This window comes from Enterococcus sp. DIV0561 (assembly GCF_050539875.1).
Classification (GTDB): domain Bacteria; phylum Bacillota; class Bacilli; order Lactobacillales; family Enterococcaceae; genus Enterococcus; species Enterococcus faecalis.
Map to the genome: position 1 here is coordinate 500858 of NZ_CP172927.1, position 115343 is coordinate 616200.

The following is a 115343-nucleotide window of genomic DNA, read 5'->3' on the forward strand; positions in this document are numbered from 1 at the left end:
TGACGTATGTATATCTATTACAGATTTCTGAATATCTTGAAATATCATTGCCATTGGATCTTCGAACGAAATTGAAGATACCTATCTTATCTACCTACTATATAACGGATAATCAAGATGTTCTGAATCCTATCAACGATAGCGATCATGTCAATTTTCGATATGTATATGATAGCTATCGTAATATGAAGAAAGAACTTGGAAAACACTGCAGCCAGAGAAACTTTTTTCGTGGTGAATCAAGTGGTTTAGTGTTTTATAAAACAGAGGATATTTATTTTACGCTTTTTAATGGATTGCATGGAAGCTCACATGGTCATGCTTCTACAGGGAGTTTTACGCTACAATTACAGGGTGATGATTTGATATCTGATAGTGGTTGTTACAGTTATGTCAACAAAGCAGAGTGGCTTCAACCGAAGGAGTGTGATTCGCATAATACAATGTTTATTGCAGAGAATTCTCATACTTTAGTACTGATACATGGGGCTACGGGAAATTACCAACCCCATTATTTCAGCGAATAAAAGAAATTCCTGTCGGTTTTTTTGCGGAATGCGGCTGGATAGATAAAGATGATCAGAACTTAATGATTTTTAAGCGTAGTTTTATCTACTTGAAGGCCATTAATTCAGTAATTATTATTGATAGTTTTATAGGTCAAAAAGAGACTGAAATTACGAGTACTTATAATTTAGCACCTACGCTAAATTGTCAAAAAAGCAGATCAATTCAATTTAACTACAAATTCACAAAAATATAAACTCCTTATAGTATCAGGTCAAACGGATCAAACTACTGTTGAAAGATCAGAGATTTATAATCAGCTGATCGAACTATATACGCTTGACCAATAAATTTCATTATAAAACGGGGAAAGAAGTTCAGGATACCGTGATTTCCCCTTTGGAAGATATCCAGATTATGCCAGTAAAAGTGAACCAAGCGGGAGAAGACGAGCCATTCTGTCAGGCCAAAGGATTTTGCGTGATCACTGGAGAGAAAAAATTTTATATTTTTGTTATATGTGGAGATATTGTTAAAGGGAATAAATTATTAGTGAGTATGGTCAATTTTTTATGGCCGACTTGTTTTGATTGATCAAAATGAAGCGATTATTCGTATTAAATAAAGGAGGAGAAGAATGAACTTTTTAATAACTGGACATAGTGAATTTGCTATTGGAATGCAAAGCGCCTTAACGATGATTGCAGGAGAAATAGAAGATGTGATGTTTATCCCTTTTTTAGCCAATGAAACGACAGAAGAATATCGTCAAAAAATTGAATCTTCAATTGAGATGTATGAACATGTCGTTTGTTTTACCGATTTATTAGGCGGTACCTCATTCAAAAAATGTATTGAATTCTCTATGACAAAAAAACAAGTTTTTGTTATAAGTGGTACAAACATAGCGATGTTATTGGAAGGATTGATGATGCGGAATTCTGGTATTGAGCCGTTTGAACTTGCCAAATCAGTGGTAAAAGTTGGAAAAAGTAATATTGTGCTTTTTGAAAAAAATAATGAAGCTGAAGAACTATCAGAAGAGGTAATATAAAATAATAGTTGTATAGCGATTATCTAAAGTGACTGGTCAAACGTTTCTAATCGTATATCAGTCATTCAGTGAGTATAATTTAAACCATAACCTACCAATTGCCAAGGAAATATAGCGTATTTTACTCTTGTCAATTGACAGTTTATAGTTTAGAGATGGCTATGCCAAACAACTAATATATGAAAAAGGAAACTAAACATCATTCCTCTATTGGAGCAATTTCTTCTTTGATGGCTTATAAAATGTACTAATACTTCATTTGAGGCAGTAGAAAGTTGAGAAATAGTTGTTTCTTGTGCTGTTTTTGTCGTTATTAAGTTTGCCAAAAAGCAACTTTCAACCAACATTTTTGTTTCTTATCATATCAAGAACCTGTTTTTTATTTTTCTATAAAAAATGTCGAAATTATTAAGTTATCGACATGATTTTGTTATATTTAAGATAAATTAGTCAAAATTTTTGCCAATATTTTTTCCAAATTTTTCTTTATTTTTTCTTTCCTTACCTTTTTCAATTAATATCATTTGGTGTTAATATATCTCTGATAATACAAAAAAACATTGACCTATCATAAGATAAAGAGTGATAGTTTAATACTAAAAGAGGTATATTAATTTTATTTAAAAATTGACATTAATGACTCTTAATCAGAGGGTCTAGGGTTCGAATCCCTATGCCCCCATTGGGTGCCAAACCCACGAGAACGGTATTCTGTCGGCGTCTTAGGACGTTTCGAAGACGGAGTACGCGTTCTCTTTTTTTATCTAAAATGTTGAGTGTCGTGAGAGATATATTCATTAAATCGTTTAAAGAATGCTACGCTTAGAAGATAGAAAAAGTGCGTTATATAAAAAAAGTTAAAATTTTTTCAGGCTAAAAAAGCGAATTTAACAAAAAGCGCACTTTTTGGTTCCTATGAAACGAAAAAGTACGTACTATGCAGCATGTACGGCACGGTATATGATGATATCAGAAAACGTTAAAGGAGCGAATCAAATGATTACATCACTAGCAGATACAGTAACATTAAACAACGGCACTAAAATTCCAGGAATGGGTCTCGGAGTATTCCAAATACCAGATGAAGAGACAGCAAAAGTAGTCGAAGAAGGGATTACCAATGGTTATCGTTTAATCGATACAGCGAAAATCTATGGCAATGAATCTGGCACAGGAGCGGGAATTAAAGCAGGCTTAGCGGCAGCTGGCTTGAACCGTGAGGACTTATTTGTTACCTCGAAAGTTTGGAACGCGCATATTTCCTATGATGAAACAATTCAAGCTTTCAATGATAGTTTGGAACGTTTAGGTTTAGATTATTTAGATTTGTATTTAATTCATTGGCCAGGAAATAATTCTTACAAAGAATCATGGCAAGCTTTAGAAACTTTATATGCTGAAGGAAAAGTGAAAGCGATTGGTGTCAGCAACTTCCAAGTTCATCATTTAGAAGATTTACTTTCTTATGCAAAAGTTGTTCCGGTAATTAACCAAGTGGAACTACATCCAAAATTGGATCAAAAAGAAGTGCGTGATTTCTGTGAAAAACATGATATCAAAGTCCAAGCTTGGTCACCATTGATGCAAGGTCAATTATTATCGAATGAAACTATTTTGGCGATTGCTGAGAACCATAATAAATCAGCAGCGCAAGTGATTTTACGTTGGGATATTCAACAAGATATCTTATTAACCGTGAAATCTGTCCACAAAGAACGGATGATTAGCAATGCAGCGGTCTTTGATTTTGAACTAAGTGCAGAAGAAATGGCGCAAATTAACCAATTGAATGAATCGTTACGTGTGGGACCAGATCCAGACACGTTTGATTTCTAAAAATTAACTAGGAGAAGATACAATGAGTGAAGCAGTTAAAGGTTTTTCAGTAGTCAACCACGTGGGGATTACAGTCAGTAATTTGGATGAATCAGTAAAGTTTTATGAAGCATTAACAGGAACAAAAATCGCAAATCGTGATGAAATTGGTGGAAAACGGATGGCCCAAACACAAGGGTTAGATGATACATTAATCAAGTATGCCAATGTGCATCTAGAAAACATCAATATTGATTTATTAGAATATGTTAAACCAAAATCAGAAAAAGCTTCTTATTCCAACGAACAAATTAGTGCAATGCATCTGTGTTTCGAAGTGGAAGATATTGATGCAGCTGTTGCACGTTTAAGAGCGATTGGCGTAGAACCTGATGGAGAACCGATTACATTCCAAGAAGAAGATGGCTTGAAGAGCGGTTTTGGTACAGGTGTCGCTTACTTTACCGATCCAGATGGTACAAATTTAGAATTGATTGCTCCTAAAGGTCCATTTACACGAAATTAAGTTAAAGGACTTTCAAACAAACATCAAAAAGACCCCCTCATTCTAGTATCACTAACTAGAATGGGGGTTCTTTTTATTTTTTGAGACAGAAGTCGCTAAAGAAAAGATATTCCAAATCCGTAATTGATGGTATACTAAAACGTAACAAATAAAGGAGGAAGACAATTGATTCTTAGCGTCTTAACAGTTATTTATTTTATTAATGCAATTATTGCGGGAATTACCATTTTGTTAAAACCTCGAGATGTAGCAGCAATTTGGGCATGGCTACTCGTACTGATTGCTCTACCCGTTTTTGGTTTTTTCTTATATTTATTCTTTGGGCGCGGTTTAACCGACAAAAAGAAATTTTATTTGCAACAAAGTGATTTACGGGAATTAGAGAATTTTCAGAACTTCCAAGAAGAAAGTTTTGAACTTTATAGTCAAAAGATGCCGACGGAGGAGCAACAACAGTTTACAGACTTTTTTTCCTCGTTAAATAGGATGCCCCTGACTAAGAAAAATGATGTTGAAATTTTTACGGATGGTACGGAAAAATTCAATGCGTTGATGGCGGACATAAAAAAAGCTCAGCACTCCATTCATATTGAATATTATGCCTTTGTAACGGATCATATCGGTACCAAAATTTTGAACTTATTAGAAGAAAAGGCGGCTGAAGGGGTTGAAGTGCGGTTGCTTTACGATGCCTTTGGCTCAAAGGGCACCAAGGTTCATCATTTGAATGAATTGAAAAAAAACGGCGGTTTTGTCCAAACGTTTATTACTTCTCAAAAAGCACTTTTGAAGTTTCGTTTGAATTATCATGATCACCGGAAAATTGTTGTTATTGATGGGAAAGTAGGCTACATTGGCGGCTTTAATGTTGCCGATCAATATGCCGGAACGACTAAAAAGTTTGGCTATTGGCGGGATACACATTTACGGATTCAAGGGCCAGCAGCCTCATTACTGCAAATGCGTTTTTTAATGGATTGGAACGTCTCTTCCCCTGAGAAAAATCGTGTGGCGTATCAATTGGATTATTTCTTTAAACTTGAAGCGTTGGTGCCAGAGGCAAATACATCCATTCAGATGATTGCCAGTGGTCCTAATAGTGACCGTGAACAAATTAAATTGGCCTTTATTAAATTGATTACTTCTGCCAAGAAAAGAGTCTGGATTCAAACGCCGTATTTAGTTCCTGATGATAGTGTCTTGGCGGCTTTAAAGGTTGCTGCGGCTTCAGGAGTAGATGTTAAAATTATGATTCCAGATAAGCCCGACCATCCGTTTATTTATCGAGCAACACAGTATTACGGGCGCTTGTTGATGAAAGAAAATATTGAAATTTTAATTTATAACGGTGGTTTCTTACATGCGAAAACAATGATTATGGATGATGAAGTCTGCACAGTAGGTTCAGCCAATCAAGATATCCGAAGTTACAAATTAAACTTTGAAGCAAATGCTGTGTTATATGATAAAAAAATCATTGATCAATTAGAAGCAATTTTCTTAGAAGATCGAAAAAAATGTACAACAATGACTCCAGAAGTTGTTCGCGACATGTCAAAATGGTTGATTTTTAAACAACAAATTTCACGATTATTCTCACCAATTCTTTAAAACTGTTTTTCACAAAATGACGAACTTCTGATCCGAAGTTCGTCATTTTTCTTCGGGAATTTTATAAAAGTATAGAAAATCACAAAAAAAGCCAAAAAAATTTAAAAGAATATTTTTTAAATTTTTTCGTTATTTTTTTATCTGTAGTTGCTGTTAAAATAAATAAATCTTATTGTGAATTCGTTATTTTATTTTTGTGAAAAAGGGACATCTTTTATAAAAGTAAAAAAAATTAAGCAAAGAGTGTTGACAAAAAAAACGAAAAGGAATATGCTACATGTACAAGTTAAATACAAAGCAATGACAGAAAAGCAGTAGAGAAATAACCACTGTTACAGAAAGCTAGTGGCGCTGGAAACTAGTACACGTTATTTATCGAATTACATTCTTGAGCTTCTGCCTACAGGGCACGGGTAACAGCGTTATTTGTTAAGAGGTATATAGTATTTTAAATAAACTAAACTATGTATAAATTTGGGTGGTACCACGAGAAATTCGTCCCTAAGTCGTTTCGACGGCTTAGGGATTTTTTGTATTCTTTTTTTGAATACGTGGCAAATCAAAGAAAATTTCGTGAACTCGTGTATACATAGAAATAAACACGGAATATCGTGTAAAAACAAGTGTGTTAATCGTTTATTTCTTTAAATGAACGATTTCCTATAAAGAGATAATTATAAATATGGAGGGTGATAACATGAATATCATTGACGAGCTAGCATGGCGTGATGCAATCAATCAACAAACAAACGAAGAAGGATTAAGAGAACTTACAGAAAATACGAGCATTTCGCTATATTGCGGTGTCGATCCAACTGGAGATAGCATGCATATTGGACATTTAATTCCTTTTATGATGATGAAACGATTCCAATTAGCAGGTCATCACCCATACATTTTAATTGGTGGCGGAACTGGAACAATTGGTGATCCAAGTGGACGAACAACTGAACGTGTCTTACAAACGATGGAAGCTGTGCAACATAATGTGGACAGTCTTTCAAATCAAATGAAAAAATTATTTGGTAAAGATGCTGAGGTAACAATGGTGAACAACTACGATTGGTTATCAGAACTATCTTTATTAGATTTTTTAAGAGATTACGGGAAAAACTTTAATGTCAACACGATGTTGGCAAAAGACATTGTCGCTAGTCGTTTAGAAAGTGGCATTTCCTTTACAGAATTCACATACCAAATTCTTCAATCAATTGACTTTTACACATTGCATAAAAAACATAATATTCAATTGCAAATTGGTGGCGCTGATCAATGGGGCAATATCACTGCAGGATTAGATTTGATTCGTAAAAAAGAAGGACCAGAAGCCAAAGTATTCGGGTTAACCATTCCTTTAATGCTAAAAGCAGATGGTACAAAATTTGGGAAAACAGCGGGTGGCGCTATCTGGTTAGATCCTAAGAAAACCTCACCATTTGAATTCTACCAATTCTGGTTAAACCAAGATGATCGTGATGTCATCAAATACTTGAAATTCTTTACTTTCTTAGATAAAGAAGAAATCGATGCGTTAGCTGAAAAAGTTGAAAAAGAACCAGGTAAACGTGAAGCACAAAGACGCTTAGCTGAAGAAGTGACACGATTTGTTCACGATGATGCAGCATTAGAAGAAGCGCAAAAAATTTCAGAAGCTCTTTTCTCAGGCAATATTAAAGACTTAACGATTGAGGAAATCGAGCAAGGGTTAGAACATGTGCCAACTGTTGAAATTACCAAAGATGCTAAAAACATCGTAGATTGGTTAGTTGACACAGAAATCGAACCATCAAAACGTCAAGCTCGCGAAGATGTGAGCGGAGGAGCTATAAGTATTAACGGTGACCGAGTTACCGATTTAGATTTTGCAGTCGATCCAACACAACATTTCGATGGAAAATTCGTTGTTGTACGGAAAGGGAAGAAAAATTACTTTTTAGCAAAAGTAATGGATTAGAAATTGATAATAATTTCACGAAGAGAAGACGTGTGATTATTTGATCAAAGTTAAAATTCTATTTCTCCTTACAGGTAGTGGTGAAACCGTTAATACACCTAATAAGAGTGGGATTGTACACACAATCCCACTCTTATTTTTTTATATAATGGTTCTGACAAGACACCTTGTGAAAAAATTATAAAATTAAAGAGCTATGATAACCATTGTTATTTTTCTTCTTTACACTTTAGCCGTTTGGGTGTAAGTTGTGAATGCAAAATCTAATTCATTAAAATTTGTAAGGAGGAATTTTCGTATGAAAAACGAAAAATTAGCAAAAGGCGAAATGAACCTTAATGCATTATTCATTGGGGACAAAGCCGAAAACGGACAATTATATAAAGACTTGTTGATCGACTTAGTAGATGAACATTTAGGATGGCGTCAAAACTACATGCCACAAGACATGCCAGTTATCTCTTCTCAAGAACGCACATCTGAAAGCTACGAAAAAACTGTCAACCATATGAAAGATGTATTGAATGAAATCTCTTCTCGCATGCGTACACATTCAGTTCCATGGCATACAGCAGGTAGATATTGGGGACATATGAACTCAGAAACATTAATGCCTTCTCTATTAGCTTACAACTTTGCAATGCTATGGAACGGGAACAACGTTGCCTATGAATCTTCTCCAGCAACTTCTCAAATGGAAGAAGAAGTAGGACATGAATTTGCTCACTTAATGAGCTACAAAAATGGTTGGGGACACATCGTTGCTGATGGTTCTTTAGCTAACTTAGAAGGCTTATGGTATGCCCGTAACATTAAATCATTACCATTTGCTATGAAAGAAGTAAAACCAGAATTAGTTGCTGGCAAATCAGATTGGGAACTATTGAACATGCCAACAAAAGAAATTATGGACTTATTAGAATCAGCTGAAGATGAAATTGATGAAATCAAAGCTCATTCAGCTCGTTCAGGTAAACATTTACAAGCAATCGGTAAATGGTTAGTCCCACAAACTAAACACTATTCTTGGTTAAAAGCTGCTGATATTATCGGTATCGGTTTAGATCAAGTTATCCCAGTACCAGTTGACCATAACTACCGTATGGATATCAACGAATTAGAAAAAATCGTTCGTGGCTTAGCAGAAGAACAAATTCCAGTGCTAGGTGTTGTCGGTGTAGTTGGTTCTACTGAAGAAGGTGCCGTTGACTCAATCGATAAAATTATTGCTTTACGCGATGAATTAATGAAAGACGGTATTTACTATTATGTACACGTTGATGCTGCTTATGGTGGTTATGGACGTGCCATCTTCTTAGACGAAGACAACAACTTCATCCCTTACGAAGATTTACAAGATGTTCACGAAGAATACGGTGTCTTCAAAGAGAAAAAAGAACACATTTCAAGAGAAGTGTACGATGCATATAAAGCAATCGAATTAGCAGAATCAGTAACAATTGACCCTCATAAAATGGGTTATATCCCTTATTCAGCTGGTGGTATCGTTATCCAAGATATCCGTATGCGCGACGTTATTTCTTACTTCGCAACTTACGTATTTGAAAAAGGTGCCGATATTCCTGCGTTACTAGGTGCTTATATCCTTGAAGGTTCAAAAGCTGGTGCAACAGCTGCTTCTGTATGGGCTGCACATCACGTTTTACCTTTAAACGTTGCAGGTTATGGTAAATTAATTGGTGCTTCAATTGAAGGATCACATCACTTCTATAACTTCTTGAATGATTTAACATTCAAAGTTGGCGACAAAGAAATCGAAGTCCACACATTGACTCATCCAGACTTCAACATGGTTGACTATGTGTTTAAAGAAAAAGGCAACGATGATTTAGTAGCAATGAACAAATTAAACCATGATGTATATGACTATGCATCATACGTTAAAGGAAATATTTACAACAACGAATTCATTACTTCACATACTGACTTTGCTATTCCAGATTATGGCAACAGCCCATTAAAATTTGTAAACAGCTTAGGATTTAGTGACGAAGAATGGAACCGTGCAGGTAAAGTAACTGTGTTACGTGCTGCTGTAATGACTCCATACATGAACGATAAAGAAGAATTTGATGTTTACGCTCCTAAGATTCAAGCTGCTTTACAAGAAAAATTAGAACAAATTTACGACGTAAAATAATTGAATCTTAAACGGAAAAAAGAAATGGTAACCGAATGAGGGAACGTTCGTCTGATTTATTTAAGAGATAAATCAATCAGACGGCTAACCTCTTAACCAATTCTTTGTCTGGGTAAGAGGCAGTCGAATGACTGTTTTACTCAGCGTATAACAGTCATTCATGCTCCTTATCCAAAATCTTATAAGGAGTGTACAAAATTGGATAAACAACAAGTTAAAAAAATTGAATTAGGTACTTTTATCGGTTTAACAATGGCATTGTGTGCAACTGTACGTAGTATCCCAACACTTGCTGCTGTTGGTTGGACATTAATTTCTTACACAATTTTCGCGGTCTTATTCTTTGCTGGTCCAATCGCATTGATATCTGGTGAATTATCTACGATGCTTCCTCAAGAAGGTGGCCCTCAACTTTGGGTTAAAACTGCCTTAGGTAGCAAATGGGGTTTTGTTGTCGCTTGGTTACTATGGGTGCAAATGTTCCCAGGAATGGTAATGGTTGCTTCTACATTAGGCCCTTTGCTAGGTAATACATTTGGTAATGTTCATTTAGGTGAAAATCATTGGTTCGTATTAGGTTGTATCTTAGTGATTTACTGGATTATTACAATCTTGAACTTGAAATTTGACATGGCGAAAGTTGGCGGAAATATTGGTGTTTGGCTAGGTGTTTACATCCCAGTATTAGTTATGTTTGTTTTAGGTCTTCTTTCAATGATTAAAGTAGGCTTAACACCTGGTGGCTATTTAGGTGCCTTCTCTTGGTCAAAAGTTTTACCAAACTTAGAAAATATGGACACATTTAAATATCTAGCAGGGATTGCGTTTATCTTTGTTGGGATTGAAATGTCTTCTGTTTATATTCCTCGTTTGAAAGATGCAACAAAAAATTATACAAAAGGCGTTTTCATTTCATTAATTGGTTTAGTTTTATTAAACGTTATTAATGCAATGTTTGTTGCTAATATTGTTCCAAATGGCAAAATGGAATTGTCTAACATTACACAACCAATTTTGCTTTATTGTGACGTTTTAGGTTTACCAACAATTATTGGTAATATCTTTAGTTTCATGGTCTTCTTAGGTGTGTTATTACAATTATCTGCTTGGGTTACTGGACCATCAAAAACAATTATTCAAGTTGCTCGTGATGGCTTATTGCCACCAAAATTTGGTTTCCATCGCGAAAATAAATATGGCGTTTCTCGTAACGTTGTGTTAACACAATCTGTGGTTATCTCATTATTCGCTTTACTTTATGGGGTAATGGATGATGTCAACGCTGTATTCTTAACTTTAACAAATGCAACAACAATTATTTATAGTATTGTGTATGTATTGATTGCGATTTCCCTAATTAAATTACGTAAATCTCAACCAGATACACTACGTCCTTACCGAATTGGTAAAAAAGGTAATGGCTTAGCTTATTTAGTGGCAGCAATGTTAATTTTTAGTGTTATCATTGTTATTTTTGCCACATTAGGTACAACAACCGTGACTGATGCAGTCTTAGTTGCATTAATCACTATTGTTATGTTTGTGATTCCGTTAATCATTAATCGCTTTAAAAAAGCAAGTTGGGCAACGGAAGTAAAAGAAGATTTAGGTGAATAAAAAGGCTAGCAATTATTTTGCTGAGTGCCTCTTCATCTGATGACTATAGTAAATTGTCGTTTGGAAACTGAAGCAAGTTCGATTATTGCTTCAGTTTTCGCTTTCCATAAAAGGAGGTTTTCATATGAAATCAACGAAACCCACTGTTTCGTTCGCTGAAAGTTTAGGCATTTTGATTGCCTTGTTAGCGATTCTCGGGTACTTAATTATTGGTCAAAAATTAACCCCTCACATACCGATTCTTTTTGTATTCATGTTGTTGTTGCTTTATGGCAAATGGAAAGGATTTTCTTGGGATGAGATCCACGAGGGCATTGTGGAAGGGATTAAACCAGGGATCATTCCGATTATTATTTTCTTGTTGATAGGTGTCTTAGTTGCTACTTGGATCTTGTCTGGGACGATTCCAACAATTATGGTCTATGGTTTTAAAATTATCTCAGTGAAGTTCTTCTTACCAACCGTTTTTGTGGTCTGTGCACTAGTTGGTGTGACGGTAGGGAGCTCCTTTACAACTGTTTCAACTATGGGGATTGCCTTTCTAGGTATTGGACATATTCTTGGATTCGACAATGCGATGACAGCTGGTGCAGTTGTTTCAGGTGCCTTTTTGGGGAACAACATTTCACCGTTATCTGATACAACAAACTTAGCTGCTGGAATTGGTGGCGTGAACCTTTTTGAACATATACTAAACATGATGTACACTGTTATTCCGGCGTTTATTATTTCGATTGTCGGTTATATCTTCTTGGGACATCAATCTGGTTCGGCGGATTTACAATCGGTTGATGCAATGGTCCAAACGTTACATCAAGGATTCTGGATTTCACCGATTACATTGTTGCCAGTAGCGGTTTTATTCTTATTCGCTTGGAAAAAGGTACCGGCTATTCCAACGTTATTAGTCGGCTCTACAGTGGCGGTCATCTTAGCTTTTATAAATGATCATCACCTAAGTTTAGCGAAAGTTTCTACCGTTTTAATGAGTGGCTATGTGGCAGATACAGGGGACCAAAGTATTGATACACTTTTATCTCGTGGTGGGATTGAAAGCATGTTAGGTTCTGCTGCGTTGATTATTTTGGCATTAGGTTTGGGCGGCTTGTTGATTAAGTTTAACATCGTGGCTACTTTAATTGATAAAATTAAAGGCTATGTGAATAATCCAGCCAAATTAATCGCTTTAACTGCCTTAAGTTCTGTGGGAATTAACTTACTAGTTGGCGAACAATATTTGTCAATTATTTTACCAGGGGAAACATTTAAATCCTCATTTACTCGTTTAGGTATTGATAAAAAATATTTAACTCGTACTTTGGCAGATGCTGGGGCGGCAGTCAACTCGTTAATTCCTTGGGGAGTTAGTGGTACCTTCATTATGGGAACGTTAAAAGTTGGTGCACTAGAATACTTACCGTATGCCTTTTTCCCATTGCTTTGCCCTATTATTACCGTCATTCTGGGGATATTCTTAAAAAAACAACAAGGGGAAAACAAAAAAGCACCAGGGACTAACGTTGAATTGTGAGTTTTTTCAGATAATTAAACAATTGGTTACGATTGAACCTCAGTGTCTCTGCTGATTGGTTCAATCGTTTTTTCGTCACAGATTTTTTACAATTCTTCATATAATCTTTGAAGCTCCTTAAAGGCAATTTAATTATTCTAAGTTATGATACAAAGGATCAATCAAATAGGTGGATGAACGTGGTGTTAAACTCATAGAGACTAACAGTAGTTTATTCTTGCTCAATGTTGAGGTGTAGGTTCGAATCCTACCGTCCACTTTCTGTTATTTAAACCAACTAGAACGAAACACAAACAAGTGACGGATACACATGATTAAGGTACAATAGGGGTAGGGAAAACAAGGAGGAATTCTTATGAAAAAGATAGGGCTTATTTCTAGTGCTTTTCTTTTAACCCTTGCTTTAGCAGCATGCGGCGGCGGAAAAAGTACAGAAAATACGGATAGTCGTTCCAGTGCTGCGGAAAGTACCACAGTCGAGAGTACAAAAGCATCTGCTACAAAAGAATCAAGTAGCAAAGCAGCAACAAAATCTAGTGATGCGAAACCGTCAGGAACAACGACAGCTGATTCGAAAGCAACAGCTTCTTCTACGAAGGAAGTGGCAAATAATGGCTCAGCAGAAAAACAATCACCAGCGAAAAATGCGAATCCAGATGACCAAGCCAAGCAAGTGCTTAACCAGCTAGCAAACATGTTTCCTGGTCAAGGCTTACCGCAGGCAATTTTAACGAGTCAAACGAATAACTTTTTAACTGCAGCGACAACTTCACAAGCGGATCAAAACAATTTCCGTGTTTTATATTATGCAGAAAAAGAAGCGATTCCAGTGAATGATGCACGTGTCAATCAGTTAACGCCAATTAGTTCTTTTGAGAAAAAAACATATGGCTCTGATGTCGAAGCAAAAAATGCAGTGAACCAAATCATTGACAATGGCGGTCAACCAGTAGATTTAGGTTACAATATTACTGGGTATAAACAAGGGGCGGCAGGTTCTAGTTACTTATCTTGGCAAGAAGGCAATTGGAGTTTAGTCGTACGGGCCTCAAATATCAATGGTGAATCGCCTGATGATTTAGCGAAAAATGTGGTCAACATTTTGGAACAAGAAACGTTGCCAGCACCGAATACCGTTGGTCAAATCACACTGAACGTGGCAGGAACCACTGACTATAATCGAAACTCAGTAGTTTGGCAAGCCGGTACAGTCGTTTACTCTGTCCATCATTTTGACCCAATTCAAGCAGTGAAGATGGCAACATCGATTTAAATAATCAAAAGAAAGCGTGCAACAATGCCCATTGTCGCACGCTTTCTTTTATTATTTTTGTTCTGTATAACCTTGTGACTCCACCAATTCTTGGCTTTTCTTCATGCTAATTCCCTTAGAAGAATCTCCATCAATCTGGATACCATCTACTTTTTTGGCTTTATCATAATCAAGTTTTTCATAATTAATCGTCAATTTTTCGATGGCTTGTTTGTCCTCATAGGTCAGTTTGTAATTAAGCCCTTTGATGTCCTCATATTGTTTAGAAACGGGTTCCAACGCTGTTTTTGCCTCTTCTTTTGTAATCCCCAATTTGTCATAAGAAACAATGTTTTTAGCCGTTTGCGTTAAGACTTTATCTCCTTGGTACGTATAGGTTAAGGTGGAATCAATCCCATCTTGTGGCGAACCTACAAAGGTTTTTGTCTCTATTTTTGAACCGCAACTTGCAAGAAAAAATACCCCAATAAAAATTAAAAATACGCGTAAAAACTTTTTCATTTCTAGATAACCTCCTTTAGCTGTTTATTCTTGACTGTAACATAACACGGCAAATAATTACTGTTAAGTAGAAAGCTTGTGAGAAGTCCAGCAAATAAAAAACTTGCCTCTTCTCATAAAAATGAAGAGGCAAGTTTTTTTATTTAGTAATATCACTTAAATCTGGTTGTGAGTGAGCCAACCGACTGGCAGCCGCAGCCGCAATTGCGCCCACGATATCATCCAAGAATGTGTGGACATGTTCGCCATCATGCGCATTTAACTCTTTTAAAATGCCTGGTTTTACCTTGTCGATATACCCATAGTTCGTAAAACCGATAGATCCATAAACATTTACAATGGAGAGCGCCATAATTTCATCAATGCCATAAAGCCCTTCATCTTCCGTTAAAATTTCTTGTAACGGTGAGAGTAGCTTGTTTTCTTCTGCCAGAATATCCAGTTGGACACCTGTAATAATCGCGTTGTGTACTTCACGCTTTGTTAACACGGCATCAACACTTTCTAAACAAGTATCTAATGTTAAATTGTCAATATAATCTTTTTGTAAAAATAACACAAGTTCAGCTAAATCATTCATTGTTACGCCACGTTCTTGCAATAAACGACGTGCGCTATTTTCTAACGTATCTCCTTGGATTACCATTTTTTGTCCTCCTAATTTCTGCTTTAGTTGAAGTTCTTCTTTCATGGTACCAAAAAGAACGATAAAGGGGAATTAGAATCTATTTTGGTAGAGAATAATTTAGTTGAAGTGTTATTTTTAGTTAAAAATTACTGAGCGTTAGATTGTAACGATGCCATCACTTGTTTTAATTGTGTCACTGATTTTTGGAAGAGTTCTTTTTCAGCAGCATTTAGATTCAATTCAATAATGTCAGTCACGCCTTGATTGCCAACGACTGCAGGAATCCCTGTAAATACATCTTGTTGCCCATATTGCCCATCTAAGTAAGCTGAGACAGGTAAAATAGCTTGTTCATTATTTAAAATGGCTTTAACAATGCGTGCAGTACTCATACCAATCCCATAATAGGTCGCTTGTTTGCGATCGATAATTTCATAAGCTGTATTTTTCACTTTATCAGAAATGATTGGTAAATCGTCACTAGTTAAGCGCTCTGTCGTATCCACAATTTCTAAAATAGGTTTGGTACCAATCATGGTATGAGACCAAACAGCCACTTCAGAATCCCCGTGTTCGCCAATAATATAGCCGTGAACATTGCGTGGATCAATCGCTAAACGTTGAGACAGTTCTTTGCGGAAACGAGTTGTGTCCAAAGTTGTACCAGTTCCAATTACTCTTGAAACAGGTAAACCAGAAGCTTGCCAAGCCACATAAGTCAGTACATCGACAGGATTTGAGGCAATCACTAAAATTCCATCAAAACCAGATTTCATGATATTGTTAACAATTGTTTTCATAATTTCTGCATTGATTGAAACCAAATCTAGACGACTTTGCCCAGGTTTTTGATTAGCGCCAGCTGTAATCACGACGATATCGGCATCTTGGCAGTCTTGATAGTCGCCAGCCCAGACGTTTACATTTTCTTGACCCCAAGACACACCATCTAATAAGTCAATTGCTTCGCCTTCAGATTTGGCTTTGTCAATATCAACTAAGATTAATTCATTCGCAATCCCTTGGTTGATCATGGAATAGGCAATACTTGTGCCAACAAAACCAGTACCAATAATTGCGACTTTTTTGTTAAATACTTTCATCGTTCATCTCTTCTTTCTGTAATATTTCTTTCTTAGTGAATTATATCACGAACTTTTTAGGTGTGGTTATACCAATCTGTAATAGTCTTTATTAACAATTTAAATAAGGGAAGCGTGCTTTTTTTGTTATGATAAGAGTAGGAAAATAGAGGAGATAAGGAGGCAAAATGACAACGACAACAGTGTATTATGCAAGCAATAATGAAAAACAGCCGAACTGTTTTCAACTAGTTATCGGTAGCTTTAGCTATGAACTTCCAAAAATAGAAATCTACGAAATCCTGGAATGTGTCGCTTCAGCATATGGCTATCAAAAAGAACCATTCATTGAAGAACAAACAGAATGTTTTGTTAAAGGCAACCGTTTTATACATGTTTCCCAACAAGCGACGACGTTGACTTTTGTTGTGAATGATCTGCGTTTAGTAATGGAAAAACAATGCCGGAATCACGAAGAAGTCTTTCAAGAAGTTAATCATATTTTATTGAATATTTTTGAGGAGACCCCTTGTGTTTTTCTCGAAAAGTAGGAAAGAAGGATTAAGATGAAACAGGTGAAAATAACAACTACCTCAGATTTGATTAATGGCGGCTGCAATGCCTGTCCGAATGTGAAGTGTACGAATTATCTTGTTCATGTAGAAGATGAAACAATTGCGTTAGAAACACTAACCGTTGCAGATTTAGTAACTTTATTAGCACTCAAAGAAGGGTTTCGTCAAAAATTAGTTATGGAAATGTTCGAAGAATATACGGTGTTTGAAAGGGAAACTCATCAAGTTGTATTCAAGGAAGAGGAAACGAGAATTCTTTTTCAATCAAAAAAACAGACCATTCAAAGCACTCTTTTGTGTAAAGAGCCACAACAAGTGTTCCAAGAAACCCAGCAAATTTTACACCAACTATTTGAGTTAGAACCTTTTGAATTTGAATTGGTAGAGGAAACTGATAAATAAAAAACAGGAGAACGATTTAGCGAAAGCTAAGTCGTTCTCCTGTTTTTTAGGCTTGTCGTTCACGAATTTTTTCAACGATTCGGTTATAAACTTCAGAGAAGGAAGTATTGGCATGGTGATCGGTCTGGACAATGAAAATTTTTCGAGAAGCAAAGGACTGATCAATTGGTTGCCAAGGGATCTCATCGGAAATAGATAATCGAGAAACAATTGATTGCCCAATGTTATTTTTTAGCAATTGTAACAGGACTTCGTTGTTGTTTAATTCGATAATTGGTAAGTTGATGCTGTGTTCGTTGAGATAAAGCTCATTGAAAAAACGTAAGCCAGAGTTCTTTTCTCTTAAGAGCCAAAATTTTGAAGCGGCATCTCCTGCTAGAACTAGTTGGTCTTCATAAACAATTTCTTTGTGTAGATTTTTGGTTTCAATGGGTTTTTCAATTAGCCCAATGTGGGCATGATTATTTTGAACCATATCCACGACTTCGTTTGAATTCATCAGTTGAATCGAAAAGTTGATGAGTGGAAAAGCGGTAACCAAACTCTCCATAATATCTGGCAGTAAATAAATAGCAACTGTATTTGAAGAGGCTATAATGCAGTCTTCTTTAAAGTTCTCTTTTTCTGCAGCTTGCGCAAAAGAAGTGGTTAAGCTTTCAATAATCGAGAGCATTTTTGGATATAAAAAATCAGCTTCTTTGGTAGGAATAACCGATTGTTTTCCATTACGATAGAACAGCTTGATCGAAAAGTGTTGCTCTAATTTCTTGATTTGCAAAGAAACAGTTGGCTGAGAAATATACAATTGTTTGGCCGCCGCACTAAAATTTTTGGTTTCATACACAGCAATAAATGTTTTGATCCATTCGAACATAAAATCGCCTCTTTCTATTTACTATCTTAATAGTTGGTATTGCAAATATTTATTTTACAAATATAAATATTTCATTTAGTATAATAACATACTTTTGATTAATATCAATAATAATAAATAAAGACGGAGTGTGACTACATAATGGTAGAAAGTGCGAAAAAATTCTTGCGGAAAGTCCCGATTCCCATTTGTGGACTAATTTTAGGGATGGTTTCTTTGGGGAATTTACTTTATTCCTTGGGATATGCAACAATTGGGACTATTTATTGTGTACTTGGCAGTCTCTTAATGATTTTAGTTATTTTAAAAATTATTTTTACAATGAAACATGCATTAAGCACCTTAGATGATCCAATTATTGCTTCGGTATCACCAACATTTACAATGGCTTTAATGGTTATCTGTGTTTTCTTAGATCGGATATTTACCAATGCTGCTTGGATTAATGTGTTGTGGATTGGCGCAGTGATTTTACATTTTATTTTAATGATTTATTTTGTAGCGGTGCATATTTTTCCAACAAAAATCGAATTGGAACACATTTATCCAAGCTGGTTTATTACGTTTGTCGGCATTGGCGTTATTCCTAATACTTCTCAATTGTTTATCAATGAGTTGGGAAAAATTGTTTTTTGGGTAGCGTTGTTCTTTTATTTACTCTTGTTACCAATTTTAATCAAGAGAATTACGAAGTCGAAAGAAATGCCTGAATCGACCATTCCTTTATTGACGATTATGACAGCGCCAGGTTCGTTATGTTTAGCTGGCTATATTTCAATGGGTGGTCATTTGTATATGCCATTAGTTGTTTTCTTGCTAATTTTATCTCAATGTATTTATGGGATTGTAGTAGTGAATCTATATAAAATTATGCAAGTGACATTCTATCCAAGTTATGCTGCCTTTACATTCCCATTAGTGATTTCTGCGACAGCATTAGTCAAAGTTAAACCTTTATTTGCAGAAAAGGTAGGCCTAACGAGTCTGTTAAATATTTTGTCTACTTTTGAACTGTTATTAGCTGTGGCTATTGTAAGTTATGTGTTCATTCGATATTGCATTTTTTTATTCCAAAGAGAAAATAACACGAAAAAAGTGGAATTAAATTAAAAAAAAGAGAGGAAGCAAAGAGGTGAAGAAACTATTAATTACTGGAGGAGCTGGCTTTATTGGTTCTAATTTGGCTAATTTTTATAGTCAACAGTATCAAGTTTTTGTGATTGATGATTTGTCCATGGGGCGAGTGTCAAATTTGCAACAAACTGAGCAGTTGGTTTTTATTAAAGGAAGTGTGACGGATCAGCAATTATTGGACGAAGTACTTTCAAAGCATTCGTTTGAGTATATCTTTCATCTTGCGGCCGTGGCAAGCGTGGCAAGTTCTGTGGCACAGCCTCTAGAGACACATGAGGTCAATTTTTTTAGTGTATTGAAAATATTGGAATCAATAAAAAAATATCAAAAAGAGCTCAAACGTTTTGTTTTTGCTTCGTCGGCAGCCGTTTACGGTGCAGAGCCAACGTTGCCTAAAAGAGAAACTTCGATGATTTGCCCTTTGAGTCCCTATGCTATTGATAAGTTTGCTGCTGAACGTTATGTTCTCAATGAATACCATTTACATGGGGTACCCACGAGTGCAGTTCGCTTCTTTAACGTCTATGGTCCCAATCAAAATCCTGCTTCACCCTATTCTGGTGTCCTGTCCATTTTGATGGATCGTTATATCCAATTAGAGCAAGGGCAAGCGAGCCAATTTCCAATATTTGGAGATGGTCAGCAAACACGTGACTTTATCTACATTGATGATGTCCTAACTGCATTAAATTTAGTAGCAACCAAAAGTGAAGCGTTGGGACACGTTTATAATGTGGGTACCGAAGTTGCCATTTCCCTTAATCAATTAATTGAAGAAATGAACCAATTAGTGGGACTTTCTTTGCCAGTTTCTTATCAAAAGGAACGAGATGGCGATATAAAATATTCTCTTTCAGATAGTTCTGCTTTGAAAGGCTTAGGTTTTTCGCCCGTTTATTCAATTCGAGAAGGACTTCAAAAATATCTTAAGTTTACCCATAATACCCAAAATAGATAAAAAAGAGCCTGGGACAAAAATCACTTTGGATTTTTGTCCCAGGCTTAAAAATTGATAAACGGCGGGAACAGAAGCAACTCCTTCGGAAATAAGCCGAAATTCTCCAAAAATTATAGAACAATTTTCGGAAATTCCTTCTTATTTCTCGGAGTTAAACACTTCTGTCCCGACCTCTTTTTTGTGCAAATGTTTCGCCCCAATGGCAAAGTGAAGAGAGGGCATCGTAAAGAGCATATCCTTCCGAAGTGAGCGTATATTCCACACGCGGGGGCAGTTCGTTAAAGGATTCTCGATGGACTAGGCCATCTTTTTCCATTTCTCTCAAGCGATCTGTCAGGACGCGTTGAGTGATTCCGTCGAGCGCACGCATCAATTCACCGTTGCGCTTGGTTCCTTGGAATAATTCATCCATTAATGATAATTTCCATTTGCCGTTAATGGTGGAAAGGGCTAAGTTGATACTGGTTTGTTTATCAGTTGTCATAGTTTCTCCTTGTGACACGTAATGGTTACTTTTTTCTTCCTAGGTGAATAAAAAGTGCGTACTTTTTTTCTCCATCATAGTGAGTAATAATAACTATGTCAAGTAAGGTAAGAGGAAGGAAGAAGAAATATGATGTATCAAGATGTTGTTCGCAGCCGCCGTTCAGTTCGGGATTTTATGCCAGATGTTGAGATTCCTAAAGAGGAATTAATGGCCATAATTGAGGAAGCGATGTTCGCGCCAAATAGTACCAATTTAAATTCATGGCGTTTTTTAATTGTCACAGAAAAAGAACAAAAAGAAGCCCTTTACGAAGTTTCGATGCAACAACCAGCAGTTAAAGGGGCAGCGGCGGTGATTATTTTATTAGGTGATTTGACTGCTTATACAGTGGCCAATGCAGATGAAATCAGTGCTAAAGCTGTCGCACAAGGAACGATGACGGAAGAAATTCGTCAAGGAATTAATGAAAATGTTTCTTGGTACTATGATGTTAGCGAAGAACAAAAAAGAGAGTGGCTAATGTTAGACCAAGGCTTAGTTGCGATGCAGCTGATGCTTTCTGTAAAAGATCGAGGCTATGATACTGTGGCGATGTCTGGTTTTGAAACAGAAGCGGTTCGCAAGTTATTTAATATTGAGGATCATTTAGTGAACGGACTGATTATTCCGATTGGCAAAGCTCAAACACCCGGCTTTGAAACAGTCCGACGAGATGTTTCAGAAGTAGTAACTTGGTTAGACTAAAAAGCTAAACAGTTCTGTAATTGCTGTTTATTAGATTTTGAGCGTGGAACAAACATCCAAAGTGATTGTTGTCCCACGTTCGTTTTTTTGTTGATCATCCGCTTTTGAGAATGGCCAGAGAAGACGTTTAGTGAACCAATTTTGAAAGAAAGTGATACACTAGAAGAAAAAGAAGTGGGGCGACCTTATGCGTTATGTCATAATGCAGTCACGAGATATTCGTGAAAATTTAGCAACGGAAGATTATCTATTAAACACTCTCTCTTTTGAAGAGCCCTTAGTGTTGTTCTATATTCAGGAACCCTGTGTTATTTTAGGCCGAAATCAAAATGCTTATGAAGAAATTGACTTAGCTTATGCTAGAGAGAAGGGAATCGTTATTACTCGCCGTTTATCGGGCGGTGGTGCTGTTTATGATGATCTTGGGAATGTCAGCTTTAGTTTTGTTGTTCAGGAAGGACATCAAGCTTTTGGGGATTTTAAAGCGTTCACTAAACCAATTATTGAAGCATTACATAAAATGGGCGCAACGGGGGCCGAGATTAGCGGTCGCAATGATTTATTAATTGATGGGAAAAAATTTTCTGGCAATGCCATGTATACAAAAAAGGGGAAGATGTATACTCATGGTACCTTGATGTATGATGTTGATTTGGCAGAAGTTCAACGTGTCTTAACTGTTTCTAAGAAAAAAATTGAATCAAAAGGGACAAAATCTGTTCGGGGACGCGTAACCAATTTACGGCCGTACTTAGACGAAAAATATCAACAATTAACCATTGAGGAATTTCGCAATCGTTTACTGATGGAGCTCTTTGATGTCGAATCTCTAACTGAAGTTGCGGAGAAAGAATATGTCCTAACCAAAGCAGATCAACAGGAAATTAGGAAATTGGTCGCTGAAGTGTATGGCAATGAAGCTTGGATTTTTGGTGAAGCGCCTAAATTTACGATCAAAAAAGAAGAAAAGTTTAAAGGCGGCATCGTGGATGCACGTTTGACTGTTGAAAAAGGTAAAATAATTGAGTTAACGATTTATGGTGATTACTTTGCCAAAAAAGAAACAGCGGAAATCGTTGCAGCTTTATTAGGTGTGGACTATCAGTATTCATCAATTTGGCAAGCATTAGCAGCGTTTAACTTTGAAGACTACTTTGTAAATATCACCAAAGAAGAATTTGTTCATTTATTGGTGGATTAATAAACGTGCTGGGACAAAAGTTAAAGAATCTTTTGTCCCAGCACGTTTATTTAATGATGGTTGGCTCTTGCTAGAAAAATTTCCCATGAACGTCCCAATTGCCAGTATCTTTGGCTTTTTTCAATGTTTGCATTCGACGAAAGCCAACAGGATGATCGGATAAGAAGTTACTCAATTTAAGCCAGATGGTATCATCATGTAAATCAATACTGTGAAAGTATTCTTCTAAATCCACACGACTGCCCATGTATTTTCCTGAAAATAAATAAATCATGCTTAAAGCACCTTCTTCGGCGTAGTATAAACCTGCGCGATCAGCGGTATATTCTTGCGTTCTTGTAAAACTTTTATCTAACGCAACTGGTTTCAAAATAATGGATAACATTAGCCGCCATAAATTAGTGTGTCCACATTTATGGTGTCCTAGCTCGTGTGCCAAAATAAAGCGAATCAGCGAAAAATCGCCTGTATTGTACGCGATATCCAACAAATCACTGTGAATGACAACATAGCGTCTGTGTAAAGAGCATTTTGCCGCAAAAGCGTTTAAGACACCATTCCCGTTGATTAAATAAAGACGTGGCATCCTTAATTTTTTAGTGCCAAAGCCCATTTCTTTTGCTAAATCAATATACAAGGAATAAATTTCTGGTAATTGATTTTCTGTAATTTCCACTCCGTTAGAAGCAGTGTCCATGTACATATAACGAATGGTAAAAAAAGCAATGACTGGCGCAATTGGTGCAATTAAGACAATTAATAACCAGTCAGGAATCGGCAAATCACTCAATATTAATAAGGCAACTAACCCCAATGCGAAAAACAATAAAACAAAACCAATGATAATCATTGGTACTTCAAAACGATAACGTAACTTAGCAACGGAAATTTCTTTCTTTTTTTCCTGCGGTTGACACATAAACATTCCTCCCCAAACATTTCCCAAACACTTTTTCAAATAAAATGACTTATCTGTTACTTCTAATATACCATTGGTTAATCGATAATGACAAAGGTGGGAACTTGAATAAAGGCAATTATATCAAGTGATTAATGAAAGGGACTCGTTGTACGCGAGGAATTGGTCTATCTTGATTAAATAAAATTTTAATAATCTAACTGTTTTAGACGTAATAAAGTAGTTTCTGGAGTTAATTTTTTAATAACATACAAACGCAAAATCGCATGTTCAATTTTTTGTTCTTCTGGCGATAGCTCCGAATTTATATAGGATAACTTCTCGATTAAATAGGTTAAAAATGAGCCAGCACCTTGGCTGCCCACTAAAAAGCCAATTTCTTCCGTTTCGGTTAATTGTTGTTTTTTTAAGTGGTAAATTTCTTGTGCAAGTGCCCCCGAGATAATGATTTCATCTGTTTGCTTGTTCAAATTCGTTAGTAAGTCGCTTTTTGTTGCTACTGTAACAGTTTCCATTGCACTCATCCTTTGCTTTTATATGATACATCTAGTATAACATGGTCTCACTTTTTTTTATTTTTCCTCTTGCTCTGGTACGCGTTTCATAAGGTAAGCTAGGTGTATCAAAATATTGGAGGGCATGAAAATGAATGTTATAGTGGAGATAAGCGATAGACTTGGTATGGATTACTATTTTGTCTCGGTGACTACGACGGCCAAAAGTCTGCAGTTAGATAGTCCCAAAAAATACTATAAGATTTGGCATCAAGAAATTCCGTACCATCAGATAACGGAGTGGCACTTGACACAGCAGGAGGATATTCAGGAAATTTCTTTTGCTTGGCAGGAGACCTTTTATCGTTTTGTTGATTACGGGACAGGGATTGTGCCTTATTTAACTCAATTTTGTAAAGTAATGAGGTGAAAGTATGACAACAATTCGAGAAATTGCGCGCCTTTCAGGATCTTCAGTTACGACTGTTTCGCGTGTGATTAATCATCATCCTTATGTTTCTGAAGAAAAACGACTGAAAATCCAAGCAATTATCGATGAGTTGGGCTATAAGCCCAATATATTAGCGAGAAATCTTAGCTTTGGGAAAAGTAATACATTAGGTGTCATGGTTCCTTACACGAATCAACCTTATTTTGATGCTATTTTAAGTGGGATTATCCACCAAGCATTTCAACAAGGGATGATGGTCAGTTTATTACCAACAGATTATGATAAAGAAGTTGAAAAAAGTTACTTGGAAAAAATGGCCACGGGTGCGTTTGATGGCATGATTGTTTTATCAAAGGCAAATCCTTTAAGTGTGTTTGCTCCGTATAAAGAGCAAGTTGTTTTTTGTGAAAAAATAGAAGACCCTAGTTATGCTAGTATCTATATTGATCGTTTAACCGTTTATCGGCGGGTCTTCCAAGCGTTGAAACAACAAGGATGTAGTGAAGTGGCAATTACGATTAACCGTGCACCAGAAAAAAGTACAAGCGCACGCTATTTAGTTGACGCATATCAGGAAATTTATGGAGCGATTCCTGAAAATCGGTTATTTAAGGACTGTTTAACCTATGAAGATGGGTGTGAAGTAGGAAGACACTGTGGGCAAGATCCAACGCTCCAAGCGGTTGTGACCAACGGTGATGAAATTGCCGCAGGGATTCAAGCCGTTATTGAAAGACCACTCTTTTTAGTGGGACAGGAACAAACTTTATTAAGTGAAATTTTAAATTTTTCAACAATCTGTCATCCATTAATGGAGTTAGGGGAAAAAGCCACACACTTATTTCAAGAAAAACGGCCGAAAACGATTCAATTGACTTCTACATTTATTAATCGACAACCAGATTTTTCTTTTTCTTAGAAAAAAGCTGGTTGTTTTTTCTTTGGTAGAATAAGGTTTTTCACTAAAAAATAAAAAAACTTACAAAAAGTAAGACAAAAAGCTTTACTTACTTTTAGTAAGGTAGTATAGTAAGCATGTAAACAAAATTAAATGAATTTACTGAGGAAATTCGAAAGGATGAACATATTATGTCAAAATTTACTGAAATGATGAAAAACCGTCGTTCAATCTATGCTTTAGGAGAAAACTTACCAATTTCAAAAGAAGAAGTAACTGCTTTAGTAAAAGAAGTTGTTAGAGAAAGTCCAACAGCTTTTAACTCTCAAACACAACGTGTTGTGTTCTTATTCGGCGATGCTCACAAAAAATTATGGGCAATGACTGAAGATGCCTTAAAACCATTAACTCCAGCAGAAGCATTTCCAAACACACAAGCTAAATTACAAGGTTTTGCAGCTGGTGCGGGTACAATTTTATTCTTTGAAGATACAGATATCGTGAAAAACTTACAAGATAGCTTCCCATTATATGCGGATAACTTCCCTGTTTGGTCTGAACAAGCAACTGGTTTAACACAAGCAAACGTTTGGACTGCCTTAGCGCAAGAAAATATCGGCGCAAACTTACAACACTACAACCCAGTCATTGACGAAGCGGTTGCTGCAGAATGGTCAATTCCTGCAAACTGGAATTTGCGTGCACAAATGGTCATTGGTTCCATTGAAGCGCCAGCTGGCGAAAAAGAATACATGGAAGATAGTGCTCGTTTTAAAGAATTCAACTAAATCATTGCTTTAGTAAAACGAAGAGGAAAGGAGTGAAAGCAAATGGTTCAAGCATTACCAAGTAATATTGGGATTCAACAAGTCACTTTGAAAGTGGCTGATTTAGATAAAATGGTAAACTTTTATACGAAAACAATTGGCTTAAAACTTTTAAAACAAGGAGAGGGACGTGCTTGGCTAGCGCCACAAGGCACCAACGATGCAATTCTTGTCTTAAAAGAACTAACAGCTGGGGAAGAAAATCAGGGTACCACTGGCTTGTACCATATTGCTTTCCTGCTACCAACCCGCAAAGATTTAGGCAATATGTTGCTGTGGCTTTTGCAGGAAAATGTGCAAATTGGCGCAGCAGATCATGGCTATAGTGAAGCCCTTTACTTAAGTGATCCAGAAAATAATGGCATCGAAATTTATTGGGATAAACCAGAAGAAGTCTGGGATATTCGTCCAAATGGTGAAATTATCGGTGTGACAGAAGAATTAGACGGTGATAGTTTAGCTGCAGAAGCTGACGGTCACTGGCTAGGAATTTCCGAAGGTTCTAAAATTGGGCACATTCATTTGAAAGTGGCCGATTTAGATACCACTGAAACGTTCTATAAAAACTTAGGGTTTGGCTTAAAGTCTAACTTTGGTCAACAAGCGAAGTTTTTTGCAGCGGGTCAGTATCATCATCATATTGGGACAAATACATGGAGCGGCAAACAGCTGCCAACGATTCAAGAAAATCAATTTGGCTTAGAAAATTACACCTTCCGTTTACCAACTGCGGCAGATTTAGAGATCGTCCAAGCCAATGCGGAAGAAGCAAAGTTACATTTTATTGCCAAAGATCATTTACTTGCGTTAGAAGATCCTAGCGGCATGATTATTCAATTTACCTATTAAAACCACTCTCAAACTAGCCCTTCGTTAGAAAATGAAGGACTAGTTTTTTTTGTCTTGTTTGCATTATTTTGCATTTGTTTGCAAAATAATGCAAAAGATGCTATCTTTACTTAGAAGAGGTGAGGAAGCATGTTGATTGAAGAACGTTTAGCCAAGATTCAAAAAATAGTGAATGAACAAAAAAGTATTTCCATGGAAGCGTTAGCGGAGCAAGTCTCCGTTTCAAAAGATACTATTCGACGAGATTTAATTCGTTTAGAAAAGGAAGGACATTTAAAGAGAACGCACGGTGGCGCTATCTCAGTGCAGTCTGAAGCAACTATTTATGATTATGCTCAACGAATAATGAAGCATCCAGAGAAAAAACAAGCGATTGCCCAAAAAGTTTGGGCAAATATTCCCAAACAAGCGTCCATTTTTTTTGATTCATCAACCACGGTGGAAGCAGCTATTCGAGCGATGGAAAATAGTCCGATTCACGCGATCACGAACTCTCTCAGTCATGCGCTACTTCTAGCGCAAATGGATCAGACAAAAATTACAGTACTACCTGGGCAACTGCATAAACAACAACTTTTTTTGTTTGGGGCAGAAACAGTCGCTAAGGTTGGGGAATTTGCCCCCGACTATACATTATTAGGTGTGTTTGCGTTATCTGAACAAGGATTATTTATTCACACAGAAGAAGAAGGTCAAGTCAAACGGCGAATGATTCAACAAGGCAAACAAGTCATTGCCTTAGCCGACCAAACGAAATTAAACAAAACGGGTTTATTTAAAATTTGCGAATTAACAGAAATTGATTGTTTAGTGACAGATACACGACCTGATGAAAAATTCTGTGAGCAGTTAGCGCAAGCAGGCGTAACGTTGATTGTCGCAGATGAATAATGGAGGATAATAATGAAGCGAAAAATTAATTATACACATATTGCTGAACCTACTGTTTTTGAGAATGTTTTTCCAACGTATTTGACGAATGAAACGATGATGGCGCGCAAGCAGAAAGTATTACAACGAATGGAAACAGAAAAATTCGATCAATTGGTTTTCTATGCAGACAAAGAGCATGGCAGTAATTTTGAATACTTAACTGGCTTTATTCCGAGGTTTGAAGAAGGACTCCTTGTGTTAAATAAGGATGGTGCGGCGACACTTATTTTAGGCAATGAAAATTTAAAACTGTGCCAACATGCCCGCATCTCAGCCGATTTAATTCATTATCCAGCTTTTTCACTACCTAATCAACCAATGGCTGGGGAACAAAAGTTGTCGCAGATTTTTGAAACGCTTCTCGATGAAACTGCTCAAAAAATAGGTATCGTTGGGTGGAAAATGTTTACGACACAACAGCAAGAACCTGCTACTATGTTTGATGTGCCACATTTTATTGTCGAAGCACTGAAAAAAGCGCTGCCGAAAGAAGCTCGTTTACTAAATGGGACCCACTTATTGATTGGAGCAAAGGGGGCCCGCACAACAAATAATGCCAACGAATTGGCGCACTATGAATATGGGGCGAATTTGGCTTCTCGCAGTATGTTAAAGGCCTTAAATGCAATTGAAGTAGGACAGCGTGAAACGGACATTGGGGCTTTGTTAAATGATGAAGGTCAAACGCCGACGGTAGTAACCATTGCGGCAACTGGACAACGTTTTGAATATGCAAACATGTATCCGACTGCCAAAGAAATTCAGTTAGGTGATGCCTTATCATTAACTACAGGTTACAAAGGCGGATTGTCTAGCCGAACAGGTTTTGTTATTGAAAACGAGCAGCAATTGCCAGAAGCGCAACGTGATTATTTAGAACGCGTAGCAAAACCCTATTTTCAAGCTGTCGTTCACTGGCTTGAAACCATTCGAATCGGACTGTTAGGGCGAGAAATGTACCAAGCGATTGAAGAACAGTTACCAAAAGAAATCTATCACTGGCATTTGAATCCTGGGCATTTAGTTTCGGATGATGAATGGATGTCGTCGCCTATTTATCCAGATTCAGCCATTCGCTTGGAAAGTGGCATGCTCTTTCAAGTGGATATTATTCCTTCTGTACCTGGTTATACAGGGGTGAGTGCAGAAGAATGTGTGGCTTTGGCTGATGAAACATTGCAAAAAGAGATTCGGCAAACTTATCCAGACATGTGGCAACGGATTGCGACACGCAGAGCCTATTTAAAGGAGACATTGAAGATTGACTTACCAACGGAGGTTTTACCAATGTCTAATTTAGTTGGTTACTTACGGCCTTTTTATTTAGCTAAAGACAAAGCTTTGTGTGTAGAAAAACCAGCGCTTAAATGAATAGGCTCCTTTTTTTGAGTTTCTTTTGGGCCTTATTTATAATCAATATAGCGAAGGAAGAACACCAGAAGAGAGGCGTGATGGTAAATGCACTATCCTGAACATCTGAAAAAAGCAGTTTTAGCTAAAGCGAAAGACTTACCATTAGAAGGTTTTGTGGAAGGGCAAGGTCCGCAACAGCCAAAAGTGATGCTGATTGGGGAAGCCCCTGGAAAAGAAGAAATTAAAGAAAACGTACCATTTATAGGGCGTTCAGGTCAATTGTTGATGGAACAATTACAACAAGTTGGCTTAAGTCGTGAAACGGTGTATATCACCAGTGCGGTTAGGAGTCGGCCTTTTTCTGTAAAAACGAAGCAGATTGCAAAAACGGGAGAAAGAGTAACCAAATTTCCTAATCGAACGCCAACCAAAGAAGAAATCAAAATTTTTGCACCTTTGCTTGATTGGGAAATCGCTGTTTGCCAACCTGAACTAATTTTGACACTGGGGAATATTGGGTTGCAACGACTTTTAGGACCAAAGCCAACAATCACTGCAGTGCACGGAACGGTCATTCAGTCGCCCATTCAAACATTTGATGAGCAATCACAAAACTATCATTGGACGCAGAAAACCTATCAAATCATTCCACTCTTCCATCCAGCGGCTGTCTTTTATAATTATCGTTTAAAAGAAGTCGTGAAAGAAGATTGGCAAGTGGTTCAAAAACAACTGCAACTGCTTAAGAAAGTTTAAAATGAGAAAAATAAAAGGATGGTTGTTTTTTCGAAGAGAGAATGCTACCCTAGAAGTATCAATAAATAGACAGATTATTTAATCGCTGGGTTGAATAATTGAAGGATTCTGATTTTTGCGTAAGCCTTGAAGCAAAAAGAATGAGTCCTTTTTTTGTTAGAAGGAGATTTGGGTATGGAGCAAACACAGCAAAACCATTTTACTGCGTTGTTTTATAAAAATGTTCTGTTAGGAATTTTAAGTATGGCGGCGCAATCAATTTTTATTTTGGCGGACACATTTTTCATTGCAAATGGAATCGGCACCGAGGCGTTGGCGGGGCTTAACATTGTCTTGCCACTCGTTAATATTATTAATGGATTAGGTTGGATGTTTGGCGTTGGCGGCGCTACGTTGTTTTCGACCACGGTTGCGCAAAAAGAAATCAAAAAAGCCAATCAGTATTTTAGTTTAACGATTGGGTTAGTTTTCGTTATAGGGAGTCTCTTTACTTTAGCGAGCTTGATTTTTTCCGATCAAATTATTCGGGGACTTCAGGGGACCGGTGTCTTGTTTGGTTTGGCAAAGGAATATTATATGATTTACCTTAGCTGTTCATTATTATTTATTTTAAACAATTGCCTGATTACTTTTTTAAGAAATGACCATAATCCTCGTTTGGCAACGATTGCTTTTGTCAGTGGGGGAATTGTCAATATTATTTTGGATTATGTCTTTATTTATCAATTTGGGTGGGGCATGGCAGGTGCGGCCATTGCAACGGTGATGTCACCTTTAACAAGCTTAATCCTGATTACGTTGCATAAGTGGTCGCCGCAACGAGTTTTACGTTTTGAAAAGTTTAAAGTGAAATTTCAGGATGTTCGAGAAATTATGTCGATTGGTTTTTCTTCCTTTTTAAATGAATTTTCTTCGGCCTTTGTCATGTTTTTATTTAATATTGTTTTGTTAAACTTAGTTGGTCATGTGGCGATTTCAGCTTATGCGATTGTTGCCAATCTCAATATTATTGTGATTGCCATTTTTACAGGGATTGGGCAAGGGGCGCAACCATTACTCAGCCGCTACTATGGTTTAGGGGAAACGAAGGTGTTGCGTAAATTTGTTAAACTTAGCTTTATTACGTATTTGGTTGCCGGCTTCCTGTTCTTTTTAATCAGTCAAGTGTTTACGGGACAAATTATTGAGGTCTTTAATAGCGAAGGGAACGACCAGTTGGCGCAAATTGCTAGGACAGCCATCCGCTTATATGCGATTTCCTTCTTGTTTACAGGATTGAATTTTATGGGGATTTATTACTTTTCGGCAGTTCGTAAACCGAAAATGGCGCTAATGATTTCCTCTTTGCGTGGGTTCTTTTTAATTGTGCCAGTTTTATTTATTTTGGTGAAATTACTAGGATTAACTGGTGTTTGGTTAGCCATGCCTGTAGTTGAATTTGTTACGTTTGGACTAATGCTTGTGGGCTATCTTGCGTATCGAAACTATTTGAAAAAAAGAGAAGCAGTAACCTGATGTTGGTTACTGCTTCTTTTTTGCTTAGTTTACATAGTTTTCAGTTAAAGTCATGAATTGTTCCACATCTTTTAGGACTTGATCAATGCCGGCTTGCCAGAAATCAGGTTTTGTTAAGTCAACATTTAAATGTTTTTTCGCTAATTCTTCGCTTGTCATCGAAGCAGTGTCTCTTAATAACGCAATGTATTGGTCTTCAAAAGAGCTGCCTTGTTGATTGGCATACGCATAGATACCCATGCTGAATAGATAGCCAAAAGTATATGGGAAATTATAGAAAGGCACATCATCAATAAAGAAGTGCAATTTGCTCGCCCAGAAATGAGGATGATAACTGCCAAGACTATCTTTGTAGCTTTCTTTTTGCGCCGCTAACATTAATTCAGTAATATCTTCTTCCGCTACTAAACCTTTTTGGCGCGCTTGATAAAAATTATTTTCAAAGATAAAACGCGCATGAATGTTCATAAACATAGCAATGGCATTTTGCATTTTTGTGTCTAAAAGGTTAATCTTTTCAACGTCTGATTTGGCCTCTTTTAAGGTGGCGTCAGCAACAATCAATTCTGCAAAGGTACTAGCCGTTTCTGCTACGTTCATGGCATACTCTCGATTCAATGAAGGTAAATCCCACATCACGCTACTATGGAAAGCGTGACCTAATTCATGGGCTAAAGTAGCTACTTCGTTGATTGAATTGCCAAAGGTCATGAAAATCCGCGATTCTTGTGTTTCAGGTAATTCTGTACAATAACCCCCAGGACGTTTGCCTGGACGATCTTCAGCTTCAATCCAACTTTTTTCAAAAGCCATTTGGGCAAAATCAGCCATTTTCGGACTGAATTTACGGAAATTTTCTAAAATAAAGGCAGCGGCTTGATCAAAGGAATACGTTTTTTCTTCTAAATCACCTAAAATAATTGGTGCATCTTGGTCTTGCCAATCCATTTTTTCTTTGCCGAATAATTGCGCTTTGCGCGTTAGAAAGTCGACGAATGGTTGTTTATTTTTTTGGATGGTTTCCCACATAACCGTTAATGTTTCTTGACTCATTCGATTATAGTTTAAGGGATTTTCTAAATAATCTGTAGTGCCATGCAATTTGTAATCAGATAAACGGAACCCATCTAAGTGATTTAGGGTGTCTGCTAAAATTGAAGCTTTGCTACTCCAAGCTTTCTCCCAGGCTGTAAACAAACGTTGACGAACCTCTTTGTCAGGATCTCCCATCATGCGGTTAAAGGCTTGGCCTGCAGATAGTTCTGTCACAGAGCCATCTTTTTCTTCAAAAGGAATCACAATGGAAGCAACAATCGTATCGTAATGTGTACTCCAAGCATTTAAACCATCTAGAGAAAGCGTATTGATGATATTTTCTTCTTGTTCGGAAAGCAGTTTTTTTCCATCACGGCGTAATTCATTTAAGCGAAAAGCCATTGTTTTAAACGGTTCTTCGGCTAACAGGGCTTGCCAATGTTCTGCTGAAATCTCGGTGATTTTTTTAGTAAAAATGGTTTCAGCTAATTGAATCGCTGGCAACAGATTGTATAAATCGCCTGATAAAATTTTGGCCTTGGTATCATTAGTATTAGCAGATATTAAAGCAGTTAAAAAACTATTACATTGTGAAAAGCCATTTGAGATTTTCCCTTGTAACGTTAAGATTTCAGCAAATTGTTCTTTGCCTTGGGCACTTTCTGGTATCCATTCTGTGATTAATTGATGATACTCTTTTGTTTGTTCGGTTAATTGAGTCATTCGTTGGCTAAGTTCTTTGGACTCGCTCCCATTGGGGAAAATACTGTCTAAATCCCATGTAATAGAATAGGTCATATCCAATCCTTCTTTCATTTTTTTCTTTTCAGTATATCATAAGACCTAAGAGAAGTTGTTTCTTTTTCCCTCGAAACCGACTATAATAAAAAAGAATTTTCCGTGGCAGGCACGGGGCAACTTGAAACCAAGAAAAGAGGATTATATGAAAAATTATTTGAAAGATAGTAATTTATATTTAGTCATTGCGTTTGTTATTATGGCCATTTTATTTTTCAGTTCATCACAGACGTATGAACAGCAATCACAAGTTGGTCTTTTAGATAAACTTCTGAGCAGTCATCCTTTTGAAGAACAATTAAAAAATATTTCTTTTCAATATGCTGGCAGTGAAGTGAGCATTCAAGCTAGTGGTTATAGTAAATTTGTTGAATTTTTTATTCGTAAGGGAGCCCATTTTGGTACGTATTTTCTATTAGGTGGTAGTTGGTTCATTGGATTAGTGCCAAGAATCAAAGGCCTGTTTTTAACAGCTGTTGTTTCCTGGCTAGCTGCTACTGGCTATGCAGGTTTAGATGAATTTCATCAAATGATCACAGGCGGAAGGACCCCTCTTTTTCAAGATGTTATGTTGGATGCCATGGGTGCTTTGACAGCCATCGTTATTTGTTTGGTGGTTCATGGTTTGAAGAAAAATAAAAAAAGAAGACGCTAATTTAGAAGGGCTTCGTTTATTCGTCAGAAAGGTGGATAAGCGAGGGTCTTTTTTTGTAGCGCTTGTTCCTAACTGAAAAGAAGAGTAGAATAAAGGAGAATAGTAACGAAAAGTCAGGAGGAATCAAGGATGTCAGGACACAGCAAATGGAGCAACATTCAAGGGCGTAAAAATGCGCAAGATGCCAAACGTGGGAAAATTTTCCAAAAAGTTTCAAGGGAAATCTATATGGCGGCAAAAGCAGGTGGCCCTGACCCCGCAATGAATCCTGCTTTACGTTTAGCAGTCGATAAAGCTAAGTCAGCCAATATGCCCAATGATAATATTGCTCGCGCCATAAAAAAAGCCAGTAGTGCTGGTGAAGGGGAACATTATGACGAGGTAACTTATGAAGGATACGGGCCAGGTGGCGTGGCAGTTTTAGTTCATGCACTAACAGATAACCGCAACCGAACGGCCACCAATGTTCGCGTCGCGTTTACTCGAAATGGTGGCTCTTTAGGTGAAACGGGTTCGGTTAATTATATGTTTGATCGTAAAGGCTATATTGTCATTAAGCGAGAAGATCATGCAATTGAGGAAGACGACATGCTAGAAGTCGTTTTGGAAGCAGGCGGCGAGGATTTAGAAACATCACCAGAAGTATTTGAAATTTACACAGCACCAGAAGATTTTACAGCGGTTCGCGATGCTTTAGAACAAGCAGGTTATTCATTAGCACAAGCTGAATTAACAATGGTTCCGCAAACCTTACTAACCTTGAACGATGAACAAAAAGCGCAATTAGAGCGCTTGGTTGACAAGTTAGAAGACGATGATGATGTGTCAGAAGTATTTACCTCTGCAGAAAATCTATAAAATAAAGGGATGCTTGGCGTCCTTTTATTCATAAAATGAAAGCGAATACAGAATGGAGGGCATTTTGAAAAAGAGAATTTGTTTACAAGCAATCAGGGAAGAAGCGGAAGCCTATTATCGTAACGGTGATTTTTATTGCTCGGAAGCGATTGTGGCGACCATTCGGCAACACTTCGATGCGGAGATTCCCATTGAAGCTGTGGCCATGGCTTCTGGGTTTCCTGTAGGTGTTGGAGGAGCGAAGTGTATTTGTGGTGCTCTTTCAGGCGGGGTTATGTGTCTGGGCTACTTTTTTGGTCGGACAGAAGCCAAAGGAGAACAAGTAAATAAAACGATGGCTTTAGCCAACGAATTGCATCAAAGTTTTCGACAAAAGCATCGAGTGGTTTGCTGCAGTATTTTGACAAGTAAAATGATGATGGGTTCACCTGAGCATATGGAACAATGCATTGGCTTTACTGGGGAAATCGCTGAAACAACCGCAAAAATTATTGCACGAGAACTTGCTTACGAATTAGTCTAGTAAAAAATGAGAGAGGAGCAACCAGATTCAGGTGAATGAATCTGGTTGCTCCTCTCTCATCTAATGCGTAATCAATTAACCAAGCACTTTTTCATAAGCTTCCACTTGAGATAAGACACGTTGGAGCTGTAATTCATTTTCAATATAGTTGATTGAATTACCTAAATCTTCTTGGCGGTTTGTTTCTAAACGATCGACTTCTTTTTTTGCTTCGTTCAATAAGTGTAGAACTTCTTCCTTAGATAACATGTACTCACCTCCTTGCGCAGTTCATCTACTATTAGTGTACTCCTTTTTTTCAAAAAAGGGCAATAATAGGATATTAAAAAACAAAAATAGCGGTTCTAACCGCTATTTTTGTTTACTCATGGCGTTGTTGTGCTAAAATCGCTTCGATTCGTTCTCTTTGATCTGCCAAAAAGTGAGGCAAATAAAGGGGGATTTCATCAAAGTTTGAACTTTGATTTTCATAGGCTTCGGCATCTAGCAGGCCTTTTTGTGTGGCTACTTCAAATAATAAGTGGTTCGGTTCTCTAAAATACAATGATTTGAAAAATTCACGGTCTTTAATTCCTGAGTTTGTAAAATTCTTTTCATCCAACAGGCTATCAACTTGCGTTAATTCTTGCGTATCTTCCACCCCGAAGGCGACGTGATGAACGCCACCAATTCCTTCAATGGCAAGCGGATTGGTTCGGTCATCAATGATATGAACCTCTTGATAAAACTGTGGATGATGATTTTCCAGAACAGTTACTTCATGTGCAGTTTCAAAAAAAGGTACTGTTTCTTTTTCATGCCAATGTAAATAATCCACTAAAGGTTGTTTGGTAGCTGCGGCATATTGGACGCGTAATTGAATTGCATCAATGCCTAAAATTGCATGTTCTACTGGAATTTCAGCATGCTCAGCTGGAAAATAATCTTCCGCATTTTCAAATTCACGTAACGGAACAAGCGCCATTTGTGTATTATCGGGCGCTTCAAAACGCAAAATTGGGTGTTGGTTAAATGTTTCCACACCATAGTGGCAGATACCCGCTTGCTCAAGATGTTCTGCCCAAAAATCCAAAGAGGCGCGCGTTGGTACTTTTAAAATAGTTCGTTCAATTGTATTTGTCCCAAATGATTGATCTTGGCCATCATTCAATTCAAAAAAAGTTAATTCGGTACCTGTTCGTTGCTCATTATCTGAGAAAAATAAGTGATACATGGTGTGGTCATCTTGGTTGATCGTTTTCATTAGTAATTTTAATCCCAGTGTATTATGATAGAAGTCAAATGTAGGCTTTATCAATCGATTTAAAATAGAGATGTGATGAATTTGTGCATACATAGTAAAATTCCTTTCTTGGAGGTTTATTAAATGAAACAATTTTTTCAAAAAGGGTCGAAACCTAATCAATTAGTTGTCGCTTTCCATGGTACTGGTGGCAATGAATATCAATTATTAACGACCATCGCAACCCTTTATCCAGAAGCGAGTGTTCTAAGTTACTTAGGGACAGAAGGTGTAGGCGAACAGCGACGCTTTTTTGCGCCATTAGTTAATGGAGCCTTACCTCGTGCTAACTTTGATGAGCGAGTGACTGCGTTTCTAGAAGAAGTTTGGCAACCGCAAAAGTTATACGATGAAGTTATTTTTATAGGGTACTCTAACGGTGCCAATTTTATTTTAGGCCTGTTAGAAAAGAACCCGACTATTGCTAACACTGTTATTTTACTGCATCCAAGCAATTTAGGCTATCAATATGTATCTGGTGAGTTTGCGACAAAAGTGATTGTCACAACAGGGGCTCAGGATGAGTTGAGTATTCCGGGACAAGTTCTTTCTTTAGCTAATCAATTAAAGAAACATTTTCCAGTCGACTTTTTACTAGTGGATGGCGGTCATGGTTTATCGGAAGAAGAAGTAACGAAAATAAAAGAAGTTCTTTAAAAACAAGCTGCAACCTCTGTTGATAAGTGGTTGCAGCTTGTTTTTTTCATGTGTGTTTAAATGATTTAGTTCTTTTTATTAATGAAAGCTTCCGCAAGGGCAAAGTCTCCTGCGTAAGGTTCATCTACGCCGTTTACTTTTTGATAAAGGTCGGCACCTTTACCAGCTAAGACAATCGCATCATCAGCCGTTGTGCTTAAAGATAATGCGTGAGCAATTGCTTCGCCACGATCTAAAACGGTGTAAACAGGCATTTCTTTGGTAATATGGGCTTGAATTTCTTGGCAAATTTTTGCTGGATCTTCACTGGCTGGGTCATCGGTTGTTAGGACTGCAACATCAGCCAATTCAGAAAGAACCCTACCAAAGTCTTTGCGGCGAGAAATCGCTTTGTCTCCCGTGCTACCGACAAGAACAATTAAGCGGCCGTCAGGATGTTCTTCACGGACAAAGGTTAAAAGATTCTTCAAACTGTCATAATTATGAGCGTAATCAACATAGACGGTTGCACCGTTGGTATTCGTTAAAGATTCCATCCGGCCAGGGACGGTGGTTGCTGCGATTCCTTGTTGACACTCTTCTTTTGAAGCTCCCACAAGGACACTAGCAATCGCCGCACTTAACGCATTACCTTTGTTAAAATCACCACCTAAACGAAGGTGATAAGAGCCGGCCAATCCTAACGCATCTGCAGGACTTTCAACGATAAAACGTAAGGAATCCTCTGAAGAAACAGCGAATGAATAGTCTACTTCTGGAGCCGGCTGACTGCCATAGACAATGGCTGGGACTTTTTGCTGTTGTGCAGTTTCTTTAAGTAATGGAAAATAATCAGCTTCGTGATTCAACACAATGACTTTAGAATGTGTAATCAATTGACGTTTGCAATAAAAGTAATCGTCAAAGGTTGGATGTTCAATTGGACTGATATGGTCGGGGGTAATGTTTAAAAAAATGCCGACATCAAAAAACAGCTTGTAGACACGATTAGTTTTGTAGGCTTGGGAAGAAACTTCCATAATAAAATGAGTCATCCCGTTAGCAACAGCGGTTGCCATCATTCGATACAAGTCCAAAGATTCGGGTGTAGTCAATGCAGATTTAAAGAATGTTTTGCCATCTAATGTCGAATTCATGGTAGAAAGCAAGGCTGTTTTTTGTTGTGTAGCAACATCTAAAATATATTTGGTGAAATAAGCCGCTGTTGTTTTACCTTTGGTTCCAGTAAAGCCAATCAGTTTTAATTTATTTTGTGGATAATCATAAAAAGCCATGCTTAACACAGCCATTGCTTTTTTAATGTCAGTCACGATAATTCCTAGTTGCGCCGGAACCTCATAAGGCACCTCAGAAACATAAATTTCTAGGCCGTCTTTTACAGCATTTTCTAAATAGATTTCTTTAAAGTTTAATCCTTTACAAAAAAAGAGTGTTTCTGCTGTTACGTCTCTCGAATCGTAAGAAAGAGCCGTTACTTCTCGTTGACCTAACGTGTCGGAAAGGGTCAAGTGCCAGCCTTCTGGTGAAATAAATTCTTTTAATAAATCTTCTTTTTCTAAGCAATCGCGAATTGCGAATAATGAAATCGTCACTTTTTTTGCCTCCAAACGTTTCAACGAAATTTCAAAACTGATGTCATTATAGCATTATTTTTCTTTTAAAAAAACCATCTCGTTAGCGTGAGAAAATCCATGAGAAATGTTAAAATAGGATAATTCTTCGAGAAAGTCGTTGCATATCCCAAGATGAACAATTAAAATAAAGAAAGCATACTCAAAGAATATTGGAGGACAAAATGATCAATCAACCAAATTCAGTTGATCAACCAATCCTGACGAACCAAGAAAAAATGGTCAAAGGCTCAGCTTGGATGACAGCTAGTAATATTATCTCCCGCATGTTAGGGGCGATTTACATCATCCCCTGGTACGCTTGGATGGGCGAGCACGGAAACGAAGCGAACAGTTTGTTTTCAATGGGGTATACGATTTATGCCTTATTCCTAATGATCTCTACCGCCGGAATTCCAGGTGCGATTGCCAAGCAGACCTCGCATTATAATTCATTGAACGAATATAAAATTAGTCGACAGCTTTTTTATCGTGCCTTACAACTAATGGGTGGCTTAGGTGTGGTTTTTGCTATTGTGATGTATTTGGCATCTCCGGCATTAGCAGCTTTGTCTGGCGGAGGTCCTGAATTAGTTCCAACAATGCGTTCATTAAGTTTAGCCGTTTTAGTTTTCCCAAGCATGAGTGTCATTCGCGGTTATTTCCAAGGAAATCAAGAAATGATGCCCTTTGCTTTATCACAAATTGTTGAACAAGTAGCACGAGTTTTTTACATGTTATTAACCGCTTTTATTATCATGAAAGTCTTTGAAGGTAATTACGTTACAGCGGTGACTCAAGCCACTTTTGCGGCATTTATTGGGATGCTCGCAAGTTTTGCGGTTTTAGGTTATTACATGTACAAACAAAAACCATTATTTGATTATTTAGAAGAACACAGCGCCAATGAACATGAGATTGCCCCAAAAGAGTTATTGATTGAAACTTTTAAAGAGGCGATTCCTTTTATCGTAGTTGGCTCAGGGGTAACTGTCTTTAAACTTGTCGATCAGTTTACTTTCTCAAACTTTATGCGTTTGTTTACGGATTATTCAGATACCCAATTACGAGAGCTTTTCGGTATTTTTAATGCCAATCCGGACAAATTAACCATGATTGTCGTGGCTTTAGCGACTTCGATTTCGGCTACTGGATTACCGTTAATTACAGAAGCGGTCACCTTAAAAAATCACCGTGAGTTAGCGCGTTTGATTAGTAATAATTTACAACTTTTTGTGTTTGTAATGTTGCCAGCAACGTTCGGCATGATTGTTTTAGCGCAACCACTATACACTGTTTTTTACATGCCAGATGCTTTAGGTACTTCTTTATTAGTGCAAGCTTGTTACGCTAGTTTATTCTTGGGCTTGTATATGTTAGTGTCAAATATGTTGATGGGGATGTATGAAAATCGTGACGCAATGCGTTATTTAGGAATTGGTTTAGCAGTGAAATTAATCGTGCAATTCCCCGCAATCCGTTTATTTGAAGTTTACGGTCCGTTATTAGCAACGATGATTGGCTTTACGGTTTCTTGCGTATTGATTCTAAGAAGAATTCGTCAAGTGACACGTTTTAATTACAAATTAACCTTACGGCGAACATTGTTAATGTTCTGTATTACAGTCATCATGATGATTATCGCTTTGATTTTCCGTCAGTTCCTGTATCTATTTTTAGATCCAACTAGACGTTTCCAAGCCTTCATTATCGTTGTAATTGTGGCTGCTGCAGGAGGCGCTTTTTATGGCTATTCGGTCTTGAAGATTCGCTTAGCTGATCGTTTATTAGGGAAAAATGCCGCAAAATTACGTGCAAAATTCAATATTAAATAATAGCTGATTGAACTCCTTTCAGCAGATTCTCTTAAGAGACAAGGCTTGAGACATCGATCGATTCGATTTATGTCCCAAGCTATTTTTTTAAAGGAAAGAGGAATGACGATGCGTTTAGATAAATTTTTAGCCGATGTTGGTATCGGTAGTCGTAAAGAAATCAAACAATTGTTAAAGAAAAAAGTCGTTACGGTGAATGGTGACGTCGTAAAAGAAGCCAAAACACAAGTAAATGAAGAAACAGATCAAATTGCCTTGATGGGAGAAATTCTTACGTATCAGAAATTCTTTTATTACATGTTGCATAAACCACAAGGTGTCATTTCTGCGACGGAAGATCAGCGAGATGAAACGGTAATTGACTTGTTAACTGATCAGGATTACCGTGCCGACTTGTTCCCAGTTGGTCGCTTGGATAAAGATACCGAAGGCTTGCTTCTATTAACAAATGATGGCCAGTTAGCGCATCAATTATTATCCCCCAAAAAGCATGTGGATAAAGAATATTTAGCTGAAGTTGAGGGACTTGTGACAGCGGAAGATTGTCAACTGTTTGCGCAAGGATTTGCCTTGAAAGATGGAGAAATGGTTAAACCAAGTCGTTTAGTCATTGAGACGATCAATGAGGAAGAAGGGACTTCCGTAGTCCGTTTAGTGATTCAAGAGGGAAAATTCCATCAAGTCAAACGGATGTTAGCCACTGTAGGCAAACCTGTGACGTATTTAAAACGATTACGAATGGGCGAACTATGGTTGGATGAAACGTTAGAACTAGGGGAATATCGGCCCTTAACAGAAGCCGAATTGCAACAACTACAACCTAAACAATCATACCTCAATTAAAATAAACAAAAACCCAGCCCTTTCTGTGGAAAAGATAAAAAATTTCTCGAAAAATAGTGTCGGGTTTCTTTCTTTTTCTGCATAAAATGGTATGATTGACTATGTAGAACTTTATGAATAGGAGTGACAACAAATGACAATTGATTGGACAAAAGAAGTCGAAGCACGTAAAGACGACTTATTAGAAGATTTACAAAACTTATTACGGATCAACAGTGAACGTGATGATGCACAAGCAACACCTGAAGCGCCCTTTGGACCTGGGCCAGTTGCTGGCTTAAAACACATGTTAGCGTATGGTGAACGTGATGGCTTTACGGTGAAAAATGTCGACAATTACGCTGGACACATTGAATATGGTGAAGGCGACGAAACGTTAGGAATTTTTGGTCATATGGACGTTGTTCCTGCTGGTGATGGTTGGGAAACAGATCCTTATGAACCAGTCATTAAAGATGGCAAAATTTATGCACGTGGTGCAAGCGATGATAAAGGCCCAAGTATGGCTGCTTATTACGCAATGAAAATTATCAAAGAATTAGGCTTACCCGTGTCTAAAAAAATCCGTTTCGTAGTAGGAAGTGACGAAGAAAGCGGCTGGGGCGATATGGATTACTATTTCCAACATGAAGAAGCGCCAGACTTTGGTTTCTCACCAGATGCTGAGTTCCCAATTATTAATGGGGAAAAAGGAAATGTGACTATTCGTTTAACTTTCCGAGGTGGTAACGGTGCTGATTATAAATTAGAAAGCTTCAAATCTGGCTTACGTGAAAACATGGTTCCGGGAACAGCAGATGCTGTTGTAACGGCTGCTTCAGCAGACGAAGCGGCTTCACTAGCTGCTAGCTTTGAAACATTCATCAAACAAGAAGCAAAAATTTCAGGTAACGCAGAACTTTCAGATAAAACAGTGACTTTCCATGTAGTTGGTAAAGGTGCTCACGGTGCTAGCCCACAATCTGGAATTAACGCAGCGACTTTCTTGGCAACTTTCTTAAATGATTACAGCTTTGCAGAAGGCGCATATAGCTTTATTAATACCATTGCTGAATTTATCCATGAAGATTTTTATGGTGAAAAATTAGGCGTGGCTTTTGAAGACGAAAAAATGGGTAAATTGACAATGAACGCTGGGATTGTTAACTTTGATCCAGAAAATCCTGAAAATAGCTTAGTAACATTAAACTTCCGCTATCCAAAAGGAACTTCAGCAGAAGAATTACAAGCAAAAGTTCAAGCAACAGTCGGTGAAACGGTCACTGCAACACAAGGAGATCGCAACCAAGAACCGCATTATGTACCAGTTGATGATCCATTGGTGGCAACGTTACTACAAGTTTACGAAGACCATACAGGCGAAAAAGGCCAAGAACAAATCATTGGTGGCGGTACTTATGGCCGCTTATTAAAACGTGGTGTTGCCTATGGCGCAATGTTCCCTGGCTACACAGACACAATGCACCAAGCCAACGAATTTATGGAATTAGATGACTTATTCCGAGCAGCTGCTATTTATGCAGATGCGATTTATCGTTTAGCGAAGTAAAGTAAAAAAGCTGTTTTCGATTTTCGAAAACAGCTTTTTTTTGCAATTTTTGCCTTTTAAAAACCCAAAATCAGAACCGTCAATTTACTGAAAATTTCTTGCAAATCAAAGGATCCCACGATACGATAAATAGGAGAAAAGGCAATGAGTGAAACACTTATTGTTAACTATTTAATCAAAGGACGTGTGAAGATGAACGTAGAAGAATTAGTTCAAAAAGCAAAAGATTTAATTGGAGAAGGCAACGTGGAACATGCGCAACAATTCATTGAAGAACATAAAGATGAATTAGGCGAACACTATCATAAAATTACAGCGATGTTAGCTGATACAACGACCGATGGTTTGTTTGATAAAATTAAAGGATTGTTTCAATAGTTGGAAAAAATCTGAGATAAAAGTGGAGGCTGAGACAAAAGTGTTTAGCTCCAAAAACCAAGTAGGTACGATGATTTCATCTGTTCATGCTTCACAGTGAAACATTGCAACTCTCGCCGTTTAACAGTTTTTGAGCGTGGAGCAAAAATCCAAAGTGATTTTTGTCCCACGCTCTTCTTTTTTATTTAACTTTTAACCATTGTTTTGGCAACACATACGCAATTGGATTAAAAAGATAATCCGCTCCCCGTTTCACCACAGGCATATTCGTAATAGCTAAAATGAAGAGGGCTAAGAAGAAAAGTGCCAGAATTCGGAAAGTAAACCATTCTTTAAAGAGTGTGTCTAATTGCAAACCACTTTCCAACAGAATAATTAAGGGCATATGCAAGAGATAAGGGTAGAGGGTATCTTTTCCGAGGGGGCTTAAAGGTAACTTTCGTTTCGGCAATAATGCAAACCAAGAAAGAGACACCAATGCTGCAGCAACGTAAAAGAACAGCTGAATGAAACTACTGTATTCAAAGGCCGGACTAATTTCAGCGTAGGAAGCCCAACCAGTTAAGAAGCCCCAAAATTTCGTTGCCAATGACCATTGACTATTTACAAATAAAAAGGAGCTTAAAATTACACCTATCGCTGCCCATTTGACTTTGCGATGATCTAAAAAGGTTTGCAGCTTTTGAATATCCATTAAGTAGCCACAATAGAAGAAAGGGAAGAAGCCCAGAGTCCGTCCTAAAGACAAGAAACCTTCCACAGGTAAATAGCCTGAGGCGCAGCCGATAACAACGATAATTGGCAACATGATTTTCGGCTGAACGCGCTGAAGAAAGATGGTAATTAAGTAGAAACTTGCTAAGGAAAGTAAGTACCAAGGAACGCCCGTTTCGTTCAGTAAATCAAAATTCATTTTATTTGCAAAGGCGAAATTAGCAAGCGTAATCAACAACTTCGCTAAGAGATAAAGCCAAACAAAGGAAAGTAAACGGAGATATTTTCGTTGTTTAATGGCATGTTTACTGAAGAGTCCAGAGACAAAAATAAAGGCTGGCATATGGAATGAATAGATCCAAAAGTTGATCGTTTCCATGAGTCGTGAAGGAGAAGCTTCACGATCTAAAATATGCCCAAAAATCACTAAGAAAATTAAAAAAAGTTTCACGTTGTCCCATTTATAAATTCGCTTGTCGTTTTCCATAACGATCACTCCTTTTAGTAGAAAACAGTTCACTTTTGTTTAAGGCAGAAGAGGACAATTTTTCCATTCATTGAGTAGATAATTGTAGATACGAACCGGCAGCCGTTAAATGAGCCCCACATACTTGCGCTTAAAACAAAAAATTAGGCAGGATGTTAGTCTTAAATTATACTGAAAGAGTGACGATCCTCCAAAGATTTTGTTTATTAAGAAGTGAAAGATGCGGTGAAAATAAATGATAAAATTTCAAAATGTTTCAAAAGTATATCAAGAAAATGCCGTTTTGTCTGATGTGAATTTAACAATCCAACAAGGCGAATTTTTTGTATTAGTAGGGCCGAGTGGTAGTGGAAAAACGACGACTTTGAAAATGATTAATCGGCTCATTGAGCCAACGACAGGTGAAGTGGCTCTCAATGAACAAGCGGTAACCAATTATCCTTTACGTGAATTACGACTAAAAATTGGCTATGTTCTTCAGCAAATTGCCTTATTTCCTAACTTAACCGTGGCGGAAAATATTGAGTTGATTCCTGAAATGAAAAAATGGCCCAAAGAGCAACGCAGAGAGCGAACCATTGAACTATTGAAAAAAGTTCAGCTGGATCCTGAGGAATATCTGCATCGTAAGCCAGCAGCGCTTTCAGGAGGCGAACAACAACGTATCGGGATTTTACGCGCCATTGCAGCCGAACCAGAAGTGATTTTAATGGATGAACCTTTTAGCGCGCTAGATCCAATTTCAAGACATCATCTTCAACGTTTGGTGAAAGAACTTCATCAGGAATTAGCGAGTACCATTGTTTTTGTGACCCATGATATGAATGAAGCTTTATTGTTAGGTGAGCGCATCTGTATTATGGACGCTGGCAAAATTATTCAAGTCGATACGCCAGAAGCCATTCAAAAACATCCGAAAAATAATTTTGTCGGTCAATTTTTCAAACAATCTTCGCCCGAACTAGCGAACTATTGTGGCGCTGACTTGACTGCATTTTTAGAAGCCGCAGATGAGACGATTGAGCCAGTGCCGACTGTTTTCATGGAAACCAATTTAAAAGAGATTGTCCAACTCATTAATGCGCAAGAGAAAGCAAATTTAGTAGAAAAACAACAAGTTTTAGGGTGTATCACCTCAAAAACGATTACTCGTTTTATGGAACAACTGTTGGAAAGCGAGGGACAGTAGATGCAAGCACTGATTGAAACTTTTTTCGCTCGAAAAGAAGAATATCTGCAAGCGTTAATCGAGCATATGCAATTGTCCTTTATTTCGTTATTATTCGCTGCGTTGATTGCAATTCCTTTAGCCATTTATTTAACGAGTCATCGTAAGTTAGCGGAAAGTCTGTTACAAGTGACTGGGATTTTCCAAACAATCCCTTCTTTAGCTTTGCTAGGCTTATTGATTCCGTTAATTGGTATTGGTCGACCACCGGCAATTGTTGCGCTAGTGATTTATGCCTTATTCCCAATTTTACAAAACACCTATACTGGTTTGACGGAAATTGATCCTTCGTTAGAAGAAGCCGCAGAAGCATTTGGTATGAGTAAAAAAGAAAAACTGTTTAAGTTTGAGTTACAAATGGCGTTACCATTTATTATTTCTGGGATTCGAACGGCTACCGTTTTAATTATTGGTACGGCCACGTTGGCGGCGTTAATTGGAGCAGGTGGTTTAGGGACCTTCATTTTATTAGGAATTGATCGAAATAATTTATCGTTGATTTTTATTGGAGCCCTTTCATCGGCTGCACTAGCAGTCTTATTTAATTATGGAATTCATTGGTTGGAAAAAGCGAATGGGCGGCGACTAATCATTGGCGGTACTATTTTAGGCCTTTTGTTAGGTAGTTCATTTTTCTGGAATCAACAAACTTCTTCAAAGGAAAAACAGCTGACAATTGCTGGCAAATTAGGAGCGGAACCAGATATTATTATTAATATGTATAAAGCCTTAATTGAAGAAAATAGCGACATTCAGGTGACGTTAAAGCCAAACTTTGGCAAGACTACTTTTTTATATAATGCCTTGAAATCAGATGAAATCGATCTTTATCCAGAATTTACAGGAACAGTGATCGAGACCTTTTTAAAAAATCCTCCTCAGCTAGACAATCAACCTCAAGTAGTCTATGAAGCGGCACGCGCTGGCTTGAAAAAACAAGAAAACCTTACTTTGCTGAAACCGATGCGCTATGAAAATACGTATGCCGTCGCAGTTAAGCGCTCATTTGCAAAAGCGCATCAATTAAAAACGATTAGTGATTTACAGAAAATTAGCAATCAGTTGAGAGCAGGTTTTACGTTAGAATTTATTGATCGGCAAGATGGTTATAAGGGATTACAAGAAAAATATCATTTAAATCTGAATGTTCAATCGATGGAACCGGCGCTACGCTATCAAGCGATTAATAATGGTGAGGTAAATGTGATTGATGCCTATTCAACGGATAGTGAATTGAGACAATACGATTTAGTAACGTTAGAAGATGATCAAGCGCTATTTCCGCCTTATCAAGGAGCACCACTTATTAAAACAGCAACGTTGGAAAAATATCCAGAATTAGCAGAAATATTGAATAAATTGGCAGGAAAAATTAGCGAAGAAGAAATGAGTGAAATGAATTATCAAGTCAATGTGGAAGGGCAAGATCCTAGCATAGTGGCGAAAGACTATTTAAAAGAAAAGAATCTTCTTAAATAAGTATTTTTTACTGAAAAAGACTGGTATATAAACATTTATCCAGTCTTTTTCAGATAAATAAAGAGTTTAATGTGAAAAGTACCTGTATTTTTACTCATTTTTGGATATAATAAAAGAAATGAATGGAGAGGAGTGGTCTATATGAAAAAAGCAGAACGTCAACGTTTGATTAAACAATTAATTATGCAACAAGAAATTGAAACACAAGATGAATTAATCACTCGTTTGGAAGAACTTGGCGTCCGAGCCACTCAAGCGACTGTTTCAAGAGATATCCGTGAAATGAGTATTGTTAAAACACATGGTGCAGATGGTCGTGTCAAATATGCAATTTTTTCTCAAGCACAAGGCACAAGCAGTGAAGAGAAATTACGAGAATCAGTGAAAGATTCAGTTGTTCGAATGGAGCGAGTACAATTTATTGTCATCTTGCATACAGAGATGGGAAATGCCGATGTGGTGAGTAACTTTTTAGATGAAGTAGCTTATCCGGAAGTGGCGGGTACAGTGGCTGGTGCGGATACGATTATTGTGATTACACGTTCAGAAGAGGATGCGGAACACTTTATCGAACGCATCGAAAATATGATTTTTTAAAATTGAAAGCATCAATAGAAGGGAGTTTTTTTCTTGGTAGAATTGAAAGCGCTACAAAATGGTTCGGATATTCGGGGAATTGCTTTGGATACGGAAGAACAAACTGCAACATTAACCGTAACAGCAGTAGCCGAGATTGCGGTGGGCGTGGTTCGTTGGTTACAGGACAAAAAACAGCTGCCACGAAAGGCACAACAGCGCCTGACAATTGCAATCGGACATGATAGTCGTCTAACGGCGGAGCCGATTAAGCAAGCATTAGTAGATACGTTTCTTTCATTAGGTATTCAGGTGATTGACGTTGGTTTAGCTACGACGCCTGCTATGTTTATGGCTACTCAGTTTCCAACGCTTCAATGTGATGCAGCGATTATGATTACAGCTAGCCATTTGCCTTACTATTTTAATGGCTTGAAGTTCTTCACAGCAGAAGGTGGAGCAGAGAAAGAAGATATTCGGTATATTTTATCTCATACTGATCCGCTGACAGCCAATGAAAATGGCACACTGATGAAGCAAGAGTTACTGCCAATTTATGCGGAACATTTGGTGGCAAAAATCCGCCAAGGAATTCATTCGCCCGAAGAGAAACCTTTACAGGGCTTTCGAATTATCGTTGATGCGGGTAATGGGGCTGGGGGCTTCTTTGCGGAGCAGGTTCTTCAAGTTTTGGGCGCTGATACGACGGGATCACAGTTTTTAGAACCAGATGGGCATTTTCCTAATCATGTACCTAATCCAGATAATTCTGAAGCAATGAAAAGTATTCAAACGGCTGTTTTAGCTAATCAAGCAGATTTGGGCATTATTTTTGATACAGATGTAGATCGTTCGGCTGTGGTGGACCAATCAGGTGAGGTACTAAACCGAAATAATTTAATTGCTGTTTTAGCGGCAATCGTTTTAAAAGAAGCGCCTGGTAGTTATATTGTGACAAATTCGCCAACCTCAAGTCATTTAAAAACATTTATTGAAGAAAAAGGCGGCCAACAGATTCGTTATATTTCTGGTTACCGAAATGTCATTAATAAAATGATTGAATTGAATCATGGGGGCTTTCAGACACCGTTAGCCATTGAAACCAGTGGTCATGCAGCGTTTCAAGAAAACTACAATCTGGATGATGGTGCATATGTCGTGGCGAAAATTTTAATGTTGTTACCAGAATTGAAACAAAACAATCAAACGTTAGGAGATCTGATTGCTACATTGAAGCAACCGGCAGAAACCAACGAATTTCGCTTCAAAATTACTGCGGAGGATGTTACTTGTTATGGGCAACAAGTCTTGCGAGACTTTGAATTGTTTGTAGAAAATCAAGCAGACTTTGCTGTGGACCGTGAAAACCAAGAAGGTGTTCGGGGAAACGTGTCTGGTCAATATGGCAGTGGTTGGTTTTTGCTACGCTTAAGTCTGCATGAACCGTTGCTTGTTCTTCAGGTAGAGAATGACCAAAGCGATAAAAATGCGTGTGTCATCGAAAAAATTGCCACTTTTTTACAAAAATACGAGGAAATAGATAGTCAGCAAATAGAAAATAATCTAGGGAATTAAAGGTGTTCTTATGGAAAATGTTTTAAAAGGAAAACACGTTGGCTTTTCTCATTTTAGAGAAGAATATATCGAACATATTGCAAAACAGCAATGGGATAATGAATTGCTTCAGCATTTGAGCTGGGATGCTTTACATCCGTGGGGGCTTGAAGAATGGAAAGATTTCACAATTAATAAAGGAGAAGATGATCGATTTCTATTTGCTATTTTAGAAAATACGACAGAGGAATTTATTGGTTGGGTTTCGTTGTCTGATGTACAGTTGAAAAATAGAGGGGCCAATTTAGGGATTGCTATTTTACAAAAAGAGTGGCTACAAATGATTAAGGCTGAGAGTTAGCTCAGGAACTGTTTAACACCAAGACACTGAGCAAACGCAGATATGCCATTCTCAGCAGTGAATGTGCGGTAAAATAAAAAAACAGAAGAAATCGCCGGTTACCGTCCGATTTCTTCTGTTTTTTTACCATAGGCCAGGCGCTGCAGTCACAACGATTTGTTTTTTTGTAAACGGATGGAGTAAATGAAGTTGTGAAGCATGGAGCATTAAACGAGCTGCCTGCGATTTTGGGTTGTATAACGGATCACCAATAATTGGATGCCCTTCGCTAGCTAAATGGACCCGAATTTGGTGCGTCCGACCTGTTTCTAAAACACAGGTAACTGCGGTTTGATTATTAGAAAGAGCTTTGACCACTTGGACATGTGTAATCGCTGAATCCCCTTTTTGAGGATCAATCCGTCGTTTCCGGCGATCATGCCGATCACGACCAATCGGCTGATTGATTGTCTGTTCTTTTTGGTTAAAGTGACCAGCCGCAATCGCTTGATATTGACGGTAAATTTGTTTTGTTTCTAATAAACGCCCTAAAATAGGTAAGACAAAAGGATTTTTAGCAAAGACAATCGCACCGCTGGTTTCTTTATCTAATCGATGAACGACATAAGGGACCTGATTTTTCTCAGCTAAATAGGCAGCAACATGATTTAACAAGGTGTTTGTTTCCTGTGGCTGATTTGGATGGGTTTTAATGCCATAAGGTTTATTTACAATCATTAAATGTTCGTCTTCATATAAAACCTTCACACGCGTTGCGTCACCCAAATGAATAGTGGGACGCACATAATCGGTTTCTTCAAACGTTAAGGTGACACAATCGCCAGCTTGGACTGGAAAATGAAAAGCAGCTGTTTCTCCGTTGATTTTGACATTTTTTCGCGTGCGTAAAAAATGGCGCACTTTTCGAGGGACTAGCCACTCATTTTCTAATAGTTCTTTTACAGTCATTGTTGAAAAATTTTCAGGTAATCTCATTGAATATTCCACCAAATCCCACCTTTCACTGATTCGCTATTTAGTGTAACAAAGCTGCTCAAAAGGTCAAGTCAGAACGGAAAAAAAGCTGAAATTTGTTAGAAAGGCAGTTCCTTGAGAGATTCTTAAACAAATTTACATAAAAAACGAAGAAAAGCATGATAGAATAGAGGCTAAATAAAGACTCGTTTCTAAACGTAAGCAATTATTTACCTCTAGCGAAGGCAACATTTCCTTTGCTACAGCGAAAAGACCATTGAAATTGTTTTTCAAGAATTTTTCATGCTTTAGACCTAGGTCGTACCCACAAGAATATGGTAGACTTAGCCAAGAAACGTAAACAGAGGGAGTACTATGGACAATCTTAAACAATTTTTTAGTAAAGTCGGTGTCGGATTACGTCATTTTTGGACGTGGATAAAGCCTTATTTAATACAATTCCATCAAGCCAGAAAGCGGATTTGGAAAAAGTATCAAATCAATAAAATTTTCTTGTTAATTGGTTTGGTAGTCGCTTTAGGTGCCAGTATTTATTTATTTTACTTAGCCAAGTCCGCAAACGTTGAGACCCTAAAATCGGGGCTAAGTGAATCAACACGCGTTTATGACGAATCAGGAGAGGAAGTCGGAAAATTATTCGGGCAAAAAGGAACTTTTGTGGAACTGGATAATATTTCTCCTTATATTCAAGATGCGGTTATTTCAACTGAAGATCGCGCGTTTTATCAACATAAAGGGTATTCCATCAAAGGGATTGCCCGTGCGGTTGTTGGAAAATTGACCTTCGGGAAAATCGGTGGCGGTGGTGGCGGAAGTACAATTACGCAGCAATTAGCCAAAAATGCTTACTTAACGCAAGAGCAAACGCTAGATAGGAAAGCCAGAGAATTATTCTTAGCGATTGAAATCGAAAAGAAATATTCGAAAAAAGATATCTTAGCAATGTATTTAAATAATTCTTATTTTGGTAATGGTGTCTGGGGCGTGCAAGATGCAGCTCGTAAATATTTTGGCGTGGATGCGTCCCAAGTGACAGTGGGGGAAGCCGCAACGCTAGCGGGCATGTTAAAAGGGCCAGGAATTTATAACCCAATTGATTACATTGACAATGCCACAGCGCGACGGAATACCGTTTTACAACTAATGGTCGACAATAAAAAACTATCTCAAGAAGAAGCCAATCAAGAAGCGAGTGTTAACTTAGCGAGTCTATTAAATGACACCTATGTTGGCGACGAAAATAGTTACAAATATCCATATTATTTTGATGCGGTAATTGATGAAGCGGTCAATCGTTATAAATTTAAAGAAGAAGATATTTTAAATAAAGGCTACAAGATTTACACTTCTTTAAATCAAAAATATCAAGATGCGATGGATGCAACTTATAAAAATGATGCACTATTTCCACCCAATGCAGAAGACGGTGCCATGGTTCAAAGTGGTTCTGTAGCCATTGATCCGAAAACTGGCGGCGTGCAAGCACTGGTGGGCGGTCGAGGGGAACATGTTTATCGAGGCTTTAACTTTGCAACGCAAACAAAACGTTCACCAGGCTCGTCCTTAAAACCAATTTCTGTCTATACACCAGCTTTAGAGGCTGGCTATAAACCAGACTCTGTTTTAGAAGATAAACCACAAGATTATTATCCAGCGCAAAACTATAGCCGCACGTACAGTGGAGAAGTTCCTATGTACCAAGCCTTAGGAGAAAGCTTAAATTTACCAGCGGTATGGTTATTACATCAAATTGGTTTAGATAAAGGCTATGAAAAAACAGAGAAATTTGGCATTCCGTTATCAGAAAAAGATCGGTACTATGGTTTAGCCCTTGGAGGATTACAAACGGGTGTTTCGCCATTAACTATGGCGGGAGCTTATAGTGCCTTTGCCAATGAAGGCTATAAAACTGAAACGCATTTAATTACAAAAATCGTCGACTCAACTGGCGCAATTGTAGTTGATAATACTAAAGTCAAGAAAGAACAAGTCATTACCAAAGATGTTGCAGACGGGATTACAAGTATGTTACTAGGGGTCTTTAGTTCTGGGAGCGGGGTCAACGCACAACCAGCAGGCTACGTAATGGCTGGTAAAACAGGTACGACAGAAACCAACTTCGATAGTAGTAAAACGAACGATCAGTGGGTGATTGGTTATACACCAGAAGTTGTCATTGCTACTTGGTTAGGCTTCCAAGAAACCAGTAAAACCCATTATTTGGAAGGCAGTAGCGCTACGTATGCCTCACAGGTGTTCAACAGTCAAGCCAGTGGCATCTTGCCACAAGTCAAACAAGCACAATTTCCTGTCGCGGATGCGTATGCCACAGGTGGGAAAGTTGTTGATAGCAACGATAGTTTAACTGGTGGTGCCAATTCTAATTGGCGGGATAACTTGAAAGACTTTGGAAATTCTGTTCAAGACGGCGCTAGCAATTTCGGAGATACATTGAATGAAGTTGGGGGACAAATTAAAGACGGCGCGAAAAAAGTCAAAGACAAGATTGAAGGAATTTTCGGAGGCTTATTAGGAAATTAGTTGGGAAAACCTAAGAGAAATGGTACAATAAAGATGAAACTATTGAGAAAAGAGGGATTCCATTGAGTAACATTTATGATACAGCCAATCAGATTGAACGTGAACTACGTGAGTTAGACGAATTTAAAGCATTACAAGCAGCGTATGAAGAAGTAAAAGCAGACGAAGCAGCTTACACATTGTTTAAAGAATTCCAAGGATTCCAACAAGGACTACAAGAAAAACAAATGCGCGGCGAAGAATTCACGGATGAAGATGCTGAAAAAGCACAAAGCATTGCAACGAAAGTGCAGGAAACAGCAGTTATCAACGAATTAATGCAAAAAGAACAAGCGTTTAGCTTAGTTGTCAATGATTTAAACCGAATTATCATGACTCCTGTGCGTGATATGTATAACGATTAATAAGAAAACCCCAGAGAAGCAAGTGCTTCTCTGGGGTTTTCTTATTATTTAATTTTGTGAATAGCTAGCTACTCTTGGTAATTTTGAATCGATAATTCTATAAAGTTTGTTAGCCAGTTTCCGAAATTTAAAATGTAAGCATGAGGGCCAATTAAGGTAATTCTAACAAGGTTTCTAGGCAAAAGCTGATATTCAAAACTTTTGTTTTGCTGATTACTACCGTAAACAGAGTTGAAATGTTTTAGTATTTTATTTTTAACGAATTCAATATCACTTTCTGTGTTAAGTGAGAAAGTCAATGTTACAAGGCCTTCATTGTTTTGTGGAACATCTTTCACATAAGATTCGATAGCGGTGTTCTTTACAATGATATCATCTGATTTTCCTAAAAAATCATAAATATCTCGTTCTGAGAAACGCCATTGTCCACCAATTTTTGTTCCTTTTATTTTTCCTTCTTTCAAATAATTTCGAATGGTTCTTGTGGTCACATTTAATTCTTGGGCTAATTGTTCTACAGACAACATATTTAGAAGTCTCCTTTAAATATTTATAATTTTATTAGCGTATTGACTATTTTTTTTATCATGAGAGGTAAAGATGAATATTTTATCTTTGACACATTCTAATAATGTTTCAAAGATTGCTTGACTGGATTCTTCGTCAATATTACTGGTACTCTCGTCTAAAATATAAACATCGGCATCCGCTAAAATAAGTCTTGCGACTGCAATTCTTTGTTTTTCTCCACCAGATAAATTATTGCCGTTTTCAGTTAAAACAGTTTCCCAGTCCTTAGTTTTCAAAATAGGATTAAGAATGCCTGTATTTAAAATAAGTTGTTTTTGTTCATAGGATAGAGGCGTTCCCATACCAATATTTTTTTCTAAAGTTTCTGTGAGTATTGTTGGTTCTTGCGCCAAATAGGCAATTTTGTTTCTCAAGCTTTTATTATTTATTGCATTGATTGGCAAATCGTTAATCATAATTCCTGATGATTCTCGAAACTTTAGTAATAGTTTTAATAAAGATGATTTACCACTTCCAGATTTTCCCGTTAAATAAACTCGATCCCCATTTTGTAGGTTTTCTTGGATCCTGTATTGAAATTGGTTACCGTCTATCTCGAATGTTGGGAAAAATAACTGGATGCTTACAATAGCACCTATATCTATGTCACCATCTCTTTCTATATTTTTGTCTAAACTATCTTTTATAAATGTATTTGCTGTTGTTAAAGTATTTAAATCGATAGTAACTTTAGATAATTCACTCAAAGAGGAAAAAAACAAAGGCAAAAGGATACTTAATATAATTAGACTGGAAATGGGCAAGGTATCTGCCGCAATTAACATACTTGTTCGAATATAAACAAAAGTTTGGAAACTTTGATTAATAAAAGCAACAATACTACTAGTGCTTTGAGCGAATTTATTAGTACTAGCTACGGATTGATACATTAAATTGATTTTTTCGTAGAGTAAATTTTCTAAAATTTCAGCTGAAATGCCGGCTTTAACAGCATCTTGATTTGATAACGTAGAGATTAAATTTTTGTTTGCAACAGCTGCATTTTTTTGCATGTTTTCCATTCGAACTTTTAATTTTTTATTTATATACTTAAATCCAAAATAGTTTAAAGGAATCAATAAAACCATGAATAAAACAATTTCAATAGAAAGATAACTGACCATAAGTAAAGATAAAAGGATAGTGAAAATTGATTTAATTGTCACACTGAAGCTAGATATCAAAAATAAATAAAGTGCATCCACAGCACTAAAAATACGATTAATCAAATAGGTTGGCTCAAGAGTAATGTAAGAGTCATACTTAAGGTGTATCATTTTATTAATTAGAGTAAATAAGTAATTGGAATTGAATCTTGCAGCAAAATTTTCTTTATAAACCATGATAACTAATTGTATTACTAAAGACAATAACATGGCTAAGAAAATATAGATCATTGCCTGTGAATTAAGGTTTTTTTTATTTGTTAGATATTGAATGATAATTGGTGCAATTAAAGAGGTTAATGTGGTGACTATAGCAGTCAAACTAACTAGAAAAACAAATTTTTTATTTTTTTTCATAATCTTTTCCATGATTTGCAACTCCCCTTTCGTACTTAAACACATTGTATATAATTTCATAATAGATATCAATATTTTCGCTGTTTTTCCTAAATTATATTGAATAAAGAGGAAAATATTTGACCTTTTGAGGAAAAGCGTGTATTATTTGAAATATATTTAAGGAGCTGATTATTTAGGAGAGGAGGAATTTTCTATGAAATTTAATAAACCAGAATTGAAAAAAATTGGCAAAACAATTCAATTAGGCTGTATGTGTGGAATCCTTGTAGGTACTGGAACTTAAAAAACAATTTTGAATAAAGAAATGTAACCTAATCAAATTTTTCATTTAATATTACGAAACGATAAATCTTAGCTCCTTAAATTTTCTATCTTTAATTAATAATGTACGCTTAAGTTTAAATGCTCTCAGGCATACAAAGAAGGGAAGGATAATTTTTGTTAAAATTTTATTTTTATAGAAACAAGGTTATAGTACATAATCCAATTATTAGTAGTTGGATTGGTATAGAAGAAAATGAACTTCCTATTCTCGAAAAATATCTAAAAACTAGAGATAGACATGATATCTCAAAAGACTTATTAAGAAAAATAGAATTGTATAGAATCTTTGATTTCACTGACTTGGAAGTAGAGGAGAATTTTCATAAATTAATAGAAAATTTCTCTATTCCACGCACGGTATATATTGTTGTAACCGAAGAATGTAATTTAAAATGTACCTATTGTTATGCTGAAGCAGGTCCAGGTAAAAAGCTACGTAGAGAATTAGATTACGAAGAGTATGATAAGATTTTTAAACAGTTAAAGGTAGCTGGAGTAAAAAAATTGTTTTTACAGGTGGAGAAGTTGGTTTAAAAAAGAACTTCTATAAGATATTAGATAATGCATATAAAAAAGGATTTATCTGCAACTTAATATCCAATGGTAGAGTAGCCTATAACATCAAACAAGCTAAGTTTTTATCTGAACGTTGTTACAAAATTACAATCAGTTTAGACTCTTTAAATGAAAATAACAATGATGACAATAGAGGAAGAGGATGCTTTAAAGTTGCTACAAAGGCTTTAGAGAATCTAATAAAACTTAACTTTAAAAATTTAGCCATTAATCAAACAATTACTAAAAATAATATTGCTGACATTGATACAATGGTTACCTTTGCAAAATCTCATAAAATAAACTTAAATATTGGAACTTTTTGTAAATTGGGTAGAGGATTTGACGATATTTCTCTTACAAAAGATGAAAGAAAAGAGATTGATCGGATTGCTATGAAATACAAGAAAGCTTTAAATACATTTACAATTAAAGTTCATTGTGGTCAAGGTATCGGAGAATTTTCAATTGATCCCATGGGAAATGTCTATACTTGTAAGTTATTGGATCAAAAAGATTTTTACTTAGGGAATGTTAGAGCCGAACCGCTAGACTATATTTTTAAGAATAAAAAAATTGATCACTTCTCTTATTCGTCCCTTGGTATGGAACCGTGTAAAAATTGTTCATTCAAACTGCTTTGTGGAGGCTCGTGTAGAGCAAATCATTATTATTCAAAGTCAAAGGATGATTCTTCGAATGTAATCAATAATGAGGAATGCAAAATAATCAAAGGAATGATTTTGGAACAAATGTATCAATTTGTATATGGAGGTAAAGAGCATGCTTAGTATTAATGAAAAAATTAATTATGAAGACAAAGGAGAGTTTTTAGTTATATCATTAAATGAGGATGGCTTTATGCTTGAAGATAAAACTTCAATATTTATTTTTCATAGAATCGAAGCTAAAAAATTTAAGAATATTGATGAAGCTGTGTCTAGGTTATCTAAAGAATTTGATACAGATAATCAAAATATGTATATAGTAAGAGAACAAATTAAGGCATTTATAGAAGAGCTATTGAAATATGATGTGGTGGTGATGAGGCAATGAGGTTTGTTGCAGAAGGAGTATCTATGTTGCCAACATATAAAGAGGGAGATATTTTAGTAGCACAATGTAGTAACTTTGAAATAAGTACAGGTAAAATTGTTGTAATAAAAAGTCTATACAACAACTTTTTTGCACATAGAGTAGTCAGTATAGGAGAAGGTCTAGCCATATGTAAAGGAGATAATTTTAAATATTTTGATCCCCCTGTAAGAACTAATTCAATTGTAGGCGTGATAGAGGATCAGGCAGATGACAGCTATGTGAAAGAGAAGATAAAAATAAGAGCAATATATAGTAATGAAAAAATTAGTGACAATTTTAATATCTTGGTTCTTTCTAAAAATCTATTGAGAGAGATACATTTAGAAAATTTGGTGAACTTTGAGGTACCTGTTGATTCAGAAGAATTCTGTATTTATTATAGATATTTAAGCAATAATTTACCTAAAAACCAAAATGATTTTTTTAATAAATTTGATTCAATATTCAGTATTTGAACTTATAGAAAGGACTACTTTAGTACCTGTTTTTAGAGTAATCCTAAATTTGAAATCATATATAAAAATTTTCACTTATTATTCTTACCAATTATAGCTATTTTACTTTTATGAATATAAGAAGAAACGGACAATCTAAATACTTGCTTTTTCGACAGAATCAGTTAACCTGATTCTTTTTTTATTGAAAAAACGAACAAATTTTCGTATGTTTTTACTGACCAAGCTGGCAGAAAATGATATGATAAAGGGAGGAGAAAAGGAGGGGAAACGATGAAACTATTGCATACAGCTGATTTACACATGGATCGGTCTTTTGAAGGGTTAACTGGGATCCCGACAGCCTTAGCGAAGCGCTTAAGAGAAGCTAATCAACAATTGTTAATGAACATCGTAACAGTTGCCATTCGAGAAGCGGTGGACTTGGTTATTTTTGCAGGAGATACGTTTCATCAAAGTCAGACCTCTATTTCAATGCAAGCCCAATTGATGGCCGCATTAGAACAGTTGAAACAAGCAGAAATCCCTGTGATTCTAACATTTGGGAATCATGATTACTATAAAAAAGACCGCTATTGGTTTTCTTTTCCAGACAATGTTTTTTTATTTGAAAAAGAAATGGTTGAGACACTGTATTTTGAAACGAAAGCGGGCGAACAAGTGGCTGTTTCAGGGTTTAGTTATGAGCATCCCTGGATTGATGAAAATAAAGCACTAGAATTTCCTATCAAACAAGCAGATTCTGACATTCATATTGGGATTTATCATGGAGACACCAGTCGGAAAGCGCAACAAAATTATGCTCCGTTTACATGGAAGGATTTAAAAGCCACTGGCTATAATTATTGGGCATTGGGCCACATTCATCAGCCGCTAATTGTTAGTGAACAACCGCTAATTGTTTATCCTGGAACACCTCAAGGGCACACGAAAAAAGAACAGTCTTTACAAGGGGTTGCAGTGGTCACACTTTCCCAAAATCAAGCGACTGTTCAATTTGAAAAAGTCGCAGAAATAGATTGGACGAATGAAGAAGTATCTCTGGCGCAATGCCGTGACACCCAAAGCGTTTTGTCTTATCTTGAAACCAGTTTGCTGACGAAGTGGCATGCGCATCAGCAACAGCAATTGATGGCGTTGACACTGAAAGAAACGCAACATTTGGATGTGACCGTGGTGCAAGCCATTGTCAACGGCGAACTATTAAGCTACTTACAGCAGCAGCTTTTACAAAAAACGCAAGGTGATTTTTTTGTTTATCGTCTAATATTGCAAGCAGAGGAACCAACGAAAGAACCGATCTATTTAGCCGCTAGTCCCAACTTATTAACGGCATTAGAAAAAACATACTTAGATCCAGTTATTTTTGAAGATACCACCAAGGAATTGTTACGTTATCCAGAATTTGCTGGAATTTTTTCAATGGATGAGCAGTGGCGATTAGAGAGCTTGGACCTAGCACATGAGCAAATTAATGAAGACTTTACTATTCAGGAGGACCCACTATGAAATTACTCGCAGTAGAGATTGTGGGCTTTGGAAAATGGCAACAACAGAAAATTACATTTGAATCTGGTAATCAATTGCTGTACGGCGCAAATGAAGTTGGCAAGTCCACATTGTATCAATTCATTCAAGCAATGCTGTTTGGTTTTCCCACAAAGGGCAAAAGAAAACGCGATTACGCACCTAAAAATGGTGGTTCGTATGGTGGTCGTTTGTGGTTGGAACATCCTGTGTTTGGGGAAGTTCAAGTCGAGCGTTTTAAAGAAAAAAATAAAGGGCAAGCAATCATTTATTATCAACAACAAATGGGGGATGAAAAAACCTTACAGCAAATGTTACATCCGCTAACGAAAAAGTTATTTCAAGAGGTTTTTACTTTCCAACAAGAACAATTAATTACGAGTGACAAGTTGACAGAAGAGGAACTGCAAACATCCTTGTTAGCCATTGGTGTTTCTGGTAGTCAACAACTTTTGATTTACCGAAATGCGTACTTTAAAGAAGCACAAAAAATCTTTAAAGGTAAAGGACAGCAGCCATTACTCAATCAGAAGTTGGCGGCTTATCAAGAACTAAAAGAGCAAATTCAAGAGAAAGAAGCGCAGCAACAAACTTTTCAACAATTAGAAGAAACGATTCGCGAAACAGAACAACAGCGAGTGACACTGCAACAGCAATTAAAAGAAACGCAACAGGGCTTGTTACAGGTTGCGGAACAGCAACGTCACTTTCCCTTGTACGAAGAATGGCAGTCGCTGCCTGAAGAAACAGAGAACGTTGTTTTAGTAAAAGAAGACCAAGTGCAATTAGAAGAAACCTTTCAAGAATATATGTACCTAGACAAAGAACGACAACGTTTGACCAAAGAGTTATCTCTTCAGTCAGAAGCGCTCGATGTTCCAGAAGGCTATGCTTTTTACTTAGAACAAGAAGCATTAATTCAACAATTGTTGAATCAACGCTATGATATGCAACAATTGATGACGGAATCGGAATGGATGACCCAAACCTTTGATCAAAATCGTCAAGAAATGGTCCTTTTAGAGAACGAATGGTCATGGTCGCCTGAACGACCACCACAGCTTTTTTATGACAACGAAACCGTTCAAAAGTGGCGCCAACAACAAGTTGCGTATACGCAAGCTCTTCAAAAAGGCCAAGAACAAAAAGCATTCTTGGCTTCTCAAATTGAAAATCTGGAAGACCAGTTAACGGACTTTGAAAAAGAGCACGCTGCATTTTTTGGTGAAGCGACACGTGCTCAAAGAGCGCAGAAAACAAGTCAGCCACTATGGTTATTGTCAGGAAGTCTCCTTACATTACTGGGTTTCTTTTTGCCGAGCCCTTTAAAATGGGGCCTAGTTCTCGTGGGAGTTAGTCTTATCGCAAAAGAAGTGATTGGCTACGCCACTAGAAAAGAAGCGTCCTCAGATGAAGTGAAAGAAGAATGGCAGACGAAACTTTCGCAACTAGATTATTTAAATGAACAGTTCCAACAAGCGCTGAATCAAGAACGTGAGGCACAACTGAAAGTGGAACAGCTTGAACAAGCAGTAGCGGAGCAAGCCCAAGTCCATCAATTAGGAAAAATGCAACAAATTGATACTTTAATGAATCAGCGGGAATTGATTACGCGCTATCTATTGCTTGTTCAAACAAACGAAGAACTCATGAGTCAATTGAAGGAAAATCAACAAAAACGCCAAGTATTTGAAGAACAAGTCTTTCCATTGATGACGCATTTACCCTTACAAGGAAAGAGCCTTTCCGAAAAATTACACTTTTTAGAAGGATTTGCTGAAGAAATGGAGAAAGTTCGCTTTGCTCAGGAGTATCAAGCAGATGGCTATCTCAAACAGCAGTTACGAGAGTTGAAAACTAAACAGCAAGAAGCGTTAACACGAATTCAGCCTTTACTAATTCGTTATCGGATTCTATCAATCGCTGATGTTCCAATGAGGATTCAACAGCTGACGACTCAGCAAGCTCAAGTTGGTCGTGGGCAAGAATTAGCGACACAATTAGGCAATCTGTTTCCAGAAGCGGTAACAGAGGCAACGTTAAAAGACCGTTCTTTACAACTGGCGCAGCAACAAGCACTGGAAGAAAGTCAGTTAAATAAAATACAAGAACAGTATCAAGCGTTGATTTATGAAAAACAACAATTAATGACGGATGGTACCTTAGATGAGTTGTATCAACGCCAAGCAATTTTAAAAGCGGAAATCAAAGAACTAGCTCAACGTTGGTCTGGGTATCAACTAGCGGGACAACTGTTAATGGACCTATTAACAGAGCTTTCGGAACAACAATTGCCCAGCTTATTACAGTATGCATCAAGCTACTTTGCACTTTTAACAAACCAGCGTTATCAATCAATCCAAGTAGCCGAAGGTCAACTAGTTGCGGTGACGAAAGAACAAGAAATGTTTTATTTACATGAATTATCAACTGGCACTAAAGATCAATTGATGATGGCTGTTCGTTTTGCTTTTTTAGCAGTCCAAGGCGAGCAACTGATTTGTCCAATTATCATTGATGATGGCTGGTTACACTATGATCATCAAAGAAAAGCCCAATTAGCTGAATTATTTACTAAGTTTGGTCAAAAACAGCAAGTCATTTGTTTTTCTTCTGACCAAGAAATGGTAAGCTATTATCAGGACTTACAACAAAGAGTAATTGCGTTAGAAGGAGGAAGCGTCAAGTGAAAAAATTACGTGAATTAACAGTAGAAGAACTTTTTGAATCATTTGTTCTAATTAAAAATGCCGATGTGCGTGTAGCTAAAAATGGGAAAAAGTTTATTGCCTTTACCTTTCAAGACACATCTGGTACGATTGACGGAAAATATTGGGACGCCTCTGAGGATGAAATTACACGATTTACTGCGGGAAACGTTGTTTTACTGAATGGGAAACGAGAAGTTTATCAAAACAAACCCCAAGTAAAAATTTTACACATGCGTTTAGCGACAGCAGAGGAACCAAGCCAGCCAAGTTTATATATGGAACGAGCGCCTTTGAAAAAAGAAGAGATGGTCGAGGAAATCAATCAAGTAATTTTTGAGATTACCAATGCTCATTGGAATCGTATTGTGCGCTATCTCATGACGAAATACCAACAAGAATTTTATGAATTTCCTGCAGCCAAACGGAACCATCATGCTTTTGCGAATGGCTTAGCTTACCACACTGTCTCAATGTTGCGCCTAGGCAAAGCAATTGCTAAGGAATATCCTGAAATTAACACGTCACTATTATACGCGGGGATTATTTTACATGACTTAGGAAAAGTTTTAGAGTTATCTGGCGCTATTACGACAGAATATACGGTGGCAGGGAACTTAATTGGTCATTTAGTTTTGGTGGATGAGGAAATTACCAAGGCGTGTTTGGCTTTAAAAATTGATGATCGAGAAGAAGACGTTGTCATTCTTCGGCACATGGTCTTAGCCCACCATGGATTGTTGGAATATGGCTCACCTGTGCGACCAAGAATTATGGAAGCGGAAATCTTACATCAAATTGATACCATGGATGCGTCCATTCAAATGATGCTAGGGGCCATTCGTCAAACACAGCCTGGGGAGTATACGGAACGAATCTTTGGTTTAGATAACCGCAGTTTCTATGTTCCAAAAGATAAATAAAAAAAGGGAGTGGTCAATCGACCACTCTCTTTTTTATACTTATTTAGAAGAAGATTCTGTTGTTTTGCTTGAAGAATCTGTTGCTTTTTCAGAGTCGCTTGTTTTGGTATCACTTGTTTTAGAATCACTTGATTTTGATTCTTTTTTCTCTGAAGAAGCGCTTGAAGATTCAGTTTGCATGTAGCCTGCTAAAGCGTTCTTGAAGGCATCATCTTTAATTTTCACATTGGCCGCTTTTAATTCGTCACTAATAACTTTTGCTTGGAATGTTTGATCGGCTAATTTTGTCTCTTCAGCAATTTTCTTGATCTCTTTTTCATAAGGTTTCATGTCATTGCCTTTTGCTTTGTTTTTCGTCATTTTCACTACATAGTAAGTTGTTTGGTATGTTTGTGCGTTTGTTGCAGCAATTGGTTCTGATACTTCGCCATCTTTTAGTTTGAAGGCTGCTTCTTTAACTTCGGCAGGAACAGTTGTTGATTGTGAATCAAATTTAATTTTACCGCCGTCTTTTTTCGTTGCAGCATCGGTTGATTTGTCTTTGGCAATTTTTGCGAAATCGCCGCCGTCAGTGATTTCTTTCTTGACAGCTTTTGCATCATCTTCTGAAGCAACTTGGATAATTTGTGCTTCTACTTCTGGATGGAAGCTTGCCCAAGCTGTTTTTAAGTCTTCATCTGTAATTTTAAGATGTGCTTTCATACCTTCTTGGAAAGCAGCAGTTTGTTTTAATTGTTTTTTGAAATCTTTTTCAGTTAAGCCGTATTGTTTTAAAGCATCAGTGAATTTTGCACCTTGTGCTTCCATTTGTTCTTTAGCATCATCAAATTTCTTTTGAACATCTTTATCAGTGACTTTATTACCATATTTATCTTCAAAGACTTTATAGATAACCATTTGGCTAAACGCTTGTTGGCTAGTACTTTGCCCTTTAATTTGGTTATAAAAATCATCAACAGTAATTGTTGAACCTTTCATTGTTGCGATATCTTTTGAACCGCTTGAACACGCTGCTAAACTAAAAACGGCCATTGCGCCCGCTGCAGCTAAGATTAGTTTTTTCTTCATTCTCTTATGCACTCCTGTTTTTTTTAGTTTTATTTCTGTTATAACTATACCATACCTCATTTTGAAAAAGAAAGAGTCTCAGGCATAGTTTCAAACAAAATTCGTATTTACGTCACACTTTTTATTTTTTTAATAACAAAAGAAATAATTAACATCAAAGACTTTACTTTTGCTTGTTAGTTTGTGTGTCAGGTAATTCAGCCGTGATTTTGGCAATTTGTTCTTTAATTTGAGCAATCCGAGGTTCCGATTGGAATTTGAAATCAGTGATTTCTTGTTGCAGGTCTTTTGAAAATTCAGTTGCCAGTGGTACGTTTTCTTCGACAACTGCCAAATTTCGTTGCACCTGATCCCAGTCATTCATGACTTGATTTTTCAGTGAACGATAGTCCTCTAGCTCATTGATTAAATGTTGACGTGTTTCTTTCCCGCTTCTTGGAGCAGCCAACAATCCGCCAATGGTACCAGCAGCTGCGCCAAAAAAGAGACCTTTAATAAATTTTTTCATTTAGTTCACCTGCTTTGCAATGGTTTCAGCAATTTCTTGCATCGCTTCGGCGGAATAGTCCTCTTGATGGTTGCCAAAATGAATAGAGAAATCATCTTCTTTTGAATAACGGGGAATCAAATGAACGTGGGAATGGAAAACGGATTGATAAGCCACTTCCTTATTGTTATTTAAAATGTTTAATCCTTCCATTTCTGGAAAAGCTTTTTCTAATGCTCGTGCTACTTTAGGAATACGAGCAAAGACGTCGCTTGCTAAAACGTCATTATATTCAAAAATATCAGCAACATGTTGTTTTGGAATCATTAAGGTATGCCCTTTGGTCACTTGTGTAATGTCTAAAAACGCGTAGACTTTCTCGTCTTCATAGACTTTATAACTTGGGATTTCGCCGTTGATAATTTTACAAAAAATACAATCATTCATGAAAAATTCCTCTTTTCTCTAGGTTCTTTCCTTTACTTTACCACAAGTTGATTTCTCTGTGGATGAAAAAGTACGTGAGTTCGCTAAAAAGTTCGTTTCATTTCGTGTATAATAAGAGAAAGAAAAAAATCCATTTAATTAAGGGAGTAATTTTTGAATTCTTGGTTCGCTTAGGGTTTAATAATGGTAGAGAGAAAAGGTTGGAGGCAAAAGAAATGAGCTTAACAATTGAACATTTAACAGGAGGTTACGGCCATATTCCTGTCTTAAAAGACATTAATTTTGACGTCAAGTCTGGTGAAATGGTTGGTTTAATCGGCTTGAATGGTGCGGGGAAAAGTACCACCATCAAAAATATTATTGGGTTACTTACGCCGCAAAAAGGCAAAATTATGATTGACGGGGAAACATTGCAACAAGCCCCTGAAGAATATCGTAAAAAAATCGGGTATATTCCGGAAACACCTTCTTTATATGAAGAATTAACATTGAAAGAGCATATCGAAGTAACGGCCTTGGCTTATGATATTCCATTAGAAGAAGCGTTCAAACGAGCAGAACCATTACTAAAAACGTTCCGTTTAGACAATAAATTGGAATGGTTTCCTGCTAATTTTTCAAAAGGCATGAAACAAAAAGTCATGGTACTTTGTGCATTCTTAATTGAACCGAGTTTATATATTATTGATGAACCTTTTCTAGGCTTAGATCCTTTAGCAATTCATGCTTTATTAGAATTAATGGATACGATGCGTAAGCAAGGGGCAGCGATTTTAATGTCCACGCATATTTTAGCAACAGCTGAAAAATATTGTGATCGCTTTGTGGTGCTACACGAAGGAAAATTACGGGCAAACGGTACAATGGCTGAATTACGAGCAGAATTTAATTTACCAGAGTCTTCTTTAGATGATATTTATCTTGCCTTGACGAAGGAAGAAAAGGTGGGGTAACATGGGCGAATTTTTTAGTCAACGTTTGTCACGGCATTTCAAAAAAATGTCCAAGTACTTGCGCTATATTTTAAATGATCATTTTGTTTTAGTCTGTATGTTTTTATTAGGCGGATTAGGTCTGTACTATTCCCAGTTGTTAAAAGAATTACCTCGTGATTTTGTTTGGGGCAGACCGTTAATTCTGTTGAGCTGGTTGCTACTCATTCAAGTTGGTAAGTTGGCTACTTTGACAGAAGAGCCCGACAAGGTGTTTTTATTACCAAAAGAAAAACAATTCGCTGCTTATCTGAAACGGGCGCTGCGCTACTCTTTAATTTTACCGATTGTGGTCAGCTTTCTAGGAAGTGGCCTATTGATGCCGTTGATTGTAGTCACAACGGGTTGGTCGTTTCAAACCTTCTTTTTATTTTTGGTCATGCTAGTTTGTATGATTTATACACATCTTAGTTTACAAAGCTACGGGCTCTATCATCTTTCGTCAACCACTTACCGTAGTTGGTGGTTCGTTTGGTTGATCAGTAGTCTCTTGATTATGACGGGAGCCATTTACTGGACGCCTTGGGTTGGTGTGATTGGTGGCATCATTCTGGCCGTTTGTTTATCGAGTATTTGGCAAAATAAGATGAAACAGAGTTTCTTGGATTGGGAAAAAATGATCCAAAAAGAACAAAACAGAATGCATAGAATTTATAAATTCATTCAGTTGTTTACAGATATTCCTGAAGTGAGTAGTACAGTGAAACGTCGTAAATACTTAGATCCTCTCCTCGGAGTAGTCAAAAAAACATCTGAGAACACGTATGCTTACTTATTCATTCGGAGCTTTTTACGAGGTAGCGAATATAGTGGCCTATTGTTTCGCTTGATTTTGGTTGGTGGCGTGCTACTCTTCTTTTTACAAGAATTCTGGATTGCGTTGGTAGTTGCTTTATTGTTTGTCTATTTAATCGGGTTCCAGTTGATTCCCATGTACACGCAATTTGATTATATGGTGATGACACAGCTATATCCAATTTCAATAGAAAAAAAACAAGCAGCAATTCGCCGGTTAATTGGCGGCGCATTGTCTGTTGCGGCCATTATTTTTGGTGGGATTGTCTGCCTTCGTTTAGGCAATTTGCAAAATAGCTTGCTCATTCTGGGTGCCTTAATTGTAGAAGTTGTGATTTTCACTAAAATGTATGTTCCAATGCGCTTGAATAAGTTATAAAGATGAGAAAACCCAGCAAAATTTACAAAAGAACCACATAGAAGCTTGACGAAGCAAGGTTTGGCGACTAAAATGGTAATTGCTGTAAAAATTGCAATAAAATTGTGTTGAGATAGGAGATAATTTCCATGGAATTTCAGTTGGATAAAGACTGGCGTCTGCAGCCGATAAAGGGCGCAACTGGTCAAACATACATGGGAATAAAAGAAACAGAGAAAGTGTTCATTAAACGAAACACTTCTCCACTTCTTGCAGCATTGTCTAAAGAAGGGTTAGCCCCGAAGATGATTTGGACAAAGCGGACAGCGAATGGCGACGTACTAACAGCCCAAGAATGGCTGGAAGGACGTTTATTACATGCGGACGAAATTGGCAAACGCAATGACGTGATTGACGTGTTATACCAATTGCATCATTCTAATTTGCTGAAAGACATGTTGAAAAAAATTGGTGGCGAAGTTTGTACCCCGCTAACAATGTTGAAAGAGTATAAGCGTCAACTACCTAAAGAATTAAAACGAAACAGTTATTTAAAAGAAGTAATCACTTATTTATATAATCATTTACCAGAATATCCAGAAACTAGCTATGTGGCTGTCCACGGCGATGTGAATCATCGGAATTGGTTAGTCTCGAATAATTATCTCTATTTAGTAGATTGGGATTCTGTGATGGTCGCGGACCCAGCGGTAGATTTAGGAATGATTTTGAGTCATTATGTGCCTCGTTCCGGTTGGAATCAATGGTTACTATCTTATGGTTTAATTCCTAATGAAAGTACAGTTCAACGAATTTATTGGTATGGTTTATTTAGCTTTTTACAAGAGATTGTTCGTCATCACCAAGAGGGCGAAAGAAGAGCAATGACTGCAGAAATTTTACAATTAAAACGAATGTTTAGTAGTTAAACTAATTCATTTAACATCCACACAGGCTGGCGAATTTCACCAGTCTGTTTTTAAAAGAAAGGAATTTTAAATATGCGTGTAAGAAATAGACCCGGAGCAGCAGAATATATGGCAAAATATCCACAATATGTAGTAGAAGGTCCTGAAAAATGGCAAGGGAAATGGCAAGAACGTTTTGGCAATAATCATCCCATCCACATTGAAATTGGTTCAGGTAAAGGTCGTTTTATTTATGAAATGGCTAAAGCACATCCTGAAATTAATTATATTGGTATCGATATGCAATTAAGTATTTTATCGATTGCATTAGATAAGCTAGTGGCCGAGCCGTTACCTAATCTACAGTTATTGCGAGTAGACGGCGAAGCATTAACAGAATATTTTGCTGAAAATGAAGTAGATTTAATCTATTTAAATTTTTCAGATCCTTGGCCAAAGAAAAAACATGAAAAACGTCGTTTAACGTATAAAAACTTTTTAGCGACAGATGAAATTATTTTAAAACCAAATGGAGAAATTCATTTTAAAACGGATAATCAAGGGCTCTTCGAATACTCATTAAGTAGCTTTTCTAAATATGGCATGATTATTGAACGTGTATGGCTAGATTTGCATAATAGCGAGTTTGAAGGCAACATTATGACAGAATACGAAGAAAAATTTTCTAGTCGTGGTCAACGAATTTATCGAGTAGAAGCACGTTTTGTTGCAAAATAAAAGAGGTCGGGACAGAACCGTTTAGCTCCGAGAAATAAGAAGAAATTTCCAAAAATTGCTCTTTAATTTTTGGAGAATTTCGGCTTATTTCCGAAGGAGTTGGTTCTGTTCCCGCCGTTTATCAGTTTTTGAGCGTGGAGCAAAAATCCAAAGTGATTTTTGTCCCACGCTTTTTTTATTATTTAAGAAAGCCTAAGTTGTCGTTCTTAGAGCATAGGCATCCAATAAAATTCTTGCCAGAATGGATAGTGGTAACCGTGAACGCACTTCATAATCGGGGAAAAAGGAGCCTTCTGATTTGAAGCCCACGAACGGAATTTCAATATATTTCATTAAACTAGAGTGTTTGCTTGCAGTTAAAAGGATAGTCCCAATTTCTGAGTCGTAACAGTTTTTACCAGCGACAACTAATTCTTGAGTTTCTCCGTTTAAAGAAACAAAAAGAGCCACATCTTTTTTTGATAACTTTTTACTAATATTTTTAATAATTTCTGGGTCCGTATGCAGCTCACAGTATTTGCCAGCCAATTGAAACTTAACCATCATTTCCTGAGCAATTAATTCTGAAAAACCTCTAGCAAAGATAATAATCCGTCGAGAAGCCTTGATTTTTTGGATCGCATCTTCGATATTACCAATTTCAATCATGTTAATCGTACGAGTTACTTCTTCTTCATTCTTTAAAATGGCTGTCCGAATTCCTCGGTCTACTTTTTCTAATGCTGAAAAATTTATATTTTGGTTTTCTTTATCTTTCAAGTGATGCTTGAAGGATGTGAAACCTTCATAGCCTTTCTTTTTCATGGTTCTTACAATCGTCGCAGTTGATACGTTGGCTCGTTCGCTTAATTTTACAATGGAATAATCAGGGATTTCTAAAATATGTGTTTCGATAAAATGCCAGAGATATTGCTCTGACTCACTCAATTTTTGTTCCATAATGGCCAGCCCTTCTTTCTTTCGCTAAAAAACATTTATAAGCCTATTTTTAATGAAAAAAAATAAAAAAGCTAGAGAAATTATGAAATTGTAAATGTTTTCTATATTTTTGCGAAAGAATGAAAACCTTTACATAGTATTTTGAGACATAATAAAGAGGAGAAAGGAGGAACTACAGTGACTATTTATACATGTACATTAAATTTAGCCATTGATTTATTTATCGAAACAGAAGAGCTAGTTCCTTTTGTCGTGAATCGCACGAAGGAAGATGATATTCAAGCAAACGGGAAAGGAGTCAATGTTTCCCTAATTTTAAAGATGTTAGGGATTGATAATACCGCTTTGGGAGTCAAAGCTGGTTTCACTGGGAACTATGTCGAGGATTATTTAAAAGAAAAAGAAATAACCACTGATTTTATCGAAGTCGCTGGTACAACGAGAATTAATGTGTTTACAAAAGTTACCCAAGATCAAAAGGAATACAAATTAGTCAATAAAGGACCAAAATTATCTGAAGAACATGTACAACGTTTTTTGAAAAAAATTTCAGAGTTACGTAAAGGGGATTATTTGTGCGTATCAGGAAGTTTACCACAAGGGGTTTCGCCAAGTATTTTGATTGAAATTAGCCGAATTTGTTTTGAAAAGCAGGTGTTCTTAATTTTAGACAGTAGTTATGAAGAAATTTTAGATTGTTTGCCTTATCAACCATTTTTATTGAAACCAAATGAAGAAGAACTTCAAGAGTGGTTTCATACAGAAGTGCAGACTAAGGACGATTACATTTTTTATGGACAAGAATTACTGAAGCGGGGAGCCAAAAATATTTTACTTTCTTTAGGTAGTGAAGGGGCTTTATTTATGAACAATGAAAAGGTTCTTTCAGGTAATTCACCAACTGGAATGGTTGTGAATACAGCTTGTTCAGGGGATGCAATGTTAGGTACCTTTTTAGCTGGTTGGCATCAAGGACTATCATTGGAAAAAAATTTAAAAAGAAGTATTGCAGCAGGTAGTTCAACAGCATTTCGCAAAGGATTGACAGATTTTTCAGATGTTCAGGAGTTAGAGCAACAAATAAAGATTCAAGAGGAGGAATAAACAGATGGCTACGTATCAATTAATAGCTGCTACAGGTTGTCCGACGGGAATAGCGCACACGTATATGGCACAGGAGGCATTGGAACAAGCGGCGAAACGTAAAGGTATTACGATTAAGGTTGAAACACATGGTCAGATTGGCATAGAAAACGAGTTAACACCTGCAGAAATCCAAGGAGCGGAGGCAGTCATTATTGCCGCCGACAAAGACGTTCAAGCAGAACGTTTTGCTGGGAAACGAATTATTGATGTCCCTGTCAGTGTGGGGATTAAAGAAGCAGATCGCTTAATTGAAGAAGCACTCGCAGGCAAAGGATCGATTGCAGCCGAAAACCAAGCAGTGGACGAACTTGAACAGGAGACACAAATTTCTTCAGGAAATGTTGGACATAGTATTTATAAAAACTTAATGAATGGCGTCTCTCACATGTTGCCGTTTGTAGTAGCAGGCGGCGTTTTAATTGCTCTTTCTTTTGCTATCTGGGGCATTTATTCATTTGATCCAGAAAGTAGTCAGTATAATCCTACCGCTGCTATGTTAAAAAGTATTGGTGATGCCTCAATGGGCATGATGGTGCCAATCTTATCTGCGTATATCGCAGAGGGGATTGCGAAACGACCTGGTTTGGTTGTGGGCTTTGTCGGTGGTTTGATTGCTAACACGGGTGGTACTGGCTTTTTAGGAGGGATATTATCTGGTTTCCTTGCTGGGTATTTCATTCTTTTATTACAAAGAGTATTTAAAGGTTTGCCTAAATCATTAGATGGTTTAAAAGCAATTTTCCTTTATCCAGTCATTGGCGTTGCAGTTATTGGTATCACTATGTCTTTACTAGCAGATCCGATGAAAGCTGTTAACGAAGGAATGATGAGCTTTTTAGCTAGTTTCCAAAACTCCAGTCCGTTGGTTTTAGGAATAATTGTGGGTTGTATGTGTGCCTTTGATATGGGAGGTCCAGTTAATAAAGCGGCCTATGTTACTGGAACGGCACTCTTAGCTCAAGGAAATACTTCTTTTATGGCAGGAGTTTCTGCTGCCTGCATAGCGCCACCTTTAATTACAGGCTTTGCTACATTATTCTTTGGAAAATACTTTGACACAAATGAACGCAATGCGGGCCTAGTGAACTTTATTTTAGGCTCCACACATATTACAGAAGGCGCTATTCCGTTTGCGGCAAAAGACCCATTGAAGGTTTTACCAATTATGATGCTCGGATCTTCAATTGCGGCAGTCCTAACGTATATGTTTGGGGTACAAGTGCCAGCACCTCATGGAGGATTTCTTGTTTTACCAGTTGTTACTCACGCTGTTCAATGGGTTCTGGCAATTTTAGCTGGTTCATTGGTAGGCGGTTTATTGCTAGGTTTTGTACAAAAAAGTAGAATCGCCAAACAAGAGCAATCGTTATCAAAAAAATGAAATAACAGGAATTAGGAGTGAATGGAATGGCTTTTATTAAAGAAAATCATATTTTTTTAAATCAACAGTTACAAACGCAAGAGGATGTTTTTCACTTTTTAGCAAAAAAATCAACAGAATTGGAAGTTGCTCAGGACGCACAGGAAGTTTTCGATAAACTGAACGAGCGAGAACAAGAAGGAACAACGGGGATGATGAATGGATTTGCGATACCTCATGCAAAAGCAGCAACGATTCAACAAGCGGCCATTATCATCGTTACCTTGGACCAAGGTGTTGAGTGGCAGAGCCTTGACAACCAATTAACGGAGTTTGTGATTGCGCTGTTTATTCCAGATGCCGAAGCTGGCACGACACATTTGAAATTACTCTCTTCCGTTGCGCGCCTCCTATTAAGAGAAGAAGTTACTTCTGGACTGAAACAAGCAAGTTCGCCAGCTGAAATTGCTACGTTACTAAATAATCAATTAGGAGAGGAAACAGAATGAAAAAAATTAGTGAACAAAAACGTAAACATTTAGAAAATCTGGTAGATGATCAAGGGATTATTGGCGCACTAGCCATTGATCAACGTGGGGCCTTAAAACGCATGATGGGAAAATACAAAGAGGTGACTGCGCAAGAAATCAGTGACTTTAAAGTATTAGTATCTCGTTGCTTAACACCAGAGACTTCAGCAATTTTGTTGGATCCAGAATATGGCCTAGCTGCTGCTGAAAATCGAGCACAAACTTCAGGTTTGTTACTTGCGTATGAAAAAACGGGCTACGATGCTTCGACACCAGGACGGTTACCCGATAGTCTTGATGTTTGGTCGGTTAAGCGTTTAAAAGAAGCGGGCGCAGACGCGTGTAAATTTTTACTTTATTACGATGTTGACGAAAGTGAAGCAATCAATGAACGAAAGAAAGCTTATATAGAACGGATTGGTTCAGAGTGTTTAGCCGAAGAAATTCCATTCTTTTTAGAAATTGTCTCTTATGATGCAAACAATTCGGATAGTGATTCAAAAGAATACGCTAAAGTAAAACCGCACAAAGTAATTGAAGCGATGAAAGAATTTTCAAAGGATCGCTATAATGTTGATGTTTTAAAAGTAGAAGTCCCTGTGAATATGAATTTTGTAGAAGGTTTTGGCACTGAAAGTCTTTATAGCCAAGATGAAGCGCAGGCCTTTTTCAACATGCAAAGTGAAGCAACACAACTTCCATTTATTTTCTTGAGTGCAGGGGTTAGTGCTGCGATGTTTCAGGAAACATTGAAATTTGCAAAAAAAGCAGGTTCCTCGTTTAATGGAGTCTTATGTGGTCGCGCAACTTGGGCAGACGGCGTGCTTCCATTTGTTCAACAAGGTTCTGAAGCAGCCGTTGCGTGGCTTGAAACAACTGGTAAAACAAATGTTGAAGAATTGAATCAGGTTTTAAGAGAGAGCGCAGTATCAGTCTTTGAAAAAATACAGTAATTAAGCTGAAAATATATACTGAATTTAAACTATTTGGTCATCTGAATTAAATTTTTTCAGAAATCGTCTTCTTTAAGTGAACTCAATGTACGCAAACTCAAAAGATATGATATAATTATTTTGATATCGATGTATGAACACCCAAAAAGTAACAGTGCTTTACTTTATTTGGGGAAAGTTGGGGTATTATGGGAATTCCTAAAGAAGGCGAGTTTGTAACCATTCAGAGTTATAAACATGACGGACATTTACATCGAACGTGGCGTGATACGATGGTACTAAAAACGAGCGAGTATTCTTTAATTGGTGTGAACGATCACACGTTAGTAACGGAATCCGACGGACGTCGGTGGGTGACTCGTGAACCAGCCATTGTTTATTTTCACAAGAAATATTGGTTCAATATAATAGCAATGATTAGAGAAAAGGGGGTTTCGTATTACTGCAATCTGGCTTCGCCATATGTTTTAGATGACGAAGCGTTGAAGTATATTGATTATGATTTAGATATCAAGGTTTTTCCAGATGGTGAAAAACGTTTACTAGACGTTGATGAATATGAATTTCATAGCAAACTAATGGATTATCCAGAAGATATTGACTTCATTTTAAAAGAAAATGTCAAGACTTTAGTGGATTGGATTAATAACGAAAAAGGCCCCTTCTCGCCCGAATATGTAGATATCTGGTATCAACGTTATCAACAGCTATCAAAAAAATAGCCGATGTAAACAGCCCACAAAAGGAGCTTGGAGCATTAGCCAAAATGGCTAATGCTCCAAGCTCTAAATTTTCCGATTTAATTGGTGTTATAGTTCTTTATTCATTTCGTAGTGTTCAATGCCAGCATCCATAAAAGGTGCCCCTGTTTTTTGATAACCTAAACGTTCATAGAAGCCTACAGCGGTGACTTGCGCGCCTAGAGTAATCTTGTGGTAGCCTTGTTCTTTGGCAAAATTTTCTGCCGCTTCCATAATCACTCGTCCATAGTCGGCGCCACGGTAAGCTTTTTCAACGGCCATTCGTTGTAATTTCATAACGCCATTTTCTAGTGGAAGCAAGCGACAAGTTGCGACAGCTACATGATCCGTGTACAAAACAAAGTGAATACAACGTGCTTCATATTCATCGATTTCCATCTCTTCTGGTACCCCTTGTTCCGCTACGAATACGCGTTGACGAAGCCGGACAGCATCTAAATAAAGATCACTCATGGTATCTTTTGTTTGAGCTACATGCATAGAAAAACCCCCAAGTTCAGAATCTGTTTCTATTTTATTATACCACGAAAAAGTTCTAGAAATGAAGTATTCTCAATGACTGAGGGGGGAAGGTGTGATAAAATAAAACAGCAACAATTGAATAAAAATAAAGGAGGAGCCGCTGTGATTAATCGATTTAAAGAATCGAAATTATTTTTCTGGTCAGTTGAATTACTTGTCGTGGCCATGCTATTATTTATTGCTTCGAAAATTAATTTCTTATTTGCACCGATTGGGACATTCTTTTCAACGTTGTTTGCCCCAGTCTTAGTAGCAGGCTTTTTGTATTATTTACTAAATCCTGTGGTCAATCTACTAATGAAGACGAAAATGAAACGAATTTATGCCGTCTTACTGGTATTTTTATTACTAATCATCGCATTAGTTCTGATTTTATTAACAATTATCCCTAAGTTGGCAGATCAGCTAGCTAGTTTAGCATCAAGTATGCCGGATTTCTTTAAACAAGTGGAGACCTGGATTTATGAGATTGCGGAGTTACCTATTTTTAAACAAATTGATTTAACAAGCTATATTGAAAAAATGGATATTTCTTATGCCAATATTATCCAACAATTTTTAAGTAGTTTATCAAGTAGCTTAGGTTCAATCGTATCAACGGTGGCGTCAACCACCATTGTTTTGGTCACTGCGCCATTTATTTTATTTTATATGTTAAAAGATGGAGATAAGCTAGTACCAGCGATCCAACGCTTTTTACCTGAGAAAAGAAAAGATGATATTGTGGATCTTTTAGGACAATTGAACCAAACCTTATCCAGTTATATTAGTGGACAAGCGATTGAATGTTTATTTGTCGGTACATTTACGATTATTGGGTATTCATTGCTTGGCGTTCGTTATGCCTTTTTATTTGGTGTCATTGCCGGCTTTACGAATTTGATTCCCTATCTAGGCCCTTATCTAGGATTAGCGCCCGCTGTCTTAGTGACCATCTTTAATGAACCCGTCAAAGCAGCCTTATGTTGTTTAGTGGTGCTAGTGGTTCAACAATTGGACGGAAATATTATTTATCCAAACGTTATCGGAAAATCTCTAAAAATCCATCCATTAACGATTATTTTAATTTTATTGGTAGCAGGAAATTTAGCAGGTTTGCTAGGTATTTTCCTCGGCGTCCCATTTTACGCAATCTGCCGGACCATTATCTACTATGTTATTGATATGGTCAAAGCGGGTCGTAGTGAAAAAGTTACCAATGCCGTTCTTTTAGGGAATGAAACAAATACGAAAGAAAATAACGGTTAATGATTGAATCCGCTAATCTTTCGTGCTATGATTTTATGGATTAGGATAGAAAATAACCTGTCATAATACTGATTGTGTCTGTTTCTAAGCCTAACCATAAAAAGAGGAAGAACGTTAAAAGAGTACGAAAGTACAGCCTCGGAATTATCAACAATTAAGGAGAGAGAGAACATTATGAATAATGCTGACCCTGAGAGTCAGTCGCTAATTGCGCAACTTCTATTATTAGTCGTGTTGACGTTTATCAATGCCTTTTTGGCAGCGGCGGAAATTGCAGTCGTATCTGTTAACAAGAATCGTGTGGAACAAAAAGCGGAAGACGGCGACGCAAAAGCTCAAAAATTGCTTAAGGTATTGCAAGACCCCAATAACTTTTTATCCACAATCCAAGTAGGGATTACTTTGGTTAATATCCTATCTGGTGCTTCATTAGCAGAGACTTTATCTAGTCGTTTGGCCCCTGTATTAGGTGGCGGCGCCGCAGCTAAGAGTCTTGCCAGTATCATTATCTTAGCGTTGTTAACGTACGTTTCCATTGTATTTGGTGAATTATATCCTAAACGAATTGCCATGAATAAATCAGAAGAAGTCGCTCAATTGACTTCTGGTGCAGTCCGCTTTTTAGGAGTTATCGCGCGTCCCTTCGTTTGGTTGCTATCGGCTTCGACCGATTTATTATCCAAAATCACACCAATGACTTTCGATGATGCTGATTCGAAGATGACACGAGATGAAATGCGCTACATGCTTGAAACAGAAGGTGTTTTGGAAAACGAAGAACTAGAAATGTTACAAGGTGTCTTTTCATTAGATACAAAAGTGGCACGAGAAGTAATGGTTCCTCGGACAGACGCATTCATGGTTGATATCCAAGATGATGTCCAAGAAAACATCAATTTAATTTTAGGAGAAAATTATTCTCGGATTCCTGTTTATAGTGAAGACAAAGATAAAATTGTTGGTATTTTACATACCAAAACGTTACTAAAAGCTGCACGTAATTTAGGCTTTGAAAACATTGAATTAGGCGCAATCATCCAAGAACCATTATTTGTCCCAGAAACCATTTTTATTGATGATTTACTTTATGAGTTAAAACGAACACAAAACCAAATGGCGATTTTACTAGATGAATATGGCGGTGTTGTCGGTTTAGCAACACTGGAAGATTTACTAGAAGAAATCGTTGGTGAAATTGACGATGAAACAGATGAAGTAGAAAATTTATATACACAAGTGGCCGACAATGAATATTTGGTTCAAGGGCGCATGTTAATTGACGAATTTAATGAAGTATTTGAAACAGATTTACACATGAGCGATGTTGATACAATGGCAGGTTACTTAATCACAGCATTAGGAACCATTCCTGATGAAGGGGAAAAACCTTCTTTTGAAGTGGGCAATATTAAGTTAACTGCTGAAGAAATGGAAGGCACACGTTTGCTAGTCTTACGCGTTCATTTCTACGATGAAGAAACTGTCGATGAAGAACCAGAAGAAAATCGTCGTTTTTTCCGTAAAGAAATGGAAGATGACGAACCAAGACGTTAAAAATAACCTGTGACATCAGTCGTTTTGACTAATGTCGCAGGTTTTCCTTTTAAAAAACAGCCAACAGCAGCTCTTTATTCTCAAGGCTTGACATGATATACTAGCAAAGGTTAATCAAAAATTATGCTGAAGAAAATAAATAAATAAACATCACAAGTGATAAGGAGATTTTTATGACGATCAATCAAAAAGAAGCAGTCGATAGTCGCCGTACGTTTGCGATTATTTCCCATCCGGATGCTGGGAAAACAACGATTACTGAACAATTATTATTATTTGGGGGCGCCATCCGACAAGCTGGAACAGTCAAAGGGAAAAAAACAGGGAACTTTGCCAAATCTGACTGGATGGAAATTGAAAAACAACGGGGAATTTCGGTAACGAGTTCTGTGATGCAATTTGACTATCAAGACAAACGGATTAATATCTTGGACACCCCAGGGCATGAGGATTTCTCAGAGGATACGTATCGGACCTTAATGGCCGTGGATAGTGCTGTGATGGTTATTGACAGTGCCAAAGGGATTGAAGCACAAACGAAAAAACTTTTCCAAGTTGTTAAAAAACGTGGTATTCCAATTTTTACCTTTATTAACAAATTGGACCGTGATGGACGGGAACCATTGGAACTTTTAGAAGAATTGGAAGAACTATTGGATATTGAATCTTATCCAATGAACTGGCCAATTGGTATGGGAAAAGGCCTAGAAGGTCTATACGATATTTATAATGAACGTGTGGAATTATATCGTCCAGAAAATAATGGCGGGGAGCGTTTTATTCCTTTAAAAGATGGCGATATCCCAAGCGATTTACCATTGCACAATAACAGCGTTTATCAACAAGTGTTGGAAGATGTTGAGTTATTGGTAGAAGCAGGCGATGAATTTAGCGAGGAAAAAATCGCTCGTGGTGATCAAACGCCAGTCTTCTTCGGTTCTGCTTTGACAAACTTTGGGGTTCAAACATTTTTAGAAACCTTCTTACAATTTGCGCCTGCGCCACATGCGCATAAAACAGAAGAGGGTGGCGAAGTAAGTCCTTACGAAAAAGAATTTTCAGGCTTTGTCTTTAAAATTCAAGCGAATATGAACCCAGCCCATCGTGATCGAATTGCCTTTGTTCGAATTTGTTCAGGTGTTTTTGAAAGAGGCATGGACGTGACTTTAGGTAGAACAGGCAAAAAAGTCAAATTAAGTAACGTGACGCAATTTATGGCGGATGCCCGCGAAAACGTCACAGAAGCTGTTGCAGGCGATATTATCGGCGTGTATGACACAGGAAATTACCAAATTGGCGATACTTTGTATGAAGGGAAAATGAATGTTCAATATGAAGAGTTGCCGTCATTTACCCCTGAATTATTCATGAAAGTAACTGCCAAAAACGTGATGAAACAAAAATCTTTCCATAAAGGAATTTACCAACTGGTTCAAGAAGGAGCCATTCAATTATATAAAACATATTTAACGGAAGAATATATCATTGGCGCCGTAGGTCAATTGCAGTTTGAAGTTTTCCAATACCGAATGTCCAATGAATACAATGCTGAAGTAGTAATGACACCAATGGGTTCTAAAATTGCCCGCTGGATTAATCCAGAAGATTTAGATGAACGCATGAGCTCTAGCCGAAACATTTTGGCACGGGACCGCTTCGACCAACCATTGTTCTTATTTGAAAACCAATTTGCGGAACGCTGGTTTGCGGATAAATATCCAGATGTTGAACTGAAAAGTTTGATGTAAAATTAATTTGTAATCAATCAGTAGCTGAATCTTTAGAAGATTGAAGCTCGGCGCAATCATTCTCAAGATGATTGCGCTGAGCTTTTTCTTCTTATAAGGCACTAAAGCAGGTGTGATTATTTTTTTTGAGATAGAATACTTATTATAACTAACCTATCAAGGAGTGGACAAGAACATGAATTTTTATGGCATCGAGTATTTAAAAAGCCAATCTAATTTAAATGATTACTTAAAGTATTTTTTTATTTTTGCTTTGTTAATCGGGCTAGTCATTGTGTTTAGTTTTTATGTGCGACATCAAATTCAAACGAAATATCGTGAATTAAGTATTATTATTTTTTTATCATTATTATTTGTTTTAGGGGTTCAATATTCCAATTATCAACTGAACCAAAATCAGCATTCACAATCTTCACAAATGGTACATTTTGTCGAACAAGTGGCACAGGAAAAAAAGGTTTCTCCAGAAAAAGTTTATGTCAATGGTACACAATTGGCTGACGGAACCATAGTTAAAATTGACGAAGTGTTTTATAAAATGAGTTTAAGTACGGATCAGCAGTCTTATACGTTACAAGAAACGTATTTATTAACACCAACGATTGAAATAATAAAGTAAAGTGAGGGAAAATTAATGCAGTTTTATAGTCCAATTATTATTAAATTTGCTTTAGGTATTATTTGTTTAATTGTCCAAATTAATTTGATGGGAAAAGGCAATTTGGCGCCCACATCGGCCATGGACCAAGTGCAAAACTATGTATTGGGGGGCATTATTGGTGGTGTTATTTATAATGATTCAATTACGGTGCTTCAATTTGTATTAGTGTTAATTTTGTGGACATTATTAGTCTTAATTTTAAAATTTGCAAAAGAACACAATCGCTATGTGAAGCAAATTGTGGATGGTAAACCCATTACTTTAATCAAGGATGGACAGGTTGTGGTGAAGGAATGTTTGAAAAATGGTATTTCTGCAAATGATCTGATGTTTAAATTACGAGCAAATGGTATTTATGAAGTCCAGCTTGTTAAACGGGCGGTTTTAGAACAAAATGGTCAATTAACAATCGTCGAATATGGCGATGAAAGTATTCGTTACCCGATTATTGTGGACGGTCAAGCCAACATGGATGTCCTAGAGTTAATCAAAAAGGATGAGCACTGGCTATTAACGCAAATCCAAGAACAAGGATTCCAAAGATTACAGGAAATCTATCTAGGTGAGTATTTATCTGGGCAGTTAAGTTTATCGCCATATGAAGAAAAAACGATTGCTTAGCTATACTTTTTATCCTACTTATATTAGAATTGAATGGTAATTCAATGAGCTTTAAAAGGAGGAAAAATGAAAACTAAAAAGATAGTTGTCGGGTTATTTTGTTCAATGATTGTTTTAATGGGGTGCCAACCAGATCAACGAACTGAAAAAATGAAAGAAAGTACTGAAACAGAAGTAGGCCAAGTAACGAGTGGTGCCTCGGAAGCCACTAATGCCACTTCTGTAAAGCAGGAGGAGCAGGCAAACACGAATAATCAATCGAAAGAGAGTGTTGCCAAAGTGAGTTATGAGCGTAATGGACATACCTTTGAAGTTGATGCTGTTTCTGGCGCTACAGTAGAAGCTAATAATGGACAATCAGGAATTAGCCCAGAAGAAAAAGCCCAGAAGATGTATTGGTCAGGTCGTCCAGAAATCGGAGAAGTTCAAGGGGATTATTATCATCATGAAGTCGTGTTTGATGGCGGCTATACGGCTTTAATTGATGTCGTTGTTAAGGATCAACAAATTCAGTTAGTGGAATTTGATGAACGTGGACCTAAAAACTATTATTCTGAAGAATGGGCAGGAGTGACAAAACGTTTATCCGGCTATGCAAATTTTCAAGCGAACAACGCCCGAACCGATCAATCGTTAGTGACCGTTGTTAATACGATGACTTTTTTAGAAAATCAAATGGTTGCTGAAAATCGTCTAGATGGTGCCTTCCAGACAGCCAAAGGTCAATCCAATAGCGCTAATAATGGCTATCTTCCTGCTGCTAGGGCTTTAGCTAAGGAAATCAAAGAACCCTCAAAAGAACATTATACAAGTCTAACAGAAGATTTTGGAGAGGGGCTTTCTGGACGTTTAACTGTTATTACGTTAAAAGATTCAGGGAAAATAACCGATCTTCGTTATGATGAATATTTTGCAGATACAGAAGAAGAGATTAAAGATGCGAAACTTAAGGCTTATTCTCGCCAATCAAAATATTTTTCTAAAGATTATGCTCAAAAATCGGGAGAAAATTTCAAAAAAGAAGTGGATGACTTAAGAAAAAAAGCAATCGAGGAAAATAAATTAGTCAGTCCGACAAATGAGGAAGCCTGGTCGGAAAATTATCAAAGTCTTGTAAAAAAAATAACGTCACAATAAATAAAAAAAACTGCCGAAGTGGGGAAACTTCGGCAGTTTGTTTAGTTTTCCATGAGGGAAACTTTTAATGGAACAGACACTTCGGTCACATGGTTTAATTCAATGATAGAAATTTCATCTGGGTCATAAGCCTCTTTAGGTAATCGTTTCAACAGTTTTGCTAAAATTTCTTTTACTTCTGTCGGACGAATGCGACGATTTTTATTCATAATCAGAACTTCCACATGGTGAGCTGCTTCTGAATAGACAGCGGTCGTGTTTCCTGCTGAGTAGACTTTTACAAAGTAAGCATCCGTGTTTTCCAATTGTTTATTTACTAATTGTTTGTAGCTATTGGTCACATTCACTAATTTCATTTTATCACCTCATTATAGTTGTGTGCTGCAAAAGAGCGTTTCCAATTATGTACAGGAGTTCCAGATTGAATTTTTTCTATGAGGAACAAGTATACGAATATCTTTCTTCTATTATAGTTTTTTTTGATGAAAATAAAAAGTGAAAAGCATAAAAAAATCCGCACGCATTGTTATTAATGCGTGTGGATTTTTGATTATTCTGCTTGGTCAGATGTTGAAGTTTCTGTTTTAGTCACTTCTTGTGCGCCAGTTACGATAATTTTACCTTCGTTATCTAACGCTGCGACTAATTGATGATTTTCAGGATGATCTAGATAGTATTCAGCAATGCCGTCTTCAATTTGTTCTTGAATCGTTCGACGTAAAGGACGAGCGCCCATTGCAGGATCATAACCTAAATCAACGAGTTTCTCTTTGACTTCTGTTGGAACCTCAATGTGTAATTTTTGTTTAGCTAATAAGCCATTTACTTCTTCTAACATCAAGCTGACAATGTTCATCAGGTTTTCTTTGCTTAATGCTTTGAATTCGATAATACCATCGAAACGGTTAAGGAATTCGGGAGTGAAGAAGTTGTTCAATTGACCTAAAACAGATTTAGTCACACCTTCACGGGCAGCGCCAAACCCAACGTTGGCTTCCACAGCTCCTGTTCCAGCATTACTTGTCATGATAATGATGGTGTCTTTAAAGCTGACTGTACGACCTTGTGCATCTGTTAAACGACCATCGTCGAGAATTTGTAAAAACATGTGTAAAACATCAGGATGCGCTTTTTCAATTTCATCCAATAAAATTAAACTATAAGGATTACGACGGACTTTTTCTGTGAGTTGTCCAGCTTCGTCATACCCAACATAGCCTGGAGGAGAACCAATCAGTTTAGAAACACTGTGTTTTTCCATATACTCACTCATATCAAAACGAACCATCGAATCTTCTGAACCGAATAGCTCAAAGGCTAATTGTTTTGCTAATTCTGTTTTACCAACGCCTGTTGGCCCTACAAATAAGAAGGAACCAATTGGGCGGTTTTGTTTGCCTAGGCCTACACGATTGCGACGAATCGCTTTAGCTACTTTATCGACGGCATCATCTTGTCCGACAACATGAGCTTTTAAGTCAACAGCTAAATTTTTCAATTGGGTTTGTTCTTTTTCTTTTAAGTCACCGACAGGAATGCCAGTTTTTTGTTCCACAATGGCTTCAATATCTTTTTCAGTGATGACGGGTGTTTCTTCATCGCTGATTTGTTTTTCTTTCATTGCTTGTAATTTATTGATTTGATCACGATAGTAAGCCGCTTTTTCAAAATCTTCTTCTGCAGAAGCTTGTTGTTTTTGTTGTTCCGCTTCTGCTAATTTTTTATCAATTGTTTTTGGATCGACGAGTTGAATAGTTAGATTCATTTTTGAACCAGATTCATCTAACAAGTCAATCGCTTTATCTGGTAAAAAGCGATCTTGAATGTAACGGTTGGATAAGTTTGCTGCTGCGTTAATCGCTTCATCTGTATATTTGACATGATGATAATCTTCATAACGTTTTTGCAGACCATGTAAAATCGTTATGGTTTCGGCAACGGTTGGCTCATCTACTTGGACTGGTTGCATCCGACGTTCTAAGGCAGCGTCTTTTTCAATAATACGGTACTCATTTAAAGTTGTGGCACCGACTAATTGTAATTCACCACGTGCTAAGGCTGGTTTTAAAATATTGCCAGCATCCATATTGCCATCACCAGCAGCACCGGCACCCACAATTTCATGGACTTCATCAATAAATAAAATGACATTTTCAGCTTCAGTGATTTCTTCAATCAATTTTTGCATCCGTTCTTCAAATTGTCCGCGAATACCAGTTCCTTGAACAAGTGAAACCACATCTAAACGAATGACTTCTTTGTCCAATAATTTTTGGGGCACATCGCCATCGACAATTTTTTGGGCTAAACCTTCGACAACGGCTGTTTTACCAACACCTGGTTCACCGATTAAAACGGGGTTGTTTTTTGTACGGCGATTTAAGATTTCAATGACACGCTTAATTTCTTGGTCACGTCCTACCACAGGATCGATATCTCCTTGGCGTGCCGCTTCGGTGATGTTAATCCCATACTCGCCTAGTAAACCTTGACCAGCGCCAGCGCCTCCGCGAGGGGGTTGACCGCCATTACCACCATCACCAAATTGAGTGGGTGGTGTTTGTTGTTCATAAGGATTCCCTTGTTGCATTTGGCGAGAAAGAGAGCGATATAAATCGTCTAAACTCCCAAAGCCAAAAGGGTCTTGTCCCATATTTTGAGGGGAATTATTTGCTTGATTTTTTAATTTTTGATAGCAGCTTTGGCAATAGTCCAGTTGTTTTCTTTGACCATTCACATTTGCATATAAATGAATTGTTGCTTCATTTTGTTGACAATTTTGACAAATCATTGAATGAAACACATCCTTTCAAAATAACTGAGGCCAGAAAAATAGTTGTTTGTTCTATTATTTCTAGTAAACAGACCATTTTTCTTCAAACCAGCCAAGTGCTAGATAGCAGGAATAAATTCTGTCTATAAAACCACTTGACCATTTTTGACCTTTGAGGTTATTATAGCATTTTTTGTAAGAGAATCAAGTAAAAGACCTTGTTTAAAAAAAGACAAAGATTCGATTTTTTTACAGACAATTGCGCCATTTTCAAGTAAACTATAAGAGTTGATATTTAAGAGAAAGAGTGGTGAAATCAATGGCTGAAAATCCTTTTGTAGAAAAAATTGCTTCATTAAAAGCTGGAGAAATCTCTGAATTAATCGTGGAGCAAAATGAATTTTTCCAATTTCGTGATGCTTGGATTTCTTTGCCTGACCGCGCGGAAATTGTTGGAGAAGCGGGGTTAAATGGACGAATCATTTATCGTTACCAAAAAGAGGAAGAATAGTCAGTGCAAAACATCACGAAATTTAAGCAAAAAGTGTTGTGTAAGATAGAAAAAAATGGTAATCTTAGAAACTGAAAGGGTCTTTTTTCGAGTAGACGTTTGATTTTAGCGTATCAAGAAAGGAAAACCCTAACATAAAAATTTTTTATTTACGAAGGAGACCGATTTATATGGAAAAGAAAGAATTTCACATTGTAGCAGAAACAGGAATTCACGCACGTCCAGCTACTTTATTAGTACAAACTGCAAGCAAATTTAACTCAGATATTAACTTAGAATACAAAGGTAAATCTGTTAACTTAAAATCAATCATGGGCGTTATGTCTTTAGGCGTTGGTCAAGGTTCTGACGTAACAATCACTGTTGATGGTGCTGACGAAGCTGAAGGAATGGCAGCAATCGTTGAAACATTACAAAAAGAAGGATTGGCTGAATAATGTCTGAGATGCTAAAAGGGATTGCCGCAAGTGATGGCGTTGCTGTTGCTAAAGCTTACCTGCTAGTTCAACCTGACTTGTCTTTCAACAAAACTTCCGTAGAAGATACTGAAGCAGAAGCAACTCGCTTAGACGATGCTTTAGCAAAATCTACTGAAGAGTTGCAAGCAATTCGTGACAAAGCAGCTCAAAGCCTTGGTGAAGCAGAAGCGCAAGTTTTCGATGCTCATTTAATGGTTTTATCTGACCCAGAAATGGTTGGTCAAATCAAACAAAATATCCAAGACAACAAAGTCAATGCAGAAGCTGCCTTGAAAGAAGTTACGGATATGTATATTGGTATGTTTGAAGCAATGGACGATAATGCTTACATGCAAGAGCGTGCAGCAGATATTCGTGACGTTGCCAAACGTATCTTAGCACATTTATTAGGTGTGACTCTTCCAAATCCTTCAATGATTAACGAAGAAGTAATCGTGGTTGCCCATGACTTAACACCTAGTGATACTGCACAATTAGACCGTACGTATGTTAAAGCCTTTGTGACAGACATCGGCGGACGTACTTCTCACTCAGCAATCATGGCTCGTTCGTTAGAAATCCCTGCAATCGTTGGTACAAAAGAAATTACTGACAAAGTAAAAGCAGGCGATATTTTAGCAGTGAACGGAATCATTGGGGATGTTATTATTGACCCAACAGATGCTGAAAAATCTGAATTTGAAGCAGAAGCAAAAGCTTATGCAGATCAAAAAGCAGAATGGGATAAACTAAAAAATGCAGAAACAGTGACAGCTGACGGCAAACATGTTGAGTTAGCTGCAAACATTGGTACACCAAAAGATTTAGCAGGCGTACACAAAAACGGCGGCGAAGCTGTTGGTTTATATCGTACAGAATTCTTATACATGGATTCATCTGACTTTCCAACTGAAGAGGACCAATACCAAGCGTATAAAGCAGTTCTTGAAGGAATGGAAGGAAAACCAGTTGTGGTTCGTACAATGGATATTGGTGGGGACAAAGAGCTTCCTTACCTAACATTACCACACGAAATGAACCCATTCTTAGGTTACCGTGCATTACGTATTAGCTTATCAGAACTAGGTGACGGCATGTTCCGTACACAAATGCGTGCATTATTACGCGCGTCTGTTCATGGTAACTTACGTATCATGTTCCCAATGGTTGCTACTTTGAAAGAATTTAGAGCAGCGAAAGCAATCTTTGAAGACGAAAAACAAAAATTAGTCAACGAAGGTGTTGAAGTTTCAAACGATATCCAAGTAGGTATTATGATTGAAATTCCAGCAGCTGCCGTATTAGCTGATAAATTTGCCAAAGAAGTAGACTTCTTTAGTGTTGGAACCAACGACTTAATCCAATACACGATGGCTGCAGACCGTATGAACGAACGCGTTTCTTACTTATACCAACCATACAACCCATCAATCTTACGTTTAATTAAAAATGTAATTGATGCAGCACACGCTGAAGGTAAATGGGCTGGTATGTGTGGTGAAATGGCGGGCGATCAAACAGCTGTTCCATTACTATTGGGTATGGGCTTAGATGAGTTCTCAATGAGTGCTACATCTATCCTTAAAACACGTAGCTTGATGAAACGTCTAGACACAACTAAAATGGCTGAACTTGCTGACCGCGCATTAAAAGAATGCGACACGATGGAAGAAGTCGTTGCATTAGTTGAAGAATATACAAAATAATTAAGCGATTATGAAAGCACATCGACAATTGTCGATGTGCTTTTTTACTGTTGCGATTCACGTATTTTTTTCTTGAAATAATAAATCGTGCTTCCCAAAATGAATAGAAAAACTAGCGTGATGCTAAACACCAGTTTCCAAGGGAAATTGGTGTGCTTTTCAGGTGGGAGGTTGACGGCGGTAGCATTGTATTTTTTAGCTTCTTTTTCTTGGATGACTAAGTGTTTTTCCCACGAATAGTCTTGATAGCCATCGTTTGCTTTGATTTTTACAGTATAATTTCCAGGAACAAAAGGTTGTTCCTTTAAGTCAATCCGATAATTAAAATTTGTATTAGGGGCCATTGTTAACGACTCTTGGTGATTTTCGTAGCGAGGTTTAGCTTCTTTTTCATAATATAAAGAGGCATCGACTTGTAATTTTTTAATCATAGCCGCTTGTTTGTTTTGGAGATTCATTAATACGCGGTTACGACCGTTAGCTTGATCGGTTTTTACTTCATTTAAAGATAATTTTGGCTGAACAGGTTCATCTGTTTCACTAAGTAAGACACCGACTACATAAGAAAAACGATTATTGATGGCCACGCCGTTTTCTGAGTGAGCAGGTTGTTCATCTGACTTTTGTTCAAAGTAGAGTCCTCCTAAAACATAACCATTAAATGGTTTTTCCGGTAAAGTAAGCTGACATTCAACAGTCTTGGTTGAGTGTTTAGGTAGGTAGATTTCTTTTGGTAATTGCGCAATCTCATTAAAGGTAAAAGGTGCAGATGGATCTTTTTTTGTTTCAGCATGAGAATAATCTGCCAAGCCATTATCATTAGTAATCGCTGCATTGGCTGAAGCTAGCACGGTAATGTCGTTGGCTGTTTGATTCGTTAGTTCGATTTGTAGCTTTTGTGTTTGGTTTGGAGCGACACGTAGATCAAAATAACTTGTCTCTTTGGTTCGTTGATTGTCGGGTAAAATGGCTTTTACAGAAAAAGTCATTTCGCTTGCTTCTACAGAATAAGAGCCAATAAAAAATAAAAAAATGATGACGCTAATAGCATGGAGCCATTTAAAAAGCTGCTGATTCATAGTGTGCACTCCTTTTTGACAATTTTTTATAAGAAGGTATTGCATGAAGTTGTTTCATGCAATACCTTGTTTGTTTTCTTTTAAAGTGGTGTATCATCCAAAATCCAAGTAAGCGTTGTTTTATATTGTTTAGCTGCAACTTTTTTCGTTGTCGCAGGAACAGTTAATTGAATGCCTTGAGCAGCGGTCGCTCCGTTACCAAAAGCTAATGTCCAAGTGCCCATTCCTGTTGAAAGAGCGGCAGTCGCCACAGGAGAAGTAGCAGCACCAGTTGGATCCAAGGTTACTGGGACCGTTAATGGCGCCAAAGAAAGTAACTGTGTTGAATTGGGTGTTGCTGCTAAAAAGGTCAAGGATGCATTATCCAAAACAGCGGGTGTTGAATCACTTGTAGCAAATTGCGCACTCTGTTTAACTGATAATTTCCAGCCAAGATTTAGACCACGTTTGTCAGTTACTTGAACATAGTTTGGCACGCTAATTAAATCGCCAGTACTATTTTGTACTTGGTCCAGTTGTGCCGAATAGATTGCTGTTCCGGCTTGAATTTGTTTTGATCCAAAATGGATATTTGAAACATAGTCAATACTTAGGGGTCCGGCTGTACCAGGTTGATGAGGATCAGCAGGATTAGGTGTCACAGGCTGAGAAGGGTTCGTCGGGTTGACAGGTGGCGTGACAGTATTATCAAGAGCAAACGTAATATCAGCGTTGGATTGAATAGAAGCGACTTGAGCTGCTTCAACTTTTGGACTATTTAAAAGCATAAGAGGCGTTGCAACGAACAAAATGCTTGAAATGCGCACGATCTTTTTCATTTTTTATTCCTTCTTTCTTGTTTATTTTTAACTTTTAAAAAAGCTAAATCCTAATTAGAGGGGTGTATCAGAAAGAATCCATTGTAATTCGGCAGTGTAAGATTCTTTGACCGTTAAATTAAGGTCAGGAGCAACGCTTAAAAAAAGTCCATTTTGTTGGTTCCAAGGAATTTCTACATTGTTATCGTCCGTTGCGGTGTATTGATAAACTTCGGTTGCTAAAGAGGAGATAGGAAAATCACTGCCATTTTTTCGATAAATGAAAGCTTGCTGGATCGTTTTATTTGTAGAAGTTGAATGCATGGGCTGACTCTCTCTTACCAACAAATGCCATGGTGTTTTTGCAACACGACCATCGGCAATGAGGAAAGGAGCGCTGATGGTCGATGGTGAGTATATGGTTCGTTTGCTGGGAAAAGGTAAATTTTTAAAGGAAACTGTAGTTGGCATCTGCACAAAACGGAGGGTACCGTTTTTGATAGGTAAAGACTGTTCCTTAGTAATTGGCGTAATTGGCGTTCCGCCACCATCATTGCCAGTAACCGTGCTAGAAAATAAAAGAAATTGGTTTATCCATTCTTCTGTAACCGTTGCTGTATATTGTAAGGTGAATTGTGTATTGGCTTCCGTAAAATTATCTGCTGTCAGCGAATTATGATAACTCCAATACGGCAAACCAGTGGAACTATCAGTTAAAAGTTGAAGCCCAGCTATTGGCGTACTTAAACCTGCTGCTGATTGTTTTGTTAATGTAGCAGCTGAAAGTTGAGCCAGTCCTTTAGGCACCGTTGCTCGTAATTGCTGATTCATCCACGTTGCTGGTTGATTGGTTAAACGTGTGATTAACGTGAAACGAATGATTTGACCACTTACGACAGAGTTTGCAGCTTCCCAGAGCCCTTGTGCATTTTTCCGCTCAATGGTTTGCGTGACCGTTAGTTGAGGCACAGGATAAGCAACTGTTTGAGAAACAGTAGAACTGGTTAGCAAAGGCAGGCCAGTGCGATTGCTGAGACCTTGGACCCACAAGCTGACCGTTTCTCCCCCTTGGAAAGTGGGTAAATTAGCAAATTGAAAATGGCCATTGGAATCTAAGGACGTTGTGAAAATAGAACCACCATTTATTTGTACTTTAACTTGATAGGTTCCGTTAGATGCTTGAGAAGCTTTACCTGAAAGTTGAGTTGATCCGGCATTAGCGACTACGTTTGTGACTGGTTGGATTGACCAATTGACACTTTGGTCAGCTGAGGGGCTGCTTTGAATATAGTCGGTTGACGTTTTTGAACGAGCAAAGACAATTGTAGAGAGCGTGTCGCCATATTCTAATGGTGAAGCTAAAGATGTCGAGAAATTTCCGGCTGCATCGACAGAAATCCCTTTCACCACAATGGGGGTAGTGGTGCCATCATGGCGGTTCAAGGTTAATTGAACAGAGTAGTTATAGTTTGGGTCTTGTACTTGTTGAATGGTCCCTGTTACAGTAGTGTCCAGATGATTTGGTTGAGTTAGTTTGGCTGGTGTGACTTGAGGAACGGGGTAATTCCCTAAACTAAGTTGAGCTTTGCTAATTACGCCTGTTTTTGTATTGTTTCCAATAATAATATTAATTGCACCTAATCCAGTGCCGACATCTGTAAAGGTTCCTCGAATCGGATAGTCTTTGCCGTTAAGAGCAGGAGGGATTGAAATTCCTCGTTTATAAAGTGCGCCCACATCAAACGAAATGGCGGCAGACCATTTGGTTCCGGGAAGTAACACCAAGGTGCTACTTGGAAAAGTCAGATAAACAGAATGATAAGTGCTACTATAAGAGAGACTGACGCCGTTAGTTGAACTGTGAATATCTTGAGTGGCTGTTCCTGGATAACTGACGGTCCCTGTTAAAAGAGTCAGAAAATCTTGTTGCTTTAGAGTGTCGTTATCTAACTGACTTGAAATTTCTGTAGGAAGTTGAATAGCAATAATCGGCCGATCATTAATTGCTAAGCCGATAAGTGTCACACTGTATTCATATGAAAGTGAGATAATATCTTGGTTATACGTTCCCGTACTTAAGGTACTTTTCAAGGTGCTATTACCAACAGAAACACTAGCTGGCATAGGTGCCATAGGTTCATCGTTTTCAGAGGAAGCATGGGTTTGCTCGGTTTCTTGTTCCACGATATCGGTTGCTTGAGTTGTTTGTTGTTCTGTTGAAACTGAGGTAAATGTTTCACTAAAAGTAGAGGCGTGAGTTGTAGGGTTCAGTGTTTCAGAATGAGCCATCAAAGGTTGAGTCAGCGATAAAAAAAGCCATGATATGATGCAAGAAAAGATTCCCCAGACGAACTTATTCAAAACCATCCCCTCCTTTTTTGATATTATATGTATAATGACGAAAATATATAATACGTAAATATTGAGTACATACATTCTATAATGGGCCATTCATAAAGTAAAGCGATTACATCCGATGATGAACAAGATATTTTGTTCACAATCTTTTAGGGTTTTAAGAAGGAAATTTCTCGAAATTCTATGCTTTTTTAATCCGAAAAAATTAAAAAACTGATAGTTTGCTAAAAATCGAGTCTTTCTTTCACTTCTTAGCACTTAAAATATTTACATTTTCCTAGGGATAGTGTACTATTTAAAGGTATGCATAAATAAAGTTTGATGTATAAAATTAAATGTTATTCGGAGGGAAACAAATGTCTGCGAAATGGGAAAAAAAAGGCACTAATGATGGTGTATTAACTTTTTCAATCGAACAAGCAGTAATCGAAAAAGGATTAACGCAAGCGTTCAATAAAGTGAAAAAAAACTTAAACGTACCTGGTTTCCGTAAAGGAAAAGTATCACGTACTGTTTTTAACCGTATGTATGGAGAAGAAGCGTTATACGAAGATGCGTTAAACGCTGTTTTACCAGAAGCATATGAAGCGGCTGTATTAGAAGCAGGAATTGAACCAGTAGCACAACCAAAAATTGATGTTGAAAGCATGAATAAAGGGGAAGACTGGGTTATCACTGCTGAAGTAACTGTAAAACCTGAAGTAAAATTAGGCGAATACAAAAACTTAACAGTGTCTAAACAAGACCGTGAAGTAACAGATGAAGACGTGGAAGCACGTTTGAAACGCGAACAAGAATCTCAAGCTGAATTAGTAATCAAAGAAGATGCCGCTGCTGAAAATGGCGACACTGTAGTTATCGACTTTGAAGGCTTCTTAGGCGACGAAGCATTTGAAGGCGGCAAAGGCGAAAATTACTCATTAGAATTAGGTTCTAATTCATTTATTCCAGGCTTTGAAGACCAATTAGTTGGCAAAAAAGCTGGCGAAGAAGTAGAAGTAAACGTTACTTTCCCTGAAGATTACCAAGCAGAAGATTTAGCTGGTAAAGAAGCAGTCTTCAAAGTAACTGTTCATGAAGTAAAAGCAAAAGAATTACCAGAATTGGATGATGAATTTGCAAAAGACGTTGACGATTCAGTAGAATCATTAGACGAATTAAAAGAAAAATTCCGTAAAGAATTGACAGAAGCAAAAGAAGCAGCAGCTGAAGAAGCAAAAGACGAAGAAGCAATTCGTTTAGCTGTTGAAAATGCTGAAATCGTTGAATTACCACACGTAATGGTTCACGACGAAGTTCACCGTTCAATGGATGAATTCTTAAACAACATGCAACGCCAAGGAATTTCTCCTGAAATGTACTACCAATTAACTGGTTCTACAGAAGAAGATTTACACAAACAATTTGAAGGCGAAGCAGAAACACGCACAAAAACAAACTTAGTGATTGAAGCAGTTGCCAAAGCTGAAAACATCGAAGTAACACAAGAAGACATCGATGCTGAAGTGAAAGATTTAGCAGAACAATACAACATGCCTGAAGCGCAAGTACGTAAAGTATTAAACAACGACATGTTAGAACACGATATTCGTATGAAACGTGCTGTTGAAACAATTACTGAAACAGCTGTTGAAAAATAAACATTTTTAATAAGCTCTTCATTCGATAGAGTTTTCTAAAACTGTAGATGGAAGGTGTCTTTCATCTACAGTTTTTTTCATATAAAATAACTTTTGAAAGGGTGTGTCAAAATGGATAAAAATTATTCGAAAATTAATTATGGATTAGTGGTGTTTGGCATCTTATGCTTGACGTACAATCTCTGGGAATTTTTTACGGCCAAGTATTCAACAAAACAAGGTGTGACGTTTGTTATCGAATGTTTACTTGGAATTGGGCTGATCTTTTTACCGGATCTTGTCAATAAATTTTTAAAAATTATTATGCCACCGACCATCGTTTATTTTTACTGGTTTTTCTTATTTATTTCAGTATTCCTAGGAACCTCGTTGCATATGATTTCAATCATTTCGTTCTGGGATAAAATTTTACACTTTGTTAGTCCGATGCTGTTAACTGCTGTTGGTTATGGTATTGCTGGTTTCCTATTGAAGAAAACGAAGTACGCCGATGTTTCCCCGTGGTTGTTTTTATTATTTGGGTTTGCATTTGCAGGGCTTTGTGGCGTTTTCTGGGAATTCTGGGAATTTATCTGCGATTCATTAGGGAACATGAATTTACAACGCTATAATATGTCCAACGGCCAACCATTTATTGGGCGTGCTGCTTTAATGGATACGATGGGGGATTTATTTACCAATACCCTTGGGGCCTTTGTGATGAGCGTGTATACGTATATGAGAAGCAAAGGAAATCCTGAGTATTTAGAAAATTATGCGATAAAGAGAAAATAATAATAAAAAAGCGATTCAACCATGGTTGAATCGCTTTTTTGCTGTTTTTTTTAAGCAGGTACTTCGACAGGTTTTTTCAAAAGTCCGTAGACAATTCCTGAAATAATCGCCCCAATTAAGATGAACAATAGATATAGTAATGGATTACTTAATAGGAAGACGACGAAGATTCCTCCATGTGGTGCCAATAATTTGATACCAAACGCACCAACCAACGCACCAGTAAAGGCAGAACCTACCACGAAACTTGGAATCACACGTAATGGGTCAGCTGCTGCAAAAGGAATTGCCCCTTCAGTGACAAAAGAAAGTCCCATTACAATATTGGTTAAGCCGGCATCTTGTTGATCTTTTGTAAATTTATTTTTAAATAAACGAGTTGCTACGAAAATTGCTAATGGAGGAACCATTCCGCCAGCCATTACAGAAGCCATGACCACGCTGCCACCTTCTGCAACAGTACTTGCTAGCGTAGCTGTACCGAAAACATAAGCAGCTTTGTTAACTGGTCCACCTAAGTCGATGGCCATCATACCAGCTAATAAAGCACCAAGTAAAGCTGCATTTGTGCCATCTAAGCCAAGTAGGAAATGATTTAACGCATCATTAATTGCTTTCATCGGGATGTTAATGACTAACATTAATAAGCCCGTAATAATCAAACCAAAAACTGGATAGAATAAAATGGTTTTAATTCCATCTAATGATTTTGGCAAGCCTTTGAAGACTTTACGTAAAAGAACCACTACATAACCAGCTAAGAAACCACCGATTAGGGCCCCAAGGAACCCAGCGCCTCCAGCGTTTGCTAACGCACCAGCGGCGAAACCAGCAACTAAGCCTGGACGATCCCCAATACTAGAAGCAATAAAACCAGCTAAGACAGGTAACATAAAGCCAAATGCTGCGCCACCAATTTGGTTAAACCAGCTAGCTACGTCATTGTAATTCCCTAAATTGGCTAATTGATCTTGAGGAACTCCGATAAATTGATCAATCATAAAGGAAAGAGCAATGGCAATTCCGCCACCAATAACGAAAGGTAACATATGAGAAACACCATTCATTAAATCTTTATAGATACGAGAACCGATTGAACCTTCCGCTGAATCCTCTTGGTCGCTTGCAGCCGAGTCACTGCCATGGAAAGTAGGAGCTTCACCACTAATGGCTAAGTTAATTAGTTCTTCGGTTTTACGAATTCCATCACTGACGGGACGATTGACTAATTTTTTACCATCAAAACGATTCATTTCTACTTTTTTATCGGCTGCGACAATTACGCCATCAGCACGAGCAATATCTTCAGCAGTCAAACGATTTTTAATTCCTTCTGAACCGTTTGTTTCTACTTTAATGTCTACGCCCATTTCTTTTGCTTTTTTCTTCAGTGCATCTTCAGCCATGTAAGTGTGAGCAATTCCTGTAGGACAAGCAGTCACAGCAATAATATATTTACGATTGCTTTCTGGTGCTGGCGTTGTTTGTTCTTGTTCTGCTTTTTCTTCCGCTTCTTTTTGATCTTCTGCTGCTTGGAAAAGAGCTTGGACTGCTTCTGGAGTTTCCGCTTCTTTCAATTTGCCAACAAAGTCTGGATCGATAAGTAATCGAGAAAGGGCCGCAAGCGCTTGGAGATGTGTATCATTAGCGCCTTCTGGAGCAGCAATCATGAAGAATAGATAAGTAGGTTGTCCATCTAGTGCTTCATAATCAACCCCTTTTTTACTTTTAGCGAAAAGAACTGTCGGTTCTTTTACGGCACTGTTTTTTGCGTGAGGCATAGCGATGCCGTCGCCTAAACCAGTCGATGTTTGTGATTCGCGTTTTAAAATTCCTTCTTTGTAAGTGTCAATGTCAGAGATGCGGCCACCATCGTATAATTTTTGGACCATTTCATCAATCGCGCCTTTTTTATCAGTAGCTTGTAAATCCATAATCATGACATCTTTTATTAATAAATCATTAATGTTCACTCTATTTTCCTCCCTTAGTGGATTTATTCTGAAATTTTTTCAATTGTTACTTCGTGAATAAGTTCTTGGATAAAATCTTCTGAGGCTAAATCATCAGAAAATGCGGTCGCGCTACCGCAAGCGACACCCCATTTGAAAGCCTCTAAAGGATCTTGTGTTTTTGAAAAGTTGCCAATAAAACCAGCAATCATTGAGTCGCCAGCGCCGACAGAATTTTTCAGTGGACGTTTTAAAACGTTGGAACGATAAACACCTTCTGTTGTGAAAAGTAATGCACCATCACCAGCCATTGAGATAATTACGTGTTGCGCTCCTTCTTCTAGTAACCGATGTCCATAAGGTAAAATATCTTCAACACTTGTAAAGGTTGTATGATATAATTCTGCCAACTCATGATTATTTGGCTTGACCAATAAAGGCTTTTGTGACAAAGCGTTCATTAAATCTTCACCTGTCGTATCAATAACAAATTCTGCGCCTTTTTCCTTCGCAATTTGGATTAACTCTTCGTAAAATCCTTTGCGTAGAGAAGCAGGTGTACTTCCTGAAAGAACAACAATATCACCAGCCTGAACACGACTAACTGCTTGTTTTAGTTCTTGAATTTCTTCGTTTGTTAGAGCAGGTCCTAAGCCGTTAATTTCTGTTTCAGTATCTGATTTCAATTTAATGTTGATTCGTGTATCAGCAGACACGGGAGTGAAATTCGTTTGGATTTCTTCTTTTTTCAACCAATCGGCAATGAATGAGCCTGTAAAACCACCTAAAAAACCTAAGGCAGTGGATTCTGTCTCCATACGTTTTAAAATACGTGAAACGTTGATTCCTTTGCCGCCAGGTAATTTAAAATCATTCGTCATCCGATTCAAATCACCAATTTGTAGATGATCGACATGAACGATAAAGTCGATAGAAGGGTTTAAAGTCACTGTGTAAATCATTTGTTTGCCTCCATTAAAATAGTTTTTTGCTGGAATCCTTGAAGCGATTCAGCAGGGCAGTAGTCAGTTAGTAAAGTAACTGACTCTAATTCTTCCACTTTGGTAAACGTTACTTCATTAAATTTTGTATGATCCAGTAAAACATAGGCTGTTTCTGCTTGATGAATAGCCAAGGCTTTTAGCGCTGCTTCTTCGGGATCAGGCGTTGTTAAACCAAACTCTAAATGTGCGCCGTTAGTTCCTAAAAAAGCTTTGTTAAAACGAAAATGTTGTAGCTGTTCCATACTAGTGGCACCAATGATTGCTTTAGTGGAGAGCTTCAAAGTACCACCAAGCATAATAGTGGGAATTTCCATGTCGCTAAGTTTTGCAGCATGATGTACGGAATTCGTCACTACATGGATTTGTTTCCCAACTAAAAAAGGGATCATTTCTAACGTGGTTGAACCAGCATCTAAATAGATCATATCGCCATCTTGTACACAACTAGCGGCTAAAGAAGCAATCTTTTGCTTTTCGTGCGTGTTTTTGATTGATTTTTCCGTCATGTTTTGTTCAAAGCCTAAATTAAGAATACGCTTAGCGCCGCCGTGAATGCGTTCTAACAAATTGGCGTCTTCTAATTCTTGTAAATCGCGGCGTATTGTGGATTCTGAAGCATTGAACAAGCTAGCAAGTTCTTGTGATTTGACGACTGATTTTTGATCTAACAATTGTAAAATTTTTTGATGTCGTTCTTCCGTAAGCATTTTCATCCCTCATTTCATGGATATAATAGCACAAATGAAAACGCTAATCAATCTAAAACGGTCAAAAACATTCAAAAAAATTAAAAAACAGTCATAAGAAAAAAAGAAAGCTGCTGAACCTGAGTTCAGCAGCTTTCTTTAATTCACTAAATCATTCGGTAAAGTTTTTTGATAAATCTCTTTTTTGACTTGGTAAGCGAGTTTTTCATCGGTCAAAATAATGAGCACATCGCCAACATGCATAACAGTATCACCATGTGTTAAAATTTCCGATTCGCCACGGCGAATGGAAGTGAGCAACATTTGTTTAGGCCAGACAAAATCACGTACCATCGTATCATCTAAGGAACTTTCTGCAGTGATAGGTAATTCAATAATCGTTTTGTGGCCACGAATATTACTTACTTTAGAAGGAACCAAACGTTCTAATAAGCTTTCATAAATTGGCTTGCCGCCAAGACTATCGATGGTAATATAACTAACTAAAGCGACAACCCCTAAAGACATTAAATGAGAAAAATTGCCGACCATTTCTGTTACTAAAATAATCGCTGTTAACGGTGCTTTACCAATCGCAGTAAAATAACCAGCCATGGCAAAAATTAAAAAGTTTTTCACAAAAATTGGATCCATCCCTACGTATTGGACAAGTAGACTACCATACAATGTTCCGATAATGGCACCTAAAGTTAGAATAGGCAAGAAAATACCACCAGGGAGATTCGATCCGTAAGAAACCATTGAAAAAACAAAACGTAAAACCAGTAAGCCGACTAAAGCCCAAATCGTGGCCGGTTGATTGCCTAAAGCTAAAACAATTTGATTCCCACCGCCAAGTAAATGTGGAAAGAAATAACCAATCGGTAAAATCAAAATAAAAGGAATAAAACCATAATAATTAGAAGAAAGGCCTTTGATTTTTCCATATACTTTTGGTAAGGACAACAATGTTTTTTGATATATCCAACCTAATAATCCTAGCAAAACGCCCAGCAGGACTAATGTCCAATAGTACTCTAAAGGCAAAGATTTAACCGGACCAATATAAAGAACTGGCTGCAATCCGAAGAAATGCAAAGAAACAAAGTTAGCGGAAATGGCCGCAGAAAAAGAGGTTAACCAAACTAAAGGTGAAAAGGAATGGTGAGCCTCTTCTAGAACAAATAAAAGTCCTGCGATTGGTGCGTTAAAAGCGGCGGCTAAACCAGCACTGGCACCACTACTGATTAAAATTTTTTCTTCAGACTTGGTGCTTTGCCGCCATTGACTATAGCCTTGTCCAACCACTGCACCTAGTTGAATTGAAGGACCTTCACGTCCCAAAAATAGCCCAGGACTAATCGCTAAGATCCCACCGATAAATTTTTTCCAAAGCACTGGAAACCAGTGAATTTCTAATTGACCTTGAAGTTGTCCTTCCACTTGGGGGATGCCACTGCCTTTAATTGCTGGTTCGCTCTTAATCAGTCGTCCTAATAAATAAGCAAGTACGAGAGAAAATAAGAACCAAGGAATCATCCAAAAGGGTTTTTCGTGAAACGTTTGATACAGATGAACGACTTGTTCGCCAATTTTTTCAATGCCTAAGCGAAATAAGCTGACAACAAAGCCGACCAGGATTCCGACGACGATGCCTTTAAGGATAAAGCCGATTCGGGTACCATCTAATTGTTTAATTTCATGTACATCATTATTCATTTCATTTTTAGCCTCCATCACTACTTACTAATGTACTGCGGTTTGACTTGATTTACAAGAAAATTTCATATAAAAAGAAAAAGATTTTTTGTTCTTTTCTAAAGAACTTCAAAGGGATTTTTGGTATACTGTATAAGATTGAAAAAAGAGAGAGGACGTTTAATATGACACAAAAACATGCCTTGGTTCAGGGAATGAATCCTCGACAAGAAGAAGCCGTTTTGCATACAGAAGGACCACTGTTAGTCATGGCTGGTGCTGGTAGTGGAAAAACGCGGGTTTTAACACACCGAATTGCCTATCTAATTGAGGAAAAAGAAGTAAATCCATGGAATATTTTGGCGATTACGTTTACCAATAAAGCTGCTAAAGAAATGAAAGAGCGTGTAAATAAATTACTGGAAACGGGTGGCGAAGATGTATGGGTCTCCACTTTTCACTCCATGTGTGTAAGAATTTTACGTCGTGATGTGGATCAGATTGATTACAACCGTAATTTTACAATTATTGACCCATCGGAACAAAAAACATTAATGAAACGCATCTTAAACGACTTAAATATTGATTCAAAAAAATATGATCCTCGCTCAATTTTAGGTACGATTAGCAATGCCAAAAATGAATTACAAACGCCTGAAAAAGTTGCTGAAATGCAAGGTTCCTTATATGAAGAAATTGTCGCAAAATGCTATGAAGCCTATCAAAAAGAATTACGCAAAAACCAATGTATGGATTTTGATGATTTGATTATGAATACGATTCGTTTATTCAATGAACAACCAGATACGTTAGCTTTCTACCAAAATAAATTTCACTATATTCATGTGGATGAATACCAAGATACCAATCATGCACAATATACCTTAGTCAATTTATTGGCTGCACGTTTCAAAAATCTGTGTGTCGTAGGTGATGCCGACCAAAGTATCTATGGTTGGCGCGGGGCGGATATGCAAAATATCTTGGATTTTGAAAAAGATTATCCAGATGCCAGTGTAATTTTGCTAGAACAAAATTATCGGTCCACCAAAAACATTTTGGCGGCTGCGAATGATGTCATCAAAAATAACCGTAACCGCCGCGAGAAAGAACTGTGGACAGAAAATATAGACGGTGAAAAGATTGTCTATTATCGTGGAGACACAGAACGGGATGAAACACAATTTATTGTGAGCCAAATCCAAAAAGAAATGCGGGAAAATGACCGAATTTATGGTGATTTTGCGGTATTATATCGGACCAATGCTCAATCCCGTGTAGTGGAAGAAATGCTCTTGAAATCTAATATTCCGTATACCATGGTGGGCGGACATAAATTCTACGACCGTAAAGAAATTAAAGATATTTTGGCTTATTTAAGTTTGATTGCCAATCCAGATGATTCGATTAGTTTTGAACGAATTGTCAATGAACCAAAACGAGGAATCGGTAAAAGTTCAATTGAAAAATTACGGCTATTTGCGGATACGCATGGTTGGGCTTTGCTGGAAGCTGCCCAAAATGTTGATTTGGCAAATATTTCAGGAAAAGCGGGTAAAGAGCTTGGTAATTTTGGCATGATGATTCAAGACTTAACGAAAACAGTGCCCTATTTAACGATTACAGAATTGGTGAAAGAAACTTTACAACGTAGTGGTTATCGGGAAGCTTTGATGGCGCAAAATAATTTAGAGTCTCAAGCTCGCTTAGAAAACTTGGACGAATTTTTATCTGTGACTCAAGAATTTGATAAACGTTTTGAAGCGCAAAATAACGACGATCCAAATGGCGAAGAAACAAAATTGGCAGATTTCTTAACAGATTTAGCCTTGGTTTCTGATTTAGATAATTTAGAAGAGAGCTCTTCACAAGTAACCTTAATGACGTTGCATGCGGCCAAAGGGCTGGAATTTCCAGTGGTCTTTTTAATGGGCTTAGAAGAAGGGGTTTTCCCATTATCACGTGCCATGCTAGAAGAAAGTGAACTGGAAGAAGAACGGCGCTTGGCTTATGTTGGTATCACACGAGCGGAAGAAGCCCTGTTCTTAACGAATGCTTATTCGAGAACATTATATGGTCGCACGCAATATAATCGACCAAGTCGCTTTTTAGAAGAAATTGAGGCGGAGCGTTTAATGAAACAAGGGGCGGCGGCCAATTTACAGAAAGCTCCAGCGCGCACCTTTGATCCTAAAGTATTCAAGCCCAGCGCAAGTAAACCAGCTTATACACAGCCAGCTACAAAATCAGTTAGCAACAAAGTGGCAAGTGGTGGCGAAAAAGTTTCTTGGCAAGCAGGTGATAAGGTCCAACATAAAGCATGGGGCGTTGGTACAGTCGTTCGTGTAGGCGGTTCGGCCAAAGACTTAGAGTTGGACATTGCTTTCCCAGAAAAAGGCATAAAACGGTTGTTAGCGGCATTTGCACCAATTGAAAAAATTTAACATGCAAAATAGGTCAGCGATTTAATGAGAAATCATCATTAGATAAATTCTTTTTATTTTCTATCTTAGTGTAAATGTGTTAAAAAGACGATAGGAGCATTACACTTATGAGGAGGAGTTCTACGATGGAACAACAACCATTAACATTAACGGCGGCGACAACTCGTGCGCAAGAATTAAGAAAACAACTCAATCAATATTCCCATGAATATTATGTCAAAGATCAACCATCCGTAGAAGATTATGTTTACGATCGTTTGTATAAAGAGTTAGTCGATATTGAAACGGAGTTTCCTGATTTAATCACGCCAGATTCGCCGACACAACGTGTAGGTGGCAAAGTTTTATCTGGTTTTGAAAAAGCTCCGCATGACATTCCAATGTATAGTTTAAATGATGGGTTTAGCAAGGAAGACATTTTTGCTTTTGATGAACGTGTTCGTAAGGCGATTGGTAAACCTGTTGCTTACTGTTGCGAGTTAAAAATTGATGGGTTAGCAATTTCATTACGTTATGAAAACGGGGTGTTTGTACGCGGAGCAACACGAGGCGATGGAACGGTTGGTGAAAACATTACAGAGAACTTACGAACGGTTCGCTCTGTACCAATGCGCTTAACGGAGCCCATTTCAGTGGAAGTTCGTGGCGAGTGCTACATGCCTAAACAATCCTTTGTCGCATTGAATGAAGAACGTGAAGAAAATGGCCAAGATATTTTTGCCAATCCTCGGAATGCAGCGGCGGGCAGCTTGCGCCAATTAGATACAAAAATTGTGGCGAAACGGAACTTAAATACGTTTTTATACACAGTTGCTGACTTTGGACCAATGAAAGCGAAGACGCAGTTTGAGGCATTAGAAGAGCTTTCTGCAATTGGTTTTAGAACCAATCCCGAACGGCAATTATGTCAGTCAATCGATGAAGTTTGGGCCTACATTGAAGAATACCATGAAAAGCGGAGCACTTTGCCATACGAAATTGATGGAATTGTGATTAAAGTGAACGAATTTGCGTTACAAGATGAATTAGGTTTCACTGTCAAAGCACCTCGCTGGGCGATTGCCTACAAATTTCCACCAGAAGAAGCAGAAACAGTAGTGGAAGATATTGAATGGACAATTGGGCGCACGGGGGTGGTCACTCCTACTGCGGTCATGGCTCCTGTACGAGTCGCGGGAACCACGGTTAGTCGGGCAAGTTTGCATAATGCAGATTTTATTCAAATGAAAGATATCCGTTTAAATGATCATGTTATTATTTACAAAGCCGGCGATATTATCCCAGAAGTAGCGCAAGTCCTAGTTGAAAAACGTGCAGCCGATAGTCAGCCTTATGAAATGCCGACACATTGTCCAATTTGTCATAGTGAGTTGGTGCATTTAGATGAGGAAGTGGCGTTACGTTGTATTAATCCAAAATGCCCTGCGCAAATTAAAGAAGGGCTGAATCACTTTGTCTCACGAAACGCAATGAACATTGATGGCTTGGGGCCAAGAGTGTTAGCACAAATGTATGACAAAGGATTAGTGAAAGACGTAGCGGATCTGTATTTCTTAACAGAAGAACAGTTAATGACTTTGGATAAAATCAAAGAAAAATCAGCAAACAACATTTATACTGCCATTCAAGGGAGTAAAGAAAACTCTGTCGAACGTTTGATTTTTGGCTTAGGGATTCGCCATGTGGGGGCGAAAGCGGCGAAAATTTTAGCGGAGCATTTTGGTGATTTATCAACCTTAAGTCGAGCAACTGCGGAAGAAATTGTGGCTTTGGATTCAATTGGTGAAACAATCGCCGACAGCGTTGTGACGTATTTTGAAAATGAGGAAGTTCATGAATTAATGGCTGAACTGGAAAAAGCCCAAGTGAACTTGACATATAAAGGTCTCCGGACAGAACAATTAGCAGAAGTGGAGTCACCTTTCAAAGACAAAACAGTTGTTTTAACAGGGAAATTAACGCAGTACACTCGCGAAGAAGCTAAAGAAAAAATTGAAAATCTTGGTGGAAAAGTTACAGGGAGCGTTTCGAAAAAAACTGACATTGTGGTTGCTGGCGAAGATGCTGGCAGTAAATTAACCAAAGCTGAAAGCTTAGGCGTGACCGTTTGGAATGAACAAGAAATGGTCGATGCGTTAGATGCAAGTCATTTTTAAGAAGAAAAATTAACGTTGTCAGATTTTATGTAGTAATTTGATGGTATACTTATTTTAGTCATAAAAGTTATATGAACGAGGACTTTCTGAGTTGAGAAAGGAGGTTGATGCTTATGCGCAATTCTTCTTACTTTAACGAAAGGAGCAATGTTTTTGTCCGTTGAAGCAGCGCTAGGACTGATGATTGGTTTTGCAACGCTTGTTGTGACCATTATCTTCGGTATCTTAGCGCTTGTCTTAGACAACAAAAATAACCGTTCATAAGCTTTGAGGAGCTGAACGGTTAAGCGTTTGAAATAAAACCAATAACTCAGTAAGCCACCAGTTCTTATAACTGGTAGTGGCTATTAGAGAGGTATGTTCCTGCATATCTCTCTTTTCATTTTCATAATAACATAGTTCCGTCATTTTTGCGAGCGACAAATTATCAATGAAATTCAAGGTTTCATCTAAAATATCCGACCATTTTATGGTAGAATGGGAACAGAGTGAACAGCTGTGCTAAGCTGTTTAAAGAAATACAATCCAATTGATTAATCTGAAAATGAAAATTTCAGTAAATGATAGAAAGAAGGGTATCTATGGCAATTACAGAAGAACAAGTCAAACATGTCGCTAAATTATCAAAATTATCTTTCTCCGAAGAAGAATTAGCGGACTTTACCAATCAACTAGATAAAATTATTGATATGGTGGAATTACTAGAAGAAGTAGATACAACAGGGGTTCCTTTTACTTCAAATGTGAATGAATCAATCAATGTCATGCGTGAAGACGTAGCGACACCAGGAATGGACCGTAAAGAATTAATGCGGAATGTTCCGGAATCAGAGAATGGTTACATTAAAGTGCCTGCAATTATGGATAACGGGGAGGCAGGAGCCTAATGGAAAAATTATACGACAAATCGTTAACAGAGTTACATGATTTATTGGTCTCAAAAGAAATCACTGCAGTTGATTTAACCGAAGAAACATTAAATCGTATTCAAGATACAGAAGAACAACTAGGTTCTTTTATCACAGTTAGTGAAGAAAAAGCAATGGCATTAGCCAAAGCGATTGACTTAAAAGGCATCACTGAAAGTAATCCTTTAGCAGGAATTCCAATTGGGATTAAAGATAATATTGTCACAAAAGACATTTTGACAACAGCTGGATCAAAAATGTTACACAATTTTGACCCAATTTATGATGCGACCGTGATGGATAAAGTCTATCAAGCAGATATGATTCCAGTCGGAAAATTGAACATGGATGAATTTGCCATGGGCGGAAGTACGGAAACGTCTTACTTCAAGAAAACAAAAAATGCTTGGGATCAAACCAAAGTTCCTGGCGGTTCTTCTGGTGGTTCAGCTTCTGCTGTCGCAGCCGGACAAGTCCCAGTTTCTTTAGGGAGCGATACAGGTGGTAGTATCCGCCAACCAGCCGCATTCAACGGTATTGTGGGCCTAAAACCAACTTATGGACGTGTGTCTCGTTTTGGTTTGATTGCTTTTGCTTCAAGTTTAGACCAAATTGGTCCATTGACACGAAATGTTAAAGACAATGCCTTAGCTTTAAATGCAATTAGTGGTTATGACGAAAAAGACGGCACTTCTGCAGGTGTTTCTGTTCCTGATTTTACGGCAGATTTAACTGGCGACATCAAAGGCATGAAAATTGCTTTACCAAAAGAATACTTAGGTGAAGGGGTACAATCGGATGTTCGTGAAGCGGTATTAAAAGCAGCAGAAACATTTAAATCTTTAGGAGCAACGGTGGAAGAAGTTAGTTTGCCACATTCTAAATACGGCGTAGCGGTCTATTATATTATTGCCTCTTCAGAAGCAAGTTCAAACTTACAACGCTTTGATGGCATTCGTTACGGGTACCGTTCCGAAAATGTCCAAAATCTAGAAGATGTCTATGTTAATTCACGCTCTGAAGGTTTCGGAACAGAAGTTAAACGTCGGATTATGTTAGGAACCTTCTCTTTAAGTGCTGGTTATTATGATGCGCACTTTAAAAAGGCTGGTCAAGTTCGTACACTAATCAAACAAGATTTTGAGAATGTCTTTGCGGATTATGACTTAATCATTGGCCCATCCACACCAACAGTTGCCTTTGGTCTAGGGGAAAACATCAATGATCCAATCACAATGTATATGAATGATATTTTAACCATTCCTGTCAACTTAGCAGGACTACCAGGCATGTCCATTCCAGCAGGCTTCTCAGAAGGCTTGCCAGTTGGTTTACAAATTATTGGAAAACATTTTGACGAACATACAATGTACAAAGCAGCGTACGCCTTTGAACAAGCGACAGATTTCCATACGAAAAAACCAGTCATTTTAGGGGGGAACGATTAATGAACTTTGAAACTGTCATTGGATTAGAAGTCCACGTAGAATTGAAAACCAACTCTAAAATTTTCTCCTCTGCGCCAGCGCATTTCGGAGCAGAACCAAACAGCAACACAAATGTGGTTGACTGGAGTTACCCAGGTGTTTTACCTGTCATGAATAAAGGTGCCTTAGAATTTGGTATGAAAGCAGCACTTGCCTTGAACTGTGAAATTTCAAAAGAAACACATTTTGATCGTAAAAACTATTTCTACCCAGATAATCCTAAAGCGTATCAAATTTCTCAATTTGATCAACCAATCGGACATGATGGTTGGATTGAAATTGAAGTCGAAGGCAAAAAGAAAAAAATTCGCATTGAACGGGTGCATTTAGAAGAAGATGCCGGCAAAAACATTCATGGCACAGATGGGTACTCTTATGTGGACTTGAACCGTCAAGGAACGCCTTTAATTGAGATTGTTTCAGAAGCGGATATGCGTTCACCAGAAGAAGCCTATGCGTATTTAGAAGCATTGCGTTCAATTATCCAATTTACAGAAGTTTCTGATGTGAAAATGGAAGAAGGTTCTATGCGTTGTGATGCCAATATTTCTTTACGTCCGTATGGTCAAGAAAAATTTGGTACTAAAGCGGAATTAAAGAACTTGAACTCTATGAACTTTGTAAAAAAAGGTTTAGCTTATGAAGAAAAACGCCAAGCCAAAGTCCTATTATCTGGTGGCGAAATTCAACAAGAAACACGCCGCTTTGATGAAGCAACTAGTACAACGTTGCTTATGCGTGTTAAAGAAGGCTCAAGTGACTACCGTTACTTCCCAGAGCCAGATGTTCCTCGTTTTTCAATTGATGATGAATGGATTGAAAAAGTTCGCGCTAGTTTGCCAGAAATGCCAGCCTCACGTCGTGCCCGTTATATCAGTGAATTAGGGTTACCTGAATACGACGCAATGGTCTTGACTTTAACGAAAGAAATGTCAGATTTCTTTGAAGCAACTTTAGCAAACGGTGCAGATGCGAAACAAGCATCAAACTGGTTAATGGGCGAAGTTTCTGCTTACTTAAACAGTGAAAAAGTTGAATTAGCCGATACTAAACTAACACCAGAAAATCTAGCGGGTATGATTACTTTGATTAACGATGGCACAATCAGCTCGAAAATTGCGAAGAAAGTGTTCAAAGAGTTAATTGAAAACGGTGGAGACGCTAAAGAAGTTGTCGAAGCAAAAGGCCTTGTTCAATTATCTGATCCAGCGCAATTATTACCAATGATTAACGAAGTTTTAGACAACAACCAACAATCAATTGATGACTTTAAAAACGGCAAAGACCGTGCAGTTGGTTTCCTTGTTGGACAAATTATGAAAGCAACTCGTGGACAAGCAAACCCAGGTGTGGTTAACAAGTTATTGCAAGAAGAGCTTTCAAAACGATAAGAAAGTAGCAGGCAAACCATGAAAAAAGCTAGAGTGATTTATAATCCAACGTCAGGAAAAGAGTTAGTTAAAAAGAACTTAGCCGATATTTTATCTATTTTAGAAGAATGTGGTTATGAAGCCAGTGCATTTGCGACCACACCAGAAGAAAATTCAGCACGCAATGAAGCACATCGTGCTGCGCGTGCAGGATTTGATTTACTAGTAGCAGCAGGTGGAGATGGGACCATTAATGAAGTCGTGAATGGGATTGCTCCGTTGAAGCGGCGCCCTAAAATGGCCATTATTCCTGCTGGAACGACGAATGATTATGCACGGGCCTTGAAGATTCCTCGTGATAATATCGTTAAGGCAGCAGAAGTGATTAAAAAAAATCAAACTGTCAAAATGGATATTGGTCAAGCCGGCAAAAATTACTTTATCAATATTGCGGCGGGTGGTCATTTAACGGAACTGACTTATGAAGTTCCGTCAGAGTTGAAAAGTATTTTTGGCTACTTAGCGTACTTAGCCAAAGGAGCCGAAATGTTGCCGCGAGTGAAGCCGATTAAAATGCGCATGACATATGATGAAGGTGTGTACGAAGGCAACGCATCAATGTTTTTCCTAGGGCTGACTAACTCGGTGGGTGGTTTCGAGCAAATCGTACCAGATGCTAAATTAGATGATGGTAAGTTTTCATTAATCATTGTAAAAACAGCCAATATTTTTGAGATTCTTCATTTAGTTGCGTTAATGTTAAATGGTGGAAAGCATGTTGAAGATCATCGACTAATCTATACAAAGACCAGCTATTTACATGCAGAAACGTTAGAAAAGAACAATAAAATGATGATTAATTTAGATGGTGAATATGGAGGCGATGCTCCAATGACCTTTAAAAATATGCATCAACACATTGAAATTTTTGCAAATGGTGATGCACTGCCGTCCAATGCGATTATGGGTTCTGTCTTAACTGGCAGCGATGAAATTGTCGTAGAATCAGAAGACGAAGAGGAAGAAGCATATAACGAAGCTAGCAAAGAATTTGTCAAAGAAGTTGAACGACTAACAGACGAAGATATTGATGGCGATGGAAAGATTGCCGAAAAAGAAAAGCACTAGGTAGCCCGTGAATAGCTAATGAAAGATTTAGTTGATAAGATCTTTCATTGGCTATTTTTTGACTAAGGGAAAGGGTCTCATTCTTTTATTTACCCAAAAAGCTCAAACGGAATTGCTAAATCGCCATGAAAATTCGTTGTTGCTTTTCTTAGGTATTTTCATTAGAATGAGTGAAGTGTATAAAAAGAAGGAGCGACTTATGAAAAATTATCCAGTAAAGAAAAATGACGTCATTGAAGTAGAAATCGTTGACTTGACGCATGAAGGTTTAGGCGTGGCAAAAGTGGACCATTATCCATTGTTTATTGAAAATGCCTTACCAGGTGAAAAACTTGAAATCAAAGTCTTAAAAACAGGCAAAAGTTTTGGTTATGGGAAAGTATTGACTGTCCTAAAAAGCAGTGAACAGCGGGTGCCCGTGAAAGATGAAAACTTTACAAAAGTCGGGATCAGTCCGTTGCAACATTTAGCGTACGGCGCCCAACTATCATTTAAAACGCAACAAGTCGAAAATGTTATGCAACGTGTTGCTAAATTACCAGAAGTCCCTGTTTTACCAACAATTGGGATGAATGATCCGTGGCATTACCGGAACAAAGCACAAATTCCCGTGCGTAAAATTGACAACCAACTACAAACAGGTTTTTTCCGGAAAAATAGCCATGATTTAATTCCGATGGAACATTTCTATATTCAAGACCTAGAAATTGATGCAGCAATTGTTAAAATCCGTGACATTATGCGTAAATATAGCGTAAAACCTTATAACGAATCTGATAATACAGGGAACTTACGCCATATTGTCGTTCGTCGTGGCTACCATACTGGGGAGATGATGGTTGTTCTAATTACGAGAACACCGAAATTATTCCCAATTAGTAAAATTGTGCCAGATATTTTGGAAGCTATTCCGGAAGTAGTCAGCATTGTACAAAATGTTAATCCCAAACGAACCAATGTCATTTTTGGCAACGAAACCATCTTATTACATGGGTCTGAAAAAATTACAGATACTATTTTTGATTTGAAATTTGAAATTTCCGCGCGTTCATTTTATCAAGTAAATCCACAACAAACAGAAGTGATGTATCAAAAAGTCAAAGAGTATGCGGCTTTAACAGGCAATGAAATTGTGGTGGATGCCTATTGTGGGATTGGGACGATTGGCTTAACTTTAGCCCAAGATGCAAAGCAAGTTTACGGTATTGAAGTAATTGAAGAAGCGGTCAAAGATGCAGAAAATAATGCTAAATTAAACAACATTGAGAATGCCACTTTCACGGCTGGTTTAGCGGAAGAATTATTGCCAAAATTAGTTGAAAATGGCTTGCAACCAGATGTTGTTGTGGTGGATCCACCACGGAAAGGGTTAGATGGTCAATTAGTAAACACATTAATTGAAACGCAACCTGAACGAATTGTTTATGTCAGCTGTAATCCAGCCACACTCGCTCGCGACATTGCATTATTAACAGAAGGTGGCTATGAAGCAAAAGAAATTCAACCAGTGGATAATTTCCCACAAACGACCCACATTGAATCTGTCACGTTATTAACAAAGGCGGTGGATTAAATGAATGAAAAAGAAAAAATGTTAGAATTAATTAAAAAGAAACAAGGCGGTGGCCGTTCTAAAAAAATGGAAACTCCCAAAAATGATCGTAAAAACATGCGCAAAGGGCCTAAAATTTTTAATAAATAAGCGGTTATCAGTAAAAAGTTGCCGCCCATTAATGAAATGGGCGGCAACTCTTTTGTTAAAGTATTCCTAGCCAAACAAATAAGTTGTTCTTTTGCTAGTAAATCTGTTATTTTAGACAAAAGACAAGGAGGGCTATTCAGTGGAATATGTAACAACATTAGAAGAATTAGAAGAAAAAATTACAGACAATCGTCTACAAGCCGTCTTTTTGACAGCAAAAAATTGTAGTGTTTGTACAGTTGATAAACCGATTGTCGAAAAAATTTCAACAAAATATGAATTTCCTACATACATTGCAGAAGCTGATAAAAGTCCAGAAATAATTGGACAATTAAATGCTTTTTCTGCACCGACCATTATCTTATACTATGAAGGAAAAGAAATTCATCGCCAAGCTAAAATTATTAACTTTCAAGAAATTGAAAAGAGAGTTCGACAAGTACAAGAAAATAGTTAATCAAAAAGGAAGCCACCGATCACGGAGAGGCTTCCTTTTTGATTATCTCGCTAAATGTTCAGTTTGTTGTTGAGAAAAAAGTTGATAACTGACAAAAACTTCTGCTCTTTTGTTTACTTCTAATTTAACGAAAATATTGTGGATATGTGTTTTTACTGTCCCGATTGATAGGAATAGTTCGTTGGCTATATCTTGATTTGTTTTGCACTCTAAAAGTAACGAAAGCACTTCTCTTTCTCGCTGCGTTAATTGATAGGCATCACAAAAAGGCGCCAAAAGTACGGGTTCATCTGATTGATTTTCTTCCAATTTAGCAGCGTCTTTTTCAAGAACCGACAGAGGAAAATCACGATTACAGAAGTAGATAATGGCGATGGAGAGAATGATTGTATAAATATCTTCAGAAACGTTTCGGTTGTTAATTTTAAAGACAATATCAGAATATTGGTCAATGTTAAAAATAACGAAGGTATCTTCCAAAAGAATTGCCACACCGAAACCAATGCTTAGCCAACCAATAAAACGAAGATATTTTTTCGCAAGGGCTGATAAAGGATCTATTCGTAATTGATAGAGCGCATAGAAACCAAGGTAAATTAAAAATAACTGATTGGGTAAATAGTACAACCAAACTTTTAAGGCGGAATTTTGTGAAAATGGAATAGCTAGCATCCATAAACCAATTAAAAATAACCAGACAAATTGATAATTTTTAAAAGGACGCCCACTAATAGTATTGATAATAGCCAGATAGGCAAAATTACAACAAATAAAAATGATGGTCTTTAAAAAAGGTGCGGTCATAAAGGTCTGATTATATTCGGTTGCAAACGAATTAATGAACTCAGTCATATAAACAATCACATTGTCACAAATAAAAATAACCATTAAAAAGAGAAGCAATAAAAAAATCGGTTGTTTATTTTTCAAGTAAAGATTTAAGGTGAAGGTTGAAGTAAACGAATATAAAATAATCAACAAGATGTTATAAATAAAAACAAATGTCACGATTGGAAACCCCTTTCATCTTTTATTTTAAGTGAATGATTTTTCAAAATAATTATACCATTTTCAAATCTATGATTGGTCAGAAATTAGAGAGAAATCCGCCTAAACTTTTATAAACCCCTGGTGTACCAACGGTTTATAACCATAAATAAACTTTTTTTAATGAAAAATCACGCCAAAAAAGAAAACGTTTTCTAACTTTTGGCGGATAGTAAACTCTTCGCTAAACTTGGTAAAGTCGATGTGTAAACAAAAACAACTTTTAGGAGGAACACATCATGAAAAGAGATTACGTTACAACAGAAACATATACGAAAGAGGAAATGCACTACTTAGTCGATTTATCATTAAAAATTAAAGAAGCGATTAAAAATGGGTATTATCCGCAACTGTTAAAAAACAAATCTTTAGGAATGATTTTCCAACAATCTTCAACTCGAACACGAGTATCTTTTGAAACTGCAATGGAACAATTAGGTGGACATGGCGAATATTTAGCACCTGGTCAAATTCAATTAGGGGGACATGAAACGATTGAAGATACCAGCCGCGTATTGTCACGTTTAGTAGATATTTTGATGGCTCGTGTGGAACGTCACCATAGTATTGTTGATTTAGCTAATTGTGCTACTATCCCAGTCATTAACGGTATGTCTGATTACAATCATCCAACCCAAGAATTAGGTGATTTGTGTACCATGGTTGAGCATTTACCAGAAGGCAAAAAATTAGAAGATTGTAAAGTTGTCTTTGTCGGAGATGCGACACAAGTTTGTTTTTCTTTAGGATTAATCACAACAAAAATGGGCATGAATTTTGTTCACTTCGGTCCAGAAGGCTTCCAATTAAATGAAGAGCATCAAGCGAAATTAGCAAAAAATTGTGAAGTTTCAGGCGGTAGCTTTTTGGTCACAGATGATGCAAGTTCTGTTGAAGGCGCTGATTTCTTGTACACGGATGTTTGGTATGGCTTGTACGAAGCGGAATTATCTGAAGAAGAACGTATGAAGGTTTTCTATCCAAAATATCAAGTGAATCAAGAAATGATGGATCGGGCAGGTGCCAATTGTAAATTCATGCACTGTTTACCAGCAACACGTGGGGAAGAAGTAACTGATGAAGTAATTGACGGTAAAAATTCTATTTGTTTCGATGAAGCAGAAAACCGTTTAACATCTATTCGTGGCTTATTAGTATATCTTATGAATGATTATGAAGCAAAAAATCCTTATGATTTAATCAAACAAGCAGAAGCAAAAAAAGAACTAGAAGTTTTCTTAGACACTCAAAGCATTTAACGGCCAACTGTCCACTGATTGAAAAAATGAATCAGTGGACAGTTTATAAAGAGAGGAAGAGTCTTCATGGAGGGGAAAAAGAAATTTAGTTTAACGAGTGCCATTTTATCAGTGATCTGTGTGGTTTTCGTTGCTGAAGCAGCGGCGCCTGTTGCTGCAATTGGTAATTCTCAGTTTTTTTGGTGGATTTTCTTATTAATTGCATTCCTATTGCCATATGGGTTAATTTCATCAGAATTAGGAACAACTTATATTGGTGAAGGGGGTATCTATGACTGGGTGACCAAAGCATATGGTCATCGTTGGGGTGCCAGAGTTTCTTGGTATTATTGGATTAATTATCCATTGTGGCTAGCTTCATTAGCCGTTATGACGCCAGAACTATTAACGACAATTACAGGTATTAAGTTTTCAACACCGATGATGATTATTGTTGAATTAATTTTTACTTGGATTGTGGTTTGGATTAGTTTTTATCCTGTCAGCGACAGTATCTGGATTCTAAATGGAGCTGCCGTAATCAAGATGGTTTTAGCAGTCTTAATTGGTGGGCTAGGATTGTATGTAGCCTTGACGAAAGGTGTTGCCAATGAATTTACCTTGAAATCAATGCTGCCAACGTTTGACTTAAGGAGTTTATCTTTTATTTCTGTAATCATTTTTAATTTGTTAGGGTTTGAAGTCATCTGTACGTTTGCAGATGATATGGAAAATCCTAAGAAGCAAATTCCACAAGCTATTGTAGCAGCGGGGTTAGTCATTGCGGCCATTTATATTTTTTCAGCCTTTGGAATTGGGGTAGCGATTCCCACCGATCAAATTAGTACCGGCAGTGGTATGATGGATAGCTTTAAACTATTGACAGGCTCGACAGAAGGTTGGTTCATTATGTTGATGGCTTTCCTATTCCTTCTTACGTTGTTTGGCAACATGATTTCTTGGTCATTAGGAGTCAATAATACAGCTTGTTATGCTGCTGAAAATGGTGACATGCCTAAATTTTTTGAAAAACGTAGTAAGAAAAATGACATGCCAATTGGGGCTGCTTTGATGAATGGCATTGTGGCATCGGTGGTCATTGTATTAGCACCAATTTTACCTAATCAAGATTTATTCTGGGCCTTTTTCTCCTTGAATGTCGTCCTATTCTTGTTATCGTATATCCCAGTTTTCCCAGCTTTTTATAAGCTTAGAAAAATTGATCCCGATACACCACGTCCGTTTAAAGTTAACGGAAAACCAGGATTTTTAAAAGTTTTAGTGGTTTTACCAATGATTATGATTATTATTTCACTGATTTTCACAGCAGTACCTTTAG

General features: G+C 37.4%; 110 protein-coding genes, 1 pseudogene and 1 other annotated feature (2 of these 112 running past the window's edge). Of the genes and pseudogenes, 80 read left to right on the forward strand and 31 right to left on the reverse strand.

Going from position 1 to position 115343, the window contains the following annotated elements; all coding sequences use genetic code 11:
* The 11 genes from IGM13_RS02520 to IGM13_RS02570 all read left to right on the forward strand — a co-directional run.
* Positions 1 to 527, forward strand: partial view of a heparinase II/III domain-containing protein gene (locus IGM13_RS02520; protein ID WP_010706710.1) — the 3' portion only. 22 nt of this gene lie to the left of the window's left edge; the window shows 527 of its 549 coding nt (coding positions 23-549); the start codon falls outside the window, past its left edge; its stop codon occupies positions 525 to 527.
* A gap of 319 nt (positions 528 to 846) precedes the next feature.
* Positions 847 to 1101, forward strand: a complete 255-nt coding sequence (locus tag IGM13_RS02525; protein WP_002370893.1) for a hypothetical protein — start codon at positions 847 to 849, stop codon at positions 1099 to 1101.
* 43 nt (positions 1102 to 1144) lie between these two features.
* Positions 1145 to 1561, forward strand: a complete 417-nt coding sequence (locus IGM13_RS02530) for a PTS sugar transporter subunit IIA (protein WP_002358624.1) — start codon at positions 1145 to 1147, stop codon at positions 1559 to 1561.
* Positions 1562 to 2521: 960 nt separating this feature from the next.
* The gene (locus IGM13_RS02535) at positions 2522 to 3397 is read left to right on the forward strand and encodes an aldo/keto reductase (RefSeq protein ID WP_002419958.1); all 876 of its coding nucleotides are present in this window, start codon (positions 2522 to 2524) and stop codon (positions 3395 to 3397) included.
* 22 nt (positions 3398 to 3419) lie between these two features.
* A complete protein-coding gene (locus IGM13_RS02540; RefSeq protein WP_002382933.1) occupies positions 3420 to 3902 on the forward strand; it encodes a VOC family protein in 483 nt (160 codons plus the stop codon).
* Between the two features lie 165 nt (positions 3903 to 4067).
* The gene (gene cls / locus IGM13_RS02545) at positions 4068 to 5513 is read left to right on the forward strand and encodes a cardiolipin synthase (RefSeq protein WP_002361214.1); all 1446 of its coding nucleotides are present in this window, start codon (positions 4068 to 4070) and stop codon (positions 5511 to 5513) included.
* 291 nt (positions 5514 to 5804) lie between these two features.
* Positions 5805 to 6019, forward strand: a binding site (T-box leader).
* A 191-nt stretch (positions 6020 to 6210) separates the two neighbouring features.
* Complete coding sequence (gene tyrS, locus IGM13_RS02550) at positions 6211 to 7467, forward strand: tyrosine--tRNA ligase (protein ID WP_002355444.1); 1257 nt, start codon at positions 6211 to 6213, stop codon at positions 7465 to 7467.
* A 298-nt stretch (positions 7468 to 7765) separates the two neighbouring features.
* Positions 7766 to 9628: a tyrosine decarboxylase gene (gene tdc / locus IGM13_RS02555; protein ID WP_002355450.1), complete on the forward strand. Its 1863-nt coding sequence runs from the start codon at positions 7766 to 7768 to the stop codon at positions 9626 to 9628.
* Positions 9629 to 9826: 198 nt separating this feature from the next.
* Positions 9827 to 11245, forward strand: coding sequence for a tyrosine-tyramine antiporter (gene tyrP / locus IGM13_RS02560; RefSeq protein WP_002355453.1), 1419 nt, complete (start codon positions 9827 to 9829; stop codon positions 11243 to 11245).
* 124 nt (positions 11246 to 11369) lie between these two features.
* Positions 11370 to 12776, forward strand: a complete 1407-nt coding sequence (gene nhaC / locus IGM13_RS02565) for a Na+/H+ antiporter NhaC (RefSeq protein ID WP_002419959.1) — start codon at positions 11370 to 11372, stop codon at positions 12774 to 12776.
* Between the two features lie 355 nt (positions 12777 to 13131).
* The gene (locus IGM13_RS02570) at positions 13132 to 14049 is read left to right on the forward strand and encodes a hypothetical protein (protein ID WP_002419960.1); all 918 of its coding nucleotides are present in this window, start codon (positions 13132 to 13134) and stop codon (positions 14047 to 14049) included.
* 51 nt (positions 14050 to 14100) lie between these two features.
* On the opposite strand, the gene IGM13_RS02575 is transcribed toward IGM13_RS02570, so the two are convergent.
* From IGM13_RS02575 to IGM13_RS02585, 3 genes are all read right to left on the reverse strand, one after another.
* Positions 14101 to 14550 (reverse strand): YehR family lipoprotein, encoded by a 450-nt coding sequence (locus IGM13_RS02575; protein ID WP_002382937.1) that lies wholly within the window; start codon positions 14548 to 14550, stop codon positions 14101 to 14103.
* A 139-nt stretch (positions 14551 to 14689) separates the two neighbouring features.
* Positions 14690 to 15196: a phosphatidylglycerophosphatase A family protein gene (locus IGM13_RS02580; RefSeq protein WP_002355457.1), complete on the reverse strand. Its 507-nt coding sequence runs from the start codon at positions 15194 to 15196 to the stop codon at positions 14690 to 14692.
* 128 nt (positions 15197 to 15324) lie between these two features.
* On the reverse strand, positions 15325 to 16281 hold the full coding sequence (locus IGM13_RS02585; protein WP_002419961.1) for an L-lactate dehydrogenase: 957 nt from the start codon (positions 16279 to 16281) through the stop codon (positions 15325 to 15327).
* Positions 16282 to 16448: 167 nt separating this feature from the next.
* Here IGM13_RS02585 and IGM13_RS02590 point away from each other — a divergent pair, with 167 nt between their 5' ends.
* The gene (locus tag IGM13_RS02590) at positions 16449 to 16811 is read left to right on the forward strand and encodes a DUF4809 family protein (protein ID WP_002419962.1); all 363 of its coding nucleotides are present in this window, start codon (positions 16449 to 16451) and stop codon (positions 16809 to 16811) included.
* A 15-nt stretch (positions 16812 to 16826) separates the two neighbouring features.
* Complete coding sequence (locus tag IGM13_RS02595; protein WP_002375889.1) at positions 16827 to 17237, forward strand: DUF4809 family protein; 411 nt, start codon at positions 16827 to 16829, stop codon at positions 17235 to 17237.
* Between the two features lie 46 nt (positions 17238 to 17283).
* Here the strand turns inward: IGM13_RS02595 and IGM13_RS02600 are convergent, their stop codons facing one another.
* Positions 17284 to 18111: a LysR family transcriptional regulator gene (locus IGM13_RS02600; protein ID WP_002355461.1), complete on the reverse strand. Its 828-nt coding sequence runs from the start codon at positions 18109 to 18111 to the stop codon at positions 17284 to 17286.
* A gap of 141 nt (positions 18112 to 18252) precedes the next feature.
* On the opposite strand from IGM13_RS02600, the gene IGM13_RS02605 reads away from it, so the two are divergent.
* Both IGM13_RS02605 and IGM13_RS02610 read left to right on the forward strand, forming a co-directional pair.
* Positions 18253 to 19221 carry a TDT family transporter gene (locus IGM13_RS02605; protein WP_002355462.1) on the forward strand — a complete coding sequence of 323 codons (969 nt, stop codon included), beginning with the start codon at positions 18253 to 18255 and terminating at the stop codon, positions 19219 to 19221.
* 22 nt (positions 19222 to 19243) lie between these two features.
* Positions 19244 to 20203: a GDP-mannose 4,6-dehydratase gene (locus IGM13_RS02610; protein ID WP_002419963.1), complete on the forward strand. Its 960-nt coding sequence runs from the start codon at positions 19244 to 19246 to the stop codon at positions 20201 to 20203.
* Positions 20204 to 20354: 151 nt separating this feature from the next.
* Here IGM13_RS02610 and IGM13_RS02615 read toward each other — a convergent pair whose 3' ends face one another.
* The gene (locus IGM13_RS02615; protein WP_002415976.1) at positions 20355 to 20705 is read right to left on the reverse strand and encodes a winged helix-turn-helix transcriptional regulator; all 351 of its coding nucleotides are present in this window, start codon (positions 20703 to 20705) and stop codon (positions 20355 to 20357) included.
* A gap of 111 nt (positions 20706 to 20816) precedes the next feature.
* Here IGM13_RS02615 and IGM13_RS02620 point away from each other — a divergent pair, with 111 nt between their 5' ends.
* A complete protein-coding gene (locus IGM13_RS02620) occupies positions 20817 to 21434 on the forward strand; it encodes a nitroreductase family protein (RefSeq protein ID WP_002419964.1) in 618 nt (205 codons plus the stop codon).
* A 187-nt stretch (positions 21435 to 21621) separates the two neighbouring features.
* On the forward strand, positions 21622 to 22635 hold the full coding sequence (locus IGM13_RS02625; protein WP_010715030.1) for a lipoate--protein ligase: 1014 nt from the start codon (positions 21622 to 21624) through the stop codon (positions 22633 to 22635).
* Positions 22636 to 22705: 70 nt separating this feature from the next.
* On the opposite strand, the gene IGM13_RS02630 is transcribed toward IGM13_RS02625, so the two are convergent.
* Together IGM13_RS02630 and IGM13_RS02635 are read right to left on the reverse strand one after the other, a co-directional pair.
* On the reverse strand, positions 22706 to 23560 hold the full coding sequence (locus tag IGM13_RS02630; RefSeq protein ID WP_002382951.1) for a M48 family metallopeptidase: 855 nt from the start codon (positions 23558 to 23560) through the stop codon (positions 22706 to 22708).
* Positions 23561 to 23742: 182 nt separating this feature from the next.
* On the reverse strand, positions 23743 to 24078 hold the full coding sequence (locus IGM13_RS02635) for a hypothetical protein (protein ID WP_002382952.1): 336 nt from the start codon (positions 24076 to 24078) through the stop codon (positions 23743 to 23745).
* 115 nt (positions 24079 to 24193) lie between these two features.
* Between IGM13_RS02635 and IGM13_RS02640 the strand changes: the two genes are divergently transcribed.
* The 8 genes from IGM13_RS02640 to IGM13_RS02675 all read left to right on the forward strand — a co-directional run bounded on the left by IGM13_RS02640 (position 24194) and on the right by IGM13_RS02675 (position 31630).
* Positions 24194 to 24478 carry a hypothetical protein gene (locus IGM13_RS02640; protein WP_002382953.1) on the forward strand — a complete coding sequence of 95 codons (285 nt, stop codon included), beginning with the start codon at positions 24194 to 24196 and terminating at the stop codon, positions 24476 to 24478.
* 4 nt (positions 24479 to 24482) lie between these two features.
* Complete coding sequence (locus IGM13_RS02645; protein WP_002361227.1) at positions 24483 to 25418, forward strand: LacI family DNA-binding transcriptional regulator; 936 nt, start codon at positions 24483 to 24485, stop codon at positions 25416 to 25418.
* 170 nt (positions 25419 to 25588) lie between these two features.
* Positions 25589 to 26185 carry a nitroreductase family protein gene (locus tag IGM13_RS02650; protein ID WP_002355475.1) on the forward strand — a complete coding sequence of 199 codons (597 nt, stop codon included), beginning with the start codon at positions 25589 to 25591 and terminating at the stop codon, positions 26183 to 26185.
* Between the two features lie 42 nt (positions 26186 to 26227).
* Positions 26228 to 27073, forward strand: a complete 846-nt coding sequence (locus IGM13_RS02655; protein ID WP_002355476.1) for a VOC family protein — start codon at positions 26228 to 26230, stop codon at positions 27071 to 27073.
* Between the two features lie 129 nt (positions 27074 to 27202).
* Positions 27203 to 27964, forward strand: a complete 762-nt coding sequence (locus IGM13_RS02660) for a DeoR/GlpR family DNA-binding transcription regulator (protein WP_002375902.1) — start codon at positions 27203 to 27205, stop codon at positions 27962 to 27964.
* A 12-nt stretch (positions 27965 to 27976) separates the two neighbouring features.
* The gene (locus tag IGM13_RS02665) at positions 27977 to 29377 is read left to right on the forward strand and encodes a M24 family metallopeptidase (RefSeq protein ID WP_002419965.1); all 1401 of its coding nucleotides are present in this window, start codon (positions 27977 to 27979) and stop codon (positions 29375 to 29377) included.
* An 87-nt stretch (positions 29378 to 29464) separates the two neighbouring features.
* Positions 29465 to 30115, forward strand: a complete 651-nt coding sequence (locus tag IGM13_RS02670) for a uracil-DNA glycosylase (protein WP_002355481.1) — start codon at positions 29465 to 29467, stop codon at positions 30113 to 30115.
* A gap of 174 nt (positions 30116 to 30289) precedes the next feature.
* Positions 30290 to 31630 carry an MATE family efflux transporter gene (locus IGM13_RS02675; protein ID WP_002367982.1) on the forward strand — a complete coding sequence of 447 codons (1341 nt, stop codon included), beginning with the start codon at positions 30290 to 30292 and terminating at the stop codon, positions 31628 to 31630.
* Between the two features lie 24 nt (positions 31631 to 31654).
* On the opposite strand, the gene IGM13_RS02680 is transcribed toward IGM13_RS02675, so the two are convergent.
* A complete protein-coding gene (locus IGM13_RS02680; RefSeq protein WP_002419966.1) occupies positions 31655 to 33481 on the reverse strand; it encodes a M3 family oligoendopeptidase in 1827 nt (608 codons plus the stop codon).
* A gap of 127 nt (positions 33482 to 33608) precedes the next feature.
* Here IGM13_RS02680 and IGM13_RS02685 point away from each other — a divergent pair, with 127 nt between their 5' ends.
* From IGM13_RS02685 to IGM13_RS02695, 3 genes are all read left to right on the forward strand, one after another.
* Entirely contained in the window at positions 33609 to 34118 is a 510-nt protein-coding gene (locus tag IGM13_RS02685; RefSeq protein ID WP_002366143.1) for a VanZ family protein, read from the forward strand.
* A 129-nt stretch (positions 34119 to 34247) separates the two neighbouring features.
* A complete protein-coding gene (locus IGM13_RS02690; RefSeq protein WP_002361233.1) occupies positions 34248 to 34976 on the forward strand; it encodes a YebC/PmpR family DNA-binding transcriptional regulator in 729 nt (242 codons plus the stop codon).
* 52 nt (positions 34977 to 35028) lie between these two features.
* Complete coding sequence (locus IGM13_RS02695; protein WP_002382959.1) at positions 35029 to 35499, forward strand: C-GCAxxG-C-C family protein; 471 nt, start codon at positions 35029 to 35031, stop codon at positions 35497 to 35499.
* Positions 35500 to 35574: 75 nt separating this feature from the next.
* On the opposite strand, the gene IGM13_RS02700 is transcribed toward IGM13_RS02695, so the two are convergent.
* On the reverse strand, positions 35575 to 35748 hold the full coding sequence (locus IGM13_RS02700) for a hypothetical protein (protein WP_002355495.1): 174 nt from the start codon (positions 35746 to 35748) through the stop codon (positions 35575 to 35577).
* 112 nt (positions 35749 to 35860) lie between these two features.
* Entirely contained in the window at positions 35861 to 36835 is a 975-nt protein-coding gene (locus IGM13_RS02705) for a ring-cleaving dioxygenase (protein WP_002419967.1), read from the reverse strand.
* A 30-nt stretch (positions 36836 to 36865) separates the two neighbouring features.
* On the opposite strand from IGM13_RS02705, the gene IGM13_RS02710 reads away from it, so the two are divergent.
* Positions 36866 to 37438, forward strand: a complete 573-nt coding sequence (locus tag IGM13_RS02710) for an alpha/beta hydrolase (protein WP_002358653.1) — start codon at positions 36866 to 36868, stop codon at positions 37436 to 37438.
* Positions 37439 to 37503: 65 nt separating this feature from the next.
* Here the strand turns inward: IGM13_RS02710 and IGM13_RS02715 are convergent, their stop codons facing one another.
* Positions 37504 to 39030, reverse strand: a complete 1527-nt coding sequence (locus IGM13_RS02715) for a UDP-N-acetylmuramoyl-L-alanyl-D-glutamate--L-lysine ligase (RefSeq protein WP_002371461.1) — start codon at positions 39028 to 39030, stop codon at positions 37504 to 37506.
* A gap of 203 nt (positions 39031 to 39233) precedes the next feature.
* On the opposite strand from IGM13_RS02715, the gene IGM13_RS02720 reads away from it, so the two are divergent.
* The 4 genes from IGM13_RS02720 (at position 39234) to IGM13_RS02735 (ending at position 43653) form a co-directional block, all read left to right on the forward strand.
* Positions 39234 to 40883: a putative polysaccharide biosynthesis protein gene (locus IGM13_RS02720; protein WP_002364837.1), complete on the forward strand. Its 1650-nt coding sequence runs from the start codon at positions 39234 to 39236 to the stop codon at positions 40881 to 40883.
* A 108-nt stretch (positions 40884 to 40991) separates the two neighbouring features.
* Positions 40992 to 41726, forward strand: a complete 735-nt coding sequence (locus tag IGM13_RS02725; protein ID WP_002355501.1) for a pseudouridine synthase — start codon at positions 40992 to 40994, stop codon at positions 41724 to 41726.
* 133 nt (positions 41727 to 41859) lie between these two features.
* The gene (gene pepV, locus IGM13_RS02730; protein WP_002358655.1) at positions 41860 to 43275 is read left to right on the forward strand and encodes a dipeptidase PepV; all 1416 of its coding nucleotides are present in this window, start codon (positions 41860 to 41862) and stop codon (positions 43273 to 43275) included.
* Between the two features lie 144 nt (positions 43276 to 43419).
* The gene (locus IGM13_RS02735) at positions 43420 to 43653 is read left to right on the forward strand and encodes a hypothetical protein (RefSeq protein WP_002355504.1); all 234 of its coding nucleotides are present in this window, start codon (positions 43420 to 43422) and stop codon (positions 43651 to 43653) included.
* Between the two features lie 181 nt (positions 43654 to 43834).
* Here IGM13_RS02735 and IGM13_RS02740 read toward each other — a convergent pair whose 3' ends face one another.
* Positions 43835 to 44854: an acyltransferase family protein gene (locus tag IGM13_RS02740; RefSeq protein ID WP_002419968.1), complete on the reverse strand. Its 1020-nt coding sequence runs from the start codon at positions 44852 to 44854 to the stop codon at positions 43835 to 43837.
* Positions 44855 to 45089: 235 nt separating this feature from the next.
* On the opposite strand from IGM13_RS02740, the gene IGM13_RS02745 reads away from it, so the two are divergent.
* The 5 genes from IGM13_RS02745 to IGM13_RS02765 all read left to right on the forward strand — a co-directional run bounded on the left by IGM13_RS02745 (position 45090) and on the right by IGM13_RS02765 (position 50052).
* Complete coding sequence (locus IGM13_RS02745) at positions 45090 to 46043, forward strand: ABC transporter ATP-binding protein (RefSeq protein ID WP_002363150.1); 954 nt, start codon at positions 45090 to 45092, stop codon at positions 46041 to 46043.
* Positions 46044 to 47561, forward strand: a complete 1518-nt coding sequence (locus IGM13_RS02750; RefSeq protein ID WP_002419969.1) for an ABC transporter permease/substrate-binding protein — start codon at positions 46044 to 46046, stop codon at positions 47559 to 47561.
* A gap of 141 nt (positions 47562 to 47702) precedes the next feature.
* Positions 47703 to 48158, forward strand: coding sequence for an arginine repressor (gene argR, locus IGM13_RS02755; RefSeq protein WP_002355509.1), 456 nt, complete (start codon positions 47703 to 47705; stop codon positions 48156 to 48158).
* 33 nt (positions 48159 to 48191) lie between these two features.
* Complete coding sequence (locus tag IGM13_RS02760) at positions 48192 to 49712, forward strand: phosphoglucomutase (RefSeq protein WP_002419970.1); 1521 nt, start codon at positions 48192 to 48194, stop codon at positions 49710 to 49712.
* 10 nt (positions 49713 to 49722) lie between these two features.
* Positions 49723 to 50052, forward strand: coding sequence for a GNAT family N-acetyltransferase (locus IGM13_RS02765; protein WP_002419971.1), 330 nt, complete (start codon positions 49723 to 49725; stop codon positions 50050 to 50052).
* A gap of 123 nt (positions 50053 to 50175) precedes the next feature.
* Here IGM13_RS02765 and IGM13_RS02770 read toward each other — a convergent pair whose 3' ends face one another.
* Positions 50176 to 51039, reverse strand: a complete 864-nt coding sequence (locus IGM13_RS02770) for an RluA family pseudouridine synthase (protein WP_010827153.1) — start codon at positions 51037 to 51039, stop codon at positions 50176 to 50178.
* A 342-nt stretch (positions 51040 to 51381) separates the two neighbouring features.
* On the opposite strand from IGM13_RS02770, the gene IGM13_RS02775 reads away from it, so the two are divergent.
* Together IGM13_RS02775 and IGM13_RS02780 are read left to right on the forward strand one after the other, a co-directional pair.
* Positions 51382 to 53568 carry a PBP1A family penicillin-binding protein gene (locus tag IGM13_RS02775; RefSeq protein ID WP_002382970.1) on the forward strand — a complete coding sequence of 729 codons (2187 nt, stop codon included), beginning with the start codon at positions 51382 to 51384 and terminating at the stop codon, positions 53566 to 53568.
* A 62-nt stretch (positions 53569 to 53630) separates the two neighbouring features.
* Positions 53631 to 53972, forward strand: a complete 342-nt coding sequence (locus IGM13_RS02780; protein WP_002355518.1) for a YlbF family regulator — start codon at positions 53631 to 53633, stop codon at positions 53970 to 53972.
* A 68-nt stretch (positions 53973 to 54040) separates the two neighbouring features.
* Here IGM13_RS02780 and IGM13_RS02785 read toward each other — a convergent pair whose 3' ends face one another.
* Both IGM13_RS02785 and IGM13_RS02790 read right to left on the reverse strand, forming a co-directional pair.
* A complete protein-coding gene (locus IGM13_RS02785; protein WP_002368000.1) occupies positions 54041 to 54499 on the reverse strand; it encodes a helix-turn-helix domain-containing protein in 459 nt (152 codons plus the stop codon).
* Positions 54500 to 54514: 15 nt separating this feature from the next.
* Complete coding sequence (locus IGM13_RS02790) at positions 54515 to 56077, reverse strand: ATP-binding cassette domain-containing protein (RefSeq protein ID WP_010715033.1); 1563 nt, start codon at positions 56075 to 56077, stop codon at positions 54515 to 54517.
* Between the two features lie 429 nt (positions 56078 to 56506).
* On the opposite strand from IGM13_RS02790, the gene IGM13_RS02795 reads away from it, so the two are divergent.
* From IGM13_RS02795 to IGM13_RS02830, 8 genes and pseudogenes are all read left to right on the forward strand, one after another.
* Positions 56507 to 56926, forward strand: a complete 420-nt coding sequence (locus IGM13_RS02795) for a hypothetical protein (RefSeq protein ID WP_256925523.1) — start codon at positions 56507 to 56509, stop codon at positions 56924 to 56926.
* Between the two features lie 17 nt (positions 56927 to 56943).
* A pseudogene (locus IGM13_RS02800) lies at positions 56944 to 57165 on the forward strand (radical SAM protein); the annotation flags it as partial.
* Positions 57166 to 57219: 54 nt separating this feature from the next.
* Positions 57220 to 57738, forward strand: a complete 519-nt coding sequence (locus IGM13_RS02805; protein WP_256925524.1) for an SPASM domain-containing protein — start codon at positions 57220 to 57222, stop codon at positions 57736 to 57738.
* Positions 57731 to 58003: a hypothetical protein gene (locus IGM13_RS02810; RefSeq protein WP_002368006.1), complete on the forward strand. Its 273-nt coding sequence runs from the start codon at positions 57731 to 57733 to the stop codon at positions 58001 to 58003. The genes IGM13_RS02805 and IGM13_RS02810 overlap by 8 nt, the downstream gene beginning before the upstream one ends.
* Positions 58000 to 58500, forward strand: a complete 501-nt coding sequence (locus tag IGM13_RS02815) for a S24/S26 family peptidase (protein ID WP_002419975.1) — start codon at positions 58000 to 58002, stop codon at positions 58498 to 58500. Before IGM13_RS02810 ends, IGM13_RS02815 begins: the two co-directional genes overlap by 4 nt.
* Positions 58501 to 58773: 273 nt before the next feature.
* Positions 58774 to 60009: a metallophosphoesterase family protein gene (locus IGM13_RS02820; RefSeq protein WP_002419976.1), complete on the forward strand. Its 1236-nt coding sequence runs from the start codon at positions 58774 to 58776 to the stop codon at positions 60007 to 60009.
* Positions 60006 to 62717 carry an ATP-binding protein gene (locus tag IGM13_RS02825; RefSeq protein WP_002419977.1) on the forward strand — a complete coding sequence of 904 codons (2712 nt, stop codon included), beginning with the start codon at positions 60006 to 60008 and terminating at the stop codon, positions 62715 to 62717. The genes IGM13_RS02820 and IGM13_RS02825 overlap by 4 nt, the downstream gene beginning before the upstream one ends.
* Positions 62714 to 63658, forward strand: coding sequence for a 3'-5' exoribonuclease YhaM family protein (locus IGM13_RS02830; RefSeq protein ID WP_002379105.1), 945 nt, complete (start codon positions 62714 to 62716; stop codon positions 63656 to 63658). The genes IGM13_RS02825 and IGM13_RS02830 overlap by 4 nt, the downstream gene beginning before the upstream one ends.
* A gap of 39 nt (positions 63659 to 63697) precedes the next feature.
* Here the strand turns inward: IGM13_RS02830 and IGM13_RS02835 are convergent, their stop codons facing one another.
* The 3 genes from IGM13_RS02835 to IGM13_RS02845 form a co-directional block, all read right to left on the reverse strand.
* Positions 63698 to 64726: a peptidylprolyl isomerase gene (locus IGM13_RS02835; RefSeq protein ID WP_010816327.1), complete on the reverse strand. Its 1029-nt coding sequence runs from the start codon at positions 64724 to 64726 to the stop codon at positions 63698 to 63700.
* 163 nt (positions 64727 to 64889) lie between these two features.
* Positions 64890 to 65234 carry a YtxH domain-containing protein gene (locus IGM13_RS02840; protein ID WP_002419979.1) on the reverse strand — a complete coding sequence of 115 codons (345 nt, stop codon included), beginning with the start codon at positions 65232 to 65234 and terminating at the stop codon, positions 64890 to 64892.
* Positions 65235 to 65660 (reverse strand): HIT family protein, encoded by a 426-nt coding sequence (locus IGM13_RS02845; RefSeq protein ID WP_002355527.1) that lies wholly within the window; start codon positions 65658 to 65660, stop codon positions 65235 to 65237.
* A gap of 215 nt (positions 65661 to 65875) precedes the next feature.
* Here IGM13_RS02845 and IGM13_RS02850 point away from each other — a divergent pair, with 215 nt between their 5' ends.
* From IGM13_RS02850 to trmB, 4 genes are all read left to right on the forward strand, one after another.
* On the forward strand, positions 65876 to 66613 hold the full coding sequence (locus IGM13_RS02850) for an ABC transporter ATP-binding protein (protein WP_002363160.1): 738 nt from the start codon (positions 65876 to 65878) through the stop codon (positions 66611 to 66613).
* Between the two features lies 1 nt (position 66614).
* The gene (locus IGM13_RS02855; RefSeq protein WP_010715036.1) at positions 66615 to 67826 is read left to right on the forward strand and encodes an ABC transporter permease; all 1212 of its coding nucleotides are present in this window, start codon (positions 66615 to 66617) and stop codon (positions 67824 to 67826) included.
* A 128-nt stretch (positions 67827 to 67954) separates the two neighbouring features.
* Positions 67955 to 68734, forward strand: a complete 780-nt coding sequence (locus IGM13_RS02860; RefSeq protein WP_002355531.1) for a phosphotransferase family protein — start codon at positions 67955 to 67957, stop codon at positions 68732 to 68734.
* Between the two features lie 72 nt (positions 68735 to 68806).
* Positions 68807 to 69451 carry a tRNA (guanosine(46)-N7)-methyltransferase TrmB gene (trmB, locus tag IGM13_RS02865; RefSeq protein ID WP_002355532.1) on the forward strand — a complete coding sequence of 215 codons (645 nt, stop codon included), beginning with the start codon at positions 68807 to 68809 and terminating at the stop codon, positions 69449 to 69451.
* Between the two features lie 192 nt (positions 69452 to 69643).
* Here the strand turns inward: trmB and IGM13_RS02870 are convergent, their stop codons facing one another.
* On the reverse strand, positions 69644 to 70390 hold the full coding sequence (locus IGM13_RS02870) for a MurR/RpiR family transcriptional regulator (protein ID WP_002363162.1): 747 nt from the start codon (positions 70388 to 70390) through the stop codon (positions 69644 to 69646).
* 177 nt (positions 70391 to 70567) lie between these two features.
* On the opposite strand from IGM13_RS02870, the gene pfkB (IGM13_RS02875) reads away from it, so the two are divergent.
* From pfkB (IGM13_RS02875) to bph, 5 genes are all read left to right on the forward strand, one after another.
* Positions 70568 to 71494, forward strand: coding sequence for a 1-phosphofructokinase (gene pfkB / locus IGM13_RS02875; protein ID WP_002355534.1), 927 nt, complete (start codon positions 70568 to 70570; stop codon positions 71492 to 71494).
* A gap of 4 nt (positions 71495 to 71498) precedes the next feature.
* Complete coding sequence (locus IGM13_RS02880; protein WP_002419980.1) at positions 71499 to 72917, forward strand: PTS fructose transporter subunit IIC; 1419 nt, start codon at positions 71499 to 71501, stop codon at positions 72915 to 72917.
* Positions 72918 to 72943: 26 nt separating this feature from the next.
* Positions 72944 to 73405 carry a fructose PTS transporter subunit IIA gene (locus IGM13_RS02885; RefSeq protein ID WP_002382981.1) on the forward strand — a complete coding sequence of 154 codons (462 nt, stop codon included), beginning with the start codon at positions 72944 to 72946 and terminating at the stop codon, positions 73403 to 73405.
* Positions 73402 to 74379, forward strand: a complete 978-nt coding sequence (gene lacD, locus IGM13_RS02890; RefSeq protein ID WP_002419981.1) for a tagatose-bisphosphate aldolase — start codon at positions 73402 to 73404, stop codon at positions 74377 to 74379. The genes IGM13_RS02885 and lacD overlap by 4 nt, the downstream gene beginning before the upstream one ends.
* 188 nt (positions 74380 to 74567) lie before the next feature.
* Positions 74568 to 75101 (forward strand): biofilm phosphatase Bph, encoded by a 534-nt coding sequence (bph, locus tag IGM13_RS02895; protein ID WP_002355538.1) that lies wholly within the window; start codon positions 74568 to 74570, stop codon positions 75099 to 75101.
* An 87-nt stretch (positions 75102 to 75188) separates the two neighbouring features.
* On the opposite strand, the gene IGM13_RS02900 is transcribed toward bph, so the two are convergent.
* Positions 75189 to 75620 carry a GNAT family N-acetyltransferase gene (locus tag IGM13_RS02900; protein ID WP_002358682.1) on the reverse strand — a complete coding sequence of 144 codons (432 nt, stop codon included), beginning with the start codon at positions 75618 to 75620 and terminating at the stop codon, positions 75189 to 75191.
* A 75-nt stretch (positions 75621 to 75695) separates the two neighbouring features.
* Between IGM13_RS02900 and IGM13_RS02905 the strand changes: the two genes are divergently transcribed.
* From IGM13_RS02905 to IGM13_RS02930, 6 genes are all read left to right on the forward strand, one after another.
* On the forward strand, positions 75696 to 76910 hold the full coding sequence (locus IGM13_RS02905) for an AI-2E family transporter (protein ID WP_002384914.1): 1215 nt from the start codon (positions 75696 to 75698) through the stop codon (positions 76908 to 76910).
* A 174-nt stretch (positions 76911 to 77084) separates the two neighbouring features.
* Entirely contained in the window at positions 77085 to 78464 is a 1380-nt protein-coding gene (locus IGM13_RS02910; RefSeq protein WP_002363168.1) for a hemolysin family protein, read from the forward strand.
* 173 nt (positions 78465 to 78637) lie between these two features.
* Positions 78638 to 80212, forward strand: a complete 1575-nt coding sequence (locus tag IGM13_RS02915; protein WP_002355543.1) for a peptide chain release factor 3 — start codon at positions 78638 to 78640, stop codon at positions 80210 to 80212.
* 175 nt (positions 80213 to 80387) lie between these two features.
* Positions 80388 to 80831 (forward strand): DUF3290 domain-containing protein, encoded by a 444-nt coding sequence (locus IGM13_RS02920; RefSeq protein WP_002355544.1) that lies wholly within the window; start codon positions 80388 to 80390, stop codon positions 80829 to 80831.
* Positions 80832 to 80846: 15 nt separating this feature from the next.
* Positions 80847 to 81494: a DUF421 domain-containing protein gene (locus tag IGM13_RS02925; protein WP_002368017.1), complete on the forward strand. Its 648-nt coding sequence runs from the start codon at positions 80847 to 80849 to the stop codon at positions 81492 to 81494.
* Positions 81495 to 81560: 66 nt separating this feature from the next.
* Positions 81561 to 82631, forward strand: a complete 1071-nt coding sequence (locus IGM13_RS02930; RefSeq protein ID WP_048945292.1) for a hypothetical protein — start codon at positions 81561 to 81563, stop codon at positions 82629 to 82631.
* A gap of 41 nt (positions 82632 to 82672) precedes the next feature.
* On the opposite strand, the gene IGM13_RS02935 is transcribed toward IGM13_RS02930, so the two are convergent.
* Positions 82673 to 82987: a DUF1827 family protein gene (locus IGM13_RS02935; protein ID WP_002355547.1), complete on the reverse strand. Its 315-nt coding sequence runs from the start codon at positions 82985 to 82987 to the stop codon at positions 82673 to 82675.
* 194 nt (positions 82988 to 83181) lie between these two features.
* Positions 83182 to 85422: an ATP-dependent Clp protease ATP-binding subunit gene (locus tag IGM13_RS02940; protein ID WP_002386935.1), complete on the reverse strand. Its 2241-nt coding sequence runs from the start codon at positions 85420 to 85422 to the stop codon at positions 83182 to 83184.
* Positions 85423 to 85723: 301 nt separating this feature from the next.
* On the opposite strand from IGM13_RS02940, the gene IGM13_RS02945 reads away from it, so the two are divergent.
* From IGM13_RS02945 to ptsP, 3 genes are all read left to right on the forward strand, one after another.
* Positions 85724 to 85915: a hypothetical protein gene (locus tag IGM13_RS02945; protein ID WP_002366170.1), complete on the forward strand. Its 192-nt coding sequence runs from the start codon at positions 85724 to 85726 to the stop codon at positions 85913 to 85915.
* Positions 85916 to 86085: 170 nt separating this feature from the next.
* Entirely contained in the window at positions 86086 to 86352 is a 267-nt protein-coding gene (locus IGM13_RS02950) for a phosphocarrier protein HPr (protein ID WP_002355551.1), read from the forward strand.
* Positions 86352 to 88079 (forward strand): phosphoenolpyruvate--protein phosphotransferase, encoded by a 1728-nt coding sequence (gene ptsP / locus IGM13_RS02955; RefSeq protein ID WP_002382988.1) that lies wholly within the window; start codon positions 86352 to 86354, stop codon positions 88077 to 88079. The genes IGM13_RS02950 and ptsP overlap by 1 nt, the downstream gene beginning before the upstream one ends.
* A 44-nt stretch (positions 88080 to 88123) precedes the next feature.
* On the opposite strand, the gene IGM13_RS02960 is transcribed toward ptsP, so the two are convergent.
* Genes IGM13_RS02960 through IGM13_RS02970 form a run of 3 tightly spaced genes read right to left on the reverse strand, consistent with a single transcriptional unit; the run spans position 88124 to position 92406 of the window.
* Positions 88124 to 89203, reverse strand: a complete 1080-nt coding sequence (locus IGM13_RS02960; protein ID WP_002419984.1) for a DUF916 and DUF3324 domain-containing protein — start codon at positions 89201 to 89203, stop codon at positions 88124 to 88126.
* A gap of 35 nt (positions 89204 to 89238) precedes the next feature.
* A complete protein-coding gene (locus IGM13_RS02965; RefSeq protein WP_002382990.1) occupies positions 89239 to 89976 on the reverse strand; it encodes a WxL domain-containing protein in 738 nt (245 codons plus the stop codon).
* 54 nt (positions 89977 to 90030) lie between these two features.
* Entirely contained in the window at positions 90031 to 92406 is a 2376-nt protein-coding gene (locus IGM13_RS02970) for a hypothetical protein (RefSeq protein ID WP_002419985.1), read from the reverse strand.
* Positions 92407 to 92669: 263 nt separating this feature from the next.
* Between IGM13_RS02970 and tig the strand changes: the two genes are divergently transcribed.
* Together tig and IGM13_RS02980 are read left to right on the forward strand one after the other, a co-directional pair.
* On the forward strand, positions 92670 to 93953 hold the full coding sequence (gene tig, locus IGM13_RS02975; RefSeq protein ID WP_002355556.1) for a trigger factor: 1284 nt from the start codon (positions 92670 to 92672) through the stop codon (positions 93951 to 93953).
* A gap of 111 nt (positions 93954 to 94064) precedes the next feature.
* Positions 94065 to 94727, forward strand: coding sequence for a hypothetical protein (locus IGM13_RS02980; protein WP_002419986.1), 663 nt, complete (start codon positions 94065 to 94067; stop codon positions 94725 to 94727).
* 50 nt (positions 94728 to 94777) lie between these two features.
* Here IGM13_RS02980 and IGM13_RS02985 read toward each other — a convergent pair whose 3' ends face one another.
* The 4 genes from IGM13_RS02985 to IGM13_RS03000 form a co-directional block, all read right to left on the reverse strand.
* Positions 94778 to 96700, reverse strand: a complete 1923-nt coding sequence (locus tag IGM13_RS02985) for a PTS fructose transporter subunit IIABC (RefSeq protein ID WP_002355558.1) — start codon at positions 96698 to 96700, stop codon at positions 94778 to 94780.
* Positions 96701 to 96723: 23 nt separating this feature from the next.
* On the reverse strand, positions 96724 to 97641 hold the full coding sequence (gene pfkB / locus IGM13_RS02990; RefSeq protein WP_002382994.1) for a 1-phosphofructokinase: 918 nt from the start codon (positions 97639 to 97641) through the stop codon (positions 96724 to 96726).
* Positions 97638 to 98390 carry a DeoR/GlpR family DNA-binding transcription regulator gene (locus IGM13_RS02995; protein ID WP_002381250.1) on the reverse strand — a complete coding sequence of 251 codons (753 nt, stop codon included), beginning with the start codon at positions 98388 to 98390 and terminating at the stop codon, positions 97638 to 97640. The genes pfkB (IGM13_RS02990) and IGM13_RS02995 overlap by 4 nt, the downstream gene beginning before the upstream one ends.
* Positions 98391 to 98528: 138 nt before the next feature.
* Complete coding sequence (locus IGM13_RS03000) at positions 98529 to 100088, reverse strand: ClC family H(+)/Cl(-) exchange transporter (protein ID WP_033591646.1); 1560 nt, start codon at positions 100086 to 100088, stop codon at positions 98529 to 98531.
* Between the two features lie 164 nt (positions 100089 to 100252).
* On the opposite strand from IGM13_RS03000, the gene pcrA reads away from it, so the two are divergent.
* Together pcrA and ligA are read left to right on the forward strand one after the other, a co-directional pair.
* Positions 100253 to 102511, forward strand: coding sequence for a DNA helicase PcrA (gene pcrA / locus IGM13_RS03005; RefSeq protein ID WP_033591648.1), 2259 nt, complete (start codon positions 100253 to 100255; stop codon positions 102509 to 102511).
* Between the two features lie 125 nt (positions 102512 to 102636).
* The gene (gene ligA / locus IGM13_RS03010; protein ID WP_002375948.1) at positions 102637 to 104667 is read left to right on the forward strand and encodes an NAD-dependent DNA ligase LigA; all 2031 of its coding nucleotides are present in this window, start codon (positions 102637 to 102639) and stop codon (positions 104665 to 104667) included.
* Here the strand turns inward: ligA and IGM13_RS03015 are convergent.
* Complete coding sequence (locus IGM13_RS03015) at positions 104664 to 104879, reverse strand: hypothetical protein (RefSeq protein WP_002382998.1); 216 nt, start codon at positions 104877 to 104879, stop codon at positions 104664 to 104666. The two genes, ligA and IGM13_RS03015, sit on opposite strands and share 4 nt — an antisense overlap.
* On the opposite strand from IGM13_RS03015, the gene IGM13_RS03020 reads away from it, so the two are divergent.
* The 8 genes from IGM13_RS03020 (at position 104845) to IGM13_RS03055 (ending at position 111719) form a co-directional block, all read left to right on the forward strand.
* Complete coding sequence (locus IGM13_RS03020; RefSeq protein ID WP_306173767.1) at positions 104845 to 104931, forward strand: hypothetical protein; 87 nt, start codon at positions 104845 to 104847, stop codon at positions 104929 to 104931. The genes IGM13_RS03015 and IGM13_RS03020 overlap by 35 nt on opposite strands.
* 317 nt (positions 104932 to 105248) lie before the next feature.
* Entirely contained in the window at positions 105249 to 105554 is a 306-nt protein-coding gene (gatC, locus tag IGM13_RS03025; protein WP_002355569.1) for an Asp-tRNA(Asn)/Glu-tRNA(Gln) amidotransferase subunit GatC, read from the forward strand.
* Entirely contained in the window at positions 105554 to 107023 is a 1470-nt protein-coding gene (gatA, locus tag IGM13_RS03030; protein ID WP_002419989.1) for an Asp-tRNA(Asn)/Glu-tRNA(Gln) amidotransferase subunit GatA, read from the forward strand. The genes gatC and gatA overlap by 1 nt, the downstream gene beginning before the upstream one ends.
* Complete coding sequence (gene gatB / locus IGM13_RS03035; RefSeq protein ID WP_002419990.1) at positions 107023 to 108453, forward strand: Asp-tRNA(Asn)/Glu-tRNA(Gln) amidotransferase subunit GatB; 1431 nt, start codon at positions 107023 to 107025, stop codon at positions 108451 to 108453. The genes gatA and gatB overlap by 1 nt, the downstream gene beginning before the upstream one ends.
* Positions 108454 to 108471: 18 nt before the next feature.
* A complete protein-coding gene (locus tag IGM13_RS03040) occupies positions 108472 to 109560 on the forward strand; it encodes a diacylglycerol kinase (protein ID WP_002383001.1) in 1089 nt (362 codons plus the stop codon).
* Positions 109561 to 109759: 199 nt separating this feature from the next.
* Complete coding sequence (rlmD, locus tag IGM13_RS03045) at positions 109760 to 111133, forward strand: 23S rRNA (uracil(1939)-C(5))-methyltransferase RlmD (protein ID WP_010715041.1); 1374 nt, start codon at positions 109760 to 109762, stop codon at positions 111131 to 111133.
* Complete coding sequence (locus tag IGM13_RS03050; RefSeq protein ID WP_002355577.1) at positions 111134 to 111262, forward strand: hypothetical protein; 129 nt, start codon at positions 111134 to 111136, stop codon at positions 111260 to 111262.
* 139 nt (positions 111263 to 111401) lie between these two features.
* Entirely contained in the window at positions 111402 to 111719 is a 318-nt protein-coding gene (locus tag IGM13_RS03055; RefSeq protein ID WP_002383003.1) for a thioredoxin family protein, read from the forward strand.
* A gap of 42 nt (positions 111720 to 111761) precedes the next feature.
* On the opposite strand, the gene IGM13_RS03060 is transcribed toward IGM13_RS03055, so the two are convergent.
* Entirely contained in the window at positions 111762 to 112607 is an 846-nt protein-coding gene (locus IGM13_RS03060) for a helix-turn-helix domain-containing protein (RefSeq protein WP_002419993.1), read from the reverse strand.
* Between the two features lie 398 nt (positions 112608 to 113005).
* On the opposite strand from IGM13_RS03060, the gene ptcA reads away from it, so the two are divergent.
* Both ptcA and IGM13_RS03070 read left to right on the forward strand, forming a co-directional pair.
* Positions 113006 to 114025: a putrescine carbamoyltransferase gene (gene ptcA, locus IGM13_RS03065; RefSeq protein ID WP_002355587.1), complete on the forward strand. Its 1020-nt coding sequence runs from the start codon at positions 113006 to 113008 to the stop codon at positions 114023 to 114025.
* Positions 114026 to 114091: 66 nt separating this feature from the next.
* Positions 114092 to 115343, forward strand: partial view of an APC family permease gene (locus IGM13_RS03070; RefSeq protein ID WP_002355588.1) — the 5' portion only. The gene runs 125 nt beyond the window's last position; the window shows 1252 of its 1377 coding nt (coding positions 1-1252); its start codon is at positions 114092 to 114094; the stop codon falls past the right edge of the window.

Bases quoted from the DNA above. Each gene is read 5' to 3' on its own strand.
- IGM13_RS02880 (WP_002419980.1), top strand. From the start codon at position 71,499: ATGGCTACGTATCAATTAATAGCTGCTACAGGTTGTCCGACGGGAATA.
- IGM13_RS03060 (WP_002419993.1), bottom strand. From the start codon at position 112,607: ATGGTTATTTTTATTTGTGACAATGTGATTGTTTATATGACTGAGTTC.
- IGM13_RS02570 (WP_002419960.1), top strand. From the start codon at position 13,132: ATGAAAAAGATAGGGCTTATTTCTAGTGCTTTTCTTTTAACCCTTGCT.
- IGM13_RS02935 (WP_002355547.1), bottom strand. From the start codon at position 82,987: ATGAAATTAGTGAATGTGACCAATAGCTACAAACAATTAGTAAATAAA.
- IGM13_RS02690 (WP_002361233.1), top strand. From the start codon at position 34,248: ATGTCAGGACACAGCAAATGGAGCAACATTCAAGGGCGTAAAAATGCG.
- IGM13_RS02635 (WP_002382952.1), bottom strand. From the start codon at position 24,078: ATGAGTGCAATGGAAACTGTTACAGTAGCAACAAAAAGCGACTTACTA.
- IGM13_RS02675 (WP_002367982.1), top strand. From the start codon at position 30,290: ATGGAGCAAACACAGCAAAACCATTTTACTGCGTTGTTTTATAAAAAT.
- IGM13_RS02820 (WP_002419976.1), top strand. From the start codon at position 58,774: ATGAAACTATTGCATACAGCTGATTTACACATGGATCGGTCTTTTGAA.
- IGM13_RS02580 (WP_002355457.1), bottom strand. From the start codon at position 15,196: ATGGTAATCCAAGGAGATACGTTAGAAAATAGCGCACGTCGTTTATTG.
- nhaC (WP_002419959.1), top strand. From the start codon at position 11,370: ATGAAATCAACGAAACCCACTGTTTCGTTCGCTGAAAGTTTAGGCATT.
- IGM13_RS02575 (WP_002382937.1), bottom strand. From the start codon at position 14,550: ATGAAAAAGTTTTTACGCGTATTTTTAATTTTTATTGGGGTATTTTTT.
- IGM13_RS02705 (WP_002419967.1), bottom strand. From the start codon at position 36,835: ATGTATGCACAAATTCATCACATCTCTATTTTAAATCGATTGATAAAG.
- ptcA (WP_002355587.1), top strand. From the start codon at position 113,006: ATGAAAAGAGATTACGTTACAACAGAAACATATACGAAAGAGGAAATG.
- IGM13_RS02970 (WP_002419985.1), bottom strand. From the start codon at position 92,406: ATGGCCCATTATAGAATGTATGTACTCAATATTTACGTATTATATATT.
- IGM13_RS02900 (WP_002358682.1), bottom strand. From the start codon at position 75,620: ATGCATGTAGCTCAAACAAAAGATACCATGAGTGATCTTTATTTAGAT.
- ptsP (WP_002382988.1), top strand. From the start codon at position 86,352: ATGTCTGAGATGCTAAAAGGGATTGCCGCAAGTGATGGCGTTGCTGTT.
- IGM13_RS03040 (WP_002383001.1), top strand. From the start codon at position 108,472: ATGAAAAAAGCTAGAGTGATTTATAATCCAACGTCAGGAAAAGAGTTA.
- IGM13_RS02745 (WP_002363150.1), top strand. From the start codon at position 45,090: ATGATAAAATTTCAAAATGTTTCAAAAGTATATCAAGAAAATGCCGTT.
- IGM13_RS02920 (WP_002355544.1), top strand. From the start codon at position 80,388: ATGAATTTTTATGGCATCGAGTATTTAAAAAGCCAATCTAATTTAAAT.
- tdc (WP_002355450.1), top strand. From the start codon at position 7,766: ATGAAAAACGAAAAATTAGCAAAAGGCGAAATGAACCTTAATGCATTA.
- pepV (WP_002358655.1), top strand. From the start codon at position 41,860: ATGACAATTGATTGGACAAAAGAAGTCGAAGCACGTAAAGACGACTTA.
- IGM13_RS02940 (WP_002386935.1), bottom strand. From the start codon at position 85,422: ATGATTTGTCAAAATTGTCAACAAAATGAAGCAACAATTCATTTATAT.
- IGM13_RS03050 (WP_002355577.1), top strand. From the start codon at position 111,134: ATGAATGAAAAAGAAAAAATGTTAGAATTAATTAAAAAGAAACAAGGC.
- pfkB (WP_002382994.1), bottom strand. From the start codon at position 97,641: ATGATTTACACAGTGACTTTAAACCCTTCTATCGACTTTATCGTTCAT.
- IGM13_RS02660 (WP_002375902.1), top strand. From the start codon at position 27,203: ATGTTGATTGAAGAACGTTTAGCCAAGATTCAAAAAATAGTGAATGAA.
- IGM13_RS03000 (WP_033591646.1), bottom strand. From the start codon at position 100,088: ATGAATAATGATGTACATGAAATTAAACAATTAGATGGTACCCGAATC.
- gatA (WP_002419989.1), top strand. From the start codon at position 105,554: ATGGAAAAATTATACGACAAATCGTTAACAGAGTTACATGATTTATTG.
- IGM13_RS02620 (WP_002419964.1), top strand. From the start codon at position 20,817: ATGATGTATCAAGATGTTGTTCGCAGCCGCCGTTCAGTTCGGGATTTT.
- IGM13_RS02725 (WP_002355501.1), top strand. From the start codon at position 40,992: ATGCGTTTAGATAAATTTTTAGCCGATGTTGGTATCGGTAGTCGTAAA.
- lacD (WP_002419981.1), top strand. From the start codon at position 73,402: ATGAAAAAAATTAGTGAACAAAAACGTAAACATTTAGAAAATCTGGTA.
- IGM13_RS02655 (WP_002355476.1), top strand. From the start codon at position 26,228: ATGGTTCAAGCATTACCAAGTAATATTGGGATTCAACAAGTCACTTTG.
- IGM13_RS02825 (WP_002419977.1), top strand. From the start codon at position 60,006: ATGAAATTACTCGCAGTAGAGATTGTGGGCTTTGGAAAATGGCAACAA.
- trmB (WP_002355532.1), top strand. From the start codon at position 68,807: ATGCGTGTAAGAAATAGACCCGGAGCAGCAGAATATATGGCAAAATAT.
- IGM13_RS02680 (WP_002419966.1), bottom strand. From the start codon at position 33,481: ATGAAAGAAGGATTGGATATGACCTATTCTATTACATGGGATTTAGAC.
- IGM13_RS02785 (WP_002368000.1), bottom strand. From the start codon at position 54,499: ATGTTGTCTGTAGAACAATTAGCCCAAGAATTAAATGTGACCACAAGA.
- IGM13_RS02840 (WP_002419979.1), bottom strand. From the start codon at position 65,234: ATGAAAAAATTTATTAAAGGTCTCTTTTTTGGCGCAGCTGCTGGTACC.
- IGM13_RS02740 (WP_002419968.1), bottom strand. From the start codon at position 44,854: ATGGAAAACGACAAGCGAATTTATAAATGGGACAACGTGAAACTTTTT.
- argR (WP_002355509.1), top strand. From the start codon at position 47,703: ATGAAAAAAGCAGAACGTCAACGTTTGATTAAACAATTAATTATGCAA.
- IGM13_RS02685 (WP_002366143.1), top strand. From the start codon at position 33,609: ATGAAAAATTATTTGAAAGATAGTAATTTATATTTAGTCATTGCGTTT.
- IGM13_RS02535 (WP_002419958.1), top strand. From the start codon at position 2,522: ATGATGATATCAGAAAACGTTAAAGGAGCGAATCAAATGATTACATCA.
- IGM13_RS02930 (WP_048945292.1), top strand. From the start codon at position 81,561: ATGAAAACTAAAAAGATAGTTGTCGGGTTATTTTGTTCAATGATTGTT.
- IGM13_RS02750 (WP_002419969.1), top strand. From the start codon at position 46,044: ATGCAAGCACTGATTGAAACTTTTTTCGCTCGAAAAGAAGAATATCTG.
- IGM13_RS02595 (WP_002375889.1), top strand. From the start codon at position 16,827: ATGAAACAGGTGAAAATAACAACTACCTCAGATTTGATTAATGGCGGC.
- IGM13_RS02530 (WP_002358624.1), top strand. From the start codon at position 1,145: ATGAACTTTTTAATAACTGGACATAGTGAATTTGCTATTGGAATGCAA.
- IGM13_RS02815 (WP_002419975.1), top strand. From the start codon at position 58,000: ATGAGGTTTGTTGCAGAAGGAGTATCTATGTTGCCAACATATAAAGAG.
- IGM13_RS02600 (WP_002355461.1), bottom strand. From the start codon at position 18,111: ATGTTCGAATGGATCAAAACATTTATTGCTGTGTATGAAACCAAAAAT.
- IGM13_RS02590 (WP_002419962.1), top strand. From the start codon at position 16,449: ATGACAACGACAACAGTGTATTATGCAAGCAATAATGAAAAACAGCCG.
- IGM13_RS02665 (WP_002419965.1), top strand. From the start codon at position 27,977: ATGAAGCGAAAAATTAATTATACACATATTGCTGAACCTACTGTTTTT.
- gatC (WP_002355569.1), top strand. From the start codon at position 105,249: ATGGCAATTACAGAAGAACAAGTCAAACATGTCGCTAAATTATCAAAA.
- tyrS (WP_002355444.1), top strand. From the start codon at position 6,211: ATGAATATCATTGACGAGCTAGCATGGCGTGATGCAATCAATCAACAA.
- IGM13_RS02805 (WP_256925524.1), top strand. From the start codon at position 57,220: ATGGTTACCTTTGCAAAATCTCATAAAATAAACTTAAATATTGGAACT.
- IGM13_RS02980 (WP_002419986.1), top strand. From the start codon at position 94,065: ATGGATAAAAATTATTCGAAAATTAATTATGGATTAGTGGTGTTTGGC.
- IGM13_RS02945 (WP_002366170.1), top strand. From the start codon at position 85,724: ATGGCTGAAAATCCTTTTGTAGAAAAAATTGCTTCATTAAAAGCTGGA.
- IGM13_RS02630 (WP_002382951.1), bottom strand. From the start codon at position 23,560: ATGTTTATGTGTCAACCGCAGGAAAAAAAGAAAGAAATTTCCGTTGCT.
- IGM13_RS02860 (WP_002355531.1), top strand. From the start codon at position 67,955: ATGGAATTTCAGTTGGATAAAGACTGGCGTCTGCAGCCGATAAAGGGC.
- IGM13_RS02960 (WP_002419984.1), bottom strand. From the start codon at position 89,203: ATGCAATACCTTCTTATAAAAAATTGTCAAAAAGGAGTGCACACTATG.
- pcrA (WP_033591648.1), top strand. From the start codon at position 100,253: ATGACACAAAAACATGCCTTGGTTCAGGGAATGAATCCTCGACAAGAA.
- gatB (WP_002419990.1), top strand. From the start codon at position 107,023: ATGAACTTTGAAACTGTCATTGGATTAGAAGTCCACGTAGAATTGAAA.
- IGM13_RS02835 (WP_010816327.1), bottom strand. From the start codon at position 64,726: ATGAAGAAAAAACTAATCTTAGCTGCAGCGGGCGCAATGGCCGTTTTT.
- IGM13_RS02855 (WP_010715036.1), top strand. From the start codon at position 66,615: ATGGGCGAATTTTTTAGTCAACGTTTGTCACGGCATTTCAAAAAAATG.
- IGM13_RS02775 (WP_002382970.1), top strand. From the start codon at position 51,382: ATGGACAATCTTAAACAATTTTTTAGTAAAGTCGGTGTCGGATTACGT.
- IGM13_RS02965 (WP_002382990.1), bottom strand. From the start codon at position 89,976: ATGAAAAAGATCGTGCGCATTTCAAGCATTTTGTTCGTTGCAACGCCT.
- IGM13_RS02910 (WP_002363168.1), top strand. From the start codon at position 77,085: ATGAATAATGCTGACCCTGAGAGTCAGTCGCTAATTGCGCAACTTCTA.
- IGM13_RS03015 (WP_002382998.1), bottom strand. From the start codon at position 104,879: ATGGTCACAACAAGCGTTGCAAAACCAATCATCAGTCCTAGCGCTGCT.
- IGM13_RS02950 (WP_002355551.1), top strand. From the start codon at position 86,086: ATGGAAAAGAAAGAATTTCACATTGTAGCAGAAACAGGAATTCACGCA.
- IGM13_RS02645 (WP_002361227.1), top strand. From the start codon at position 24,483: ATGACAACAATTCGAGAAATTGCGCGCCTTTCAGGATCTTCAGTTACG.
- IGM13_RS02845 (WP_002355527.1), bottom strand. From the start codon at position 65,660: ATGAATGATTGTATTTTTTGTAAAATTATCAACGGCGAAATCCCAAGT.
- IGM13_RS02605 (WP_002355462.1), top strand. From the start codon at position 18,253: ATGGTAGAAAGTGCGAAAAAATTCTTGCGGAAAGTCCCGATTCCCATT.
- tig (WP_002355556.1), top strand. From the start codon at position 92,670: ATGTCTGCGAAATGGGAAAAAAAAGGCACTAATGATGGTGTATTAACT.
- IGM13_RS02710 (WP_002358653.1), top strand. From the start codon at position 36,866: ATGAAACAATTTTTTCAAAAAGGGTCGAAACCTAATCAATTAGTTGTC.
- IGM13_RS02850 (WP_002363160.1), top strand. From the start codon at position 65,876: ATGAGCTTAACAATTGAACATTTAACAGGAGGTTACGGCCATATTCCT.
- IGM13_RS02735 (WP_002355504.1), top strand. From the start codon at position 43,420: ATGAGTGAAACACTTATTGTTAACTATTTAATCAAAGGACGTGTGAAG.
- ligA (WP_002375948.1), top strand. From the start codon at position 102,637: ATGGAACAACAACCATTAACATTAACGGCGGCGACAACTCGTGCGCAA.
- IGM13_RS02695 (WP_002382959.1), top strand. From the start codon at position 35,029: ATGGAGGGCATTTTGAAAAAGAGAATTTGTTTACAAGCAATCAGGGAA.
- bph (WP_002355538.1), top strand. From the start codon at position 74,568: ATGGGAATTCCTAAAGAAGGCGAGTTTGTAACCATTCAGAGTTATAAA.
- IGM13_RS02700 (WP_002355495.1), bottom strand. From the start codon at position 35,748: ATGTTATCTAAGGAAGAAGTTCTACACTTATTGAACGAAGCAAAAAAA.
- IGM13_RS02650 (WP_002355475.1), top strand. From the start codon at position 25,589: ATGTCAAAATTTACTGAAATGATGAAAAACCGTCGTTCAATCTATGCT.
- IGM13_RS02540 (WP_002382933.1), top strand. From the start codon at position 3,420: ATGAGTGAAGCAGTTAAAGGTTTTTCAGTAGTCAACCACGTGGGGATT.
- IGM13_RS02585 (WP_002419961.1), bottom strand. From the start codon at position 16,281: ATGAAAGTATTTAACAAAAAAGTCGCAATTATTGGTACTGGTTTTGTT.
- IGM13_RS02905 (WP_002384914.1), top strand. From the start codon at position 75,696: ATGACTGAGGGGGGAAGGTGTGATAAAATAAAACAGCAACAATTGAAT.
- IGM13_RS02790 (WP_010715033.1), bottom strand. From the start codon at position 56,077: ATGGAAAAGATTATGAAAAAAAATAAAAAATTTGTTTTTCTAGTTAGT.
- IGM13_RS02670 (WP_002355481.1), top strand. From the start codon at position 29,465: ATGCACTATCCTGAACATCTGAAAAAAGCAGTTTTAGCTAAAGCGAAA.
- IGM13_RS02625 (WP_010715030.1), top strand. From the start codon at position 21,622: ATGCGTTATGTCATAATGCAGTCACGAGATATTCGTGAAAATTTAGCA.
- IGM13_RS02885 (WP_002382981.1), top strand. From the start codon at position 72,944: ATGGCTTTTATTAAAGAAAATCATATTTTTTTAAATCAACAGTTACAA.
- IGM13_RS02720 (WP_002364837.1), top strand. From the start codon at position 39,234: ATGATCAATCAACCAAATTCAGTTGATCAACCAATCCTGACGAACCAA.
- IGM13_RS02925 (WP_002368017.1), top strand. From the start codon at position 80,847: ATGCAGTTTTATAGTCCAATTATTATTAAATTTGCTTTAGGTATTATT.
- IGM13_RS02995 (WP_002381250.1), bottom strand. From the start codon at position 98,390: ATGCTTACGGAAGAACGACATCAAAAAATTTTACAATTGTTAGATCAA.
- IGM13_RS02915 (WP_002355543.1), top strand. From the start codon at position 78,638: ATGACGATCAATCAAAAAGAAGCAGTCGATAGTCGCCGTACGTTTGCG.
- IGM13_RS02640 (WP_002382953.1), top strand. From the start codon at position 24,194: ATGAAAATGAATGTTATAGTGGAGATAAGCGATAGACTTGGTATGGAT.
- rlmD (WP_010715041.1), top strand. From the start codon at position 109,760: ATGAAAAATTATCCAGTAAAGAAAAATGACGTCATTGAAGTAGAAATC.
- IGM13_RS02870 (WP_002363162.1), bottom strand. From the start codon at position 70,390: ATGGAACAAAAATTGAGTGAGTCAGAGCAATATCTCTGGCATTTTATC.
- IGM13_RS02810 (WP_002368006.1), top strand. From the start codon at position 57,731: ATGCTTAGTATTAATGAAAAAATTAATTATGAAGACAAAGGAGAGTTT.
- IGM13_RS02765 (WP_002419971.1), top strand. From the start codon at position 49,723: ATGGAAAATGTTTTAAAAGGAAAACACGTTGGCTTTTCTCATTTTAGA.